The following is a 115,343-nucleotide window of genomic DNA, read 5'->3' as shown; positions in this document are numbered from 1 at the left end:
ACAACATCAACTCGAACTGGTGGGTGCACGAGCACGAGCCGGACACCACCATCGTCGAACCCTCCGGCGACGCCGCGGACAGCTACCACCGCTACCGCGACGACATCCGGATCGCCGCCGAGCTCGGCCTGAACTCGTACCGCTTCAGCATCGAGTGGGCGCGCATCGAGCCGGAGCGCGGGTTCGTCAGCCGCGCCGAGATCGACCACTACCGCCGCATGGTCGAGACGTGCCACGAGTTCGGCATCGAACCGATCGTCACGCTCATGCACTTCACGGTGCCGCGCTGGTTCGAGCGCGACGGCTTCTGGCGCGCCCCCGACGCCGCCGACCTGTTCGCCCGGTACACGGAAGCGGCGCTCCCCGTGGTGTCCGACGGCGTCCGGTACGTCTGCACGATCAACGAGCCGAACATCGCGGCGATGCTCGCCGGCGGCGAGGACGCGTCGAACCTCGTGGCCTACGGCCTGCCGAACCCGGACCTCGGCGTCGCCGACGCCCTGCTGGCCAGCCACAAGCGGTCGCGCGAGGTGCTGGGACAGGTGTCGGGCCTCCAGTCCGGGTGGACCATCGCCACCCAGGCCTTCAAGTCGAACGGCGAGCCCGGCGCCGACGCGATGCTCCGCGAGTACGGGTACCCGCGCGACGACTGGTACCTCGAGAACGCTGCCGGCGACGACTTCCTCGGCGTGCAGGCATACACCCGGACCTTCATCGGCGCTTCCGGTCCGTTGCCCGTGGCGGACGACGTCGAGACGACCCTGACCGGCTGGGAGTTCTACCCCGAGGCCTCGGCCGACGGGCTGCGCAGCGCGTGGGAGCTCTCCGGCGGCGTCCCGCTGATGATCACCGAGAACGGCATCGCCACCGCCGACGACACCCGTCGGCAGGCGTACACGCAGGGCGCCCTCGAGGGCATCCACCGCTGCATCGAGGACGGCATCGAGGTCCTCGGCTACCAGCACTGGTCGCTCCTCGACAACTACGAGTGGGCGTCCGGCTTCCGACCGACCTTCGGCCTGGTGTCGTGGGACCCGGAGACGTTCGAGCGCACACCGAAGGACTCGGCTCGCTGGTACGGGAAGGTCGCCCAGGCGAACGCGATCGAGACGGCGGAGTAGTCCGCCCGCTCGTTCAGCTGCCCGAGTAGTAGTGCGCCAACTGCTCCGCGACCGCACGGTCGCGGAGCAGTTCTGCGCGCGCGGTGGCGGTCGAGCCCTCGTCGTCTTCGGCGTTCACGTCGACGTCGAGTGCGAGCACCGACCGCACGGTGTCCAGGTCACCGGAGTCGACCGCGGCGATCAGCGGGGACGCGCCCCGTGAGCCGAGCGCCCTGGTGTCCGCACCCGCGGCGGCGAGCGAACGCACGATCGCGGCGTGGCCACCCCATGCGGCGCGGACGATCGGGGTGTTGCCGTCGCCGTCCCGGGCCTCCAGGTCGGCGCCCGCAGCCACGAGCACGTCGATCGCCCGACGTGCGTCGCGGTCGATCGCCAGCGTCAGCGGCGTCCGCCCCTCGGCGTCCGTGAGCTGCAGCGACGCCCCGCGGTGGAGGAGCTCCTCGAGCATCTCGGGCCGGTCGAACCACGCGGCGGCGTGCAGCGGGGCGAATCCCCAACGCGGGTCGACGTCGTCGACGTCGCTCGCGTCGTCGGCCAGGTGCAGCCCGCCCAGGTCGCCGTACGCGGCGGCACGCACCACCTCGGTGGCGTACTCGACCCAGCCATCGGGCACCGGGCCGTGCCACCCACGGGCCGGCCGAGCGTCGAGCTCCGTGTAGACGGACTCGGGGACGCTCCGGATCGCGACCCGGACACCGCGGAAGCGGATCGCCACCTCGCCGACGGGGGAGACGAGCAGGCGGAGCTCCCACTGGTCGAGCTCGTGCAGGTACTCCAACTCGCCGCGCACCACGTGGGCGTCGCCGGCGAGCAGCGCCGCGGGGTCGGTCCCCGGGGGATCGACGACCGCGTCACGAAGGCGGAGGGTGACCCTGGCGTGGTTCCAGCGGCGCCACAGGCCGTCCGGGGTGTCGAGCACCTCGTCGTTGCGGACGATGACCTCGGTGTGCACGACCACGGGGTCGGGGACGCCGTGGCCCGGCAGGTCGACGGTCGTCGCGGTGTCGTCGTCATCGTCGTCGTCCGGGTGCTCGAGGTCCGGGTGCTCGACGTCCCAGCGCGCGATGCGGGAGTCCGTCCACTTGACGGTGAGGAGCGCGGCGACGGCCGGGGGAGCGTCCTCGAGCACCCGGGCGACGTGTTCCCGCTGCCCGTCGAAGTCCTCGAGGGAGACGTAGCCCACTGACGGCCAGTTCACTCGACTCCATCGCACGGGTCGACACTAGTTCACGGCTGACCGGCTGCCGTGTCGAGCGCTCGCTGGCCGGAGGAACGTGAGCGCAACGCCCACTTCCGGAAGCGGTCCGCGGGCTGCTCCACCGCGATGCCGAACAGGGCACCGATCCCCACCGCGACCACGAGGATGCCGAGGCGACCGCTCACCCCGCCCAGGTACGGCGTCAGGATCGCCAGGACGACGAGGTGCCACAGGTACAGCGAGTACGAGGCGCGGGCCCCGTACCACGCGAGCGGACGGACGCTCAGGACGCGGGCGGGCAGGGTCTCGACCGTCCCGAGGCCGGCGATGAAGCACGCTGCAGCAGCCCCCGAGAGCGGCAGCGCACCGATGATGAGGAGCGGATCGGACTTCCATCCCGGGTGGAACGCCGCGGCGATGGCGAGCAGGGCGATGAGGCCACCCCACGTCGAGACCCGTGCTGCTCGACTGCTCCAGCGACCCGTGGCCCGCAGCCGGTCCAGCACCAGGGCTCCGAGACACCCCGAGGCGAGCGACGACATGCTGATCGGCGGGGAGTAGTAGACGGCCGCGGGGGCAGCATCGACGCCCGGGACGAAGAAGGGCGCGCACAGCGCCGGGCCCACGACGATGAAGAGCAGCAGCGCCACCACGAGGGCACGTCGCCCCCGACGCCAGCCGATGAGCACGGCGAACAGCACGGGCCACAGCACGTAGAACTGCTCCTCTGCGGACAGGCTCCACAGGGGATCGAGGACGCCCTGGCGGATGCCGAAGAACGCCCGCGCGATGTTGGTCGTCCACGTCAGGGCGAGTGTCGCGGCGACACCGAGGTCCTCGACGGATCGGTTGAACCCGCCGACGACCGGCCACAGCACGGACACCCCGATGACCAGCACGACCACCGGCGGTGCGATCCGCAGGAAGCGGTTCAGGACGAAGCGGGGGAGGCGGACCCTGCCGTGCTTGCGGACCTCGGCGAGGAGCAGGCTCGTGATGAGCGTTCCGGACATCGCGTAGAAGACCGGGAGCGCCACGACCGCACCGTGGATCCCCGGGGCTCCGAGGTGGTACGCCGTGATGAGCAACGCCAGGAACGCTCGCAGCCCGTCGAGGGCGGTGATGCGTTGGGTGAGTCTCGTCGCGTGAGCCGGGATGTCCATCGAAGCAGTCTCACCAGACGGACCGGCTCCCCACGAGTTATTCACATGTGAAATGTAAACTCCACACTGTCGACTCGACGAGACATTGATGTTAATATTTCACGCATGGATATCGTGTCGGACCGGCTGCGCGTGACCGTCGTCTCGCAGTACTACCCACCGGAGACGCACGGCGCACTGCCCGACTCCCTTGCACGGGAACTCGCTCGGCGGGGGCACGACGTCCGGGTCGTCACCAGCTTCCCCAACCACCCGTACGGCCGCGTGTTCCCCGGTTGGCGACAACGACTCCGACACCTCGAGCGCGACCGGGGGATCCCGATCCGCCGCGTCCCGATGGTGCCGGACCACTCGGGCCGGGCGCTCCGGCGGATCCTCGCGTACGTGAGCTTCGGTGTGTCGGTCCTCGCAGCCACCCGGTTCGTCCGGGGTTCCGACGTCGTCTACGTCTACTGTGCCCAACCCACGGCGGCCGTCGCCCCGATGCTCTGGCGTCGTCTGCTCGGCATCCCGTTCGTCCTGCACGTGCAGGACATCTGGCCCGAGTCCGTCACGGGTTCCGACATGCTCCCGTCGGGCGTCGTCACGAAGGCGGTCCGCGCGGTGCTCCTGCGGGCCCTGCGGGTCCTGCACGGCGCCGCAGCGGGTGTCGTCGCGATCTCGCCCGGCGCTGCGCAGCTGCTGATCGACCGTGGCGCCGACCCCGACCGCACGTCGGTCTGCCGCAACTGGGGTCGTCCCGACGCGGTCGCCGACCGTTCCGCGGTGACGCAGGCACCCGGCACCCACGTCGTCTACGCGGGGACCATCGGCCCCAACCAGGGCCTCGATGCCGTCGTCATCGCGGCAGCCCGGTGCGCAGACCTCCCCGACCTGTCCTTCACCTTCGTCGGCGACGGCATCGCCCTCGACGCCCTCCGTGCCCTCGCCGCCCGTGCGGGAGCGCACGACATCGTCTTCCGTCCTCCGGTCGCACCGGACGACATGGCCTCGGTGCACGCCAGCGCCGACTTCGAGATCGTCGCCCTGCGCGACGTCGCCATGTCCGCCGTCACCATCCCGTCGAAGCTGCAGGACGCCATGGCCCACGGTGTCCCGGTCATCGCCGCAGTGCCCGGTGACGCAGCCGACCTGGTCGCGTCCAGCGGTGCCGGGTTCGTCGTCACCCCCGAGGACGTCGACGAGCTCGAAGCCGCGTTCCGTGCGGCGCACGCGACCGACGCCGGCGAACGTGCGCGGCTCAGCAGCTGTGCGCGGACGACGGCTGAACGGACGATGCACGTCGACGCCGCCACAGACCACCTGGAACACGTCCTCCGAAAGGCAGCAGCATGACCACCCGAACCGTCCCCGATCAGATCGCCCGCCGTCCGTGGGACCCGTGGAAGCGCGGGTTCGACCTGGTCGCCGCTGTCCTGCTGCTCGTCGTGCTGTCGCCGCTGCTCCTGGTGGTCGCACTCCTCATCCGGCTCGACGACGGCGGTCCTGCGCTCTACCGGCAGACCCGGCCAGGGCGCTTCGGGCACGGCTTCGAGATCCTGAAGTTCCGCTCGATGCGCTCCGACGAGACCCTCGAGCGGATCGGCGCCGACGCCGACCACCAGCGCATCACGCCGCTCGGCAGGGTCCTCCGCGCGACGAGCATCGACGAACTCCCGAACCTCGTCAACGTGGTGCGGGGCGAGATGAGCATCGTCGGGCCCCGACCGCACCTGATGTCGTACCTGGAGCTCTACTCCGACCACCAGTCCCGGCGCCACGAGGTGCGACCCGGCATCACCGGCCTGGCGCAGGTCCGCGGCCGCAACGCCGTCGACTGGGCGACACGCCTCGACCACGACGTCGAGTACGTCGACCAGCGGTCGCTCGTCCTCGACCTCCGGATCCTCCTCGCGACCGTCGGCACGGTCCTCGGCCGTCGTGGCGTCTCCGCTCCCGGCCACGCCACCATGGCGCTCTTCGAGGGCAACCACGGGACCGCCTCGGTGCCGCTCGTGCAGGAACCCGTCGGAGCGCGCTGAACGGAGCACGCCCCTCCCCATGAACGAACCAGCCCGGTGCCGACACGGCACCGGGCTGGTTCGTTCTCCGCGCCGTTCGACGGCCGGACGTCAGGACCGCGACCGACGGACGAGGTCGAACACGTGGGGTGCGCCCGCCGCGGCCGCCCGCCAGGCGTCGTAGCCGTCGGCTGCCGCGGCCGACCGAGCTTCGAGATCCGCCTGGTCGCGGTCCGCCCACGTCCGGAACGCCTCGCCCCACCCGTCGTCGTCCACCACGCTCCCACCACCGGCTCGCACGCGATCGGTCCAGGGGGTCGTCGCCGGGAGCAGGACGGGCCGTGCGGCAGCGAGTGCCTCGGCGATCGTGTGTCCGAAGTTCTCGCCGGCGGTCGCGGTGGCCATGGCGTGCGCGTGGGTGAGCGCCTCCATCGCGGCTTCGTGCGACAGTGAGCCGCGGAACTCGACCGTCACGTCGTCGGGCAGGGCTGCGGCAGCCGCTCGGCACCGGCGCGCGTACGCCGCGTCGTCGTCGGGACCGACGACGACCAGCCGGACGGGACGACCGACGTCCGCCAGTGCCTCGATGAGCAGGTGTGTGCGCTTCTTGGGACTGATCCGACCCAGGGTGACGAGTTCGAGCCGCGAGGAGCGCGGCACGGGTGCTCGTTCGGCCCGTTCGGGCAGCGACGTCTCGTTCTCCCGGACCACCACGTCGGCGCCGTCTCCCACGACCGAGCGGATGTGTGCTGCCTCGAGCGCGGTCGAAGCGTGCCACACGACCCCCGAGAAGAGGCGCGTGGAGGCTGCGAGCGCCAGGAAGACCGCCTTCTTCGGGCGTTTCACCGCGAGCGCCCCGGCGTCGAACTCGCCACGGGGCGCGAGCAGCGTGCACGCGGGCCGCGCCAGGCCGAGCCGCCGGAGCACGAGGGGCAGCACGGCGAAGCGGGCGTCGAAGACGCTGTTGAGGTAGAGGACGTCAGGGGCCGGACGGCGGCAGATCGCCGACGCCAACCGCAGCAGGCCGGGCAGGCCGCGCGTGTCGACGTAGTGGACACGGCGGTCGCCGTCGCGGACCGGACCGACCGGTACGGCGAGACGCTCGTGGTGGCCCCGGTCGCGGTCGCGGGTGACGACCGTCACCGACACGTCCGCAGGCGCTGCGCGGGTCAGTGCGTCCAGGGTGCGGATCGGGCCGCCGCCGTCGACCGCGGGGGCGAAGTACGGTGCGAGGACGCGGACCGTGGTCACCGTGCGCCACCGCCCGCGACGGCTTCGAGCAGGGTGCGCCACTGGTGTTCGGCGACGGGCAGGGCGAAGCGCTCGAGGACGTGGCGCCGTGCGGCCTCACCGCGTTCGACCGCCAGCGGCACGTTCTGCACGCTGTCCGCGAGCGCAGCAGCCAGGTCGTCGACCAGGCCGGGGCCGAAGGGGATGACCTGTCCGGCCTCCGCAGGCACTGCGTACGAGGCTCCGCGGGTGGCAGTCGTCACGACGGGGAGCCCACTGGCCATCGCCTCGAGGAAGACCACGCCGAGCCCCTCCTCGCGGCTCGCCAGGGCGAACACCGACGTCGCGCGCAGCAGCTCGGCGAGCTCGGCGTCGGAGGGCGACGCGATCACCCGCACGTGCTCGTCGAGGTGCAGTTCGGTGATCAACGTGCGGTGTTCCGTCGGGAGGTCGTGTCGGCCCGCGAGGACGAGCGGGTTCTCGAGTCCGTGCCGCGTGCGGGCCAGGGCGTAGGCGCGGAGGAGCGTCGGCACGTCCTTGCGTGCGTCGTTGAGGCGGCTCACCATCGTGATCGGTCCGTCTGCGGCCCAGCGGCCGGCCGGGCGGAAGTGGCCCGTGTCGACCCCGGTCGGCAGCAGGTGCACCGGACGCGGAGTGAGTTCGCGGAGGCGTGCTGCCATCGTGTCGTTGAGCGTGACGACCGCGTCCGGCAACTGCAGGGCCGCCCGGTCGAGGCGCGCGGTCGACGTCGTGGCCCGGCGGAGCAGCAGCCCGCGGAGACCCCGGGCCTCGGCGAGCCGGCCGGCGCGCTCCTCTTCGACGAGGGTCGCGACCTTGAGCACCCAGGGGACGGTGACGTCCCGCATCGCGGCGCCGATGGCCGGCGTGCCCGCGACGACGACCGCCGCGTCGCACCCGTTCACCAGCTCGGACAGCGCACGCCGGGGGCGGTACCGGTTCGCCTCGAACTCGGGCATCGAGGTACCGACGTCCCAGACCTCGGGGTCGGAGCCGGGTCGGCGCTGCGCGACCGGACCACGCACGAGGCTGCCCGGGCGGAACACCGACCGGTGCTCGGCTGCTCGGTGGTACATGCGGGGCGCGACGATCCGGACGAGCCAGCGCTCGTCGGCCGGTACCTCCGGCCCGCTGACCGCGCCGACGACGAAGTCGGCGACGGCGGCCAGACCACCGCCGCGTGCCTCGGGGGTTCGGTACTCGGGGACGACGAGAGCGAGTGTGCGCATGGTGCGGGGTCCTTCAGTCGGAGGTCGGGAGCAGAACGGGGCGCGGCGCGAGTGTGGCGAGGCTGATCCACCAGATGACCGCGCTGCCGGCCGTGACCGCAGCGGCGGCGACGACGACGGCGCCGACACCCGACGGCGCGACGAGCAGGACGAGCGGGATCCGGACGAACGCGGTGGTGCACCGCAGGGCGAGGATCCTGCGACCGGCGCCGAGTGCACGGTGCGCGGACTCCGGCACCGCGGCCACGAGCTGCGCGAAGAGCTCGATCGCCGTCCAGACGAGGATCGGGGCGACGAGCGGCCACGTGGCGCCGAGCAGGGCGACACCGAGTCGTTCGGGGACCACGGCGAGCAGCACGAGGGCCGGTGCTGCGACGGCACAGAGCTTCGTCGTGTCGCCGAGCAACCCGCGGATGCCGCCGCCGCCGTCGAGGCGGCGGACCGCGTGGGGGATGAGGACCGCACGAGCCGCGGTCAGCCCCACGGTGACGGGGCCGGCGAGCGTGCCGGCACCGCGCAGCGCCGCCGCGACGGGGAGCCCGCCGATCACGGTGGCGATCCAGGTGACGACCTGGACGACACCACTGCCGATCATGGTGTCGCCCCCGAAGGCGAGACTCCGCGGGGTCGGGACCGGTGTGTCGTGCCACCGCGGCCGGAGCGTCGACTTCGTGACGGTCGAGACGGCGTACCCGAGCAGGGCGCCGGTGCCCGCCCAGACCGCGAACGCCGTCACGCTGTCCCACACCCCGAGCAGCGTCCCGCCGAACGCGATCGTCGTCGATCCCAGGCCGACGAGTTCCGCGACGACCGCGACGGAGGCGGTTCCCCGTGCCAGCAGGACCGCGCGAACGGTGTCGCGCACGGCCAGTCCGTGGATCGCGAGGGCACCGATGGCGAGGTACTCGGAGCGGAGCAGGATCGCAGCGATGCCGAGGAGCACCGCACCGCCGAGGCCGATCACCGACGCCCGCCCGGTCCGACGCAGGACGCCGGTGGCGCCCGAGGTCGCCGTCAGGGGATCTGCGACGGCGGACCGCGCGAGCGCCGTCACGAGCAGCACCGCTGCGACCGCGACGCCGTAGCGGCCCGTCTCGGCGACCGTCGAGGACCGCGCGACGGCGACGGCGACGAGCATGCCGGACGCACTCGAACAGCAGCTCACGATCAGTGCTGCCGACGCTCGAGCGCGGAACAGTCGGACCGGAGCGCGCTTCGCGGCCATCAGGCCGATCCCTGCGGCACCGGTCGTGGGGCATCCCGGAGCAGCTTCCCGACTCGCGCGGTGCGCGGTTCGCGGCTCGACCGGGCCCACAGGCGGAGGACGAGGAACACCGGGATCGCGGACACGGTCGTCTGCAGGAACATGATGAAGACGTCCGGCGGGGTGGCGACCCAGGACAACGGGCCGCCGATGATCAGCGTGAGGATGATCAACGCCGCGGGGCGTCGGGCGATGTCGTTCCACGGGCGGAGGCCGAGGATGACGACGGCGTGCACCGCGTAGATCAGGACGACGACGATCGTGCCCCAGAAGAACCACGACGTGGCCACCGACATGAAGGTCCACGAGGAGAACGATGCGCCGCCGAGGAACTCGTTGACGAGGTTGCCGGACGAGACGGCGGGACGGCCAGGGTCGAGGAAGCGGGGCACCAGTCCGTACCGGAGTGCGGAGAACAGGTCGGGTTGCCCCAGGTCGTGCCCGGGACCGTACTGCTCCGCCTTGACGATCTGCTCGTCGAACCGGAGCCGGTCCGTCGCCGACACGTCCTCGGCCACCGCGATGCCGTTCGCCTGGCGGAGCGTGTTGCGGATCTGGTAGACGGTCGGCCAGACGACCGCGACCGCGGCCACGCCACCGAGGATCCAACTCCGCGGGAGCAGTCGGGTCAGGAGGGCGACGGCGGCGAGCGTGACCAGGAACACCAGGGTCCGGGCGGTGATGTTCGTCACGTACGCGACGGCGGCCTGCGTCGCGACGAGCGCCACCAGCCACCGGACGAGGGTCCATCGGTCGATCCCGCCGAGGGCGTGTGCGGAGAAGAGCAGGGCCAGTGCGACCCACCCCCATGAGACGAACGGGCTCAGGAGTGTCAGGACACCGCTCGGGACGACTCCGGCCACCTGCGACGTCAGCGTGGTTCCGCCGAGGGTCACGAAGGCGAGGTTCGTGACGATCGAGACGACGGACACCGCACGCGCCACGACGCCTACACGGTCCCCGTGCCAGATCGAGGTCGTCGAGGTGGTGGCGGGCGCACCGGGAGCGCGCCGGCTTCGTCGCTCACTGAGGACGACGAGTGCGAACGAGAACTCGACCACGAAGGCGGCGCCGACCGCGAGCCCACCGGTGTAGATGATGAAGTCGGTCCCCGGGTTGTCGTTCCAGATCGCGAGCGGCAGGTACAGCAGGACGTACGGCGCCATGACCAGCGTCGTCGTCGGGAAGCGGCGGAACAGCCGGAGCGCCAGCGATGGCGGCTGCGCCGTCACGGCCGCCTCCGGATACCCAACGTCGCGTGGTGCGTGTGCGCCGTCCCCAGGATGAACGCGACCACACGCCGGGCCGTGTCGGTGATGGCGTAGTCCGCCGGGCCTCCCGTCCGGTCCGTCGTCTCGGCGACGCGCCGGGCGAAGGCGACCGCTTCGAGCACCGGCGCCGTCTGCACGCCGGCGGTGATCATCGAGCCGGCATCGAGGGCTTCGGGGCGCTCGATGCGGTCGCGCAGTGTGACCGCGGGGAAGCCGAGCATGACGGACTCCTCGCTGATCGTGCCCGAGTCGGAGAGGACGACGAACGCGGACCGCTGGAGTGCGTTGTAGTCGTGGAATCCGAAGGGCTCGTGGAACCGGAGGCGGGGCCACGCCGACTCGTCGAGCCCGTTCAGCGATCGACGCGTCCGTGGGTGGGTCGACACGAGCACGGGGAGGTCGTGGGCGTCGCCGACCGCCTGGACGGCGGTGAGCAGCGCCATCAGGCGGTCCGGCTCGTCGACGTTCTCTTCGCGGTGCGCGCTCACGAGCACGTAGCCGTCCGCGGCGAGACCGAGCCGGCTGAGGACGTCGCTCGCGATGATCGCATCGGCGTGTTCGCCGAGGACCTCGCGCAGCGGCGAGCCCGTGAGCAGGATCCGAGACGGGTGGATGCCCTCGGCGAGCAGGTTGCGGCGGGCGTGTTCCGTGTAGACGAGGTTGTAGTCGGCCAGGTGGTCGACCATCCGGCGGTTCGTCTCTTCCGGGATGTTCTCGTCGAACGACCGGTTGCCGGCCTCCATGTGGAACACCGGGATGCGCATCCGCTTCGCGATGAGGGCGGCGATGGCGCTGTTCGTGTCGCCGAGGACCAGGACGGCATCCGGGCGTTCGTCGCGGAGGACGCGCTCGACACGCATCAGGATGCCGCCGAGGACGGAGCCGAGCGACGACGTGTCGACGTCGAGGTGGTGGTCGGGGCGGCGGAGTCCGAGGTCCTCGAAGAAGACGTCGCTGAGCTGCCGGTCGTGGTTCTGCCCGGTGTGCACGAGGACGTGGTCACAGGTGGCGTCGAGCAGGTGGATGACGGAGGACAGACGGATGATCTCCGGCCTGGTCCCGACCACGGTCAGCACCTTGGTTCGGCGGGCGTCTGCTGCGGGGGCGTTCATGCGCGGTCCTGGTGGGTGTCGGGGGCGGTCGGGTCGAACAGGTCGTTGGTCCAGAAGGCGGTGACGAGCGGCTCGTCGCCGGTGTTGGTGATGGCGTGGCTCCAGAGCGTGGGCATGTCGATCGCGACCGGGTGGTCCCCGTCGACGTCGAAGTGCCGACGGTCGTCGGTGAGCACGCGCCTGACCGTGATCCGGGCACGGCCCGCGACGACGACGAAGCGCTCGACCTTCCGCCGGTGGAAGTGGTCCCCGCGCGTGACCCCTGGCTTGGTCGTCGAGATGCCGGTCTGGCCGGTCCCACCGTGGACCCGGACGAGTTCGGTGAACGCGCCGCGGTGGTCCTGCGCCGCGTGCAGCGGGTGGACCGGTCGGACGTCGAAGACGGCGGCTCGGTAGGTGTTGAACAGGTCGCGGTCGAACGGACTGCTGAGGTCGGGGACCTCTCCGAGGTCGTACACCGCGGCGAGTTCGTCCAGCCGGGCTGCGAGGGCCGGGATCGTCATGACCGTCCCGAGCTCGGCGAGCCGTGCGGGGGAGATCGTCCCGAGCAGGGCGTCCGCGACGTGCTGCGCGTGGACGAAGACGCGCTCGGCGTCGGAGTCGACGGGGATCGGCAGGCCACGCGCTCGCCGGTGGCAGAAGGTGGCAGTGACCGTGTTGTGGTCCGGGGCACCGTGTTCACCGAAGACGTTCTCGATCGGGAGGTCGAGGAACTCCGCCCCCCAGCGCTCGGCCGCGTCGGCGAGGACCGCGGAAGCGCCGGCCTTGCCGAGCCCGTAGGGCGTGTCGCGGAAGGCCTGTACGGATCCCGCGTGCACGACGCGCCTGGGTACGGCACCGGTGGCGTCGATCGCGTCGACGAAGCGTCGGGCGAGCGCGATGTTGCCTTCGTGCAGGTCCTCGGTCGTCCCCCGGGTGATCCCGGCGACGTGAACGGCCCGGTCGATGGAGTCGACCTCGCCGAGCTGCACGTCCGGCTGGCGGAGGTCGACGTCGTGCCAGGTCGCACCGGTGCTGTGGAGGACGGCGCGCAGGTGCCAGCCGACCAGCCCGGCGCGGCCGCTGATGACCTGGGTCACGCGGCGACCAGTCCGGTCCGACGACCGGCGCGCTCGAGCTCCGCGCGGAACTCGGGCAGGCTGAGCAGGAGCGCTTCGACCCCGGCGACGTCGAGCCGCTCGACGGTGTGCGAGTCGTAGGCGATCCGCTCGGTCTGCGCAGGGTCGCCCTCTTCCATGTACGCGGCGTAGTTGAGGTCGCGGACATCTGCCGGGATGCGGAAGTAGCCGCCCATGTCCTCGGCGCGGGACAGTTCTTCGCGGCTGGCGAGCGCCTCGGACAGCTTCTCGGCGTGCCGGGTCCCGATCACGCGGAACGGCTCCCCGCGGACGTCGAACAGGTTCGCGAGCGCACGGGCCAGGTCGCCGATCGTGCAGGACGCGGCCTTCTTCACGAAGAGGTCGCCCTGGTTGGCGTTGACGAACGCGTGCTCGACCAGGTCGACGGAGTCGTCGAGCGACATCATGAAGCGTGTCATCTCCGGGTTGGTGATCGTGAGCGGGATCCCCTTGCGGATCTGGTCGACGAACAGCGGGATCACGGAGCCTCGCGAGTACATGACGTTGCCGTAGCGCACGCAGGAGACGATCGTGCCCGCGTCCGGGTTGTTGAGTCCGTAGGACAGTGCGACCTTCTCCATGAGCGCCTTGCTGATGCCCATCGCGTTGACCGGGTAGACAGCCTTGTCGGTGCTGAGGCACACGACCGACTTGACCTCGGCGGCGACGGCCGCTGCCACGACGTTCTGGCTGCCGAGCACGTTCGTCCGGACCGCTTCGAGCGGGAAGAACTCGCAGGACGGCACCTGCTTCAGCGCCGCCGCGTGGAAGACGTGGTCGACGCCGCGCATGGCTCGACCGACGCTCTCCGGCTCGCGGACGTCGCCGAGGTAGAACCGGGCGCGTGCGTCGCCGATCTCGTGCCGCATCTGGTCCTGCTTCGCTTCGTCCCGGCTGAGGATGCGGACCTCGCCGACGCCGCGTGCCAGCAGGCGCTTGGTGACGGTCTTCCCGAAGGAGCCGGTCCCGCCGGTCACGAGGACGCGGGATCCGATGAGGGAGTCGGTGTGGGTCATGGTATGGGCCTGTTCCTCTGCTTGGTGCGGTGCGGTGCGGTGCGTTCGTCTGGGGTGCGTGCCTGTCTGGAGGCGCGGTGCGGGTCCGCCGTCAGCGTCCCGGTGGGCGGTGGGTCAGTCTGCTGCGCGCACGCCCCGTCCGATGCCCGGTCGCCCGGTCAGCTCGTCGGTCGTGTGCAGGTACTCGTAGCGGTCGCGGCGTCGGGGCGGTTTGACCATCGACACGGTGATGCCGATCGTGCGGGCGCCGACGCGGTCGAGGACCTCGAGCGCGTCGCGGAGGTCGTGCGTGTGGGACTTGCCGGCTGCCGTCACGAGCAGTGCGCCGGCCGTCGAACTCGCGAGGATCGCCGCGTCCGTCACCGGGAGCAGCGGCGGGGTGTCGAGGATGACGTAGTCGTTGCTGACGGACAGGATGCGGAGCACTTCCGCCATCGCCGGCGAGGCCAGCAGGTCGCCCGGGTTCGGCGGGGTCGGGCCCGCGGGCAGCACGGAACCGGTCGTCCCCCACTGCTGGAGGACGTCCTCGAGCTCGGCGCGTCCGGTCAGGACGTCGGTCAGGCCGGCGGCGTTCTCGAGGTCGAGGCGGCCTGCCACTGCCGGGCGTCGGAGGTCGCAGTCGACGACCGTGACGCGGGAACCGCCCTCGATCAGGGCCGCCGCCAGGTTGAGGGCCGTGGTGGTCTTGCCCTCGCTGGCGTTCGCCGACGTCACGACGAAGACCTGTTCGGCGCCCCGCTGTTCGACGAAGCGCATGTTGGTACGGAGGGACCGGAAGGCCTCGGCGAGGTGGCCGCGACGGTCACCCTGGATGTACACGGGGGTGTGCTGCACGGACTTGCTCTTCGGGACGACCCCGAGGATCGGGCGGTCGGTCACTGACTCGACCTCGGCGCGGCCGCGGATCCGGGTGTCGAGCAGGTCGCGGAGGACCGCCGCGAGGAGCCCGAGCGCGAGACCGCCGCCGAAGCCGAGCAGACCGCTCTTCGCGGGCTGCGGGGTGGCAGCGTCCTCCGGAGCAACGGCCGGCTGGACGGTGCGGACGGACACCGGGCTCACCGCGTCCGGCTTGCCGACTTCGAGGTCGTCGCTGACCAGTGTCGTGAAGCTCGTGCTGATGGCGTTGGCGATCGCTGCTGCACGCTCGGGGGACGTGTCGCGCACGGTGACGTTGAGCAGCACCGTGTCGTTCGGGGAGTCGGCTCGGACGTGTTCGGCGAGGTCGGCGGCGGAGGTCTTCAGGCCGAGGGACTCGATCGCCGGTTCGAGCACGCGGGGTGTCGTGACGATGTCGACGTAGGAGCGCACGCGCTGTTCGGCGGCGTTGCCGCCCTGCACCAGGTCGGTGGCGGAACCGTTCTCCGCCGCAGCGATCGTGATGTAGAGCTTCGCGGTGGCGTCGTAGGTCGGTGTCGCCAGGGCGAGCTGCGTGCAGGCTGCGGCGGTGCCGAGCGCGGTCCCCGCGAGCACGATCGGCCAGCGGCGGCGGAGCGAGTGCAGGAGGTCGGGGAGGTCCATTTCGTGTCCCTGTCTGTTCGGTATCTGAAGTCTATCACGTGATATGTAAACCCGGAATACCAAACGAAGGCCGCCCCGGAACGGGACGGCCTTCGGATGTGGAGATGGTGGGAAGTGGGTCAGTCGACGGTGTTGCCGGTGCCCTGGTCGTCGACCTCGGGCGCCTCGCCCTCGACGTGGACCTTGTTGTTGGTGCCGAGGAGCAGCAGGTTCTTCGTGGAGGAGACGGTGATGTCGTTGTTGCTCCCCTCGACGACGATCGACTCGGTGTCGCCGAGGGTGATCTCGCTGCCCGAACTGACGACGGACACCGCGTCACAGCCCTTCGGCAGCTCGTGCTGCCCGCCGTCGCCGCTGAGCACGGCCTGGTTGCCGTCGCACGCGTTGTCGTACGGGGCCGGCGTCTCGCGGTCCGGAGCGGCGACGGACTTGGTCGCGGTCGGTTCCGGCTTGTCGGACTTGTCGGGCGTGCTCGAGCAGCCGGTGAGCAGCGCCGCGCTGACGCCGACGGCGAGGACGACGGTGATGATGCGGGATCGCACGAGGTCTCCTTCTTGGGGAAGTCGGGAAGAGCAGGGGAGCGGTGGCGGCGAGCGTGATGCTCGCCGCCACCGTGCCGGAACGGCCGGCCGAGGTACCGGCTAGCTCGCCGGGGTGATGCGGTGCTCGATGCGGTCGACCTTGTCGCCGGCGTCGGTCTGGGTGAAGACGGCCGGGAACGCCTGGTTGCCCATGTTTCGCTTGATCTCCCAGTTGCCGACGGCGTTCGTCACCGTGGTGGTGGTGATGTCGGCGTAGCGGTCGTCACCGAACGGGTACATCGTCACGACGGTGCCCGGGGTCGCGGTGCCGGAGAAGGTGACCATGCCGGGCGTGAACGTGGGCTCGGTGGTCGCGAGGGTGAGGTCGGCGGGCGAGCCCACCCAGCCCGTGGCCGCGATGGTGATCTTCTCGATCTTGTTGACCTTGCCCTCGGCCTCGGGGTCCTGCTTGACCGCGAACTCGCGGTACACGGTGTTCCCAAGGCTCCGACGGATCTCCCACTTGCCGGTGGTCGTGTCGGCGCTGGTGGTGAGGTTGTACTGCGCGTACTGCGGTGCGAAGCCGAACGGGTTCAGCGTGACGGTCGCGCCGGGGGTCGCGATGCCGGTGAAGACCTGGTTGCCGGGGTTGAAGAAGTCGCCGGCCTTGAAGTTGGTGATCATCAGATCCCCCGGCTCGCCGATTTCCTTGAAGGGCTTGAGGTCGTAGTTCGTCAGCTGGTTCACGACGCCGCTCTGCGGGGTCTGCTTGAACGAGATCAGCGGGTACGGGGTGTCGGACAGGCCGCGGTTGATGCTCCACTCGCCGAACTGGTTCACCGTGGTGGTGACGTCGTACGCGGCGTACCGCGGGTCGAAGCCGAACGGGTTCAGCGTGACCGTGGTGCCAGCGGTGCCCTGACCGGTGAAGGCCTGCGTGCCGGGAACGAAGGTGCCACCGCGGACGTGCGAGACGACCGTCAGGTCTTCGACCTTGACCGGGGACTCCGCCCGCAGCGTGTCGGAGGTCTCGAGACCACCACGGGACGCGGCGGTCATCGTCAGGACGATGGGTCCGGAACCGACACCCTCGAGCTCACGGGTGAACGTGCCGTCAGCAGCGGTCACGGTGAACTCGTCCACCTGCTTGCCGCCGGTGGTGATCTTCACAGTCGCGCCCTGGGAGGACTTCCCCGAGACGGACAGCGTGCCGCCGGTGAACTGCACGTTGTCGGCGGTGGTGAACTCCGCAGCCTGACGGTAGTCCGCCTCGACGTTGACGTTCTGCACGTCGTCGCCGAGGGTCTGCTGCACGCGGATGGTGTGCGTGCCGGCACCGATCGGGTCGATCGTGGTCGACCACTCGCCGTTCTCGACGGTCGCCGTGCCGATCTTGGTGGACCCGTTGAACAGGTCGATCGTGGCACCCTCGGCACCCGTACCCGACACGGACGCCTTCTCGGTGACGTTGTCCGAGAACTCCACCACACCCGTCGGGGCTGCGACGTTCTCGCTGTCGGCGACGGTGGTGGTGGTCTTGCCCTGTGCCCGGAAGTCGCCCGTGCTGCTCGTGCCGCCGAAGTCGAACTCCATGGCGCTCGAGCCCTCGGGGGTCTCGTCACCGGCGGTGACGCCGACCATGAAGCGGTACTGCTGGTCGGCCGGACGCTCGCTGGCCCAGTCCGCGTCGAACGTCACGGTCGTGTTGTCGTTCGACAGGCGGCCTTCGGTGAGCGGGATCGACGTGGAGGCGTTCCAGGCGGTGTTGCCGACCCGGCGCCACGAGCCCTGGACCGTGTCCTGCTCGGAGAAGGTCGCCCCGTCGGGAGCGGTGAGCACGACCGTGCCCTTGGCGTCCGTGCGGGGTTCGCGGTTCTCGACGACGAACGGCACCTGGGTGCTCTCGCCGCGCTCGAGTTCGACCGGGCCCTGATCGACACCGACGAGCGTGCCGCCTTCGATGATCGTGATCGGGATCACCGTTTGGTCGACCTGTGCGTTGTTGAACCGCTGGGTCGCAGTGAGGGAGTTCGCTCCGACGGCGAGTCCCTCGACGGTCATCGACCAGGCGCCGCTTGAGCTGACGTTGGCGACCTTGCTGCCGATGGTCACCGTACCGTTCGGCGTTGCGGTACCCGAGATGATCGCGGTCTTCGCGATGTGGTTCACCTTCGTCACCTGTGCGGTCAGCGGGGAGGTGGCCTGCGCAGGGCGAGTGACCTGGACGGGGACGCCCGGCGAATTGATCGTGATGCCGCCCGAATGTCCCGGCGCGTTGGTCCAAACCTGGGAGTGGATGTAGACGGTCCGGGTCTCGCCTCGCGCCCAGCCGACGAAGTTGTAGCGTCCTTCCCCGGCGAACGGGGTGGCATTCGCGCCCGGCGACCGGGAAACGATGATGCCACAGCCGAGGTAATCACCGGTGCATCGCGGAGTGCCGTAGAAGTTGACGCCGTTGTCGTCCACATTTCGTGCGCCGTAGTACGTCGGATCCAATGGGGCGCCCTGCACGTTCACTCCGATGGGGCTCTTCGTCTGCTGAAGGGACGGTTCTGGATTCGATTCGGCGAAAGCCGCCGGGGCGAAGGAGAGGCTGGAAAGGATGGTGGTTGCGGCCAGTCCGGCCGCAGCCAAGGACTTGAGGGCAGTCGTTGCCCTCTTGTTGTGAGACATGTGCATCTTTCAGTACGGGCCGTGGAGCGCGGCCGTTGGGAGAGGGACCATGCCGAGGAAGCCGGCGCAGTATTCAAGTGCAAAATATCAGCTTCGGCCAGCGCCATTAGTCCTCATGGGCCGCTGAGAGTTGAGTGTGACCAGCGCAAGTTTCTGCTCCCAGAGTTGACGCGCCTCCCGTCAGGAGTAGAGTTGAGTCCATCGGACGCAAGTCCAACGACTTACCTCGAGCAAGAAGGAGCACCACACATGGGACGTGCAGTAGGCATCGACCTCGGAACCACCAACTCGGTCGTCAGCGTTCTCGAGGGTGGCGAGCCCACCGTCATCGCGAACGCCGAGGGTCTCCGCACCACGCCGTCGATCGTCGCCTTCACGAAGGACGGCGAGGTCCTGGTCGGCGAGACCGCCAAGCGTCAGGCCGTGACGAACGTCGACCGCACCATCGCGAGCGTCAAGCGTCACGTCGGCACCGACTGGACCGTCGAGATCGACGGCAAGAAGTACACGCCGCAGGAGATCTCGGCCCGTACCCTCGGCAAGCTCAAGCGCGACGCCGAGCAGTACCTCGGTGAAGACGTCACGGACGCGGTCATCACCGTGCCGGCGTACTTCAACGACGCCGAGCGCCAGGCCACGAAGGACGCCGGTGAGATCGCCGGCCTCAACGTCCTCCGCATCATCAACGAGCCGACCGCGGCTGCCCTGGCCTACGGCCTCGACAAGGGCAAGGAAGACGAGCTCATCCTGGTCTTCGACCTCGGTGGCGGCACGTTCGACGTCTCCCTGCTCGAGGTGGGCAAGGACGACGACTTCTCGACCATCCAGGTCCGCGCGACCTCCGGTGACAACCGCCTCGGTGGCGACGACTGGGACCAGCGCATCGTCGACTACCTCGTCAAGAAGTTCAAGGACGAGCACGGCGTCGACCTGTCCACGGACAAGATCGCCAAGCAGCGCCTGAAGGAAGCGGCTGAGCAGGCCAAGAAGGAACTGTCGTCGCAGATGTCGGCGAACATCCAGCTCCCGTACCTGACGCTCACGGCCGAGGGCCCGCTCAACCTCGACGAGACCATCTCGCGCGCACAGTTCGAGCAGATGACCTCCGACCTGCTCGACCGCACCAAGAAGCCGTTCAACGACGTCATCAAGGAAGCCGGTGTCTCGGTCAACGACATCGCGCACGTGGTGCTCGTCGGTGGCTCGACCCGCATGCCCGCCGTGGCCGAGGTCGTCAAGCAGCTCACCGGTGGCAAGTCCCCGAACCAGGGCGTGAACCCGGACGAGGTCGTCGCCGTCGGCGCCGCACTGCAGGCCGGCGTGCTGAAGGGCGAGCGCAAGGACGTCCTGCTCATCGACGTCACCCCGCTGTCGCTCGGCATCGAGACCAAGGGCGGCCTGATGACGAAGCTCATCGACCGCAACACCGCGATCCCGACCAAGCGGAGCGAGACCTTCACGACCGCTGACGACAACCAGCCGTCGGTCGCGATCCAGGTCTTCCAGGGCGAGCGTGAGTTCACCCGCGACAACAAGCCGCTCGGCACGTTCGAGCTCACCGGCATCGCGCCGGCTCCCCGTGGCGTCCCGCAGGTCGAGGTCACCTTCGACATCGACGCCAACGGCATCGTGCACGTGTCCGCCAAGGACAAGGGCACCGGCAAGGAGCAGTCGATGGTCATCTCCGGCGGCTCGTCGCTGCCGAAGGAGGACATCGAGCGCATGGTCCGCGAAGCCGAGGAGCACGCGGCCGAGGACAAGGCCCGTCGTGAGGCCAACGAGCGTCGCAACCAGGCCGAGCAGCTCGTCTACTCGATCGAGAAGCTCATCAAGGAGAACGACGACAAGCTCCCCGAGGACGTCAAGTCCGAGGTGCAGGCCGACGTCGACGCGCTCAAGTCCGCGCTCGCGGGTGAGGACGACGAGGCCGTGAAGACCGCCTTCGACAAGCTCAACGAGTCGCAGGGCAAGCTCGGTCAGGCGATCTACTCCCAGCAGGACGCAGCGGCCGGCGCAGCCGGTGGCGAGCAGCCCGCGGGCGAGCAGCCGGCGGACGACGAGGACATCGTCGACGCCGAGGTCGTGGACGACGAGGACGACAAGGACAAGAAGTAACGATGACGGATCCCAAGGACAACGTCCCCAACGAGGAAGAGCCCCAGGTCGAGGGCGACGCCACGAACGCGGCCGAGCCCGAGGACCTCATCGAGGCGGAGGGGCCCGACGTCGAAGTACCGACCGACGGCCCCGCCGCCGGCGGCCCGGCAGCGGACGCGGCGAACGACCTCTCCCCGGAGGACCAGGCCCTGCTCGACGACGCCGCTCGTGGCATCGCCGAGGACAACCTGTCCGCGGCGGACCGCGACCTCGTCGCCGAGATGCGCGCGGACATGCTCCGTGCGCAGGCCGAGCTGGTGAACTTCCGGAAGCGCGTCGAGCGTGACCGCGAAGCGAACCGCGAGGTCGCCATCGCCGAAGTGGTCCGGGCCCTGCTGCCGGCGCTCGACGACCTCACCCGGGCCGAGGCCCACGGTGACCTCGCCGAGGGCCCGATGCAGGTCATCGGTCAGAAGATCCGCGGGGGCTTCGAGAAGTTCAAGCTCGTGCAGATCGGCGAGAAGGGTGAAGCCTTCGACCCGAACATCCACGAGGCGATCGTCCAGCTCCCGACCCCGGGTGCCACCGGCCAGACCGTGGCGGACGTCGTCGAGCCGGGCTACAAGCTCGGTGAGCGCGTGCTCCGTGCGGCCAAGGTCGCGGTGGCGGTCCCGGCCTGAGCCGGAACGGAAGGTAGGTACCAGTGGCCAGTCAGGACTGGTTCGACAAGGACTTCTACAAGGTCCTCGGAGTGTCGAAGGACGCGTCGGAGGCCGAGCTGAAGAAGACCTACCGGAAGCTCGCCCGGCAGTTCCACCCGGACTCCAACCCGGGTGACGCCGCGGCGGAGAACCGCTTCAAGGAGATCAGCGAGGCCTACTCGGTGCTCTCCGACAAGGAGCAGCGCCAGGAGTACGACCAGGTCCGCGCCATGGGCTCCGGCGCCCGCTTCACGGCGGGCGGCGGAGGCCAGGGCGGTGGCTTCGAGGACGTCTTCGGCGGCATGTTCGGGCAGCAGGGTGCCGGCGGTGGCGGACAGCGTGTCCGCTTCGGCCAGGGAGGTCCGGGCGGTGCCAGCGGCTTCGAGGACATCCTCGGCGGGATGTTCGGCGGCGGTGGTGGCTTCGGCCAGACCTCCGGCGGCTACCGCGGCTTCGGTGGACCGACGAAGGGTCGCGACGTCACGGCGGCGACGACGCTCGACTTCACCACGGCGATCGCCGGCGACACCGTCAAGCTGTCGCAGGGCAACGGTCGCCCGGTGAACGTCCGCATCCCCGCGGGGGTCGCGGACGGCCAGAAGATCCGGCTCCGCGGCCGTGGCGAACCCTCGCCCGACGGCGGCGAGGCCGGTGACCTGGTGGTCGCCGTCACGGTCCGGAAGCACCCGGTCTTCGAGCGCGACGGACTCAACCTGCGCGTGGACGTCCCCGTGACGTTCCCGGAGGCGGCACTCGGCGCCACGATCCAGGTGCCGACACTCGGCGGCGAGCCCGTCAAGCTCAAGGTCGCTCCCGGCACGCCGTCGGGTCGCGTCCTGCGCGTCAAGGGGCGCGGTGTCGCGACGAAGAACGGCACGGGCGACCTGCTCGCGACCGTCCAGGTCGCGGTGCCGTCACACCTGTCGGACAAGCAGCGCGAGGCCGTCGAGGCGCTTGCGGAGGTCCTGCCCGACGAGAACCCGCGGGAGGACCTCCTCGCCAAGGCGCGTGACTAGCGTCACGCAACAACAGCAGTAGACCCAGCCTGGAGGAACGGCGCGGCTCCGTCAGGAAGCCGCACCGGGCCTCCAGGCTGGTTTTCACCACCACGCGAACGACGGAAGGAACACGCCATGACCGACATGGACGAGAACTCGCCCGTCTTCGCGATCGCGGTCGCCGCGGAGCTGTCCGACATGCACCCGCAGACGCTGCGGCAGTACGACCGGCTCGGCCTGGTCGTGCCCGGCCGCACCCGCGGCGGATCCCGCCGCTACTCGATGCGCGACATCGCGCAGCTGCGCGAGATCGCGCGCCTCGGCTCCGAGGGGGTGTCCCTGGAGGGGATCCGGCGGGTGCTCGAACTGGAGAACGAGAACAAGGACCTGCGTGATCGGGTGCGTGAGCTGGAGACCGCGTTGGCGGACCAGCTCATCAACCGGCCTGGTGCACGTGTGTTCGCGGCGACGACCACGGGAGCCGCGGTGTCGCTGCGGGCCGGTGCGCGACCGCAGCGGAACACCCAGATCGTGCTGTACCGCGGCCCGCGCTGACCGAACGCTCCGACAGACGAAGGACCCGGCTCTTCTCCAGAGCCGGGTCCTTCGTCGTTCAGTGGTGTGGTGTTCAGGTGGTGGGTTGCATGGTGTGGGTGATGCGCTTGATCTTGTTGGTGCCGTCTTGCTGGGTGATGACGACGGGGTAGGGCTGGTTGGCGAGTGCGCGGGTGATGGTCCAGGCGCCGGTGGTGGTGTTGGCGGTGGTGGTCAGTGCGTAGCTGGTGTAGCGCGGGTCGTCGCTGAAGGGGTAGAGGGTGATGAGGGTGCCGGGGGTGGCGGTGCCGGTGAAGGTCTGGGTGGTGCCGGGGGTGAAGGTCGTGCCGGGTGTGGTGAGGACGAGGTCTGCTCCGGTTTCGACGATCTGTTCGGGGTGGAGGGCGAAGTTGCGCAGTTCGTTGACGACGCCGTCGTGGGGGGTCTGCTTGAACGCGACGGCCGTGTAGGGCGTGTCGGCGAGGCCGCGTTCGATCTGCCACTTGCCGGTGGTGGTGTCGGCGGTGGTGGTGAGTTCGTAGTCGGCGTAGCGGTCGACGAATCCGAAGGGGTTCATGGTGATGGTGGCGCCGGGGGTGGCGGTGCCTTCGAAGACCTGGGGGCCGGGGGTGAACGTGCCGTCGGCGGTGTGGGAGGTGACGGTGAGGTCGGCGGGGGCTGGTGCGTCGGCGGTGAAGGCGATGTCGGGCATGACGGAGGTGCGGCCGTCGGTGGTGGTCTGGGTGAAGGTGACCTTGTAGCCGGTGGTGGCGGTGAGGTCGGCGTCGGCGTTCCAGGTGCCGGTGCCGGAGCGGGTGCTGGTGGCCTTGGTCTCGAAGAGTTCGTTGCCGTCCTGGTCGGTGGCGGTGATGGTCGCGCCGGCTTCGGCGGTGCCGGTGAACGCGCGGGTGCCGGGCTGGTAGGTGTTCTCTGTGGCGAGGTCTTCGACCTGCAGCAGGCGCGGCAGGTGCACCCGCTCGGAGACGGCGTCGAATCGCCGACCCTCCATGCTGAGGTTCACGATGTCGAGCTGCTTGTCGGTCTCAGCTGCGGGGATCGTGTAGCTCCATCCCTCCTGACGCTCGATTCCCCTGACCACGCGGTCACCGTCGAGGATCCAGACCCCGGCAGAGTCCTCTCGCTCGCCGATGACCTGAACACGGCCGTCGGGGTAGACCTTGACGTCACGGAGCGTGGGGGCGGCGATCGACGCGTCGGTGTCCACCTGCTCGAGGGGGGCCGCGGTGCGGAGGGACGGGGTGCCGTTGTCGGACAGGGCGACGACGTGGACGGTCGTCCCGAGGCGGTCCTGCGGGATGTTCGCGACGTAGCCGTTGGAGGTGAGCGCGGCGGTCACGATCTTCTCGCCGGCTTCGTCCTCGACGATGATCGAGTCCGTGGCGGCGTCGAACTGGCCGGACAGGACGAAGTCCCCGTCGAGACGACGCTCAGCGGTCTGGAGCGTGGGTGCGTCCGGGGCGTCGGCTTCGCCCGGGGTGAAGCGGATGTCGCGGAGTTCGTTGGTGCGGCCCTCGGGGGTCGTCTGGGTGAGCGTGATCTTGTGCTCGCGGTCGCTGAGTTCCGCGTCGGCGCTCCACGTGCCGGTGCCGGAACGGGTGGTGCTGACCTTGGTCGTGAACAGTTCGTCGCCGGACTCGCTGTCGGTCGCGACGACCGTGGCACCCGCGGTTGCGCTGCCCGCGAGCTGCGTCACGCCAGGATCGAAGTGGTTCTTCCGCTGGAGCCCATCGACGGTGATCCCGCGGGGCATCGGCATGCGGTCGCTGCGCGTCCGGGTGCCGTCCTCGGCGGTGTGGATGCGGACGATCTCGAGGTTCTGGTCCTTCAGGGCGTCCGGGACCGAGATGAAGAACGCAGCACCCCAGTTCGACCGGTCCACCACAGTATCGCCCAGCATGAGCCAGATGTCGTCGCCGTTGGAGTACCCGGCGAAGACCCGGGCGGCGTAGGGCATGCTCCAGTCCTGGAGCAACTCGATCTGGGTGAGGGATGCGTCGATCGGGATGTCCACGAACTCGGGGTACTCGTTGGTCGACGCGTCGCCTGCGGGCGCGCTGGCTGTCGGTGACGGGCTCGCGGATGCGGTCGCGGCGGTCGCGGTGACGGGCGTCAGCAGGCCGACGCCGAGGGATGCGGTGACGATGCCGCAGACGACTGCGGCGCTCCGGAACGGAGAGGGTGCCATGGAGGGCTCCTTTGATGGGGGATTCTGAGGATACTCATATGTCATATTTCCCGAGTGTGGACATCATGGGTGCGATGCCATGAAAGGGGCACGTCGACCGTCCGGGTACGCTGACGCGGTGCCAGACTTCGCCGACCTCTTCCGCCGCCGCGACGAATCCGCGCCGGACCTCATCGCGATCGACGGCACGGACCGGTTCCTCATCGACGAGGCACCGCACGTGCACGGGGACGCGCTCCGCCAGCCCGGTCAGGTCGCGGTCGTCGATGATCGCCTCGGGGTCCTGACGCTCGGACTCATCACGCAGTACGGCGCCTCGGACATCCGGGTCGTGCAGGACTCGCTCGTGGGGGAGCGCGCGCTCGAGGCCAACGCCGGCACGTTCGGGCTGCGCGGCTTCCACCACCCGGACTCGCTCGAGGACGCCTTCCGGAACGTCCGGCTCGTCGTGCTGCGGCTGTCGAAGTCCCACGACCGGCTCGACGAGATCGCCCGTGCGGTCGCGCGGTTCGCCGCTCCCGACGTCGTGCTGCTGTGCGGCGGCAACGTCAAGTACATGAACCTGTCGCAGAACGACGTCCTGCGCCGCTCGTTCGGCGAGGTCACGGCGTCGCGCGGGCGAGGGAAGTCGCGGCTGCTCATCGCACAGGACCCCCTGCGCGCGCAGGCGAACCGCGCGGCCGCGACCAATCCGTGGCCACGCTCGGTGCACGTCGACGACCTCGGCATGACGCTCGTCGCGCACGGTGGGGTGTTCGCGGGGACCTCGCTCGACCAGGGCACCCGGGTGTTGCTCGAGGCGATGGACGCTGCGGTGCCGACTGCCCGGACCGTCGTCGACCTCGGGTCCGGCAACGGCGTGATCGCAGCGGCGATCGCGCTGCGTCGGCCAAACGTCAAGGTCGTCGCGACCGACGTGTCGCGGATCGCCGTGGCATCGACGCGGGCGACGGCGGAGGCGAACAGTGTGGGCGACCGGGTGACGGCACTGCGCACCGACGCCGGCGACGAGCTCGATGCCGGGTCTGCCCAGCTGGTGCTGTGCAACCCGCCGTTCCACGCGGACACCACGGTGACCACCGACGCGGCCGAGGCGATGTTCCGGAACGCGGCCACGATCCTCCAGGCCGGCGGTGAACTGTGGTGCGTCTGGAACGGCCACCTGCGCTACCGGCCGGTGCTGGAGCGTCTGGTCGGGCCGACGCGGCAGGTCCTGCGGACCCCGAAGTTCACGGTCACGGCCTCGGTGGCGGCTCCGCGCTGATCCACCCCATACCGAACGTGGAATATCGTCCGGATAATACTTGTGTGCCACTCGGTGGCACGTGCACAGTCGTCTCCTGCTCCGTCAGAGAGGACTCCCATGCACACTCGTCCACCCCGTCCGCGAACGCCTCGCACGGCGTTGACCGTCGCGCTCGCGCCGATGGTCGCGCTCGGCGCACTCGTCGCCAGTGCGGGCATCGTCGGGTCTGCGCAACCCGCGCACGCCGTCGATCCGTTCCCCGTCCGTGACCCGTTCGTCGACCTGCCGGTCGGCACCTCGATGCCGCCGGGCTGGGCGCGCATCGCCTCGAACGACCAGCAGGCAGCGATCGTCGAGAACGGGTCGGCCGGCAAGTGGCTCCGGATGACCGACAACGTCAAGTACATGGCCTCGGCCGTGTACAACGAGGTGCCGTACGACTCCAGCCACGGACTGACCGTCGAGTTCGACCAGCGGATGTGGAGCCCGGAGGACACCGGCTACGCGGACGGGATCGGGTTCTTCCTGCAGGACGCGTCCGTGCCGCTCGACGCGATCGGACCGGTGGGTGGTGGCCTCGGGTACTTCGACGGCCGGTCGGCGTGCTCGGCCGGACTCGACGGCGGCGTCGTCGGTGTCGGGTTCGACCGGTTCGGCAACTTCGCGCTGCCGGAGTTCATCCAGAACGCCGTCACCGTCCGCGGCGCCGAGGCTGAGTGCTACCCCGTGCTCGCGACGACGGGCAACCGCGGCGACGGCTTCCTCGAGGACCGCGGCGTCGATGCCGAGGAGGCGACCTACCGGCACGTCAAGGTCGACGTCGTCCCCCGGGACGCGGGCGGGATCACGGCGATCGTCACGATGTCGGACCCCACACCGGTCGGCTCGGAGCCGGTGGAACTGCACCACCTGATCTCCACCGACCTGCCGGCGACGGCGCTGCCCGACCAGATGCGGTTCGGGTTCAGTGCGTCGACGGGCGGGCGTGCCGAGTTCCACGAGATCCGCAACGTCCGGGCCACGCAGCCGACGGACGTCGTGACCACGGCGTCGGTCGACACCGAGGGGCCGGTGACCGCCGGCGACGACGTGTCGTTCCGCGTCCGGTCGGTCAACGACGGCCCGGCCACGATCGGCGGGCCCGTGGACGCCGTGGCACGGACGACGGCGCTGACCGACGAGCTGCCGCTCGAGGACGTCACCTGGTCGTGCGAGGCCAGGGGCGGCGCGACGTGCGGTTCGGCGCAGGGCGAGCGCACCGTGGCGACCGACTGGACGGCGCCTCCCGGCGGGCAGATCGTGTTGTCGGCGCGGGGGACCGTGCCGGTGACGACGCGGACCGGGACTTACTCGACGCCTGCGGAGAGCGTCACCGACTTCACCGCCGGCCGCTTCGACGAGGGGCTGGCGGCCGTCGCGCGGGACGGCTCGGTGAGTGACGTCGACCTGACGAACAACACCGACACGATCGCGTTCGACGTGGTGCTGCCGGATGCCGTCGCCTCGGACGACACCGCGACCGGACAGCAGGGTGAACCCGTGGTCGTGGACGTCGTGGGGAACGACCCGCTCGACGGCAGTGGCGCGGACCTCGGGTCGCTCCGGCTCAGCGACGAGGGGCTCGAGGGCGCCGAGCTGTCCGACGACGGCAAGCAGCTGCGCGTGCCGGGTGAGGGCACCTACGACGTGGACGACGCCGGTCGCGTGACCTTCACGCCGGAGGACGGTTTCAGCGGGGTCGCGTCGCCGGTGCGGTACGAGATCACGTCGAACGCCGGTCAGGTCGCGTCCGCGACGATCCGGGTCGAGGTCGAACCCGGGGCGGAGCCGGAACCGACGCCGACGCCCACGCCCACGCCCACGCCGACTCCGTCGCCGGAGCCGACCGACCCGCCGGCACCGACGCCGTCCGACGGGCCCGGGACCACGCCGCCGGGTGCCGGGGGTGGACCCGGGGGCGGACCCGGAACCGGAGGCGAGCCGGGCACTGGCGACGGTGGTGTCGGCGACCACGGGAACGGGGCCGGCCGAGCAGACGCCGTGACGGAGGCGGCGTCCGCGACGGGGCCCTCGCGTCTGGCCTGGACCGGGTCGGACGGCGTCCTGGTCGCGAGCCTCATCGGCGTCGGACTGGCGGCGACCGGCGCGGTGCTGCTCGTCCTCCGTCGGCGTCGCCTCGCCGCGGACACCGACAGCTGACGATGGGCCAGGGCCGCACGGTGCACGGCGGACGACGACGTGTGCCGTGCGGCTCAGGACTCCGTGCCGGACAACCGCGCGACGACGTCGACGATGTGCGCGTCGTAGTGGACGTTGAGCGCGTGCGCCGCGTCTGCGGCTCGGTCCGGGTCACCGCGGTCGATGGCGTCCTCCAACTGGGTGAGGACGTCCTCGATGTCCCACCTGCGGAAGGGCGGCGCTTCGTCGAACACGAACGCGAGCCGGCTCAGGGCGAACCGCAGACTGCCGGCGAGCCAGGGGTTCGGCGTGTGGTCCGCGAGGAGCCGTGAGAGCTCCACCACCGACATCGTGTAGCCGTAGTCACGGATGCGGCCCTGGCGGCGGAGCCGATCGATCACCCCGTGCAGTTCGGCCCGCCCGGCGTCGTCCAGGGTCGGTACGGACCACCGGGCGCAGGCCTCGACGAGCGTGGACGCGAGCTGCAGCGAATCGGTCCAGTGCTGCAGGTCCGGCCGGGTGATGCGGATGTCCTCCGGGGCGTCCGGCCGCGTCTCGACGAGCCCGAGCAGCTCGAGTCGCCGGACCATCGGCACGAGCCGCCGGACCGACTGTCGGAGTCGCGCGGCGATCGCACTCGCGCGGTACGTCCGGTCGCGCTCGAGCGTCCCGTCCCGCACCATCGCGAGCAGGTCCCACCACAGGTCGTCCGGGGTCCAGACGGCCCAGCTCGGCGAGTCCGCCGGTGCGGAAGGCGCGGAAGGTGCGGTCGACGCGGACGCGGACGCGGACGATGCCGACGACCCGTCGTCGGATGCTCCGCCGAACGCGGCGACCGCAGCGTCGACGTGCTCGCCCCACAGCCGTGCGAGCACGTGCGCGGCACGCTCGGCTGACCGCACGCCCGGGTACCGCACCGCCTGCTCGGCAGCTGCCGCCCAGGTGTCGACCTCGGTGGACCGGAACGGGATCGTCGGCGTCACACCGAACCGGGCCCGCTCCACGGCTCGTGCAGCGAGTCGACCGAGGGACACGTTCGGGGTCCGGTCGATCCAGAAGGTGATCGACGCCCAGAACGCCTGGTCGAGGTCGGGGGTGCGCAGGTGCGCGGAACGACGGAGCGCCTCGGCGACACGACCCTGCTCGACGAGGTCCGCTGCCGTGAGCACGGGCACGGCAGAGCGCATGACCCCTTCCACCAGCCCGACGAGCAGCCAGCCGTTGTCCACCCAGGCGGCAGGTGACAACGACCGGAAACGGACGGCGGCATGGTCGTCGAGGACCGCGATCCCGACGTCGGACAGTCGCTCGAGCACCGCGTGGAGGACCACCGGGTCGAGGCCGAACCGCCCGGAGAGCGCCAGCTCGTCGTGGGTGACGTCCTGACCGAGGGAGCCGTCACGCACCGCACCGAGGACGTCACGGTACGCCTGGTCGAGCTGCGGCGTCCATCCGCCGTCGAACCGAGCCACCGCAGTCATGAACACCCCTTCCCTGCAGCGTAGCCGCCGACACGACGGAGCCGCCGACACGACGGAGCCGCCGACACGACGAAGCCGCCCGGGTCTCCCCGGGCGGCTCCGTCGTGCGTGCCGGACGATCAGGCCGGGACGTAGTCGAACGTGTCCGGGTCCGGACCCGTTCGGTGGCCCTTGTCGAGCGTCGTGATGTCCGTCATGTCCTCGTCGGAGAGCTCGAAGTCGAAGATCGCGAAGTTCTCCTCGACGCGGGCGCGCGTGACCGACTTCGGGAACACGATGTCGCCACGCTGGATGTGCCAGCGGAGGACGACCTGTGCCGGGCTCTTGCCCACGGCGCCGGCGATGCGGGTGATGGTCTCGTCGTCGAGCACGAGGCCCTGCGCGATCGGGGACCATGCCTCGGTCGCGATGCCGAGCTCGCTGTTGACGGCGCGGAGCTCGTCCTGGGCGAGGTACGGGTGCACCTCGATCTGGTTCACGGCCGGCGGGACGTCCGTCTCGGCACGCAGGCGGCGGAGGTGGTGCGCCTGGAAGTTGCTGACGCCGATCGAGCGGGAGGTGCCGGCGGCGTAGAGCTCCTCGAGGGCCTTCCACGTCGGGACGAAGTCCGAGACGGTGGGCAGCGGCCAGTGGATGAGGAACAGGTCGGTGTAGCCGCCGAGCAGGTCGGCCGACTTCTTGCCGTTCTCGGTAGCTGCCGAAGGGTCGTGGAAGCCGTTGTTGAGCTTCGAGGTGACGAAGATCTCCTCGCGCGGGATGCCGGACTCGGCGATCGCCTCACCGACCTCCTTCTCGTTGCCGTACATCTCGGCGGTGTCGATGTGGCGGTAGCCGACCTCGAGCGCCGTGAGCGTCGCTTCCTTGGTCGACGAGGGGTCGATCTGGAAGACGCCGAAGCCGAGCTGCGGGATGGTCTTGCCGTCGTTCAGGGTGATGTTCGGAACGGTCATGGTGCCATGCAACCAAACGACCCCCAGCAGCCATTCCGGCAACGCCCAGGATCAGCGACCCCGGGCGTGCCCCTCAGGACAGCGCGGCGGCGATGTACGCCTGCAGCGCCTGGCCGTAGGCGATCGCCGGGGTCTCCGACGCGAAGCTCCGGTCGGTGCCGCCGATCGTCGCCGTGACCGTGTACACGACCCGGCCGCTCACCGACACCCGTGTCAGCCCGATGAACGACGGCCCGAGCAGCTCGCGCAGCTGGTCCTCGCGCGGCAGCCAGAGGGACTCCGACGCGGTCACGGAGTCGAGCGCCCACTCGGTGGTCCCGTTGAAGCCGAGGATCGTGCCGGTGGGGGAGTCGTGTCGCTCGACGGTCATCTCGGAGACCGTGTAGACGTCCTCGTCCACCTCGGGCTTGTCGATGACGAACCGGTCGCCCGTCTCGGGGTGCCAGCGCAGGCCGGCGTCGCGGAGGGTCCTGGCGAGTGCAACGGTGATCACGTCCCCAGCCTGCACGGAGGACCCCGCCCTGTCACCACATAGGTTGCTGATGGCTTCCCGTACTAGCATCGCCGAGCACCCCACGCGCGAGCGCCACCCGATCGCGCGCGCGACGTGACGACGCCCGGACAACCGGTGCCGCGCCTCCAGGTCGACCGACCGGCCACGGGGCGGGCCACCGGCCGGCGTCCCGACCGAGGCGACGGACACCCCGTCCGCCGAAGAGAAGGACCCGCATGACCCTCGACCGCGAGGAACTCCGCGACGGCTGGACCGTGACGATGGCCGGAGGAACCGGTGCGCCGGACGGCGTCGCGGGCCGCACCATCCCGGCGACGGTGCCGGGCCAGGTGCACACCGACCTGGAACGGGAGGGCCTGCTGCCGGACCCGACCTTCGACCGGAACGAGCAGGCCGCCAAGTGGGTCGGCCGGGCCGACTGGTCCTACCGCACCTCGGTCGACGTCGACCCCCGCGGCCACGAACGCGTGGACCTCGTCTGCGACGGCCTGGACACCGTCTCCGAGCTCAGCCTGGACGGCGTCGTCGTGGGCACGACGCGGAACATGCACCGGCGCTACCGCTTCGACGCGCGCGTGCAGTCCGGGTCCGGGGCGACGACGAAGGACCTCGAGATCCTGTTCGAGTCGCCGTACCGCGAGGCCGGCCGGGTCGCCGCGAAGGCCGGCAGCATGCCGGGACCGTACGACGAGCCGTTCCCGTACATCCGCAAGACGGCCTCGAACTTCGGCTGGGACTGGGGCCTCACCGCCGTCACGAGCGGTCCTTGGCGACCGGTCGCGATCGAGCGGTGGTCCACCGCGCGGCTGCGCGAGGTCCGACCGCTCGTCGACGTCGAGGCCGGCGAAGGGGTGCTCGACGCACACATCACGGTCGAGCGCTCGGGCCTGAACGACCTGGACCAGGACGGCGAGGACGACGACCTGGTGCTCGTCGTGACCGTCAGCGGTCTCAAGGAGGACGGCACGCCCACGCGGCAGCGGTCGCGGGCGCAGCTGACGCCGAAGGACGACGAGACCGTCGTCACGGTGCGTGTGCCCGAGGCGCTGCGCTGGTGGCCCCGCGGCTACGGTGCGCAGGCGCAGTACGACGTGGTCGTGGAACTGCAGACGGTCGAGGGCGAGGTCCTGGACCGCGACACGTTCCGCACCGGCTTCCGGTCGACCCGGATCGACACGCAGGTCGACGACATGGGTCGGCCGTTCGGCATCCACGTCAACGGGACCCTGATCGACGTGCGTGGGGTGAACTGGATCCCGGACGACGTGATCGTCTCGCGCGTCGACCGCGCGCGCCTGCAGTCCCGTCTGACCGCGGCGGCGTCCCTCGGCACGAACCTCGTGCGCGTGTGGGGCGGCGGCGTGTACGAGTCGCGCGACTTCTACGAGGTCTGCGACGAACTCGGACTGCTCGTCTGGCAGGACTTCCCGTTCGCGTGCTCCGCCTACCCCGAGGTCGAGCCGATCCGCAGCGAGGTCATCGCCGAGGCGCGGGACAACGTCGCCCGGCTCGCGCGGCACCCCTCGCTGGTGCTGTGGAACGGCAACAACGAGAACATCTGGCTGCACGACGTGGACGGCTGGGCGGACTCCCTCGGCGACCGCGGCTGGGGCCTCGACTACTACCTCGACCTGCTGCCGACGATCGTCGACGCGGTCGACCCGTCGCGCTTCTACACGGTGGCGTCGCCGTGGTCGGGCTCCGAGTCGCTGCCCGCGAACGACGTCGACAACGAGACGCACCACTCGTGGGACGTCTGGAACCGCCTGCCCGACACCGCCTACCGCGGGTCGGTTCCCCGGTTCGTCTCCGAGTTCGGCTGGCAGGCGCCGCCCGCGTGGCGGACGCTGCGGGACGGTGTCGCGGACGAGGTGCTGCGCGTCGACGCACCCGGGATCGTGCACCACCAGAAAGCCGCGGACGGTATGGGCAAGCTGGCCCGCGGCCTCGAGCCGCGGTTCGGCACGGTCGACCCGGCCGCCTTCGACCGGTGGCACTACCTGACGCAGCTGCAGCAGGCGCGGGCCATCGCGACGGGCATCGAGCACTGGCGCACGCACTGGCCGCGGAACACCGGTGTGGTGATGTGGCAGCTCAACGACCTGTGGCCGGTGTCGTCGTGGTCGGCGATCGACTCGGCGGGGCGGCTGAAGCCGCTCGCGCACGAGCTACGCCGGCTGTACGACGACGTCCTGCTGACGATCCGCCCGGTGTCGCGGGTGGCGGTCGCGCCGTCCGCCGTGTCCGGACCGGCTGCGTCGCCGGCGTCGTCGCCCGCTTCTCCGGTCTCCGGGGCGGTCGCGCCCGCCTCGCCGGTCGCGTCCGGTGCGGAGCGGACGGGAGGCCCGGATCACCCGGGTGGGTCGATGGGCGTCAGCGAGACGGCTGATCCGGGCGACGCGGCGGACACCCTGTCCCTCGGCGTCTCGCCCGGCGCGTTCGGGTCCTCGCCCGTCGAGGTCGCCGTCCGGTCCACGCGGGGCGGCCACGACAGCGTGGTCCGGGTGCGACGGGTCACCACCGCCGGCACGATCCTGGCCGAGGTGTCACTCCCCGTCCGCCTGTCGTCCGCCGGGGTCGCCGTCGTCGCCCTGCCCGAGTCGGTGGGCGTGGTCGACGACCCCGCGAACGAGCTCATCGTGGCGGACATGGACTGGCGCCGAGCGGTCTGGACGCCCGGTCCCGACGTCGACGTGCGGTGGGAGCCGGCGCGGTACCGCACTGCGTTCACGCCCGTCGACGGCGGGCTCGACCTGACCGTCGAGGCCGAGTCGCTCGTGCGGGACCTGCTCGTCCAGCCGGACCGGGTGCGCGCCACCGGAGCGGTCGACGGCGGGTTCATGACCCTGCTGCCCGGGGAGCGGGTGACCTTCCGGATCACCGGTGTGACGGAGGCCGACATCCCGGCGCTCCGTGCGGAACCCGTCCTGTGGAGCCTCGACCGGGTACTCGCGTCCCACTGACGGCGATCCGCTGCGCACCGGCGGTCCGCTTCCCTGTGCGAACGGTGTCCGTTCCGGTGCCCGGCCTGGGCATCAGGGAGCGGGGGAGTTACGATGGGGAGCACACGGACTTCCGCCGCGTGGGTCGAAGAAGACCTCCGGACGGCGACCAGTTCCAGATCAAGGAGTCATGATGCTCGGAAACCTCGGCGGCGTACACCTGCTGATCATCCTCGGGATCGTCATCCTGCTGTTCGGCGCGACGAAGCTCCCGGCGCTCGCCAAGGGCCTCGGGCAGTCGATCAACATCTTCAAGAAGGAGATGACCGACGACGAGAAGAAGGCGCAGGCGGGCGACACCACGGTGCAGAACACCGCGGCGACGAGCACCACCGTGCCGACCGCTCCCGCCGAGCCCGCTGCCGGTCCGGTCCTGAACCCCGGCCCGAGCGCGCAGCCGAACACCGACTCCCGGCGCTGACGCCCCGGCGTCCACGACGCCCGAAGCTCAGGACACCCAGCCCCGTCCTGTCGGCAGCCCCCGCGACCACTCCGGTCGCGGGGGCTTCGTCGTGCACGGAACTCGTCGTCGACGGGTGGTCCTGACGGGGACTGCCCGGCCCGCGTCGGCGGGAGCAGGATGAGCACATGACCACTGCCGCACCTCGCGCGACCGCGCCGCTCCGGGACGACCGGCGCACCGTGCTGGTGGTGGCGATCCTGTCGTCGTTCGTCGTCGGGTTGGACTCCAGCGTGGTGAACGTGGCGCTCCCCGCGATCCGGCAGGAGCTCGGCGGCGGGCTCGTCGTGCAGCAGTGGACGGTCGACGCGTACCTGGTGACGCTCGGTTCGCTCATCCTCGTCGCCGGGTCGTTGTCGGACGTGTTCGGCCGGGTCCGGATCATCACGTGGGGGCTCATCGTGTTCGGGATCGCCTCGGTCGCGTGCGCCATCGCCCCGACGGGGGAGTTCCTGATCGTCTCGCGGGCGGTCCAGGGCGTCGGCGGAGCCCTGGTGACCCCGAGTGCGCTCGCGCTCATCGTGGCGGCGTTCCGCGGGGCCGCGCAGTCGAAGGCGATCGGCACGTGGACCGCGTGGTCGAGCGCCGCGACGATCCTCGGGCCCGTGGTGGGCGGTCTGGTGGTCGACAGCATCGGCTGGCGGTGGATCTTCGTGCTCACCGCCGTCCCGATCGCGGTGACGATCCCGCTCGTGTTGCGGATCACCGGTGACGTGCACCCTGCGGTCCGACCGCGCATCGACGTGGTGGGCGCCGTGCTCGCGGTCGTCGGGGTCGGTGGCGCGGTGCTCGGGCTCATCGAGCAGGAGCGGCTCGGGTGGGGCGCGCCCGTCGTGGTCACGGCGCTGGTGCTCGGTGCCCTGGCGCTCGGGGCCTTCGTACCGTGGGAACTCCACGTGACCCGGACGACCGGTTCGCCGCTGGTGCCGCTCGCGCTGTTCCGTGCCCGCAACTTCGCGGTGGGCAACCTCGCCACCCTGTCGATCTACGGCGCCCTGAGCATGGTCTTCTTCGTGGTCACGCTGTTCCTGCAGGAGGTCTGGGGGTTCCCGGCCTGGCTCGCCGGCCTGGCGACGCTGCCGCCGACGGTGGTCCTGCTGCTGGTGTCCTCGGCGGTGGGCGGGCTGGCGGGGCGGTTCGGGCCGCGCTGGTTCATGGCCGCGGGGCCGGCGGTGGCCGCGGTCGGTGCGCTCCTGATGCTGCTGGTCGGTGCACGGCCGGACGGCTACTGGGTCGCCGTGTTCCCCGGGCTCGTGCTCATCGGCTTCGGGATCGCGCTCATGGTGACACCGCTGACCAGTGCCGTGCTCGGGTCGGTGCCGCAGTCCGAGGCCGGCGTCGGGTCGGCCGTGAACAACGCGATCGCGCGGATCGCCGGCCTGGTGATGGTGGCGCTCGCCGGTGTGGTGCTCGGCGGGGAGATGAGCGTCGCCGGCCTGCACCGGGCGGTCGTCGTGATGGCGGTGCTGCTCATCGCCGGCGCGGTCGTCAGCGCCGTCGGGATCCGGAATGTCCCCGCGCCGGCGTAAGTTGAGCGGAGTAGACTCAAGTACAACACCACCGCAACGAAAGGACGGAACGCATGGCGAACCTCCAGGGTGCTCCTGACTCGCAAGAGCGACAGAAGACCGCCCTCGAGCAGTACGGCGTCGACCTGACGGCGATCGCTCGCAGCGGCAAGCTCGACCCGGTGATCGGACGCGACTCCGAGATCCGACGCGTCAGCCAGGTGCTCACCCGCCGCACCAAGAACAACCCCGTGCTCATCGGCGAGCCCGGCGTCGGCAAGACCGCCGTCGTCGAGGGGCTCGCCCAGCGCATCGTCGCCGGCGACGTCGCCGACTCGCTCAAGGACAAGCGGCTCGTCTCGCTCGACATCTCCTCGCTCATCGCCGGCGCGAAGTACCGCGGCGAGTTCGAGGAGCGCCTCAAGGCCGTGCTCAAGGAGATCAACGACTCCGACGGCCAGGTCATCACGTTCATCGATGAGCTGCACACGCTGATGGGGGCCGGTGGCGGCGAGGGGTCCGTCGCGGCCTCGAACATGCTCAAGCCGATGCTCGCGCGCGGCGAGCTGCGGCTCATCGGGGCGACGACGCTCGACGAGTACCGCGAGTACATCGAGAAGGACGCCGCCCTCGAGCGCCGCTTCCAGCAGGTCTACGTCGGCGAGCCCAGTGTCGAGGACGCCGTGGCGATCCTCCGCGGCCTCAAGGAGCGCTACGAGGCGCACCACAAGGTCACGATCAACGACTCCGCGCTCGTCGCCGCGGCCAGCCTGTCGAACCGGTACATCTCCGGCCGGCAGCTGCCCGACAAGGCGATCGACCTGATCGACGAAGCCGCCAGTCGGCTCCGCATGGAGATCGACTCCAGCCCGGTCGAGATCGACGAGCTGAAGCGGAACGTCGACCGGCTGCGCGTCGAGGAGTTCGCGCTCAAGCAGGAGAAGGACGACGCCTCGAAGGCGCGGCTCGAGACCCTGCGGAACGAACTGCACACGCGCGAGGAACGACTGGGTGAGCTCGAGCAGCGCTGGCAGGCCGAGCGTGCCAGCCTGAACCGGATCGGCGAGCTGAAGCAGCAGCTCGACGACCTCAACATGCGCAGCCAGCGTGCCCAGCGCGAAGCCGACTACGCAACGGTGTCGCGCCTGGAGTACGCCGAGAAGCCCCGGATCGAAGCGGAGCTCGCCGCCGCCGAGCAGGCCGAGTCCGCCGACCGCATGGTGAACGACAGCGTCACCGACGAGGACATCGCCGCCGTGATCGCCCAGTGGACGGGCATCCCGCTCGGCCGGCTGCTGCAGGGCGAGACGGAGAAGCTCCTGCACCTGGAGAACGAGCTCGGCCGCCGGATCATCGGGCAGCGCACCGCCGTGAACACCGTGTCCGAAGCCGTCCGCCGCACCCGCGCCGGCATCTCCGACCCGGACCGTCCGACCGGATCGTTCCTGTTCCTCGGGCCGACCGGCGTCGGCAAGACCGAGCTGGCGAAGGCGCTCGCGGAGTTCCTGTTCGACGACGAGAAGGCCCTCGTCCGCATCGACATGAGCGAGTACGGCGAGAAGCACTCGGTCTCGCGGCTCATCGGTGCCCCGCCCGGGTACGTCGGCTACGAGTCCGGCGGCCAACTCACCGAGGCCGTCCGGCGTCGCCCGTACTCGGTGATCCTGCTCGACGAGATCGAGAAGGCCCACCCCGAGGTCTTCGACGTGCTGCTCCAGGTGCTCGACGACGGTCGGCTCACCGACGGGCAGGGGCGCACGGTCGACTTCCGGAACACGATCCTCGTGCTCACGTCGAACCTCGGCTCGCAGTTCATGACCGACCTGACGCTCACGGACGACCAGCGCGAAGCGGCCGTGCGCGAGCTCGTGCAGCAGGCGTTCCGGCCGGAGTTCATCAACCGCCTCGACGACATCGTGGTGTTCCAGGCCCTGACGGCCGACGACCTCGGCCAGATCGTGTCGCTCTACGTCGATCGGCTCGCCCGCCGGCTGACCGATCGCCGGCTCGAGCTGGCGGTCACACCGGAGGCGCGCGGGTGGCTGGCGGAGCGCGGGTACGACCCGCTCTACGGCGCCAGGCCGCTCCGTCGCCTCATGCAGCGGCAGATCGACGACAAGCTGGCACGGGCGATCCTGTCCGGTGACGTCCGCGACGGCGACACCGTGCGGGTGGACGTCGCCGCGGACGGCGACGGCCTGACCGTCGAGCCCTTCGAACTGGCGGAGATCGTCGAGGAGTAGGCCACAAAGACCGACGGGAGGCCCGGTACCGGTTCCTGGGACCGGTGGCGGGCCTCCCGTAATAGCGTCCAGGGCATGCCTGAGATCAGCGCGTTCCGTCGCCTCACCGACACCGTCGAGCACGCGAGCGTGCTCGACAAGGCCGTCGACGTCGACCGAGCGGTGGTGAACGCGCTCGCGAAGCCGAAGGCGCTGCGGCAACTGCTGCACGGGGTGCCGTTCGGCCATCCGCTGCACCCGCTCATGGTGCAGGTGCCGCTCGGGGCGTGGATCTCCGCCGCGGTGCTCGACGTGTTCGGCGGGAAGGGCAACGCGAAGGCCGCCAAGACGCTGGTCGGCGTGGGACTCGTGTCCTCCGGCAGCGCGAGCGTCGCCGGCTACGTCGACTGGTCCGAGCTGGACCGCGAACAGCTGCGCACCGGGTGGGTGCACCAGGCCGTGAACTGGGTCGGCATCTCGCTGTACGGCCTGTCGTGGTGGCAGCGGAAGCACGGCAACCACGGCGCCGGCAAGCTCCTCGGCTTCGCGGCGCTCACGGTCGTCGGGGTCGGTGGGTACCTCGGCGGGCACCTGGCCTACCGGCAGCGCGCCGGTGTGAGCGACCACGGCGAGGTACCGTTCGACGCCTGATCCTCCCAGCCGATCCATGGGTACATCACGTGCAATATACGGATGCGCGTACTCGTGGTGGACGATGAAACGACCCTCGCCGACCTGATCGCCACGGGGCTCGCACGCCAGGACATGGCCGTCGACGTCGTGTACCGCGGTGACGACGCCGACGAACTGCTGTCCGTCAACGACTACGACGTCGTCGTGCTGGACCGTGACGTCCCCGGGCTCCACGGCGACGAGGTCGCCCGGAGGCTCGCGGCCCGCGGCAGCCTCACCCGGATCCTGATGCTCACCGCGGCGACCGCCCTCGCCGACCGCGTGCACGGACTCGAGCTCGGCGCCGACGACTACCTGGCGAAGCCGTTCGAGTACCCGGAGCTCGTCGCCCGCGTCCGCGCACTCGGCCGGCGGAGCGTCGCCCCGGTCGCGCCCGTCCTCGAACGCGCCGGACTCGTCGTCGACACGAACCGACGGATGGCGACACGCGGCGGCCGACCGCTCGACCTGACGTCGAAGGAGCTCGGCGTCCTCGAGGAACTCCTGCGCGCCGACGGCCGCATCGTCTCGACCGAGGAACTGCTCGAGAAGGTCTGGGACATGAACATCGACCCGTTCACCTCGGCCGTCCGGGTGACGATGTCGAAGCTCCGCAAGAAGCTCGGCGACCCGGACCCGATCCGGACGGTGCCCGGACGGGGCTACTCCCTGTGAGGCGGGTCCGGCGGACCTGGAGCATCCGTGCCCGCACCGCGGTGACGTTCGCGCTCGCAGCGATGGCGCTCGCAACCGGTGTCGTCGTGTTCTCGAACGTGATGTCCCTCGCCGGGGTCGGCGCCGGACTCGACACCACGTCGGCGCGGACCGCCAGGTCCGTGCAGGGGTTCGCGACCGCATCGCCGGCACCGCTGGAGCCGGGCGGCACCGGTGGGCGCGATCCGTCGGCGGTCACGGTGATCCAGCTCGTCGCCGTGCAGCAGTGGCAGTGGTCCGCCGTCGGCATCGCGGGTGCGGGGGTCCTGGCCGGAGGTGTCGGGTGGCTGGTCAGTCAGTGGATGCTCCGCCCGATCGACCGGATCACCGCGACGGCGAACCGGATCACGGCGTCGAACCTGCACGAGCGGATCGGACTCGGCGGCCCGGACGACGAGCTGCGGCGCCTGTCCCGCACCGTCGACGGCCTGCTCGACCGGCTCGAGACGGCGTTCGAGAGTCAACGCCGGTTCGTGGCGCAGGCGTCGCACGAACTCCGGACGCCGCTCGCCGTCCAACGGGCCGCGGTGCAGATCGGACTGCACGACGACGCCGACCGCGACGACGTGCGCGCCACCCGCGAGCAGCTCCTCGAGCAGAACCGCCGGACGGAGCACCTGGTCGAGTCCCTGCTCGTGCTCGCCGAGGCCGATCGCGGACTGGCGGGCACGACCAGCGCCGTCCGTCTCGACGAGGTGACCGACGAGGTCGTCGCAGGAGCGGCCCCGGACGCGACCGACGCCGGGGTGACCCTGACCCACGAGCGCCGCACCGGGCCTCCCGGCCTGGTCGTCGTCGGTGAGCCGACGCTGCTCCGCCAGCTGCTCGTGAACCTGGTCGGCAACGCCGTCGAGTACAACGAACCCGGTGGGTTCGTCCGCGTGACGACCACGAGCGACGGGTTCGTCGTCGAGAACTCCGGGCCGCCGGTGCCCCAGGACGAGGCCCTGCGCCTGGTGGAGCCGTTCCGCCGCTGCCCGTCGAGCCCGTCCGCCGGCCGGCACAGCGGCCTGGGACTGTCGATCGTCGCCTCGATCGTGCAGGCGCACGGCTGGCGGATGACGATCGATGCGCGCCCGACCGGCGGTCTCGCCGTGCGCGTCGACGTTTCGTCGGTGTAACCCGGCGGGTACGCGGCGCGAAACAGCCGATCGGGTGTGCTGGGACCATGAACGCAACGACCACGACCACCACCCGTCGGACCCGCTCCCTGTTCGCCGCCGCCGCGGCCCTGGTGCTGCTGCCGGGTCTGCTCGCCTCGTGCTCGGCGGCCGCTCCGGACTCCGGGTCCACGAAGTCCTCCGGGACCGCGGCGAAGGGCGCGACGCTCGCCGAGTGCATGCGCGGCAAGGGCTACGACATGCCGGACCCGTCCTCCGGGGGGACGACGCTCCAGCTGAGCGCACCCGACGGCGTCGACGAGGACCAGTACCAGGCCGACCTGCAGTCCTGCCTCGGCGACTCCGCCGCAGCCGGCGACGCCCAGATGGCCAAGCCGATGCCGGGTTCGGCGGACCGGCAGCGGAAGGCCGCCGAGTGCATCCGCGATCGCGGCTTCGAGGACTACCCCGACGACGAGGAAGCGAAGGCGGGCTACCAGCCCGACGACCAGGCCGCGTTCGACGAGGTGGCTCGCGCCTGCTCCGACGAGGCCTTCGCCGGGCTCGGCGGGGACGACGCCGAGGTCGGCGACGGAGCCACGTCGTGAGGCGACCGATCGGACGCCGCACGACGATCACGGCGGTGTGCCTCGCGGCCGGTCTCGCCGTCGGGACCGGCACCTGGGCCGTCCTGGGGCTGCAGGCCGAGGAGCCGGCCGCCGCGTCGGCCAGCGAGCAGCCGGACCGCGCCACGGCGATCGTGACGAAGGGGGACCTGACCGACTCGAAGGTGTTCGCCGGAACGCTGGGCTACGGGTCCGCGACCGGTGTGCCGGCGGCCGCGGGCGGCACCATCACCTGGCTGCCGGAGCCGGGCGACGTCGTCCACCGCGACGAGTACCTGTACGCCGTCGACGAGCGCGGCGTGCGCTCGATGTACGGCACGGTGCCGCTGTGGCGCGACCTGTCGCGGGGGCGCACGGGCACCGACGTGCGGCAGCTCAACGAGAACCTGGCCGCGCTCGGGTACGACGTGTCGGTCGACGACGTCTTCGGCCCGCGGACCGAGCGCGCGGTGCGGCAGTGGCAGCAGGACCGAGGGCACCGCGTGACCGGGGTGCTGACGGCGGACGACATCGCGTTCGTGGACGGGGCGGTGCGCGTCGCGTCGGTGGACGGCGAGCTCGGACAGCCCACCGGAGCCGAAGCGGGCGGAGCCGGGGACGGCGGGGTCGGAGCCGCTGGCGACGTCCTGCAGGTCACGAGCACCGAGCGCGTCGTCACGGCGACGGTCTCGCAGCGCGATGCCGAACGGCTGGCCGTCGGCACGGAGGTGGGCGTCCGGATCAACGGCGCCGGCGACCCGCTGCGTGGCGAGGTCGCGGACGTGCAGCCGAGCACGAGCGAGGACGGCGGCAACAAGGTCGACGTCTCCGTGTCGTTCGACCCGGGCGACCGGAAGCTGCCCGCCGCCGCCTCCGCACAGGTGGACGCGAAGGGCACCACCGAGCGGGGTGTCCTGTCCGTGCCGGTCGCGGCGCTCGCCGCGGGCTCGGGCGGGGAGTACGCCGTCGACGTGGTGCGTCGCGACGGGACGACGAAGCGGGTGGCGGTCGTGCCGGGGTTCACGGCGGACGGTCGCGTGGCCGTCACTGGCGACGTCGCGGAGGGGGACCGCGTGGTGGTGCCCGGATGAGCGCCGCAGCCACCGGGGCGGCCGCCGCGGTCCTGTCGCTCCGCGACGTGGTGAAGACCTACGGTGACGTCGGCGCGCTCCGCGGCGTCTCGCTCGAGGTCGCCGCGGGGGAGCTCGTCGCCGTCGTCGGCCCGTCGGGATCGGGCAAGTCGACGATGCTGAACATCGTCGGGACGCTCGACCGGCCGACCTCGGGCACCGTGACGATCGCCGGCAACGACGTCGCCTCGATGTCCGACGACGCGCTCTCGCGACTCCGTGCCGACCACATCGGCTTCGTGTTCCAGCACTTCCACCTGCAGGCCGGAGCGACGGCCGCCGAGAACGTCGCCGACGGCGTGCTCTACGCCGGCGTCCCCCGGCGGGAGCGCCACCGGCGGGCCGTCGAGGCGCTCGGACGCGTCGGCCTCGGGCACCGCGTCGACCACCGGCCGCACGAGCTGTCCGGTGGCGAGAAGCAGCGCGTCGCGATCGCGCGGGCGATCGTCGGCGAACCGACGATCCTGTTGGCGGACGAGCCGACCGGCGCGCTCGACACGGCGTCGGGCGCGGCGATCCTGACGGTGCTGCGGGAGCTGAACGCAGCCGGGACGACGATCCTCGTCATCACGCACGACCTCGAGCTCGCCGCGTCGCTGCCCCGGCGGATCCGGATGCGCGACGGCCTGGTCTCGCACGACGACCGGGCGGGCACGCGATGAGCGCCCGCGGAACCGTCGGCCCCGCGGACCTGCTCCGGCTCGGCGTGTTCGGCCTGCGCACCCGGCCGGGTCGCGTGGTCCTGTCCGCCCTCGGGATCGCCATCGGCATCGCGGCGATGATCGCGGTCGTCGGGATCTCGTCGTCGAGCAAGGCGATGGTCGACCGGGTGCTCGACGCGCTCGGCACGAACGTCCTCACGGCAACGCCGGCGCAGGGCTTCGGTGAGCAGCAGCCGCTGCCGCCCACGGCACTCGACTCGGTGCTGCGCCAGGACGACGTGGAGTCCGCGGCCGCCGTCGGTTCGGTACCGGCCACCGGCGTCTACCGGAACGCCCTGATCCCCGCTCCGCAGACGAAGGGCATCGGGGTGCTCGCGGCGTGGGGCGACGTGCCGGGGGTCCTCGGCGCGGAGCTCGCGTCGGGCCGCTGGATCGACGACGGTCCGGGTGCTCCGCCGCAGGTGGTGCTCGGGGCCGACGCCGCCGCCGCGCTCGGCATCGACACGGTGCGCGCCGACACGCGTGTCTGGACGGGCGGGCAGTGGGTGCAGGTCGTGGGCATCCTGCAGCCCGTCCAGCTCGCGGAGGACCTCGACAACCAGGTGTTCGTCCCGCGGTCCCTCGCGGCGCAGCTCGGGTTCGACGGAGCGCCGACCGCGGTGTACACGCGGGTCGACCCGGCGCGGGTCGAGCAGGCTCGCGACGTCCTCGCCGGTGCGGTCCGCCCCGGAGCGCCGCAGGACGTCGGCGTGACCCGGCCGTCCGACGCGCTCGCCGCGAAGAACGCCACCGACGACTCGTTCACCGGGTTGCTCGTCGGCATCGGCGGTGTGGCCCTGCTCGTCGGCGGCATCGGCGTCGCGAACACGATGGTGATCACGGTGCTGGAACGTCGTGCCGAGGTGGGCGTGCGTCGTGCTCTCGGTGCACGACGGCGGAACATCCGTGACCAGTTCCTGGTCGAGTCGCTGCTGCTGTCGTTCCTGGGCGGCGTCGCCGGTGTGGTGATCGGCGTCGGGGTCACGGTCGCCTTCGCCGTGGGGCAGGGGTGGCCGGTGGCGATCCCGCTCTGGGCCGTCGGTGGCGGGCTCGGCGCGACGGTCGTGATCGGTGGGGTGTCCGGGTTGTACCCGGCGGCGCGCGCAGCGCGCATCCCACCGACGTCCGCCCTGGCGGCCGTCTGACGGGCGTGGTGGTGATCCGGGAGGCCCGGCGCCGGTCTGCGAGACCGGCACCGGGCCTCCCGGTCGTCCGGTCCACCCCGTCGACGCGCGACGCAGATGATGGCTGGTCATGACCAGTCGTGTCAAGCGTTGGCGACGATCTGTTCGCCATCCGTGATCCCCCGGAAACACGCGGATCGAACCTTCCCACAGGGACCGATCCAACGGTTGACAAGGGCTCCCGGAAGGTCTTCTATTGCGAATACGCAACGTCCTTTCATAAAGGTCGGACCAAGGGAGTCAACGTGACACGCACGCGTTTCGCCGCACTCGGTGCGCTCGGCCTGGCGGCCGCGCTCGCCCTCACCGGGTGCTCCGCCGGAAGCAACGGAGCTTCCGACGGTGGCACGAAGTCCATCGGCACACCCGATGGCAAGGGCAAGACCATCACCGTCTGGATGATGAACGGCGACCTCAGCGACAAGGTCCTCGACGCCGCCCAGGAGCAGTTCACGAAGGACACCGGGGCGAAGGTGAAGATCCAGACCCAGCAGTGGGACGGGATCACCACGAAGCTCACCACGGCACTCGCCCAGGACGACGCCCCGGACGTCGTCGACCTCGGCAACACGCAGGTGCCGGTCTACGCGGCGGCCGGTGGTCTCATGGACCTCACGCCGTACCGCGACGAACTCAAGGACGGCCAGACCTGGCTGACCGGGCTCGAGGGGCCGGCCACCGTCGACGACAAGCTCTACGGCGCACCGCTCTTCGCGGGCAACCGGGCCGTCGTCTACAACAAGAAGGTCTGGAAGGACGCCGGCGTCACCGACGTGCCGACCACCTACGAGGAGCTCACCGCCGACCTGGACAAGGTCAAGGCGGCCAACACGGCGAGCGACTTCTCCGCCTTCTACATGCCCGGCCAGTACTGGTACGGCGGGCTGCAGTGGGTCTGGGACGCCGGCGGCGAGATCGCCTCCGACGAGGACGGCAAGTGGACCGGGACGCTCGACTCCGACGACGCCGTGAAGGGCCTGACGGCGTGGAAGACGTTCCAGAACGACTACTCCGCGAAGTCGACGCAGGACATCAACACCGACAAGCCCTCGCAGAGCGACGTCTTCGCGCAGGGCAACACCTCCGCGTTCCTCGGCTCGGCGTGGGAGATCGGCTCGATCACCACCGCGAAGCCCGCGCTCGCCGACCAGATCGGCACGTTCCCGATGCCGTCGCAGACGGCCGGCAAGACGCAGCCGGTGTTCCTCGGCGGGTCCGACCTCGGCATCCCGGCGAAGGCCGCGAACCAGGACCTCGCGCTGTACTACCTGAAGATCCTGACCTCGAAGGAGTTCCAGCAGGACCAGGTGTTCGGCGTCGACGGCTGGGAGCCGAACTCGACCGAGCTGCTCGACGCGGTGGCCGACGACGTCGACACCCTGCACAAGCCGTACTTCGCGGCAGCCGGCACGAGCCGTCCGACCCCGGCGACGCCGGGCTGGGCGACCATCGAGGGTGACGCGTCGTTCCAGTCGATGTTCGCGGACATCGCCACCGGGCGGAAGTCGCCGGAGCAGGCCGCCGAGGGCTTCTCGAAGCACCTCACGACCGCGCTGAACGCGCAGCCGTAGTCGATGACCTCCACTGCAGAGCAGGCGACCGGTTCGGAGCAGTCCGAGCCGGTCGCCGGCGGCGGGGGGATCGGGGGCGTCGGCGGTACTGGGTCGGGGCGGCCGGTTCGTCCCGGCCGCGGGGCGCGTCGTCGGTCGGCGGTGGCGTCGCGGGCACCGCTCGTCCTGCTCGCCCCAGCGGCGATCCTGCTGCTCGCGCTCGTCGTCTACCCGCTCGTCCGACTCGTCGTCATCTCGTTCCAGGACTACGGGCTCCGGGCGATCTTCACCGGGGAGGCCGGGTTCGCCGGCGTCTCGAACTACACGAACGTCCTGACCGACGCGTCGTTCTGGCCGGTCATCCTGCGCACCGTCCTGGTCACCGGGGCGATGGTGCTCGGCACGATCGTCATCGGGATGGGCGTCGCACAACTGCTCACCCGGCTCGGCGTCGCGATGCGCACCGTCGTCAGCGTCGTGCTCGTGCTGGCCTGGGCGATGCCGAACGTGGCGTCGAGCCTGGTCTGGCAGTGGCTCTTCCAGCCGTTCTACGGCGTGCTCAACTGGCTCATCACGCAGCTGCGGGTGTTCGGCGACCACACGCAGGACAACTGGGCGTCGCACCCCGGGCAGGCGTACACGATCGTGCTCACGCTCGTGATCTGGCAGGCCGTGCCGTTCGTCGCCCTGACGCTGTACGCCGCGCAGTCGCAGATCGCGCCGGAGTACTACGAGGCCGGAGCGCTCGACGGCGCCTCGACGTGGACGATGTACCGCGCGATCACGCTGCCGGCACTCGCGCCGACCCTGCTGCTCGTGTCGATCCTGTCGGTGATCTGGGACTTCAACGTCTTCAACCAGATCTGGTTGCTCACCCGGGGCGGCCCGGAAGAGGCCACCCTGACGCTCGGCATCTGGACGTTCGTGAAGTCGTTCGTCTCCAACGCCTACGGCCAGGGTGCCGCGATCGCCGTCATCTCGACCGTGATCCTCGGCGCGCTCACCAGCTACTACATCCGCCGGCTCGTCCGCAGCGGGGAGGAGGACCTGTGACCGTCTCGAACGCAGCACCCGGCGCGGGTGTCGCGCCCGCTGCCGCGCCCGCGCCCGGTTCCGCGCCCGCACCCGTGCGGGCACGGAAGCGGAAGCGGCGCGTGGTCGCCAACACCATCGCGGTCGTGTTCTGCCTGGTGTGGGTGTTCCCGATCTACTGGATGGTGAACACCGCCTTCAAGCCGGCGGACGAGGTCACCACCATGACCCCGATCTGGGCGCCGCTGCACCCGACGCTCGACAACTTCACCCGGGCGCTCACACAAGAGGGCTTCCTGGTCTACCTGCGGAACTCGACCATCGTGGTGGTGGCCGCCGTCCTGCTGTCGATCGTGGTCGGGTTCCTGGCCTCGGCGGCGCTGTCGCGGTTCCGGTTCCGCGGGCGACGGGCGATCCTGGTCGGCATCCTGTTCGTGCAGATGATCCCGTCGGGCGCCCTGCTCATCCCGTTGTTCCTGTCGTTCCAGACGCTCGGGCTGCTCAACAGCTACGTGGGGCTGATCCTGGCGTACGTCGCGAGCGTGCTGCCGTTCTCGATCTGGGTGATGCGCGGGTTCTTCGTGGCCGTACCCGTCGAGATCGAAGAGGCCGCGAAGGTCGACGGCGCCGGCACCTTCCGGATCCTGTGGAGCGTGCTGTTCCCGCTCGTGATGCCCGGGGTCATCGCGACGAGCGTGTTCGCGTTCATCGCCGCGTGGAACGACTACCTGATCGCGTACGTGATGCTCAAGGACCAGGGGATGTACACGCTGCCCGTGTGGCTGGCCGGGTTCTCGACGAACAAGGGCACGGACTTCGGCGGGCTGATGGCGGCGAGCGTCCTGTTCTCGATCCCCGTGGTCGTCTTCTTCCTGATCGTCCAGCGTCGACTCGTCAGCGGCATGACCGCGGGGGCCGTGAAGGGCTGACCGTCGAACCTGAACGCCCCGTCGTGCACGAGCACGGCGGGGCGTTCGTGCGTGTGCCGCCCGCCGAGGTTCCACGACATGCCGCGTGCGTGACGCCGAGGTTCCACGGACGGGCTGTGGGCGGCGCGAGATGCCGAGATTTCGGAACCTCGGGGGAGGGGAGCGCCGGGCGGGGCGAGCGGGGTGGTTGTGTTTGTGTGGGTTTGTGGCTTATGGTTCCTGAAACCCACGGGAACGAAGGAGTTCGGGCATGTACGCAACCGAGCGGCACGACGCGATCGCAGCAGCGCTGCAGGACGCCGGCCGGGTCTCCGTCGCCGACCTGGCCGAGCACTTCGACGTCACCACCGAGACCGTCCGCCGCGACCTCGACGCCCTCGAGTCCGCCGGGGTCCTGCGCCGCGTGCACGGGGGAGCGGTGCCGATCGGTCGCTCGAGCGTCGTCGAACTCTCCGTCGCCGAGCGCGAGGGCCAGCACGGCTCCGCGAAGTCCGAGATCGCCCGCGCTGCGATGCGCCTGGTGCCGGCGACCTTCACGGGCTCGATCGCGATCGACGCCGGCACCACGTGCGCCGCCGTCGCCGCCGAACTCGCACGGTGGGAACCCGCCACCGTCGGCGCGACCCTCACGGTCATCACGAACTCCGTTCCGATCGCCGCGACCCTCCAGCACAGCGAGCACGTCGAGCTGCACCTGCTCGGCGGCCGGGTGCGCGGGGTCACCAGTGCCGCGGTCGGCACCGCCACCGTCGAGCAGATCGGCGCCCTGCGACCGGACATCGCCTTCGTCGGCACGAACGGTCTGTCCGCCGGGTTCGGGCTGAGCACGCCGGACGAGTACGAAGCCGCGGTCAAGGGCGCGTACGTCCTCGCGGCCCGCCGTGCCGTCGTGCTCGCCGACGCCGCGAAGCACGGGGTCGAGGCCCTCATGCGCTTCGCCCGGCTCGACGAGATCGACACGCTCGTCACCGACCAGGCGCCGCCGGCCGACCTCGCCGGTGCCCTGACCGACGCCGACGTCGAGGTGGTCGTCGCATGAACCGCCGCATCGTCACGGTCACCCCGAACCCGAGCCTCGACCGCACCATCGAGCTCTCCGGCGAACTGCAGCGCGGCGCCGTCCAACGCGCCACCCGCTCCACCGCGGAGCCCGGCGGCAAGGGCGTCAACGTGTCCCGGGTGGTCGTCGCGAGCGGCGGGGACACGATCGCCGTCCTGCCCGGCGACGACCTCGACCCGGTGCTGCTCGGCCTGGCCACCCGGGGCATCCCGACCGCCGCACTGCCGATCGGCGCGCCGCTCCGCTCGAACGTCACCGTGACCGAGCCGACCGGCACCACCACGAAGCTCAACGAGCCCGGTCCCTCGCTCGCCGGGCGCCTGGACGACCTCGCGGCCCTGGTCGCCGACACCGCAGCAGCGACCGTCACCGGCCCCACCGCCCGCTGGGTGGTCTTCGCCGGATCGCTCCCGCCAGGGCTCCCCGACGACGCGCTCGCCGTGCTCGTCCGTGCCGTCCGTGCGCGCCACGGTGACGACGTCCGGATCGCGGTCGACTCGTCCGGCGTCCCGTTCACCGCCCTACTGCAGTCCGGCGAGCGGATCGACCTGGTCAAGCCGAACGCCGAGGAGCTCGCCGAGGTCGTCGGTGGCGACCCGGACACCTACGAGCAGGACCTCGAGGCCGCCGTGGCCGCCGCGCAGCGCCTGCGTGACCGGAACGTCGACACCGTCCTGCTCACCCTCGGCAGCGCCGGCGCCGTCCTGGTCTCCGGCGAGGGGGCCTTCGCCGCCGCCGCGCCGCGGATCGTCGCCCGCTCCACGGTCGGCGCGGGGGACTCCTCGCTCGCCGGCTACCTGCTCGCCGAGGTGGCCGGCGCGTCACCCGAGCAGCGCCTCGCCCAGGCCGTCGCGACCGGAGCCGCCGCCGCAGCCCTGCCCGGCAGCGACGTGCCCGCCCTCGACCACACCGACCCGACGGCGATCTCGGTCCGGGTGCTCACGACGCACCCGGCACCCGAGCCCGCCTGACGCCCAGCCCGAACACCCCGCAGCCAGACCCCCCCCACTCCCCGAACACCCGCACGACCCGCGCGACCAGCGCCATTGCGAAGGAGCAAGCACATGTCCGCAGACTCGAGTCCGCGCCTCATCAGCGCCCAGCTCGTCGGCCTCGACGAGGACCTCGGTGCCACCTCGGCCGACGTCATCCGCGTCCTCGCCGACCGCGTCGCCGCGACCGGCCGTGCCGCCGACGGCGCTGTCCTGGCCGAGGACGCCATCAAGCGCGAGGCCAGCGTCGGCACCGGCGTGCCCGGTGGCATCGCGATCCCGCACGCCCGCTCGGCGTCGGTGTCCGAACCGACCCTGGCGTTCTCGCGTCTCGCCCGGAAGGTGTCGTTCGGCGCCCCCGACGGCGACGCCGACATCGTGTTCATGATCGCCGTGCCCGAAGGTGCCGACAAGGACCACCTGACGGTCCTGTCGACCCTGGCCCGTGCGCTCATCCGCGACGACTTCACCGCCGCCCTGCGCGCCGCAGCCACCCCGGACGAGATCGTCCAGCTCGTCGACCGCGAGGTGAGCGGCGAGGTGTCGGAAGCCGGCGTCGGGAAGGCGAGCAGTGCCTCCAGTCCGGCTCCCGCACCCGAGGCGGGCCGCAAGGTCTTCGTCGGCGTCACCGCGTGCCCGACCGGCATCGCGCACACCTACATGGCGGCCGACGCCCTCGTCGCCGCGGCGCAGCGCGCCGGCGCCGAGATGCACGTCGAGACCCAGGGCTCCTCCCAGGTCGAGCCCCTCGACCCCGCCCTGATCGCCCGCGCCGACGCCGTCGTGTTCGCGGTCGACGTGGACGTCCGCGACCGCGGTCGCTTCGCCGGCAAGCCGCTCGTCTCCGGCCCCGTCAAGCGCGGCGTCGACGAGCCCGACAAGATGATCGCCGAGGCCATCCGCGCCTCGGACGACCCGAACGCCGCACGCGTGCAGGGCGGAGCGACCGCCGAGGGCGAGTCCACCGCCAAGAACGAGCACTTCGGGCAGGCGCTCAAGCGCTGGCTGCTCACCGGCGTCAGCTACATGATCCCGTTCGTCGCGGGCGGCGGGCTGCTCATCGCGCTCGGCTTCCTGCTCGCCGGGTACGGCATCGCGCTGGACCACGGGGACGACGGCGTGAACAACGCCGTCTGGACGCTGCAGCACTCGACGCTGCTCGACCTCCCGTCGGGTGGCCTCCGGTACTACCTCGGTGCCGCCGCGTTCCAGATCGGCTCCGTGTCGCTCGGGTTCCTGGTCGCAGCACTCGCCGGGTACATCGCCTACGCCATGGCCGACCGGCCCGGCATCGCGCCCGGCTTCGTCGCCGGTTCCATCGCCGTCTTCATGAACGCCGGGTTCCTCGGTGGTCTGATCGGTGGCCTCATCGCCGGCGCCGCCGCGTACTGGATCGGGCGCATCCCGACCTGGCGCTGGCTGCGTGGCCTGATGCCCGTCGTGATCATCCCGCTCTTCGCCTCGATCATCGCCTCCGGCCTCATGCTGCTCGTGCTCGGCGGCCCGATCGCCTGGCTGATGACGCAGCTGACCGAGTTCCTCAACTCGCTGTCCGGCGCCTCGGCGATCCTGCTCGGCATCATCCTCGGCCTGATGATGGCCTTCGACCTCGGTGGCCCGGTCAACAAGGTCGCCTACGCGTTCGCCGTCGCCGGGCTCGGTGCCGGGACCGCCACCAACGTCGTGCCGTTCGAGATCATGGCCGCCGTGATGGCCGCCGGCATGGTGCCGCCGCTCGCCCTGGCACTCGCCTCGACCGTCCTCTACCGTCGCGGGTTCACGAAGCCCGAGCGTGAGAACGGCAAGGCCGCCTGGCTGCTCGGAGCGTCCTTCATCTCCGAGGGCGCGATCCCGTTCGCTGCCGCCGACCCGCTGCGCGTCATCCCGGCGTCGATGGTCGGGGCCGCTGTCACGGGTGCGATCTCGATGGCGGCCGGTGTGACCTCGCGGGCGCCGCACGGCGGGATCTTCGTGTTCTTCGCCATCGGGGACGTCGCGATGTTCATCGTCGCGATCCTGGCCGGCACGATCGTGTCCGCGCTGGTCCTGGTCGGGCTGAAGAAGTTCGTGCGCCGGGCCCCGGCGGCGGACGCCGCCGTGTCCGAGACGGCCGACGACCGCGTGGCCGTCGCCGTGTAGTCGACGTCACCACCTGTCGGACGGGAGGCCCGGTGCCAGCTGGCACCGGGCCTCCCGTCCGTCACGCGGTCGCGCCCACCCCGTGAGGTTCCGAGATCTCGGAACCTCACGGGCCTACGCGGGCCTCCGTGGAACCTCGACGGAAGTGAGCGGCGAGTCGTGGAACCTCGACGCGAGCGCCCGCCCGCCCGGGGCGCTCCCTACTCCGCGATGTTGGCGGTGATCGCGTCGATGTAGGCGGCGCGGTCCTCGCGCGAGTGGGGCCGACCGGGGACCCCGGGCCGCTGCTCCCACGGGAAGGGCCCCGCCTCGTGCCGGTACTCGATGCCCATCGCCTCGAGCCGCGCGGTGTGCTCCGCCAGCCGCCCGCGGAACTCGGCGACGTCGCGCGGACCGGTGACGTCCGCCGACCAGAGGGCCTCGGCCAGTGCCGCGACCCGTGGGAACAGCTGGTAGTCGAGCTTCCGGGCGGTGTCGACGTGCTCCGTCCACATGTTGCCCTGGCCGCCGATGACGTGCGCCCGCTCGGACTCGGTCAGGCCGGACGGCACCGGGTCGAAGGCGAACACGTCGTCGACCGTCAGCACGATCGACACCGGGATCGGCTCGGTCGCCAGGTCGCTCTGCCGGTAGTCGAGGTAGGCCTGGTCGTCCGGCGAGGAGATGACGTCGTGCCCGCGCTTCGCCGCCGTCCGCGCACCGGTCAGACCCCGCCAGGACACGATCGTCGCCGACGGGTCGAGCGTGCCGCCCTCGAGGATCTCGTCCCAGCCGAACGCCCGCCGCCCGTGCGAGGCGACGTGCGCCGCGAGCTGCCCGATGATCCACGCCTGCAGCTGCTCCTCGTCCTCGAGGCCGAGCGAACGCATGCGCTCCTGGGTGCGGGGGTCCTCGACCCACTGCACCTTCGGGCACTCGTCACCGCCGATGCCGATGTAGCGCGAGGGGAAGAGCGCGATGACCTCGTCGAGGACGTCCTTGAAGAAGTCGACGGTGCTGTCGTCCGCGTTCAGGACGTCGTCGGCGATGCCCCACTCGGTCCAGACCTCGACCGGTGTCTCGGGGTGCACGCCGAGCGACGGGTACGCGGCCAGCGCGGCGCGGACGTGACCGGGCGTCTCGATCTCGGGGACGACGGTGACGAACCGGTCCGCCGCGTACGCGACGATCTCGCGGATGTCGTCCTGCGTGTAGTACCCACCGTGCGGCCGGCCGTCGAACCCTGCCGGGTGCAGAACGCCGTCGGCGTCGGGGACGTGCGCGCCGACCTGCGACTCGCGCCGCCACGACCCGACCTCGGTCAGTCGCGGGTACTTGCGGATCTCGATGCGCCAGCCCTGGTCCTCCGTCAGGTGGAAGTGCAGGCGGTTGATCCGGTGCGCCGCGAGCTGGTCGACGACTCGCATGACCTCGTGCTTGGTGCGGAAGTGCCGGGCGACGTCGAGCATGACGCCGCGCCAGGCGAAGGCGGGCGCGTCCTCGACGACGGTGGCGGGGAGCGACCACGGCCCGGTGCCGACGCGGCCGCTGCGGTAGACGTCGGCTGGCAGCAGCTGGAGGAGTGCCTGGACGCCGTAGAAGACGCCGGCGGCCGAGCCACCGACGACGTCGACACCGTCGGTGGTGACGGTCAGGCGGAAGGACTCGGCGCGTTCGCCCTCGGGTGACGGTGGGCCGACGGGCAGCGAGGGGTCGTCCGAGACGCGCAGCGAGATGGCGCCGACGTGGACGGTCGCGCCGTCGACCGCGTCACGGACCGGCTGGCCGGTCGACGCCCGCAGTGTCTGCTGCAGGTACAGTCGGACCGATTCGCTCGCTGCGTCCGCTGCGATGCGGGTCGACGGGGTGATCTCGAAGGCGCCGGTGCCGGGCACGGCGCGGCGCGGTCGTGGGATGAGCATGTCGGAGTCCACCATTCCTCAATGATCTTTCGTAATGTGGAGGCTATGGCCGTGGACGAGACCGTGTCAACGATCCCGAGTGTCGTGGGGACGACGCCGGGGGTGCTCCGACTCATGAACTCCCGCGCCATCCTCGACGAGCTCCTGCGCGACGACGCGTCGCGGACCGTGACCGAGCTGAGACGCACCGTTGGGCTCTCCCGTCCCACGGTCGAGGCGGCGCTGGCGGACCTGGTCGACGAGGGCTGGGTGACCGAGGCCGAGGCGATCGCCACTCCGAACAAGGCCGGTCGTCGGGCCAAGCGCTTCGCAGCGGACGCCACCGCCGGTTCCGTGCTCGGCGTCGACCTCGGGCTGCACGGCATCGTGGGCATCCGCGCCGACCTGCGCGGCGTCACCCTCACCCGGGTCGAGGAGCGCTACGCCGACCTCGCCGACGCAGAGCAGGCGTGGACGAGCGTGCAGGACGTGGTCCGCCGCCTGACGGCCGACTCGGATGCGTCGCCCGTCCTCGCCGCCACGTTCGGCGTCCCCGCCGTGGTCGACCGCGCCGGAGAGATCGACTACACGGTCGCCGTGCCGGAGTGGGTCGAGCGCCGCGTGCCCGGCCGGATCCAGGACCTCTTCCCCGGGGTCGCGACCTTCTTCGACAACGACGCCAAGCTCGCCGCCACCGCCGAGGCGATGTGGGGCCGGTTCCGCGGCGTCCAGGACGGCCTCTACCTGGTGATGGGTCGCCAGATCGGTGCGGCCTACGTCATCGACGGGGCGTTGGCGCGCGGAGCGCGCGGGGCGGCCGGCGAGATGGGCGGCCTGGCCTCGACCGGATGGCCCGGTGCGCCGGCCCGCCTGGAGGCCCGGATCACGTCCGACACGGACCTCGAGTCCGTCTTCGCCGCGGCCGGGCGCGGGGGCGCTGCGCCGGGCCGCGGCGGTGCGGACGGTCCCGACCCGGCGGCGGTCGAGGTCGTCCGCGCCTTCGCGGACGACGTGGCGCCGGGCGTCGTGCAGCTCGTCACGACGATCGACCCCGAGGTCGTGGTCGTCGGGGGCGAGGTCCTGCCGGCGGCGCCGGTGTTCGCCGAGGCGCTCGCCGCGGTGGTCATGCCGCAGCTCCGACACCCCGTCGAGATCGTGCCCTCGACGGTCGGGCGGGACGCCGTGGCCCGGGGCGCCCTCGCGCGGTCCCTGACCCACGTCCGGACCTCGCACATGGGACTCGGCTGACGTTCAGGTTCCGTGCCGGGTCCTGACAGGGCGCTCAGGGATGCTGGGGGCATGACGACTGCCGTGACCGCCCGTGCCATGACCGTCGCCAGCGGCGACTCCACCGCGCCCTCGGACCTGGGCGGGCTGTCCGGCCTCGTGCTCCAGGTCATCGACGCCCTGGGGGAGTGGGGCGTCGCGCTCATGCTCTTCGTCGAGACGGTGTTCCCGCCGATCCCGTCCGAGGTCATCCTGCCGCTGGCCGGGTTCCTCGGCGGCGCCGGCCAGATGAACCTCGTGCTGGTCCTCGTGCTGGCGACGCTCGGTTCCTACCTCGGCGCACTGGTGCTCTACTGGCTCGGCGCGAAGATCGGGTTCGAGCGCACCACGCGGTGGTTCGGCAAACTCCCCCTGGTCGACGAGGACGACTTCCGCAAGGCCGCCGGGTGGTTCCACCGGCACGGCAAGAGCGCGGTGTTCTTCGGCCGCTTCGTCCCCATCGTGCGCAGCCTCATCTCGCTGCCAGCGGGTGCGGACCGCATGCACCTCGGCACGTTCTCGGTGTTCACGATCATCGCGAGCGGCATCTGGAACAGCGCACTCGTCCTGCTCGGTGCCGCGTTCGGCTCGCAGTACGACCGCGTCGAGCAGTACACGGAGTGGATCGACCGGGTGCTCTACGTCGCGATCGCGATCGTCGTGGTGACCTTCGTGGTCCGCCGGCTCCGACGGTGGCGGGCGAACCGCCGCGCGGACGGCGACGGCGACGGTGCCGCGAGCGGGGGCGCACGAGGTCGTCGTCGCGCCGAGCCCGCCCGCGACTGAGCCGCTCCGCCGTCAGGCCTTGGCCAACGCCGACTCCTTGTGCGCGGCCTGCTTGCCGCTCTTCTCAGACTCGACGATCCAGTACGGATCGTCGTCGGTCGGCTTGAACGTCTGACCGTCGAACTCGAAGTCGCTGGTGCGCTTCCGCACCAGTCTTCCGGTCGTCTTTCCCTGCGAGGTGTTCCAGTGCACCTCGTCACCCTTCGTCAGTGCCATCGCTGTCCTCCTTGCGTGATCGCTCACCCTGGTCGGAGGTCGAACGGTACCCTGATGCATCCGCATGAACACAGGGAAGTACGCCGATCACGATGTCATAACACCCGCACAAAAGCGGGGTCGGACGCGTACCGTTTCTCGTGAGCCAACACGCCGGCAGCTGCCGCGGAACCTGCGGCTCCCGACGGAACGACGGACACCATGACCCTGCTCGACGGCTTGCGGACGGAGACGGTCCTGTCGGGCCGGTACCGCCTGGTGAAGCTCATCGGCACGGGTGGCATGGGGACCGTCTACGAAGCCCGCGACGAGCACACCTACCGCGCGGTCGCCGTGAAGCTCTTCGCGACGCCGGACAAGATGACGACGGCCGACCGTGTCCGCCAGGAGCGCGAGATCCGGCTGCTCAGCATGCTGTCGCACCCCGGGCTCATCCCGCTCTACGACGCCGGCACGCACGACTTCCCGGACGGCCCGCACCGGTTCATCGTGATGGAGCTCATCGCCGACACGACGCTGCTGCGCCGACTGTCCGAGGGCGCCCTGCACAACTACGAGGTGGCCGACCTCGGCGCCCAGCTGGCCGACGCCCTGGCCTACGTGCACTCGCGTGGCATCGTGCACCGCGACGTCAAGCCCGCCAACATCCTGATCAGCGACGAGGGGTCGTCCGGGTTCGCCCGGACCGTGAAGCTCACCGACTTCGGTGTCGCGCACTTCGTCGACGGTTCACGTCTGACGAACGACGGCACGGTCATCGGCACGGCGGCGTACCTCAGCCCCGAGCAGGTGGCCGGTGAGCCGATCAGCTTCGCCACCGACGTCTACTCCCTCGGGCTGGTGCTGCTCGAGTCCCTCACCGGCAAGCAGGAGTACTCCGGCACCCTGATCGAGGCGGCACTCGCCCGTCTGCGGCACGACCCCGAGATCCCCGACGAGATCGCCTCGGAGTGGCGCGACCTGCTCAGCCGGATGACCGCCCGTGACCCGGAGCGCCGTCCGACCGCGGTCGCCATCGCGAGCGCCCTGCGGGGGGGCTCCACCCAGATCACCGGCCCGGTGCCCCTCGGACCGGAGCGGGTCAAGCACCAACGCGACCACCGCATGCACCGTGCGGCCCACCGGCACGCGAAGCGCGGCACCTTCTCGGCCGTCCGTCGCTGGCGCCGGCGGAACGTCCTCGTCGGCACGTTCGCGGCGTTCGGCGTACTGGTCGCGTGCGGTTCCGCCTACGTCGCGGGCATGCTGCACTGAGGTCGCCCGCGCGTCCCGTTCGTCCGAGGTCGCCTGCGCGTCCCGTTCGTCCGAGGTCCCTGGCAGGATGGACAGCATGACCGACCAGCGCTGGATCAAGATCTGCGGCCTGTCGACGCCCGACACCGTGGACGCCGCCGTCGACTCGGGCGCCGACGCGGTCGGGTTCGTCTTCGCCGCGAACAGCCCCCGCACCGTGACGGCCGACCTGGCGAAGGAACTCGTCGAGCGGCTGCCGGACGGCATCGACGCCGTCGGGGTGTTCCGCGACCAGAAGATCGACGAGGTCGTCGGCATCGCGTCCGAGGTCGGGCTCACCACGCTGCAGCTGCACGGTGGCGAGGCTGCGAGCGACTTCGCCCGTGCCCGCGACGCCGGCTTCTTCACCATCCGGGCCATCGCGGCCGAGGACTACCTGCGCGAGACCCCGGAGCAGCGCGCCGCCTACGACCACGACCTGCTGCTGCTCGACGCCACCGTTCCGGGGAGCGGTCGGCTGATCGACCCCGCGTCGATCGAGGGTGCGATCGACGAAGCCTGGATCCTGGCGGGCGGCCTGACCCCCGCCAACGTCGTCGCTGCGGTCGAAGCGCTCGACCCCGACGGCGTCGACGTGTCGAGCGGCGTCGAGTCCGAGCGCGGCGTGAAGGACCCGGCGAAGATCCGTGCGTTCATCGAGGCCGTCCGCAGCCTCGGCTGACGCGCCGCAGGATCAGCGCAGGGTCGGGATGAGCTCGGTCAGGAACGCGTCGGTGTCCTCCCAGCCCTCGACCGCGTGGCACGGCACACCGAGGGCCTTCACCGGGTAGTCGTTGCCCTCGGGGTCGAGCCGGTCGCCGACGAAGAGCATGTCGTCGAGCGCGACGCCAGTGATCTCGGCGAGACGCTGCATGCCGTACGCCTTGTCGATGCCCTTGCGGGTGATGTCGACGCTGGTCGACCCGCCGGACCGGACCTCGAGGTCAGGGAGCTCCGCCTGCACCCGACGACGCAGGTCGTCCTTCTTCGCGCCGGTCGGGTCCCACTGCTTCTTGACGTCCACCGGCGCGGCCTGGCCGAGCGCGGAGAACGTGATCTGCGACCCGCGGTCCTCGAGGATGTCGCCCCAGGTCTCGGACTCCCAGTAGCCGGCGTCCTTCGCCACGGACTCGACGGCGGCCAGGGCAAGTGCCTTCTGCTCGTCGGTGAGGTCCTCGGCGTACTGCAGGGCCCAGTCGTCGTCGGACCAGCGGTAGTACCGCGTGCCGCACGTCGGCAGCAGGTGCAGGTCGTCGAGGGTCAGGCCGTCCCGGTGGCGCAGCGGGGTGACGAGCTGCTGCTCGAACTGCGTGAAGTTGCCGCCGGAGATGACCGCGACCGGAACGACCTCGAGCAGGGACGCGAAGGTCTCGAGCATGCGGGGGTCGAGGGCGGACTTCGACGGGGCGAGGGTGTCGTCCAGGTCGAAGGCGACGAGGCGGGGCGTGGTCATGCCCCGATCCTGCCAGAGGCCACCGATCACATGCCGCATGCTGGGCCCACCCCACGCGAGGGCTGCGTGATGTCTGCGGGGTCGCGCGCGGTCAGGCCCGGTGCGTCGCGGGGACCCGGTCGCGGTCGTAGGTGATGTCGGTGTAGCCGTGCGGCGCCGGGTTGCCGTCGTCGTCGAGGTTCACGAACACGACCTCGTCGATGGTCAGGATGCTGCGGTGCGTGAAGAGGTTGCGCGCCTCGGCCCGCATCGTGAGCGAGCTGCGGCCGAACCGGGTGGCGACGAGGCCGATCTCGACGATGTCGCCCTCCTTCGCCGAGGACACGAACTCGATCTCCGACATGTACTTCGTGACGACCTTGCCGTTGCCGAGCTGGATGATCGCGTAGACCGCGGCCTCTTCGTCGATCCAGCGGAGCAGGCTGCCGCCGAACAGGGTGCCGTTGGCGTTGAGGTCCTCGGGGCGGACCCACTTGCGGGTGTAGAAGTTCATCTCGGGCTGCATGTCACGACATTCTACGCAGCGGCGGCGGTAGCGGCCGCGGCAGCAGCGGGTACGGCAGCGGCCGCGCCCCGGCAGGGACGCGGCCGCGTGTCGGTACCGAGGGCTACTCCTTGACGAGGACGACCTCGTCGAGCGGCAGGCGGGTGCGCGGGGCGACCTCGCGCTCGGCCGCCTTCTCGTCGAGCTGCGACGGGTGTGCGACGGTGCCGATGGCCGTCACGGTGAAGGGCAGGAAGCGCTCCGGCAGGTCGAAGGCGGCGCGGAGCCCGGCGGCGTCGATGCCCGCCATCTGGTGCACGTGCAGGCCCTCGGCGTGCGCCTGGACGGTGAGCGCGGCGAGCGACTGGCCGAGGTCGTACTGCGCGAAGGGACGCTCGTCGCCGTCCTCGGTCACGGTCTCGAGCACGCCGACGACCAGGGCGCTGGCACGGAAGGCCCACGCGGCGTTGAAGCCGAGCAGGTTCTCGTTGATCTTGCGGAACGTCTCGGTGCCACGACGACCGGCGATGAACCGGCGCGGCTGGAAGTTCATGGCGGACGCGGCCCAGCGGGCGGCCTCGAGGACGGCGTCGAACTGCTCGTCCGAGATCGTCGCGGTCTCGTCGTAGGAACGGGGGCTCCAACGCTCTTCCAGCAGGGGCACGAGGGGCTGGCTGGAGTCGGTGGACCGGGTGAGGGTGTCGGCGTTCGTCGAGGTCATGGTGCCTGCAACGGTATTCGATGCGAACGCATTTCCGACCTGAGCGACGTCACATGGTGCAAGGATGGACGCGATGGGTGGCGTGTTGACCGGCTTCGCGATCATCGGTGCGATCATCGCCGGTGGGTACGTCGTCGGGCGCATCGGACTGCTCGGCCCGCACGCGCAGTTCGTGATGAGCCGCCTCGCGTTCTTCGTGCTCATGCCCTGCCTGCTGTTCCACACGATCGCAGCCGCCGACATCGAGTCACTGCTGTCGCCGATGCTCTGGGTCTCGCTGTTGAGCGCCGTCGTCGTCGCACTCGGCGCAGCGGCCGTCTTCCGCTTCGTGCTGCGGCGTCCGGTCACCACCACGACGGTCGGTGCGCTGGCCGCGAGCTACGTGAACGCGAACAACATCGGCCTGCCGGTCGCCGTCTACGTGCTCGGGCAGGCGACGGCGGTGGTGCCGGTGATCCTGTTGCAACTCATCGTCATCGCGCCGGTCGCGCTGACGATCCTCGACGCCGCGACCTCGGGTGCGGGTGGCTGGGGACGCCGGATCTCCGGGCCGTTCCGGAACCCGATCATCATCGCTTCGCTGGTCGGCGTGGTGTTCTCGGCGACCGGCATCACGCTGCCCGATCCGGTGCTCGAACCGTTCTCGCTGGTGGGGGCCGCCGCCGTGCCCGTCGTGCTGCTGTCGTTCGGGATGAGCCTGCACGGTGCTGCGCCGTTGCGGGACCCCGCGATCCGCACCGATGTCATCGTGGCGTCGTCGATCAAGCTCGTGGTGATGCCGGCGGTCGCGTACGTGTTCGCGCGGTTCGTGTTCGGGCTCGGCGACCAGGACGTCTTCGTGCTCACGACCCTGGCGGCGTTGCCGGCGGCGCAGAACGTGTTCAACTACGCGCAGCGCTACGGTGCGGCGGTCCCCGTGGCCCGCGACGTGGTGCTCATCTCGACGATCGGCTCGGTTCCCGTCCTGGTGGCGATCGCCGCGCTGCTGCACCCGTAGCGCGCCCTGGGCGCACCGCGGGGCGGACGGGAGGCGCGTGGCGGGCCCGCCACGGGCCTCCCGTCCGAGCGGGGCGCGCGTACCCTGGCCGACACGGGGCGGACCCGCCTCGGGACCACGACGGACGGAGACCTCCGATGGACACGATGGCGATGATGAAGAACATGTCGATGACGGACATGCCCATGGAGATGGACACGGACCTGATGCAGGACACGATGATGGCGATGAACGCCGCGTCGATGGCCGCGACGATGTGCTCCGCGAGCGACATGCGCATGGGCGGCGAGATGGCGACCTGCGCCGCGATGTGCTCCAACACGGCGATGATGGCCGACACCGGCATGCGGGTGATGATGCGTCCGGCGGGCATGGACCTGCCGAGCATGCAGTCGATGCTCATGACCGTGATGACGATGGGCACGATGTGCGCCGCCGAGTGCCGGAAGCACATGGACATGGCCGAGTCGTGCCGCTACTGCGCCATGGCCTGCGACGAGATGGTCGCCAAGTGCGAGGCGATGCTCGCCTCGATGTCGGCCTGAACCGACGGGCTACGCGCTGCGTGCCGTGGTCTGACGACCGCCGGCACTGAGGATCTCCGCCACCGGGTGGTGGGCGACCGGATCGCCGACCGACAAGAAGCCGTCGGCGCTCGCCACCCGGAGCTGGGTCACGCCGCCGTCCAGGAACGCCACGACGGCGTCGGCAGTGCGGGTCTCGACGACGATGCCGTCGCGCCATGCGCCGGGCGCCGCGTTCGCCATGACGCGCTGGATGGGAAGGATCGTCGTGCGGGACATGGCTTCACCTGCTCTCGAAGGGGTTCGGTGCAGGAAACCTACGTCGGCGCCGTCACGTGCTCAACGGCGACGGACTCCGGGCGTAACAGAACGCGTCACGAGCGCGTGACCGCTCAGAAGATCATCGGACGGTCGTCGTCGAGCGACGTGTCCAGGTCGAGGTCGACCACCACGGGGACGTGGTCGCTCGGGGCGTCGCCCTTGCGTTCGTTGCGGTGGATCGAGGCATCGGTGACGACATCGGCGAACGCCTGCGAGCCCATCACGAAGTCGATGCGCATGCCCTCGTTGCGCGGGAAGCGCAGCTGCTTGTAGTCCCAGTACGTGTAGCCGTCGGGGACGATCGGGCGGACGACGTCCTGCAGCCCCGCCGTCTCGAACGCCCGGAAGGCGGCGCGCTCCGGCTCGCTGACGTGGGTGTGCCCCTCGAAGACGCGGACGTCCCACACGTCGGTGTCGAGCGGCGCGACGTTCCAGTCGCCCATCAGCGCCAGCGGGGTCTCCGGCGACGCCGCGATCCACTCGGCGGTGCGGTCGGCCAGCTGCGCGAGCCAGTCGAGCTTGTACGTGTAGTGCGGGTCGCCGACCTCGCGTCCGTTCGGCACGTAGAGGCTCCACAGCCGCACGCCGTCGACGGTGACGCCGATGGCCCGGGCCTCGACCGGCAGGTCCGGACCCTCGTGTCCCTTGAGGAACCCGGGCTGGCCGGGGAAGTCGCGTGTGACGTCCTCCATCGGCAGCCGGCTGGCGAACGCGACACCGTTCCACTGGTTCAGGCCGTGCGCCTCGACGTGGTAGCCGGCGTCCTCGAACGCCTGCACCGGGAACTGCTCCGGCTTGCACTTGATCTCCTGCATGCCGAGGACGTCGACGTCCTCGCGCACCAGCCAGTCGACGATCCGCCCCACTCGGGTGCGGACGGAGTTCACGTTCCAGGTCGCCACGCGCATGGGATCGAACCTACCGGCACGCCCATCCTCGGCCGGGGTACGGCACGATGGTGTTCGCTGGAGCACCAGGAATCGATCGCATCGGAGGCAGCAATGGCATCGACGACGAACCGCGTCGACGGGACCGTGACGACCGGCACCACGACCGGGACCACCACCACCCAGGTCACGGCCAAGGGCAAGACGATCATCGACGACACCGTCGTCGCCAAGGTCGCGGGCATCGCCGCACGTGACGTCCCCGGCGTCTTCGCCCTCGGCGGCAACGCTGCCAGGGCCTTCGGCGCCATCCGCGACGCCATCGGCTCGAGCGCGCTCGGCCAGGGGGTCCGCGTCGAGGTCGGCGAGACCCAGGTCGCCGTCGACCTGACGATCGTCGTGGACTACCCGACGCCGATGATGGACGTCGCCACCGCGGTGCGCGCCGCCGTCACGAACGCCGTCACCGAGCTCGTCGGGCTCGAGGTCACCGAGGTGAACATCGCGATCAACGACGTGAACATCCCTGCGCTGAACGGCCCGGTCGACGACCTGGACGGTCGCGACGTCCGCGAGGGCCGGGTCCGGTGAACGCCACCGTCGTCGGGATGGGCGTCGGCGCCCTCCTCGCGATCGTCGCGGTGACCCTCGGGTTCTGGGCGTTCGTCGTCGTCGCCGTCTGCATGGCGGTCGGCAGCCTCGTCGCCCGCATCGTCGCCGGTGACGTCGACGTGCGTCGTCTCGTCGACGTGCTGCGCGGACGCCGGAGCTCGTCGTGACCGGCGCCGCCGTCGCCACGGTCGGCGACAGCGGCGCGCGACTCCCCGGCTCCGACCGCATCGGCACGTCGGCCCTGGTCCACACCGCGCAGGCGGTCGCCTCCGAAGCGCTGCGCGTGGCCTTCCGGGAGGTCCGTGCCCGGGTCGCCGACGACGGTCGCGGCGCGCTGGCGGTCGAGATCACCGCCCCGCTCGCCCTGCCCGTGCTGGGGAGCCACGCGGTCCCCGACGAACCCGTCGTCACGAGCGCGCACCGGGCCCGCGGCACGATCGCCGAACGGCTCCGGACCATCACCGGCCGACAGGTGTCCCGGGTGACCGTGACGTTCGCGTCGTCGGTCGTCGACGTCCCGCGGAGGGTCCGGTGACCGCCGTGGACGGCCGGACCGCTTCGGTTCCCGAGGCCGGTCCTGCACCGTCCACCGGTCACGCCGCCACGTACCGCCGCCTGCTCCGCCGGGAGACCCACGTGTCCCGGTCCGGTGCCGTCGTGATCGCGATGCTCGTCACCCTCGTGCTCGCCGCCGCTGCCGTCTTCGCCGGTGCCCTCGTGCTGCTCGACCAGAACGTCCTCGGCATCGACCCGCGCGCCGTCGTGGACGCCGCCCTCGCCGCGCCCGACGGCCTCGACACCACGCTCGTCGTCGGGATCGCCGCGATCGTCGCGCTCCTCGGCCTGGTGCTCCTGCTGCAGGGGGTCCTGCCGCAGCGGCGCCCGCGCCACGCGATGTCCTCCGACCGGCTCGCCGTCGTGGTCGACGACGAGGTGCTCGCCTCGGCCGCTGCGCGTGCTGCCCGTTCCGCCACGCGGCTCGGGCAGGACGCCGCCGTCGGCACCGTGGGCCGCCGGACCGTCGAGGTCGTGCTGCGTCCGGCTGCCGGTGTCGACGTGCCCGCCGTGGCCGCGACCGAGGCCGTCGAGCGCGAGTTCGCTGCGATCGACGCGCTCCCCGCCCTCGCCGCGCGGGTCCGCGTCCAGCCGACCGGACGGGTGGACGGATGAACGCGACCAACCGTGGCCTCGGCCGGACGGCACTCGTCGTCGTCGGGCTCGTCCTGTTCGTCGCCGGGGTCGGTGCGATCCTGGTGCAGACCGCCCAGGGCCTGCCGCTCGTGGCGTCCTGGTGGCGCACGGCCGGCGAGGCGCTCGCGGGCCTCGGCACGGACACGTCGCGCGATGACTCCCTGCTGTCGTGGACGTGGGTGCTCGGCGGCGGGGTCGTCGTCGGCATCCTGGCGATCGTGGTGCTGACGACGCTCGGCGGTGGGCGCGAGGGCACCGTCGTCGAGAGCGACGGATCGGCCGACGGCGTCGCCGGTTCGGTACGGGTGGAGTCCACGGCCGTGCAGCACGCGCTGTCGTCGGCGATCGGGGGCCTGCCGCAGGTGGCCTCGCTCGCGGTCGACGTGTACCGCGTCCGCGGTGGCCGGGCGATCCGGGTGCGGGTGCGTCCGCGCCGAGGTGCATCGCCGCGCGAGGTCACCGAACGGGTGGAAGCCGTCGTGGCGGACTTGGACGCCCTGCTCGGCGAACGTCTGCCGGTCCTGCTCGAGATCGCGCGCGGTGGGGCCGGGGCCTCCCGCCCGGACCGCGTGCACTAGGACCGTCGTGGTGCGGTCGATCGGCGGGCTGCCGGGGCCGGACGCCGTCGTCCCCGTCCCACGCGTGGTCGCCGAGGCCGCCCGGGGCCGCGAGGTCGCCCTGGTCTGGCACAACGAGATCGGTGGCACGACCTTCCGGATCGGCCCCGACGAGCACGCCGACGAGTTCGTGAAGGTCCTGCCGAACGCCTACGGTCGGTGGATCGGCAACGAGGCCGCGCGACTCGAGTGGGCGGCGCGGTACGTGCGGGTGCCCGAGGTGCTCGACCACGGTGCGGACGACGACGGCGTCTGGCTGCACACCCGTGCCGTCCCCGGGTGGAGTGCCGTCGACCCGCGGTGGCACGACGAACCCCGGACCGCGGTGATCGCGGTGGGCGAGGGCCTCCGCGCGTTCCACGACGCCCTGCCGGTCGACGACTGCCCCTTCGCGTGGTCGACGGCGGCGCGGCTCGACTGTGCTCGTGCGGCGGGTGCCGACACGGAGCGCCTGGGCCCTGAGCCGCCGAGCGACCGCGTCGTGGTGTGCCACGGAGACCCGTGCACGCCCAACACGCTCATCGGCGCCGACGGCCGGTGGAGCGGGCACGTCGACCTGGACGCCACGGGTGTCGCGGACCGCTGGGCCGACCTGGCGGTGGCGACGATGGCGCTGGGGTGGAACTACGGGCCCGGGTGGGAGCCGCTGTTCCACGAGGCGTACGGGGTGCCCGAGGATCCGGAGCGGACGGCGTGGTACCGGGCGTTGTGGAACGTCGATGTCGATGACGTCTGAGTGACCCGGGGGCGTGCTGTGTCGGCGTGGTCAGATCTTGGGCTTGTTGACGATGGGGTCGTCCCACTCCGGGAAATCTGGGTACACACCCGGGCGGGACCGGTCGGGAAACGTGACGGTCGAGCGTCCGTAGATGGCATCCGAAAGCGCATTGCCGTCGTTGGTCCAGAACAGTTCGCTGTAGACCTCGAGGGTGTAGCGGCCGTTCTCTTGAGCGGTGTAGATGAGTTGCCAGCCATCGCCGGTGTACCCCCGGAGCTCGTGGTCGCCGGTGATGTCGCGTTGCTCGATGGTCCACCCCTGATCGGTGAAGTAGTCGAGCATCGGTTGCAGGTCGCGCTGCTCGCCTGCGGCGACGGGGGGTGACCAGAGTCGTCCGCTGCGCATGTAGTAGCTGTTCTTCGTGTCCGCGCCCGGCAGCGGGGCGACGCCGTCCCCTCCGATCAGCGGCAGGTCGTCGCCGCCGCCCCACTCCCACTCGCCGTCGTGGACCTGGAGCTGGGCATCCTTGAGGAGCCGTTGCATGTGTTCGTAGTGGTCCCCGAAGGCGTCGAACTCTTGGTGGAGCGACATCTCCGCGACGTCGTCCTGTGTCAGGCCGGCTGCGTCGGTGGGCATCTGGTCTCCTCCTGCTGCGCACCCTGACAACAGCCCGAGGGTCAGGGCTGCCGTCGCGATGGTGCGGAGCATCGATTGCATGGTGTTCATCATGGCTTCCCGGTGGCGATGATCTTCGCGATCGACCGCTGTGAAGTCGCATCGGGGGACAAGTAGCCGACACCGCCGGCTTCCGGGTACATCTCGTGGCCGGTGACGGCCTTGGTGCCCCGGGCGGCTTCCGCGCTGAACGTGTCGACGTCGGGTAGATCGCGGGGATCGGTGCGCCCGATCCGGCCGAGGATCGCGGTGTGGTCGTTGGCGCCTTCGGTGGCGTAGACCCGATCGACGTTGAGGTGCTCCGGTCTCGTGGTGTCGGTGAACCCGACCGAGCCGTAGGTGATGAACGAGTCGACTCGGTGCCGGGTCTGCGCGAGTGCCTCGGCCGCGGTGGTGGAGCCGTACGAGTGCCCGAGGACCGTGACGGACCGCGGTGCTGTGCCGCGGCTGTCGTGGATGCCGTCGAGGAAGGATGCGAGGTTCGCCCCGCCCGCGTGCGCGCGGTCCTGCCGCGGAACCTCGATGACACCCGGGGCGCGGTACCCGAGCCAGGACACGACCGCGAAGGAGTCTTCCGCGGATCCTCTCTGCCCAGCCGCGAAGAGGAGCTCGTTGGCGGCGCGGACCTTCTCACCCATGCTGTTGAGCGTGGTCATCGCACCCGGCACGTTGACGGTCACGTTCGACGCGGTGTCCAGATCGCCGAGGACGACTGCGGCGACGAGCGCTCCATTCGAGACGCCGAACCCGACCAGCTGTGCGACCGCTGCCGAGGGCGCCTTCAGGCGACCCGCGAGCTGATCAGCGCGGTTGAGCCCGTCCCGGAGCGCGATCACCTGTTCCGTGAACTCCTCGAGGCTGACCGCCCCGTACGTGTACGCCAACCCCATCAGCCGGTACAGCCGCTCCGGATCCCGCACGGCCGCGGAGAGGACCGCACGGGACGCGATGTCGCGCTGCGCGGCGGGAACCCCGTCGAGCCCCGCGAACTGCAGCTGCGTGGTGAGCGGCAGCGCGCGGACGTCGGCGTCGGTGAAGCCGAGCGCTGCCCAGATCGCTGCGACCTCGGCCGGGGTCAGGGACGGGTCGAGCAGCCGCTGCAGTCCGTGTGGGAGCGTCGAGGCAGCGGCAGCGTCGAGCGCGGTGTCCGCCAGGGAACCCCCACCGGCGGCACGGAAGGCGTCCGCGATCCGCTCGATCCACGAGGCGTCCTCGGCGTTCTCGGCGAGGTAGTCGCCGAACCCGCCCGGCAGCGTCGCGCCGTCGACCGGGACCCAGCTGCACCGGCTCGTGAACGCGGTCCAGGCGTTGCGCACCCGGACCATGTCCTGTTCCGTCGAGGCGTCCTGTGCGCGGGCGGTCGCGCTGAACTGCCGCAGCCTGGTCGGGTCGGCACTGCTGCGTCCGCCGGAGCGACCACTGCCGGTGCGCTGGCGTGTCCGGGCGCTGAAGGTCGCGGAGACCGGTGACGGGCGCTTCGGTGTGCTGGACGGCTTCGGGTCGAAGACCGCGCTGCTCCAGTCGAGCACGGGTTGCATCGGCACGCCACCGGCGATGCGCACGAGTTCACGGTCGGCTTCGCGTCGCTGCCACGCGGCCAGGTCCGCCGATCGCTGCCGTTCCTCGTCCGCCTGCCGTTGCACGATGCGGAGCTGATCGGCCAAGCGCTCGAGCTCCTTCGCCAGCCGGACGCGGTCGGCGGACTCCGTCACGCGAGCCGTCTCGAACAGTCGCGCGTACGCACCGTCGAAGTCGAGCAGTGCGGCCTCGGCGGTGCTCCGACGCGGTCCGGCGCTGGCCCGCAGCGTCAGGGCCACCTCGACCGCGCAGCCGACCAACCGCGACGCCGCTGCGTCGTCGAACTCGATCCCCATCGTTCCCCACCATCCAACTGGCCGTTGTGGGAAACGTAGCATTTCAGCGGTGCAGTGTGAAATTGTCCGGAGTGCGCTATGGAGAAACAGCGGACCGCCGCCCGCGGGGAGCGGACGGCGGTCGGTGTGCGATCGGGCAGGCTAGAAGGCGACGCCCCGCGCGGACATGAACGGCACTGGGTCGGTCGTGGCACCGTTGATGTGCACCTCGATGTGGCTGTGGCACCCGGTGGACTGGCCGGTCGAGCCGACGAGCGCGATGAGCTGCCCCGCGGAGACCTGCTGTCCGGTGCTGACCCGGAACCCGCCGTTGACGATGTGACCGTAGGCCGTCTGCACGCCGTTGCCGTGGTTGATGCGCACGTAGTTGCCGTACCCGCCGTACCAGCCGACGTAGTCGACGGTGCCGGCCGACGCGGCGACGATCGGCGTCGAGCAACCGCTGGCCAGGTCGGTGCCGTCGTGCTTGATGACGGTGCCGTAGATCGGGTGCACGCGGTAGCCGTACGGACTGATGACGTAGCCGCTGGCCGGGCGGACCCAGCCCTGACCGCCGCCCGAGCCGGCGGAGCCGCCGCTGCCCGAGCCGCTGCTGCCGGAGCCGCCACCGCCGCCGGACGATCCGCCACCGGCGTTCGCCGCCGCTGCCGCTGCGGCCGCCAGCTCCCGGGCGGCACGCGCCTCGGCCTCGCGCGCAGCCTTCGCCTCGGCCGCCTTGCGGACCCGCTCACCCTTGGCGAACTCGGCTTCGGTCCGGACGCGGCCGGTGGTCAGGGTGGCCAGCTGCGCGTCGAGCCGGGCCTTGTTCGACTGCTGTTCGTCGTAGGCGGTCTGCACGGCGTCGGAGGCGGCCTGCGCTTCCTGCATGCGGGCCTCGGCCTTCGCGGCGAGCCGCTCGAGCTCCGCTGCGGCGCGGTCGGCCTGGGCCTCGAGCGAACGGGTGACGCCGGCGTCGACGGCTGCGGCGGCCTGGACACGCTCGGCCTGTTCCGACAGCTTGCTCAGTGCACCGAGGTCGTAGAGCAGGTCGCGCGCATCGTCGCCCTTGGTCAGCACCGAGGTCGTGACGTCGGCGCCGCCGGAGCGGGCCATCTGCGCGGCGAACTGGCCGGCCTGCGCGGCGCTCTGCTCGGCGACCTTCGCGTGCTCGTCGGCCTTCGCGCGGAGCTTCTGCTCTTCTTCGGCAGCGTCCTGCGCATCGGACTGGGCGTCGAAGAACACCTGCCCGAGCTCCTTCGCCTTCGCCTGGGCGGCCTCGACCTTGGCGTCGAGCTCGCTGATGATGCCCTTGATCTCGGTGATCTGCCCCTGCTTCGCGGATTCCTTGCCGCGGGCGTTCTTGACCTCGTCCCACGTGGGGTAGGTGACCGCCTGGGCAGTGGGTGCATCGACGACGACCGTGCCGACGAGGCCCGCGAGTGCCAGTCCGGTGACGGCGAGGCGGAGGCGCACGGAGGCACGAGGGGTGCGGTGGCTGGTGGGGCGAGACATCGAGCACGAGCCTATACATCCGTACAGAGAAGATCTGACGGCGACGCGCCGCTGTGGACAACTCCTAGAACCCGCGTTCCTGCCGGATCTCGTCGGCGCTGCCGACCACGTCGCGTCGGAGCACCTCGGCGCCGGCGGTCCCCGCGTAGTCGTAGACGTCGAACCCCGTGCAGTGCGTGATCGTCGCGGGGGCACCGAGCGAGTCCTCGACCGCGGTGGTCCACAGGTCGTGCGACCCGACCACCACGAACGTCGGGTCGGCATCGCGGTACGCGCCGAGGTCGACCAGCCACGGGTACGTGTCGAAGGTGTCGCGGACCTGCAGCAGCTGCACGTTCCGGGCGGAGTACGTCGCGAGGGGCCGCACGGTCCAGAACTGGCCGACCCCGGTGACCGCCCGTCCGTCCGCCCAGCGGTCGAGGCAGGACGACGGCGTGTACCGGGCGGTGGCGACGCCGTGCGCGGTGCTCGGTGCGGTGGCGACGCCGGCGGCGAGGACGGCGACGGCGGCGATCGCGACGGTGGCCCGGACGCCGCGGAACGGCCGGTGCACGCGGGTCCGGCGGACCGCGGTGCGGGTGAGCTCGGCCACCGCGACGAGGGCCAGCAGCGGTGCGGTGACGACGGGCTCGAGGTACCGCGGGGTCTCCGACCCGACGACGACGACGCCGATCGACGCCGCGACGACGGTCACGAGGGGCAGGGCGGTGGCGACGAGCACGGTGCGCGCGGTCCGGACCCGCCAGGCCCAGACCGTGCCGCCGACGGTGACGAGCACCCCGACGAACATCAGGAGCAGTCCGGCGTCGCCCGCGGCCGTGCCGGCGCGCTCGTCGGTCAGGGCCGCGAAGAACTGCAGGGTGTCCACCGCGCGTGACGGCCGCACGTACGTGGACGGGTCGAGCGACACGAAGGGCTGCAGGGGGATCCGCACCAGGTACCCGACCACCGCCCCGACCGTCACGGTGCCGGACAGCAGCAGGGCGGGGCGCCACGGCACCCGGCGCACCGCCGCCAGCAGCACGAGCGTGACGACCACGGGCGCGGCGGACCACGGCACGTACAGCGGGTTCGACGCGGTCGTGCACACCGCGACCAGGCCGAGCACCACGAGCACGACGACCGATGCCCGCCCGACTCGGACGGCACGGAGCACGAGCACCGCGGTGCCGAGCATCGCCAGCACGACGCCGTAGTAGTAGGTCGTGGTCAGCAGCAGGGACGCCAGCTCGAGCGACGTCGCGGTGGCCGACGACTCCGTCAGCACGAGCAGGGTCACGAACGCCACAGCGGCCGCCGACACCGTGATGCGGGCCGCTCGCCCGGCCGACGGCATGAGTTCGTTCGCGGCCGCCCGCACCAGCGCGTACACGGCCAGCAGGACGAGCACCCCGTTCAGCGCCAGCGCCTGCTGCGGGGTACCCGTGACGAGGGCGCAGAGCAGGTAGACGGGCAGCTCGGGGAAGAAGAACAGCGCCGGGGACATCGCCCACTCGAACGGCTGCCCGAGCTGCATCGACCGGTGCACCAGGGGCAGCAGCACCGAGTCGCCGTCGTACCAGAGCAAGGCGACCCGCTCCGTCGCGACGACGTGGCGGAGGGCCACGACGGACAGGGCCAGCGCGACCAGCGCGCCCAGGGCCTCCCGTCCGATCGCCCCGGCCACGCCGCCGGACCGACGGCCGCCGGATGGAGCCGGCGCCACGGCGGCGCGACGCGGGGCTCGGGGCATGACCCGGAGCGTACCGAGGGCTGCTCGGGACGACCCCACAGACCGGGGGAGCGCGCTGCGAGCCCGACCGGCTACCCTTGTGCGCTGTGACCGACGCGCGCGAACAGTTGATCCAGTACATCTCCTCCGAAGCGGTGTTCCACGGCGACTTCACCCTGACCAGCGGGAAGAAGGCGACGTACTACATCGACCTGCGGAAGGTCAGCCTGGACCACCGGGTCGCGCCGCTGATCGGACAGGTCATGACCGAGCTCGTGCAGCAGGTGCCCGACGTCTCGGCCGTCGGCGGCCTCACCATGGGCGCCGACCCCATCGCCAGCGCCGTGCTGCACCAGGCTGCCGCACAGGGCCTCACCTACGACGCCTTCGTCGTCCGCAAGGAGCCGAAGGACCACGGCCGCGGCAAGCAGGTCGAAGGGCCTGACCTCAAGGGCAAGCGCGTCGTCGTGCTCGAGGACACCTCCACGACGGGCGGATCGCCGCTCAAGGCAGCCGAGGCGCTCGAGCGCGAAGGTGCGATCATCGCCGCCGTCGCGGTCGTCGTCGACCGCGACACCGGCGCCAAGGAGACCATCGAGGCAGCCGGGTACCCCTACTTCGCGGCCATCGGGTTGGCTGATCTGGGGCTGACCGCGTGAGCGGGGAGCGTCCGGACGACGCGCGCGACCCCGAGGACACGGCCGGCCCCGCAGCAGCGGCTGACGGTGCCGACGGGGTCGACGGCCAGGAGGCCCGGCGCGCGTCCGACCCGGACGCTCCGTTCCACGGTCTCCGCAGTGCCGCGGACATCTTCGGCGCCCCGCGGGGCGAGGAGGACTGGCCCTCGCGCCGGGAACGCCGCGAGGCCGAGCGGACCGCACGGGAGACCGGCGCACCGTTGCCCGAGCCGTTCGAGGCGGCGGCCCCGGAGTCCGAGGCGCCTGAGCTGGTCGAACCGCCCGCACCTGCAGCTCCTGCAGCTCCCGCAGCTCCGGCCGCTCCGGTGCTGGACGACGGCGCGACACAGGCCATCTCGATGCCCGAGCAGCTGTCGGCGCCGTCCGAGAGCCCCGACGCCGCCGCCGAGCACGAGCGCTCCACCCTGCACGACCGCATCCCGCCGGCCGCCGTCGTGCCGCCGAACCCGACCGCACCGCACCCCTCGTCGATCGTGCTGCCCACCGCGCAGACCCACCGTGACGAGCGCGCTGCGGCGTCGAAGGCCATCGAGGACGAGCGTCGCCGCGTCGACCCGTTCGGCGAGGGCCGTGCCGACGTCGACTGGCTCGGCCGTGCGACCGGCTCCGGCGCACCCGTCCCGCCCACCGGGCCCGTCGCGCACCAGCCGCTCGGCGTCGAGAACGTGCTGCCCCCGACCGAGGAGCCGCCGAGCTTCACCGACCTGCTGCGGCTCTCGGGCGACGGCCCCACCCCAGCGCAGGGCGCCGGGCCGGACCGACCGTTCGACTGGGCCATCCGCGACGACGAGACCGGCGAGGTCCCGACGACCCTGACCGGCGACTCGTTCGACACGACGGCACTCGGCGGCGGCGGCTCGTGGTCGCTGGCGGACGAGACCGACGCCGAGGACGAGGTCGTCTCCGGCGAGGTCGACACCCCGGCCGACGGCGTCCCCCGGGCGCCGCGGACGTTCCCGGTGCCGCCGGCCGTCCCGACAGCTGCTGCGGTGCCGCCGGCTGCTGCCGTGCCGGCTCCCGCTGTGCCGACCGCGGATGGCGCTGCCGGGCGGCCGGCGACTCCCGCGGAGCCGACCGAGGCCCTGGACACGACCCGCTCGGCCGCCGAGGGTGACGGGGCGGACGCTGCCACGGGCCTCCCGGACGCCGCGACCACCGCGCTGCCGGTCGCCGGCACGCCCTGGTGGTCCGAACCGGACGCGACCGTGCCGCCGACCGCTGCGCCGCCCCTGGTCGAGCCCGCTGCGTCGCCCGCGTACCCGGCACACCTGCCACCGGCCGTCGGGCAGGACCTGGACGCCGTGCTCGGTCTGCGCCGGGACGACACCGGTGCGCAGTCCGCGGCGTTGCCGGCCGCTGCGCCGGACGACCTGGACCAGTCCGAGTGGGACGGCCGCGAGACCAGCGACACGAGTGCGATCAAGGACCTGTTCGGCACCGAGGCCGTCGGGCAGCTCGGTGGCACGGGCTACGACCCGGAGGACACCGGGACGCGCATGATGCCGGCGGCCGCGGTGCCGTCAGCTGCTGTTCCGTCTTCCACGACCGCCGCCGCGCCGACCGGGGAACGCGACAACTTCATCAACCAGGGTGCGGCGCGCCTCCGGAGCGAGGGCAAGCGCGGCAAGCAGCTGCTCGTCTACGGCTCGATCGCCCTCATCGTCGTGCTCATCGTCCTGGTGTTCCTGCTGTCGAAGTGGATCCTCGGCAACAACATCTCCGACCAGGAGATCGCGCCGACGAAGTCCCCGGCGGCAGCGTCGTCGGCTCCGGCGACTCCTTCGGCTGCGGCGTCCGCCGCCCCCTCGGACGAGGCCGCTGCTCCGGCTGCCACGCTCCAATTCGCCACCACGCCCGCACTGCCGGGTGAACACGCCTGGACCGACCTGGCCGGCGGGGAGTGCCTGTCGCCGTTCACGAACGCCTGGGCGCAGACCTTCACGGTCGTCGACTGCACGACGCCGCACATCGGACAGCTCACCGCTCGGCTGACGGTGGACGGGGACGCGTACCCGGGGGCCGAGGCCCTCGCGACGCAGGCCGCCGACCGGTGCCAGTCGGACGCGGCGCTGAACGCCTCGGCGGCTGCGGCCGTCGGGGACGTGCAGGTGCAGGGGTCCTACGCGCCGGACCAGGCGACGTGGGACCAGGGCGACCGGTTCATCTCGTGCTTCGTGACGCGGTCGTCGGGGCAGGAGCTCACGGCGTCGTTGGCGCCGGGGGCGTAGGCGGCGGAGGGGCTGCTGCGGGTATCGACGTGGAATGACACCGTCGACGTCGTACGACATCGATCTCGTCGCTGGTTGCGCGCCGGTGATGCCCGCGTGTGCAACGAACGACATCCCCGACGTCGTGCGACGTCGAGGATGTCGTTCGGGGTCGGGCGGTCGACGGGTCAGGCGGTCGCGGGGACCTTCGCCGACACGTCGGACAGGGTCTGCAGCTCGTCGGCGCTGAGCTCGAGCTCGGCCGAGGCCAGCAGTGCCGGCAGCTGCTCGGTGTTCCGGGCGCTGGCGATCGGCGCGACGACGTCCGGCTGTGCCTGCAGCCACGCCAGGGCGACGGTCGCGAGCTCGGTGTCGCGGGCCTCGGCGATGGTGGACAGGGCGTCGACCACGGCGAGTCCCTCGTCGTTGAAGTAGCCCGACACCTGGCCCTCACGGTCCTTGCCGGCGAAGTCCTCCTTCGAGCGGTACTTGCCGGTCAGGAACCCGGCGGCGAGTGCGAAGTACGGCACGACGCCGAGGCGGTGCGCGTGGGCGAGCGGCGCGATCTCGGACTCGTAGGGCTCGCGGGTGACCAGGTTGTAGTGCGGCTGGATCGCCACCGGCTGCGCGAGGCCGTTCTCAGTCGCGATGCGGATCCACTCCTCGGCGCGGTCCTTCGAGTAGTTCGAGATCGCCGTGTAGCGGACGATGCCGTCCTTGACGAGCTGGTCGAAGGCGCGGACGGTCTCCTCGAGCGGGGTCGACTGGTCGTCGAAGTGCGCGTAGTACAGGTCGATGCGGTCGGTACCCAGGCGCTGCAGGCTGGCACGGGCGGCAGCGGCGACGTTGGCCGCGCCGAGGCCCTGGAACTGCGGGTGCTGCGAGCCCTTCGTGGCGATGACGACGTCGTCCCGCTTGCCCGAGGCCGCGAGCCACGAACCGATGACCCGCTCGGACTCGCCGCCCTCGTTGCCGGGAGCCCACGCGGAGTACACGTCAGCGGTGTCGATGAAGTCGCCGCCCGCCGCGGTGTAGGCGTCGAGGACCTGGTGGGAGGTCGACTCGTCCGCCGTCCACCCGAAGACGTTGCCGCCGAGGGCGAGGGGGAACACGTGGAGGTCACTGGTACCGATGCGGGGCATACGGGGTCCTTTCGTGGTCGGGCGAGCGGTCCTCCGTGTGAACCGCTCCGCTGCCGACGCTATGCCCCGACGCTTGACACGGCCCCGGTGGCTGCGGGTTGCATGGAGCCATGACCGTGCTCACCGATGCCCTCGCCGACCCCCGATCCTCGGTCCGCCTGCAGGCCGTGATGGCCGCCGGGACGACCCCGGACGCGGGCGACCTCGACGTGCTCGTCGACCAGTGCGCCGTCGAACCGGACTTCTTCGTCCGCGACATGCTCACGTGGGCGCTCACCCGACACCCGTCCGACGACGTCGTTGCGCGCGTGCTCCCCGAGCTCGCCCGTCCCGAAGCGCAGGCCCGCAGCCAGGCGCTGCACACGCTGTCGAAGGTCGGCGACCCAGCGGCATGGCCGTCGGTGCGCCCGTTGCTCGCGGACCACGACGACGAGGTGCTCCGGGCCGCCTGGCGGACCGCCGTCGCACTCGTGCCCGACGACGAGCGGGCCGAGCTCGCCCGGACGCTCGCGGTGCAGCTCGGGGTCGGTCCACGAGAACGACGGCTCAGCCTGTCGCGGGCACTGGTCGGGCTGGGTGAGGAGACGGTGGCGCCGGTGCTCGCGGCGGCTGCGGACCGCGGCTCCGGTGCCGTGCGGGACCACGTCGCCGACACCGAGCGGCTGTTGCACGACCCGGACGCTGCGTCAGCGCTCGCCCTCGAGCGGGCTCGGCGCGAGGTGGCGCTCGGCCGCACCCGATCCGCCAAGGGGTGAGAGCGGCCGTGGACGTCCCCGGCTGACGGACGGGAGGCCCGTGGCGGACACGGCCACGGGCCTCCCGGTCGTCACGGGGCGGGCCGGTCGCTGCGGGGCGGGCCGGTCTCGGCCACGGGGCTCGCTCGAGGTTCCACAACACGCCGCGTGCGCGACGCCGAGGTTCCACGGACGGCCCCTGGGCGCGTCGAGGTTCCGAGATTTCGGAACCTCACCGGACGGGGGGCGGCAGGCGGGCGGGCACGCCAGGCGAACGGGCGGGCACGCCCGCGTCCGTCAGTCGGCGTCGGGGGCCAGCCAGATCGCGGTCGCGGCGGCGGCCGGCAGGTCGACGAGCGCCTCGGCACCGTCCGCCCCGCGCCGCGACACTGCGATGACCCCGGCGTAGTCCCGCACCCGCTCGACCCGCAGGTGGGTGCCGAGGCCGACCCCGAGCTCGTCGAAGTACCGCAGCAACGAGGGGTCGTCGTCCGACACCCGGTCGACGGTCCCGCACGCACCGGGCTCGATCGCACCGAGCAGTGTGCCGAGCGTGGCGGGCACGGTGCCGTCCGCTGCGGGGATCGGGTCGCCGTGCGGGTCGTGCGTCGGGTGCCCCAGGTCGGCGTCGACCCGGTCGAGGAACCGCTCCGACACCGCGTGCTCGAGCGCCTCGGCCTCGGTGTGGACCTCGTCCCACGTGTAGCCGAGACGTGACACCAGGAACGACTCGATCAGCCGGTGCCGCCGGACCATCGCCACCGCGACCTGCTGCCCGAGCGGGGTGAGCACGACGCCGTAGTACGGGGTGTGCTCGATGAGGCCGTCGCGGTCGAGCTTCTTCAGGTTGCCGGACACCGTCGAGGCCGAGACCTTCAGCGTCGCCGCGATGTCCCGCGTGGCCAGTCCGGCGCCGCCACGCTCCCCGGCCTTCCAGATGAGCTTGACGTAGTCCTCGGCCATGGTCGACAACGAGGGCAGGCGCATACCGCCAATCGTACGGCTGCACTGGTACAACCGGGACGTGCACCAACCCCGACGTCGCCGCTGGCCGGTCCCGCCCTCGCTGCTCATCGGCCTCGCGCCGCTCGTGGTCTTCGCGGCGATCAGCGCGTGGCGGTCGCGGCCGAGCGACGACTACCCGTCCCTCGGCCAGACGGTCGACAGCGTCGTCCGTGCGCTGGTGATCCCCGAGGGCATCGCCGCCGTCGCGCTCGCCGTGGTCGTCACCGGCCTCGGCTGGTGGCGGATCGCGACCGTCGACCGCACCCGGACGCCACTGCGGTGGTCCGCGCTGGCCCCGGCCCTGGTGCTCGTGGTGTGCCTGGTGCGGCTGCCCCTGATCGACTGGACGGCGCTGCCGGCGCACTACTTCCTGCTGCTCACCGTCGGGGTGCTGTTCGTCGGGGTGTTCGAGGAGCTGATGGCCCGGGGCATGCTCCTGGTCGGGCTGCGTCGCCGGGTGCCCGAGTTCGGGGTCTGGGCGCTGTCGTGCGTGCTGTTCGGGCTGCTGCACCTGCTCAACGCGCTCGCCGGAGCCGGGATCGGGCCGACACTGATCCAGGTCGTGTTCGCGGCGTCGTTCGGCTCCACGCTGTACGTCGCCCGACGGGTCACCGGTTCGTTGCTCGTCCCGGTGCTGCTGCACGCGTTCTGGGACTTCGGGTCGATCGGGTACTCCGCGACCGCCGATCCGTCGGACACCGGTCGCGTGGTCGTGCTCGGTCTGATCGGACTGTTCTCGTTCGCCGTGTTGGGCTTCGGGATCGTCGCGGGCGGCATGGTCGCGTGGCGCGACGACCGTCCGCGTCGCCTGGCGAAGCGGTGGCGTTCCGTCCCGCCGATGGCGGCCTTCGCCCTGGAGGCCCGTGGCGACCTGGCAGCGCCGGCCGCGGCCCGGTAGTCGCCCGGCTCCAGGGCCCGGCGCGCTTCCGTGCCCGGCGGGAGCCGTCCGTCAGGGCTTGCGGCCGACGGCGAAGACCCGGCGGAACGGGTACACGGTGCCGTGGGCGCTCGCCGGGTACGCCTCGCGCAGCGCCGCCCGGTAGCGGTCGACGTACTCCGCCGTCAACGCACCGGAGGGGTCGGCGGCGTCGAGGGCAGCCAGAGCCGGTCGCAACCCGGTGCCGCGCACCCAGTCGAGCACGGGGTCCTCGCCCGGCAGCAGCTGCGCGTAGGTGGTCTCCCAGGCGCGGGCGACGAACCCGGCGTCGAGCATGATGCCGAGGTAGCCGGCGGGATCGAGCACCGGGTCTGACCGCAGCACACCGTCGAGCGCCGGGGCCCACGGCCCGGAGGCCCCGATCGACCGCATCAGCGCGTGCGACGGGGACCCGAAGTTGCCCGGGACCTGCATCGCGAACCACGACCCGGACGGCATCGCGTCGAGCCACCGCGGCAGCAGCGCCACGTGCGACGGGACCCACTGCAGCGCCGCGTTCGTCACGACGACGTCGTCGGTCGGCCCGGGCGTCCAGTCCTCGATCGCCCCGAGCTCGAACGACAGGTTCGGCAGGTCCGCCAGGGCGGGGTCGGTCCCAGCCGACGCGAGCATCTCCGCCGAGCTGTCGATCCCGACCACCCGCGACGAACGCCACCGCGCTGCCAACGTGGCGGTGAGGGCCCCGGGACCGCAGCCCAGGTCGACGACGCGACGCGGGGCCTCCCGAGTGTCCGCCGACCACGCGACCTGCGCGACCAGGTCGTGGAAGGGGCGTCCGCGGTCGTCTGCGAACGCGGCGTACCGCGACGGGTCCCAGCGCACCGCTACAGCTCGACCTCGAACGGGGCGGTACGGACGAGTTCGTGCACGCCGGAGATGACCTCGCTCGGACGGAACGGGTAGCGGTCGATCTCGGCCTGGTCGCTGATGCCCGTCATCACGAGGACGGTGTGCAGCCCGGCCTCGATGCCGGCCTGCACGTCGGTGTCCATCCGGTCGCCGATCATGCCGGTGTTCTCGGAGTGCGCGCCGATGCGGTTCATCGCCGAGCGGAACATCATCGGGTTCGGCTTCCCGACCACGTACGGCTGCTTGCCGGTGGCCTTCTCGATCATCGCGGCGATCGCACCCGTCGCGGGCAGGACGCCCTCGGCGCTCGGGCCGGTGGCGTCGGGGTTGGTGACGATGAAGCGGGCGCCGTCGCGGATCAGGCGGACGGCCTTGGTGATCGCCTCGAACGAGTAGTTGCGCGTCTCGCCGACGACGACGTAGTCGGGGGCGGTCTCGGTCATGATGAACCCGGCCTCGTGCAGGGCGGTGGTCATGCCGGCCTCGCCGATGACGAACGCCGAGCCACCCGGCATCTGCGACTTGCAGAAGTCGGCCGTGGCGAGGGCGCTCGTCCAGATGCGCTCCTCGGGGACGTGGATGCCGGACCAGCGGAGCCGCGCGCTGAGGTCGCGCGGCGTGAAGATCGAGTTGTTGGTCAGGACGAGGAACTCGGTGCCCTCGTCGAGCCACTGCTGGATGAGCTCGGGGGCACCGGGGAGCGCCTGGTTCTCGTGGACGAGCACGCCGTCCATGTCGGTCAGCCAGCACTCGACGTCGTCGCGGGTCGCCATGGCCTCACCCTACTGCGCACCCGTGACGGCCCGGCTCGGTGTCGGCTCGGAGAAGGCCGGGAGGCACGGATCGGCTCTTGCGCGTCGGCTCCGGACCCGAGAAGGTCGAGTCACCGAATGCCACTCGGCTTTGCCCTAGGCTTTTCGGGACACGTACCGAATCAAGGAGAACCCGCCGTGCTCGTCGAACCCGGATCCCCGACCGCCACGCCCCGCCCCACCGCGGTGCCGGACCTGGTCGAGGAGGCGCCGCGACGACGCCGGGGCCGGCCCAACGTCCTGAGCCGCGAGCAGGTGATCGACGCCGCGACGGCGATCGCGAACGAGGACGGTCTGGACCGGTTGTCCTTCCGGGCGCTCGGGGTGCGGCTCGGCGTCGCGCCGATGACCGTGCACCGGACCATCGGCGGCCTCGACGACCTGCACGCCGAACTCGTGCGCCGCACGGTCGACGAGTTCACCGCCACCTTCGTCTGGCCCGACGAGTGGCACGCGGTCGTCCGGGTGTTCGCCAGGACCTTCCGCGACCTGATGCGCACCCACCCCCTGGTGCTCGAGTCGCACAGTCGGCGCGGAGCCCTGGTGTCCACCGAGTCCGACGCCGTCGTGGCGAAGGTCGTCGGGGCGCTGTGCGACGCCGGGCTGCCCGAGGTCGAGGCGATGTACACGTTCTTCGTCGTGTACGACTTCGTGGTCGGGCACACCTCGGTGCAGATCGGGCGCGGCGACGACGACACCGGGCGGCCGGAGCGGCACACGCTCGTCGGGCAGATCCTGGGGGAGCACTCGTACGACGCACGCTTCGACCTGGGGCTCGACGTGCTCATCGCGGGCATCGAGTCCCGCGTCGCCCGGACCGCCTGATCCGTGGCTCCGGAACCAGGTTCCGGACATGGAACCGCGCAGATCCGCGGTGCTGTGTCCGGAACCTGGTTCCCCGCGCCCGGCCGTACGCTGGTGCGGTGACCACTGCGCCCGAACCGTCGCACGAACTGACGACGAACGGCGTCGGCCCGCACCCGGAACCCTGGCCGGACGATCCGCGCCTCGACCCGGAGCTGCTGGCGGCGGGGGACTCCCGCAACGTGCTCGACCACTTCCGGTACTGGTCGATGGACGCCATCGTCGCCGAGCTCGACACCCGCCGGCACGCCTTCGACGTCGCGATCGAGAACTGGCAGCACGACCTGAACATCGGGTCGATCGTGCGGAGCGCCAACGCCTTCCTGGCCGGCACGGTCCACATCATCGGGCGGCGGCGCTGGAACAAGCGTGGGGCGATGGTGACCGACCGGTACCAGCACGTCCGCTACCACCCGGACGTCGAGGCGTTCCTCGCCGCGATGGCCGACGAGCAACGCCCGGTGATCGCGATCGACAACACCCCCGGTGCCGAGCGCATCGAGACCGCGGCGATCCCGGAGCGGTGCGTGTTCCTGTTCGGTCAGGAGGGCCCGGGGCTCACCGACGAAGCGGTGGCCGGTGCCGCCGGACACCTGGAGATCACGCAGTTCGGGTCGACGCGGAGCATCAACGCCTCGGCGGCGGCCGCGATCGTCATGCACTCGTGGATCGTGCAGCACGCCGCGTTGCCGGACGCTTCCTGAGCAGGAATGGTCGGGTACGGGCCCTGGACCCGACCATTCCTGCTCACGACGCGGGCGTGGCGGGCGTGGGGCGGGCCTCCCGGTCGGGGTGTCGGCGGGATCCGGAGCGTCAGCGCGGGGCGGTCGTGCGGCGCGCGACGAGGCGGGGTTCGACGAGCGACTCGGTGGCCGCGAGGCCCGGGTCCGCGATGCGCGCGAGCAGGCGTTCGCCGGCGCCGCGGCCGATCTCGACGCTGCGGTCGTCGATGCTCGTCAGGCCGACGTAGCGCGTCGCGGCGACGGGAGTGTCGTCGTAGCCGATGACGGAGACGTCCTCGGGCACGCGGAGTCCGCGCTCGGCGAGTTCGGACAGCGCTCCGAGGGCCATCACGTCGTTGGCGGCGAACACCGCGGTGACGTCCGGGTGCTCGTCGAGCAGTGCGCCGAGGGCGCGGGACCCGGCCTCTTCCGTGGGCTCGCCGGGCAGGACCGCGACGGCGACGGTCACCGGTCCGGCTGCTGCGCGCGTTGCGGCTGCCGCGCCCTCGAAGCCCGCGCGGCGCTCCTGCGACGCCGCCGAACCCGCACCGAGGAACCCGAGCCGCGTGTGCCCCAGGTCGAGCAGGTGGGCGGCAGCCATCCCGCCACCGGCACGGTCGTCGTTCGCGACGGTGTCCGCGCGGGGGATCGACACGCGCCCGCCCGCGATCACGACCGGCATCGACGCGGGGATCGCGAGGTCGGTGGTCGGCTCGCCGGCGATGACGATGCCCTCGACGCGCATGGACAGGAAGCCCTCGACCGGCGAGGCGTCGAGCCCCGTGTTCAGGAACCGGTCCGCGACGACGAGACGGTGGCCCTGGTCCTGCAGCGCCTCGCGCAGGCCCGTGAGCAGGTCGACGAACCACTGGTTCCGGAAGTCGTCGAGGACCACGCCGATGGTGCGGCTGCGGGTGCCGGCGAGCGACACCGCCGCGGTGGAAGGACGGTAGTCGAGCTCCTGGATGGCCGTCAGCACAGCGGCCCGGCGCTGGTCGCTCACCCGAGGGGAACGCTGCAGGACCAAGGAGACGAGGGACTTGGAGACCCCGGCGCGTGCGGCGACGTCGTAGATGGTCGCGGGCTTGCCGTCTCCCATGATGCGCTTCGACCTCCGTTGGCTCGTGCGTCGATCGTAGCGGGCGGCGTGGGGCGGGTGCGGTGGGTGCGGTGGGTGCGGTGCGCTGCGGTGCGGTGGGTGGCCGTTTCGCTTCGTGAGCAGAAATGGTCGGGTCCGTGGTGCGGACTCGACCGTTTCTGCTCACGATGTGCGTCTGGTCACTCCTCCACACGGGAGGCCCGGGGTGCGTTGTGCACGGAAGGTGCGTTCGCGCGTGTGGACCTTGCGCGGGGGCGCGAGCGTGGACGGCATGCGAGCACGCCCACTTCCACCCCGCCTCCGGTACCGGTCGTTCGACGTCAGGGCCGCCGACCGTGCGGGTGTCAGCCGGCAACGACTCCGACGGCGAGACCTGGTCCGGCCGACCCGATCGATCCGCTGGGCGCGGGGACACCCACCCGACGGCGTCGAACGGATCCGGGCGTTCCGGCCGATCCTGCTGCCCGGACAGTTCGTCAGCCACCTCTCGGCAGCCGTGCTGTGGGAGCTGCCGGTACCCGTCGGTAGCGCATGGCCGGTGCACATCACGAGTCTGATCCCCGCCGCCCAACCGCGTCGGACCGGAGTCGTCGGACACCGCATCACCGCCGACCGGGCTGCCGTCGCCGAGCGCTGGGGGATGCCCGTGAGCACTCCGGCGGGGATGTGGGTCGACTGCGGTGCGCTCCTGAGCGTCGACCAGCTCGTCGCACTGGGCGACGCGGTCGTCACGACCCGGCGGTGCGCCACGACGATCGACGACCTGCGCGGAGCGCTCGACCGGGCCGGGGCGCGCGCAGGCGTCCGGAAGCTGCGGGCGGCACTCGAGCTCGTGCGGGTCGGCGCGGGGTCGCCGCAGGAGACCCGGGCGCGACTGACGATCGTGCGTGCCGGATTGCCCGAGCCGGAGCTGCAGGTCGACGTCCTCGACGGGGCCGGGCGGTTCGTGGGGCGCGTCGACATGGCGTACCCAGAGCAGCGCATCGTGATCGAGTACGAGGGGGACCAGCACCGGACCGACGCCGAGCAGTGGGGTCGTGATCTGCGGCGCTACCGTGATCTCGATCGGCTCGACTGGGCGGTCGTGCGGTGGACGAAGTCGGACCTGGGCGTGCACGTGTCCGGCGCCGTCGACCACCTGAGGGAACTGCTCGTGCGCCGCGGGTAGCGTCCGCGGCATGGCGACGCTGCTCATCACCGGGGCCGCAGGACGCATCGGGGCGGCTCTCCGGCCCAGGCTCCTGGCGGCCGGACACGACCTCGTCCTGCTCGACGAACGGACGCCCGACGACCCGGTGTCCGCCGGGGAGCGGTTCGTCTCCGGCTCGGTGAACGACCCCGCTGCGTTGGACGACGCGCTCGCCGGGGTCGACACCGTGGTGCACCTGGCAGGTATCCCGACCGAGGCCGCGTGGGACGACCTGCTCGCGGCGAACCTGACCGGCACGAAGAACGTGCTCGAGCGGGCGGCGGCAGCCGGGGTGCTCCGGGTGGTGCAGGCGAGCTCGATCCACGCGGTCGGCCGGGTCCCCGAGCCGCTCGACGAGCCGGGCAGCGTGCCCGGCGATCGACTGCCGCGGCCGGACACCTACTACGGCGTGACGAAGGCCGGGATGGAACTGCTCGGCAGCCTGTTCGCCGACCGGCACGACATGTCGATCGTCTCGGCGCGCATCGGGGCCTTCGGGGAGCAGCCGTCGTCGTCGCGAGCGCTCCTGATGTGGAGCTCGCCCGACGACCTGGCGCGCCTGGTGCTCGCGACCGTCGACCTTCGCGAACCGGGGCACCACGTCGTGTGGGCGCTGTCGCGGAACACCGGCTCGCCCGCCGACCTGACCGCCGGGGAGCGCATCGGCTTCGTCCCACGCGACGACGCGTCCCACGCGCTCGACCCCGACGCTCGGGCGGACCTGCCGCCGGAGGACCTTCGCTTCCTCGGCGGCGAGATGGTGTCGTTGCCCCTCGGGCGCAGCACATCGTGAGCAGGAATGGTCGGGTGGCCTGACGCCACCCGACCATTTCTGCTCACCATGCGAACGCCCGGCGCCCCCGGCCCCGGCGCCCGCCCGCGCTACCCGATCAGGCTCGGACGCAGGTCGCGCAGCGTGCGGGAGCGGGTCTGCCGCGCCGTGACCACGAAGGACACCAGGAGCGCCCCGAGCAGCCAGCAGAGCAGCACGCCCGCGTCGGACCACGCGGCGCTGAGGTCCCCGCCGTACATCGTCTGCCGGATCGCGTCGACCGAGTACGTCATCGGCAGCGCGAAGTGCAGCGCCGCCAACGGCCCGGGCAGCGTCTGCCAGGGGAACGTGCCGCCGGCGGTGACGAGCTGGACGAGCATGAGCACCAGTCCGAGGAACTGCCCGACCGACCCGAGCAGCACGTTGAGCGCCATGATGATCGCCGCGAAGGTCGCCGACGCCAGCACCATGATGCCGATCGTGCCGCCGACGTGCACCACGTTCAGGTCGAGGGCGAACCGCACGATGAAGAACAGCGCCACCATCTGCACCAGGCCGAGCAGGGCCGGGGTCAGCCAGCCGCCGAACACCACGGCCAGGGGCTTCCGCACCGCGGTGATCGCCCGCTTCGAGATCGGCTTGAGGATGAGGAACAGCGCGTACATGCCGATCCAGGCCGCGAGCGAGATGAAGAACGGCGCGAGGCCGGCGCCGTAGTTCGACGCCGCGGCGACGTTGTCGTCGCCGACCTTGACCGGGTCGGAGATCACCGAGGCCTGCGACTCACGCTCGGAGGCGTTCGACGCCGGGATCTTCGTGCGGCCCTCGTCGAGCGACGACGCGAGCTTCGACGAGCCGGTCTTGAGCTCGTCCAGGCCCGATGCGAGCGACGAAGCACCCTTGTCGGCGGACGCTGCGCCCGTGGCGAGCGACGATGCGCCCGACGACAGGGTCGGAGCGGCCGAAGCCAGCGTCGACGTGCCGTCTGCGACCTTCGCAGCACCCGCGGAGAGCGTGGACGCGCCGGTCGCCGCCGACGCGATGCCCGAGGTCAACGTCGGTGCCGCGGCAGCCAGCTTCGACGTCCCGGCGGCGAGCGTGTCGGAGCCGTCCGAGAGCTGCTGGATGCCACTCGTCAGCGCCGGAGCCCGCTCGGCGAGCTGCGATGCGCCCGCGGACACCTGGGCGCTGCCCGTCTTGAGCTTCTGCAGGTTGCCGGACAGGTCGCCGGCACCGGCACCGAGCTTGGTGCTGCCGGCCTGCAGGTCGTCGAGCCCGGCGAGCAGCTGGGTCTTCTGTTCCGCGGTGAGCACCGTGGAAGCTTGGACGACGGGCTTCAGCGACGCGACGAGTTCCGGCGACTGCGCAGAGAGCTGCTGGACGCCCGCGATGAACGGTGCGGCCTCGTCGGCCAGCGTGGCGTTCCCGGTGGCGACCTGCGACGCACCACTGGACAGGCGCGCAGAGTCGGAGGGAAGCGAAGCCGTCTGGTCACGGAGCTGGTGCAGCCCGGTCTGCAGCTGCTGCGCCCCACTGTTCAACTGCTGCGTCTGCGACGGCAGCGCCGCCGTCTGCTGCTGCGCGCTGGCCAGCCCGGACGCCAGGGTCGACGCCCCCGACGCCACCTGCTGCGCTCCGCTGTCCAGCTGCTTCGTCTGCGACGGCAGGTCCGCCGTGCCGGACGCGAGCTCCGCCGCACCGGACGACAGCTTGCCGGTGCCGTCGGCGAGGGTGTGGGCGCCCGTGTCCGCCTTCGCGGTGCCGGACGCCAGCTGGTCGGCCCCGTCGACGGCGTCGCCGAGGCTGTCACGGACGTCGGCGAGCCCGACGAGCAGGGTCTTCGCCGCCTGCTTGCCGACGCGTTCGGCGACGGCCGTGCGCATGGTCTTGCCTGCTTGCTCCGCGATGGTCGACGCCAGGTACGAGTTCGTGTCGGCCGTGGTCATGACGAGCTTCGCCTGCGTCGGGTCGTCGGACTGCGCGGACACCAGGTGCTCGGAGAAGTCGTGCGGGATGGTCACGACGAAGTCGTACGTGCCGTTCCGCACGCCGGAGCGCGCGTCCGCAGCCCCGGTCTTCGTCCACTTGAAGTCGGCGCCGTCGATCGCTTCCTTCGTGACGTCGGTGCCGTAGTCGACGTGCTCGCCGTCGAGGGTTGCGCCGGCGTCGAGGTTCACGATCGCCGCGGGGATCTGGTCGAGCTTGGCGTACGGGTCGCGGTTCGCCCACAGGTAGGCGCCGCCGTAGAGCAGCGGCACGATCATCAGGGCGATGAACGCCAGTCGCGCGAGCGGGGTCGCGGTGAGGCGCGCCAGTTCGGCGCGGACGAGCGAGGTGGTGGTCATGGGGTTGCCTCCGTCGGGACGGTTGCGGATTCTGCGGTGACGGACGGGTCGGACGGGAGGCCCGGCTCGGTTCCGTCGGACAGGGCCGCGTCGTCGGGACCCTCGGGCTGGGACGCGTCGGTCGCGTCGATCGTGTCGAGCAGCGTCTCGACGGTCGTGGCTGCGGCCTTCGAGGTGACGAGCACGACGGTCGTACCGCGTCGTGCGACGTCGCGGAGGACCGCGAACCACTCCTCGACGGCACCGCCGTGCCGCTCGGGCGAGGTGACGACAACGCCGGTCACCCCGTCGCGGAGCAGGGCGAGCTCGACGAGCAGTCGGACGCGCACGGCCGTCGGCACCCGCTGGACCGGGGTGTCGGCGTAGTGCCGCAGGTCGAGCTCCTCGAGCACGGTGTCGACGTGGCCGCGCGAGGGACGCTGGGCGGCGAACGCCAGTTCCTCGCGCACGATCTGCTGCACGGTCATGACGGGGAAGGGCTCGGCGACGCCCGGGGTGTCGACGAGGGCGAAGGCGCGGCGCACGGCAGCGGCGTCCTCGTGCCCGTCGAGCAGGAGCCGCCCGGTGTCGGGCTGCATCCGGCCGCCGGCGACGAGCGAGGCGAGCACGGGGGCCTGCTCCGTCTCGACGGCGACGACCCCGGGGCGTCCGGGGGCGGCGACGGCGGAGACGACGGGCAGTGCCGCGCCGGGCTCCTCGCCGATGCCGACGTGGGCGAGTTCGAGCGTCATGCGGGGTCCTTCACAGCGGGAGCAGCGGGAGCAGCGGGTTCGGAGAGCAGTGCGGTGCGCCAGTCGATGCCGGCCATGCCGAGGGCCGACACCACCACCATGCGCCGTCCGGCCTCGTCCGGGGTGCCGGACCGGGTCGCCTCGTCGAGGACGGCGATGCACGCCCCTTCGACCAGGCGCCCCAGGGTGGCGGGGTCGACGTCGTCGCGCATGGTGCCCTCGGCGATCCCGAGCGCACACGCCTGGCGGACCTGGGCACGGAGCGGAGCGAACACCTCGGCGACGGGTTCGGCGAACGGGCTGCGCACGGCGACCCGGGCCATCGAGCGGACGTGCGAGACCTCGGTCCAGAGCGTGACCGCGATCGCGGCGAGCCGAGCGGCCGGCGGCAGCTCCTGCAGGTCCGAGGTGGTCGGCATGGACGCGGCGATCCGAGCCGCACCGGAGGTCACGACCTCGCGCACGAGGTCGTCGCGCGACGGGAAGTGTCCGTACACCGCACGGCGCGAGAGGCCGGCGGCCGCGGCGATCGTCTCGATGGAGGCGTCCGGATCGCGCTGCAGGCAGGTCCGTGCCGCGTCGAGGAGGGCTGCCCGGTTCTCGGTCGCGTCGCGGCGGGGTGCGCGTGCGGGATGGGGAGCAGTGGTCACGAACCCCATCGTAATAACGTGCACACGGGTGTGCAACTTAACAGGAACACCGGCCCTCGAACAGGGGTGTCCCCCAAAGAGCGGACTGCCCTTTCTGAATGTAAGCGCATAACTTCACAGCAATCTCATGCGAACCACGGACTGAGCCTGGAGTGCCCTCTTTGAACCGTGCAACACCGAACCACGACCCGAACCCGAACTCCCATCGCATCGCACGCGTCCTGACCGCCGGCATCGCCGCCGTGGCCCTGACGTGCGGCGGCCTCGCAGTCGGGGGCGCGGCCTCCGCAGCTCCGACCGGGGTGTCGGTGGCCGACCTGAAGCTCTCCGCACCACTGCGTGACGCCAAGGCCACCAAGACCGTCGCCGCGTTCGTGCGCACGACCGGTCAGGGTGCCCTCGAGGTGGACGCCGACGCGAAGGGCGGTGACCTGACCAAGTCGAAGACGCCGTCCTCGGCGGCGAAGAGCCGCGTCAAGGCGATCGAGTCGACCACCGCAGCCGTCAGCGCCGCCGTCCAGCGCGCCGACGCCGACGCCACCGAGCTCTACTCGACCGAGTACACCGTCCCCGGTGTCGCGGTCGTCGCCGACGTCTCCGCGCTGCAGGACATCGCGAAGCGCTCCGACGTCGAGAGCATCATCCCGCTCACGCCGAAGAAGATCGTCCAGCCGACGGTCCTGCCGGACGCGAGCGTCGCCCCCTCCGGCGTGGACCCGAGCCTCGTGCGTCCCGGCGCCGACGGGGTCGCCCCGAAGAACGCCGCGAGCGACGTTTACACGCGCTCGCTCAACGCCTGGCAGCAGACCGGGCACACCGGCAAGGGCGTCAACGTCGCCGTCCTCGACACCGGCCTGGACTACACGCAGGCGGACTTCGGCGGACCCGGCACCACCGCGGCCTACCAGCAGGCCCTGGCGAACGCGAGCTCCGGTGCTCCGGACCCCAGCCTGTACGACGCGTCGAAGTTCCTCGGCGGGTACGACTTCGCGGGTGCGACCTACAACGCCGACCCGACCGACCCGGCCTACGACCCGGTGCCGGCTCCGGACGACAACCCGATCGACGGCAAGGGCGGCGACCACGGCACGCACGTGTCCGGCTCGATCGCGGGCTACGGCCTGACCGCCGACAAGCAGCAGTTCGACGGCGACTACACCAAGCTCACCACGCAGCAGGTGCAGGACATGTGGATCGGACCGGGCACCGCGCCCGAGGCCGGCCTCTACGCCCTCAAGGTGTTCGGTGACGGCGGCGGTTCGACGGACGTCACGGGTGCCGCGCTCGACTGGGTGGGCCAGGCGCTCACCGAGGGCAAGGACATCAACGTCCTGAACCTGTCGCTCGGCTCCGACTACGGCGCACCGGACGACCCCGACAACGCCAAGATCGACGCACTGACCGCACGCGGGGTCCTGCCCGTGATCGCCTCGGGCAACGCCGACGACTTCACCGACATCGGTGGATCGCCGGGCAACGCCGAGGGTGCGCTCACCGTCGCCGCGAGCGCCACCGGCCAGTCGCTGTACGACGGCGTGCAGGCCACCGCCCCCGCGAACGTCGCGAAGACCTACCGGTCGCAGTACTCGTCCAACTTCACGGGCACGCTGCCCGTCGAGGGTGACGTCGTCGTCCCGACCAGCAACATCGACGGCTGCGCCGCGTTCAGCGCCGCCGACGCCGCGAAGATCGCGGGCAAGGTCGTCTGGCTGAAGTGGACGGACGGCGCGCTCGAGTGCGGCTCCGGCGTGCGCTTCAACAACGTGCAGGCCGCCGGCGGCATCGGCGTCCTGCTCGCGGGCACGATCAACACCTTCGACTCGGGCATCGCGGGCAACGCGACCATCCCGGGTGCCGAGCTGACGCTGGACGCCGCCACGAGCCTCCAGGCCGCTGCCAAGGCGGGGACCCTGCACGTGCGCTTCGCGGACGAGCTCAAGGGCTTCGAACTCGCCACCGACCCGGAGGCCGTGAACACGCTCGCCGCGTTCACCAGCCGGGGCGTGCACGGGTCGTTCAACGACATCGTCAAGCCGGACATCGCCGGCCCCGGGGTCAACGTGATCTCGGCGGCCAACGGCACCGGCGACGGCCGCATGTCGATGAGCGGGACCTCGATGGCCACACCGGACGTCGCGGGCATCGCGGCGCTGACCTTCCAGTCGCACCCGGAGTGGAGCGCACCGCAGGTCAAGGCGGCGCTCATGAACACGGCGACGCACGACGTCAAGGACGGCTCCCGCTCGGCGACCCTGCTCCGGCAGGGCACCGGCCGCGTCGACGCCCTGCAGGCCGTGACCGCCGGCACCACCGTGCGGAGCGTCGAGAACGACCTGCTCGTCACCGCCTCGTTCGGTGTCGTCGAGGTCTCGAGCGCGACGAGCGAGAGCCGCACCCTGCAGATCGCGAACACCGACGGCGTCGCGCACACCTACGACGTGGCCTACCAGCCGCAGGTGTCGCAGCCCGGTGTGACGTTCGCGCTCGACACGAAGCGGGTCACCGTCCCGGCGAACCGCACCGCGACGGTGAAGCTCACGTTCACCATCGCCGACCCGACGAAGCTCCGCCGCGTCATCGACCCCACCCAGGAGTCGGTGCAGCAGGGCTACCAGCGCGAGTTCGTCACCGCCGCCTCGGGCATCGTGGCGTTCACGCCGACCGACACGACCGCGGTGCCGTTGCGCGTCGGTGCGTACCTCGCGCCGAAGCCCGTCAGCTCCGTGCAGGGTCGCTCCACCGTCGCCTTCACCGGCCCGGGCAAGTCGGCCGACCTGACACTCAAGGGCCGCACCGTCGACCAGGGCGGGCTGACGACCGGCTACCACGCCGCCGTCGCTCCGTTCGTGCTCGGCGGGACCGACCCGGTCGAGGCGTTCCCCGACGGTTCGGCGAAGCGCTCGCTGCAGGCGGCGGACATCCGCTCCTACGGCGCCAGCTACGACAAGGCGTCGGACACGATCGCGTTCGGCATCCAGACGGCCGGTCCCGACGCCAACCCCGGCGCCGTGACCAACGTCGAGGTGCTCATCGACACGAACCGTGACGGCGAGCCCGACTACCTGGTCTACAACGCGAAGTCCGCCGCGGTGGACGCGACGTTCGCGACGACGATCGACCTGGCCAAGGCCGCGTCGGACGACCCGGACGTCGACCCGGTCGTCGACGTCCAGCCGCTCAACGGCGGGGCACCCGGCCAGGACGTGAACACCTTCGACAGCTCGGTGAAGGTGCTCACGACCACGGGTGCGCTGATCGGTGCGAAGGGCAAGTTCACCTACTCGGTGCTCACCGAGTCGGCCTACGCCCCCGGTGCCGCGACCACCGGTTCGTCCGTGGTGGACGAGACGAAGAACGCGTCGTTCGACCCGTCGAAGCCGGCACTGTCCTTCGCGCAGGGCCGCAGCACCGGCGTCCTGTTCGCCGACTCCGGCGTCCTCCGGGTCACCCGTGCCTCGGGCGTCACGAAGGCCACCGTGCTGCTCCTGCACCTCGGCAACGCGTCGGGCAAGCAGGCCGGCACGTCGACGATCTCGGTGGTCCCGCCGAAGCTCGCGCTCGCCGCGGGCAGCAAGGTGACGATCAGCGGGACGGCGAAGGTCGGCTCGAAGCTGTCGGCGAACCACGGCAAGTGGAGCACGACGAAGGCGACGTACAAGTACCAGTGGCTCCGCGACGGCAAGGTCGTGAAGAAGGCCACCGGTGCGACGTACAAGCTCGGCACCTCCGACGCGGGGCACAAGTTCTCCGTGAAGGTCACCGCGCACGCCTCGGGCTACAAGGACGGCACCGCGACGTCCAAGTCGACCGCGAAGGTCTCGCGCAAGTAGTGCGGCGTCCGCGCCGCTGAACGAACAGGAGACGCCGGGTCCGCAGTGCGGATCCGGCGTCTCCTGTGTTCCCGGCGGTCGGGGGAACGCGGATTCAGGACAGGTAGTTAGACAAACTAGTTACACAGTGCCAGGGTTGCAGCATGCAGAACACGCTGAGCCAGCTCCGGGCCAACCCGACCGAGTGGCGCCGCCGGGGGCTCACCCCGCCCGACGTCGTCCAGGCGATGATCGAGCAGCGTCTCGCCGAGCCCGGCTACTCGCAGCCCGTCGGTGACCCGTCGTACCAGGACTTCTTCCGCGCCTGATCGCGGAACGCACGGACACGAAGGACGGGAGGCCCGGTGCCAGCTGGCACCGGGCCTCCCGTCCGTCCGTCGTCACCATCTCGGGCACGCGCCAGGTGGCGCGCAGGTGGCCGTCCGATAGACTCGGGTGGACCACCGGCCCGCCTGGTCGCGTGAGGTCCTCCGCCAACGTGAGGAGAACCAGATGCCCGCAGCAGTCATCATCGGAGCCCAGTGGGGCGACGAGGGCAAGGGGAAGGCCACCGACCTCCTCGGCTCCCGCATCGACTACGTCGTGAAGTTCAACGGCGGCAACAACGCCGGCCACACGGTCGTCGTCGGCGGCGAGAAGTACGCCCTGCACCTGCTGCCCTCCGGCATCCTCACGCCCGGCGTCACGCCGATCATCGGCAACGGCGTCGTCGTCGACCTCGAGGTCCTGTTCCAGGAACTCGACGCGCTGAAGGCCCGCGGCGTCGACACCTCGAAGCTGCTCGTGTCGGCGAACGCCCACGTCATCACGCACTACCACCGCACCATCGACAAGGTGACCGAGCGGTTCCTCGGCAAGCGCCAGATCGGCACCACCGGTCGCGGCATCGGCCCGACCTACGCCGACAAGATCAACCGCGTCGGCATCCGCATCCAGGACATCTTCGACGAGAACATCCTGCGCCAGAAGGTCGAAGCGGCCCTCGACCAGAAGAACCACCTGCTGGTCAAGGTCTTCAACCGTCGCGCGATCGACGCCGAAGAAGTGGTCGAGTCGCTGCTGTCCTTCGCCGAGCGCCTGCGCCCGATGGTCGCCGACACGGCCCTCGAGATCCACCGGGCACTCGAGCGCGGCGACACTGTCCTGTTCGAGGCCGGTCAGGCGACCATGCTCGACGTCGACCACGGCACCTACCCGTTCGTCACGTCGTCCTCGGCGACCGCCGGTGGCGCCGCGACCGGTTCCGGCATCGGCCCGGGCAAGCTCGAGCGCATCATCGGCATCGTCAAGGCGTACACGACGCGCGTCGGCGCCGGTCCGTTCCCGACCGAACTGTTCGACGAGTCCGGCGAGTTCCTGCGCGCCAACGGCTTCGAGTTCGGCACCACCACGGGCCGCCCGCGTCGCTGCGGCTGGTACGACGCCCCGATCGCCCGCTACACCGCGCGCATCAACGGCGTGACCGACTTCGTGCTGACCAAGCTCGACGTGCTGACCGGGCTCGAGACGATCCCGGTGTGCGTCGCGTACGAGGTCGACGGCGTGCGCGTGGACGAGGTCCCCGTGAACCAGTCGGACTTCCACCACGCGAAGCCCGTGTACGAAGAGTTCCCCGGCTGGACCGAGGACATCACCGGCGCCCGCTCGTTCGAGGACCTGCCGAAGAACGCGCAGGACTACGTGCTCGCGGTCGAGGCGATGTCGGGTGCGCGGATCTCCGCGATCGGTGTCGGTCCGGGGCGCGACGCCATCGTCGTCCGGCACGACCTGCTCGGCGCCGGCGCAGCCTGACGATGCGGATCCTGTTCGTCTGCAGTGGCAACATCTGCCGGTCGCCGCTCGGCGCGCAGGTCCTGACGGCGCGACTCGGCCCGGACGCTGCGGCGTTCGTGGTCGAGTCCGCTGGCACCATCGCCGACGACGGTGCCGCGATGGACGGTGCCGCCGCGGCGCAGTCGGTCCGGCTCGGCGGTGACCCGTCGCGGCACGGCTCGCGGTACCTGACGTCGGCGATCGTCGAGGACGCCGACCTGGTGCTGACGGCCGAACGGTCGCACCGTGCGGCCGTGGTGTCGCTCGCGCCCCGGGCCACCAAGCGGGCGTTCACGATCAAGCAGTTCGCGCGGGTGCTCGACGGACTCGAGCCCGGTGACCTGCAGGACGTGCACGCGCCCGAGGCCCTGGTCGAGCGGGTCGCACGCCTGCGCGGCACCGTCCCGCCGCCGGCCGACCCCGCCGACGACGACGTCGACGACCCGTACCGCCGGTCCGAGGCGACCCACGCGCGGGTCGCCGACGAGATCGACGCCGCGCTCGCGCCCATCGCCGACGCGCTCCGGGCCGCGCTGCGCTGACTCGCCGCGCTGACAGAGCTCGCACCGTGCGAGCTCTGTCGTCCGGTGCGAGGTTGGCGGCCTGGTGCGGGGTTGTAGCGGCGCACGGAGCGTGCAACCTCGCACGGGGCGGCGGGCGCTGCACGGTGCGCGGCCTGTGAACGTCGCACGGGCCGGCGAGCACCGCACCGTGCGCGTGCGAGGATGACTCATGCCCGTCGTCGAGTCCCGCTGCATCGTGCCGGTCGAGCCGCAGGTGGCGTTCGCCGTCTCGCAGACGCAGGGGGCGATCCGGAAGCGCTGGGACCCCTTCATCCGACGCCAGCACCTGGTCGGTGGTGCCACCGTTCCCGGCAAGGGCGTCCGGACCTACACGGTGCAGCGGTTCGGCTTCGCGATGGAGAGCGAGTACGTCTCGTACCATCCGCCGTCGAACGTCGGGATGAAGATGACGAAGGGGTCGTGGTTCTTCGAGCGCATGGGCGGGGGCTGGCGCTTCACCGCGGCGGAGGGGCAGCCCGGGCACACCCTGGCCGTCTGGCGCTACAACTTCACCTGCCGGCCGAAGTGGTTGGCGCCGCTCGCCGAACGGATCGGCGTGCTCGTGCTGCAGCGGGACATCGACCGGCGCATCCGCGGCTTCGCCCGGGGTTGCGAGGACCCGGTCGTCCTGGCCCACGTGGCCGCCCAGCGCACCGCCTGAACGCCCCGGGAGCACTTGCATCCTTCGATGGAACTCCCGCAGGTGCGTCCCGAAGCCGGTCGTCCCCGAGCGCGCTGGTTCCTAGCGTCGTGTGCATGACGAACACCACCGACGTCCGGCCCGTCGCCGGCACATCCCCGCAGGACCGTGGGGGTGTCCGCGGCCTCATCGCCCGGCACCCGCTCGTGTCCTTCTTCACCCTGGCACTCGGCCTGAGCTGGCTCGCGTGGGTGCCCTACATCCTGTCCCCGCACGGCATGGGCGTGTGGGACATCCACTTCCCCGAGGTCCTGGGCAGCGGACAGTTCACGGGTGTGCTGCCCGGTGCGCTCCTCGGCCCGTTGGGCGGTGCGTTCATCGTCACCGCGGTCGCCGACGGTCGTCCGGGCCTGCGCCGCTGGGTCGGGCGCCTGTTCCGCTGGCGGGTCGCCTGGTACTGGTACGCCCTGGCGCTCGTCGTCGTTCCGGCCATGATCGTCGCGTCCGCGCTGCCCTTCGCCGGCGGTGACGTCCGTGCCCCCTCGGCCCTGGCCGTCGCCATGCTCGTGCCCGGCCTGGTCATCCAGCTGTTCTCCACCGGTCTGAGCGAGGAGCCCGGCTGGCGCGACTTCGCCCTGCCCCGCCTGCAGCACCGCTTCGGTGGGCTCGGTGCGGCTGCGATCCTCGGCCCGATCTGGGCGCTCTGGCACATGCCGCTCTACCTGAGCGACTGGGGCGGCTGGCCGAACGCGCACTGGAGCGAGCCCGTCGTGTTCGCCCTGTTCACGATCACGTTCAACGTCGTGATGATCCAGGTGTTCAACAAGACCGGCGAGAGCCTGCCCCTGGCCCTGCTGCTGCACGTCGGCGTGAACAACACGATCTCGACACTGTTCCCGGAGATGTACCCGAGCATGACCGCCGGCACGCTGATGATCGGCCTGACCATCACCTCGACCGTCGCCGCCGCCGTGCTGCTCGTCGTGACCCGTGGCCGCCTGGGCTACGACCCGGCGCGCCGTGCGCTGCCGATCGACGCCCCGGTCCCCGCTCGCACCCGCCTCGTAGGATCCAACGATGGCCTCCGCTGACCCGCGCACCCGTGACCGCCGCGTCGACGTGTTCGTCGCGCTCGGCACGGCCGTCGTGGCCATCGGCCTGCTGCTCGGCCTGCCGCCGCTCGACGGCCTCGAGCCGGACGGCGCCGCCCTGGCCATGCGGGTCCCGGCACCGTTCACCGCTGCGTGGACCGTCCTGGCGCTCGGCCTGCTGGCCCAGTCCGCCGCCTTGCTCGCCGCCCGTCGGGCACCACGCACCGTGCTCGTCGCGGTGTCGGTGCTGCCGGTGCTCGTCGCCGCGCTCGCCCCGCAGTCGCTCGACCTGTTCGGCCTCACCGCGCTGCCGGTGGTCGTCGCCGTCGTCCTCGCCGCACTCCGGGTCCCGCTCGCACGCCTGTGGCCGACGCTCCTGGTCGCCGGCGCGCTCGTGGCAGCCGGCAGCGCGGTCCTGTCCGGCGCACTCGGCCAGGGGGTGCTGCAGGCGGTCGGTGCCGTCGGGCTCCCGCTCCTGGTCACCCTGCTGGTGCGGTCCCGCCGCGAGGTGCGCGCCGCCCGCACCGCCGAGGCGAGCGCGGTCTTCCGTGAGCAGGACGCCCTGGTCGACGCCGCGGTCTCCCGCGAACGCGCCGCCATGGCCCGCGAGCTCCACGACATCGCAGCGCACCACCTGTCCGGCATCGCGCTGATGGCCGCCGTGATCGACCGGCAGATCGACAGCGACCCGGAGCGCGCACACGAGGGCGCGCGCCAGGTGCGGGAGCAGAGCACCGCCGTCCTCGACGACCTGCGCCGCCTGGTCGGGCTCCTGCGCGAGGACGTCCCCGCCGAACGCGCGGTCGAGACGGTCGCCGGCATCGTCGACCTGGTCGAACGCGCCCGGTTCCGCAGCGACGTGCGCCTCGACGTGCTGCCCGGCGACCGTCCGACCGACGACCGCCCCGTGGCCGACGGCGTCGGCCCGCTCGCACAGCTCGCCGCGTACCGCACCGTCCAGGAGGCGCTGGCCAACGCCGCCCTGCACGCTCCGTCCGCCCCGTGCACCGTCACCATCGACGACCGCGACCCGACCCGGGTGGTGATCCGGGTGGAGAACGCACCAGCCGCCGCTCCGGCAGCGCCGACCTCACCGTCGGGCGGCAACGGCCTGCGGGGGATGCGCGAGCGGGCGGACCTGGTCGGGGCGCGCCTCCAGACCGGCCCCACCGCGACCGGCGGATGGCTGGTGGAGCTGGCGCTCGGCCGGGAGGCACCTCCCGCACCCGCGCAGGCCACCGACGGCGGCGAGGTGGTCGCGTGATCCGCGTGCTCGTGGCGGACGACCAGCCGCTGGTCCGTGCCGGGGTGTCCGCGCTCCTCGGCGCGGAGGCCGACATCGAGGTGGTCGGCGTGGCCGCCGACGGCGGCGAGGCGCTCGCGCTGGCGCGCTCGTTGCGGCCCGACGTCGCCTGCCTGGACATCCGGATGCCGGTGATGAACGGCATCGAGCTCGCCCGGCTGTTCTGCGCACCCGACGCCGACCCGGCCATCCCGGTGCTGATGCTGACGACGTTCGACCTGGACGACTACGTGTTCGGGGCCCTCGAGGCCGGTGCCTCCGGATTCCTGCTGAAGGACGCCGAGCCGGACACCATCGTCGACGCCGTGCGCCAGGTCGCCGCGGGGAACGGGACGCTCGACCAGGCGCTGACCCGGCGGGTGCTGCGCGAGTTCGTGTCGCGACGGAGCCTGCAGCCGGTGTCGGGGGACCGGGCCGACGGGGTGCTCACCGCCCGCGAACGCGAGGTCCTGCTCCTGCTCGCGCAGGGGATGTCGAACGAGGAGATCGCGGTCGCGCTCGTGCTCGAGGTCTCGACCGTGAAGTCGCACCTGGCGCGGATGCTGCCGAAGCTCGGGGTCCGGTCACGGCTGCAGGCCGTGGTGTGGGCGTACCAGAACCGGATCGTGGCGGTCCCCGAGCCGTAGGGCGCGCGTGGTGCGTGCCGGCCGTCAGCCGGTGGTGAGCGGCTCGGCGGCGCCGGGGACGACGAGGCGCCAGACGCTGTCGTCGTCCTCGGGGTCAGCCTTCGTCAGGTAGAGGCGGAACGTTCCCCCTGGTTCGAGCACGTCGCCGTCGAGGTACTCGACGGGTTCGCCGCTCGTCGTGCACTGGTCCGACGTGCTGACGACCTCGATGGTGGCGCCGGGGGCATCCCCCTTCGAGGTCGTCGTGACCTCGGCGTCGTAGACGTCGTAGACGCCGCCGATCTCGACGGTGCGATCGGTCTTGGTGACCTGGCCGTCGACCACGAGATCGGCGGATTCGCGGCGCTCGGCCGCGGTCATGGGCACGTGGTCGATGCAGGAGCTGACCGAGGTGCCAGTGTCGATGGACTGGACCGTCCCGTCGGCGCCGCACCCCGCGAGCGCTCCGCTCGCCATCAGGGCCACCGCCGCCACCGGTACGATCCGTCCCCACTGCATGGGATGAGTATCGCTCGCAGGTCGATCGGTGGGAAGTGTCGTGGCCGGATCGTGCTGGTCCGTTTTGCGCGCGATCCCCGTTCGGGGGCTTTGGTGGGACCGGTGTGCCTGGTGGGGTGTATGCATGCACATCGAATCATCGCGCCGGACCTCGGACGATGCCGCCCTCCGATCGGCCGTCGTCGACGGGATGATCACGGCACTGCGGACGCGTCCGCTCCACGAGGTGACCCCGGCCGTCGTCGCGGACCACGCCGGTCAGGACGTCGACGTGGTCGGCCGGACCTTCCCCAGCTGGGACGGTCTGCTCCTGGCCACCATCGACCACTGGAACGAGCAGCGCACCGCACCGCTCATGCCACTCGCCGAACGGTTCGGGACGGTGCCGTTCCTGCGTGCGATCGTGACCGCGAACATCGCCGACCCGTCCCTGATGCGCTTCCTCACCGCCACCCTGAACATCGCGGCGTCACCGGAGCACCCGCTCGCGCCGATGCTGCACGCGCGGTGGCGCCGGTTCCACGCCTTCGTGCAGGACTCCCTGCAGCGCGACAGCCTGCTCGGTCGTGAACCGAGCACCATGGAGCCGTCGCGCGGCGCCGAGCAGCTGCTCGCGACCTACGAGGGACTGCAGCTGCAGTCCATGGTGCGCCCCGAGATGGACCTGCTCGAAGCGTTCGACCGGGCCGTCACCCGGTTGCGCGAGGGATGGTCCCGCGAGTACGTCGCCCCCGTGTGGGACCTCGACCTGGTGAGCTGACCCGGACCCACCACAGACCGCGGACGCTAGGGCGTCCGAGGGCAGACGCCAGCCGTCTGCACGCGCCACCGCTCGATTCGGGTTCGAGCGGAAGCGCGCACACCGTGCCGCCGCTCGATTCGGGTTCGAGCGGCGGCACGCACACTGAACACCCACGGGGTACCCGCGACGACGCGGCGCCGGGCGAGGAACACACCACGATGCAGCACCTGACGTTCTCGGTCGCGGCCGAGCCCTTCGACCACGAGGACGCCGTCCGGCTGCGCGCCGCGGCCCGGATCGAGGTCGACCGGATCTACGGTCGCCCGGCCGACCGTGGCCGTCCGCTGACCGAGGCGACCGCTGCCGTGCACGTCATCGCCCGAGACCGCTCGGGCCTGGCGCTCGGTACCGCGTCGCTGAGTGCGGCCGGCGACGGCGTGTTCGAGGTCCGGCGGCTGTTCGTCCGACCGGACTCCCGCGGGCAGGGCGTCGGCGACCTGCTGGTGCTCGAACTGCTCGCGCAGGCCGAAGAGCTGCAGGCACCGGCGGTCGTCGCCGAGTTCGGCGTGCTGCAGCCGCACGCCGCCGCGCTGTTCGCCCGGAACGGGTTCGTGCGGATCCAGCCGTTCGGACCCTACCGCGACGACCCCGAGTCGGTCTGCTTCTCGCGGGCGTTGTGATCGCCCGTGCCCTCGACCGGGATCTCGAAGAGGTCCGTGTGCCGGTAGTCCTCGGCCCACCCCCGCCGCAGCCGTGACACGGCGCGGTCGAAGGAGGCGATGATGTCGAACCCCTCGATGAGGAGCGACTGGATCCGCAGACCGTCGTAGAGCGCGAGGAGCTGCTCGGTGGCACGCGCGGGATCCATGGTGGCCGGCTCGCGACCGGTCCGGATGTCCCGCTCGAGTGCTTCCCGGACGGTCCGACGGAACCGGAGGTACAGGGTGCGGTAGTACTCCGCGCCCTCGTGTCCGGGGTCGGTGCTCGAGGCGAGCGTCGAGGCGAGCAGCCGCATCAACGCCGGTTCCTCCGAGTACGCCACGACCAGCGCGTGCAGGTAGGCGACCGCGCCGTGCGTGTCGGCGATCGGCCGCAGGGGTCGTGACACCGAGCTCGACCACCGGTCGACCGTGGCGGTCAACAGGCTCTCGCGGGAGGGGAAGTGGGTGCGCAGCTCGTCGACGGTCATCTCGGCCCGGGCGGCGACGGTGTCGACGTCGACCTGCTCGACTCCGGTCTCGTGCAGCACCGTGATCGTCGCGTTGACGATCCGGGTGCGCAGCTCGATGCCGTCGTCGCCGTGCTGGTTCGTCAGCGGCGCCAGGGGGTGCTTCCGGAACCACTCCAGCAGGGCCGTCGCGCGGGACGTACCGGTGGCGGGGTCGGGCGCGTGCCCGTCGGCGAAGAGGTCGAGGAACCCCGGGATATCCTTGATCAACGGGTCCGCCGGTTGGAACGCCATCGACCACTCCGGGAAGGACCGGGTCGCGACGGTGTCCGCGGCGACCTGGCGAACGTTGGTGTGGCGGGGGTCCTGACGGATGCCCTCGAACCGTTCCCGCACGACCTCGTCGTCGCCCTCGATGATGCCGATGCAGTTGCTCCCCTGGTGGGCGAGGATCCCCGTGATGCCGAGCTGCAGGTTCTTCTCGCGACCGATCACCAGGATCTCGGCGAGTTCCTCGTCCGTGACCGGTCGGCTCATCGTGCTCACGTACACCAACGACAGCATGTGGTCCCTGTTCCTCCGAGCGAGCGTGTACTCCACACAGTGGTGCACCCCTGCCGCCAGGGCAAGCCTCGGTTCCCCGCTGAATGGGGGTGCCGCCGTGTCGAACCCGAATCGACACGCCGGCACCCACCGCGACCGCCCCACCCGAGGGGGTCACCTTCGCTTGGTGCCGAAGCTCCGCGCGGATCTCGTCCGCAACGGAGTTGCTGACTCGACGACCCAACCAGGCCGCGCCCCTCGTCGGTATCCCCCGAACGGGGAACGCACGTTCTCCGGATGACGGCAGGGTGCTCCCGGTCGATTTCCGCGTACCTGTGCACCCGGAGAGCGGCACATCCGTACCGTCTCGTGAGCTACCCCGCGGCGCCCAGCTGCGGGGGCCCGATCCCTGTTCCGGGCTGGCATCGTCGCGGCCCGCCGCGCCGAACCCGACGTCGTCGTAGCGCGAGGGCGCCTGCTCCCCGACCCGAACGAGGAGCAGACGCCCTCGGTCACCGTTCGGTGTCGGCCCACGTGGTCGCAGCTGTCCGGTCTGCGCATCCATGCCTGCCGGGGTACGTGCGCGAGCCGGGACCACAGCGGCCGCCCGGTACAACGACACCATGACCACTTCTGCCCGCACCCCGCTCGGCGTCACGCTCGTCGACGGCGGCGCCAACGTCGCTCTCTTCTCCAGCACCGCGGAGCGCGTCGAGTTCTGCACGTTCGACGACGACGGCACGGAACACCGCACCGAGCTGCAGCACCGCACCGGCTACACCTTCCACGACATCGTCCCCGGCGTCGCCGTCGGCACCCGCTACGGCTTCCGCGTGCACGGCGCGTGGGACCCGGCCAAGGGCCTCCGCCACAACGGCTCCAAGCTCCTGCTCGACCCGTACGCCACGGCGGTCGACGGCTCGTACGAGTGGGGCCAGGCCCTGTTCGGGCACGACATGGACGACCCGGAGACCCGCGACGACACCGACTCGGCCGCCGCCATGCCGAAGTCGGTCGTCGCCGACCGCTCGTTCGACTGGGGCGACGACGTCCGTCCCGCGACCCCGCTCGGCGACACCGTCTTCTACGAGGTCCACGTGAAGGGCTTCACGAAGCAGCACCCCGACGTTCCCGAGGCGATCCGCGGCACCTACGCCGGCATGGCGCACCCGGCCGCGATCCAGCACCTCGTCGACCTCGGCGTCACGGCCGTCGAGCTGCTGCCCACGCACCAGTTCGTCCAGGACTCCACACTCGCCGACAAGGGGCTGCGCAACTACTGGGGCTACAACTCCATCGGGTTCTTCGCGCCGCACGACGAGTACTCGTCCAGCGGCACGGCCGGCCAGCAGGTCGCCGAGTTCAAGGAGATGGTCAAGGCCCTGCACGCAGCCGGGCTCGAGGTCATCATGGACGTCGTCTACAACCACACCGCCGAGGGCAACCACATGGGCCCGACGCTGTCCTTCAAGGGCATCGACAACGAGTCGTACTACCGGCTCGTCGAGGGCGACGAAGCGAACTACTTCGACACGACCGGTACCGGCAACAGCCTCAACGTCTCGCACCCGGCCGCACTCGGTCTGATCATGGACTCGCTGCGCTACTGGGTCGAGGAGATGCACGTCGACGGTTTCCGCTTCGACCTGGCGACCACGCTGACCCGTCAGGGCGGCGAAGCCGAGAAGCACTCCGCGTTCCTCGACATCATCCACCAGGACCCGGTGCTCCGTGAGGTCAAGATGATCGCCGAGCCGTGGGACACCGCGGGGTACCAGGTCGGCGGGTTCCCGGCCGACTGGTCCGAGTGGAACGGCAAGTACCGCGACGACCTCCGTGCCTTCTGGCGCGGCGACGAGGGGGCGCTCGGTGACGCCGTGCAGCGTGTCCTCGGCAGCCCGGACGTCTACGAGGGGTCACGGCGCTCGCCGCTGTGCTCGGTCGACTTCGTCACGGCCCACGACGGCTTCACCCTGGCGGACCTGACCTCGTACGCCGAGAAGCACAACGAGGCGAACGGCGAGGACAACAACGACGGCGAGAGCGACAACGCCTCGTTCAACGGCGGGGTGGAGGGCCCGACGGACGACGCCGGGGTCAACGAGTACCGCGATCGGCAGCGCCGGAACTTCCTCGGCACCCTGCTGCTGTCGGCCGGTGTGCCGATGATCCTCGGCGGCGACGAGATCGCCCGCTCGCAGGGCGGCAACAACAACGCCTACTGCCAGGACGACGAGATCTCCTGGTTCGACTGGGACGCCGCCGACCAGGACCTGCTCGCCTTCACGACCTCGGCGATCGCGTTCCGGGCGCAGCACCGGTCCCTGCGTCCGGAGTGGTACCGCACGGCACCCGGTGACTCCGACTCGACCGTCTCGGTGCTCCGCGCCGACAACGCCGGCTTCGAGGACGGGGACTGGGCAGACGGCGGCAACCGGGCGGTGATGCTCGTCCTCGAACAGGGCGACGACACGGTCGCCGTCCTGCTCAACGCCTCGGACACCACCGTCGAGTTCACGCTGCCCGAGAAGCCGGGTGGCGGCACGTGGCAGCTCGGGCTGTCCAGTGACCCGGAGCAGCAGGTCGCGGGTGACGCGGCGACCGTGCTCGTGCGCGACGCGTCCTTCTCCGCGCTGTACTGACCCCGCTCCGGCCGCCGGTGATCGCCTGTCCGGGCCGGTCACCGGCGGCCGCGCCGGGACTACGGTCGACCCATGGTGCGTGACGACGAGCTCAGCCGGCAGCGGCGCGACCAGAAGCGGTGGATGCTGTGGTGTGCCGGCGGTCTGGTTGCGCACGTGGTGACGCTGTTCGTGCTCCGCCTGTGGTTCCCGGTCAGCACCGGTGTGGTGGGTCTCTGGGTGGTCCTGGCGGTCTCACCCTGGTTCCTGCCCTTCGACGCACCCCGCGCGGGCAACCGACCCGCGATGGTCGGCGCCGTCGTCGTGACGGCTGCCGGCGTGAGCTTGCTGCTCGGCGCGGCCCCGCCGAACACAGAGCGTGTCGATGCGGCCGCCGTCGGAGCGATCCTAGGGGTCCTGCTCGCCGTGATCGGAGGGGCGTGGGTCGGGTTCATCGCGACGCGGTTCTCACGGCGGCAGGTCGATGCGGAGATCGAGCGGTTCCGGCGCGAGCAGGAGGCAGCGGTCGAGGACTGACCTCGTCAGGCTCGGTCTCGGCGCACCGGACGGACCGGCACCACGGAGGTGTCAGCCGGGACCGGTGAACGTTGGATCGCGATCACCGTCACGTCGTCGTCGTGCGCGACCTCGTCCGCCCGCGCGGACAGCGCCGCCACGAGTGCAGTGGGCTCGGACCCGCAGGCCCGCGCGAGGTCGGCCACCGCGTCGACGGTGTCCTCGCGGCCTCCGAACAGGTCGAGCACGCCGTCACTGAACGAGATGAGGAGGTCGCCGGCGTCGAGGAACCCCTCGGTCGTCGCCCACTCGTCGCGGAGTCCCATCCCGAGCGGGAGGTCGCTCGACCGGAGCCGGTCCACGGTGCCGTCCGACCGGAGCACCAGGCTCAGCCCGTGCCCCGCGTCCGCCCACCGGAAGGTGCCGTCGGTCGAGATGCGCGCGTGGAACAGCGTGGTGAACGTCACGTCGGTCACGCTGGCCTCTGCGGCGAGCCCGTCGGCTGCGCGGAGGAGGGCCTCGGACGGGTCGTCGACGGTGCGGGCACTCCGTACCGTGGCGCGCACGGCCGCCGCGATGAGCCCGGCCCCGACACCCTTGCCCATCACGTCCCCGAGGGTGACGGCGATCCCGGTGTTCGTCTCGTACCAGTCGAAGAAGTCACCACCGACCGACTTCGCCGGCAGACAGGCGCCCGCCACCGCGACGTCGGCGCCCAGGTGGCCGGTCGACGTCGGGAGCAGGGACCGCTGCACGGCGGCAGCCCGCTCGATCTCCGCGCGGACGCGCTCCTCACCCAGCCGGGCAGCGCGGACGTTGCGCCGCGCTCGCCGCGAGAGCTCCTGCACGACCGCCGCGACCGTTCCGAACACGATGACGGTCACGCCGAGGCGGACGAGCTCGCTCGCACCGGGGACGTTCGTCGGCGTCAGGAAGTAGGGCGCCATGATCACGAGCGTCACTCCCAGCGCCGCGTACACGACGGTCAGGCGACCACGGAGGGACCCGCACCAGACGACCGGCAGCACGGCGAGCGACGTGAAGACCGAGGCACCTGCGCCCGTGCTCGTCCGGAAGAGCGCGATCGCCACGAAGTCGAGCACCAGCAACGCCGGCACGAGCCCGACGGCGTGGGGGAGCGCCAACGCCAGTGCAGCCACGACCGTCGCGACTCCGGTGACCGCCAGGCTCCCGACGAACAGGCCGCCGTCCGTCACCTCGAGCGACGGTACCGTGATCGAGAGGACCGCGCTGAGCGCCAGCAGCCCGCTGAGCGGAGCCTGCCGCGCGAGGGGGCTCTCGAAGACGCTGGTTGTGCGAGACATTCGAGGAGGACGTTACCGGTCGATGCGTCCGCTGGTGCGATCGATGTCAGCGCGGCCAGGTGAGCACGACGGCCACGGTGTTGAACAGGACGTGTGCCAGGACCGCCCCGCCGATGCGTCCGGTCATCGCGACGAGCGTCCCCGTCAGCAGGCCGAGCACGAACGTCGTCACGAAGACCTCGAAGCCCGCGACCGACGACGCGGGCGTGCTGATCGCCAGGTGCATCAGCGCGAACGCGAACGCCGTCACCAGCACCGCCAGGAACCGCGTGCGCGGCGTCAGCTCGGCCGACAATCGGCGCTGCATGACACCACGGAACATGATCTCCTCGAGCACCGGACTGACCAGGCACACCCCGATCGCGGAGACCACGAGCAGCAGCACGTCCGGCGTGCCGATGGTCGGCTGCGGCGTCAGCCCGGTCGCACCGAAGAACGCGACGGACAGCACGGCATCGAGCCCGCGGCACACGATGACGATGCCGATGGCCGCGACGGCATCGGCCCACCCGATCCCGAGCCGGCGGACGAGCACCGCCGGAGAGGACCTCCGCAGCACCCACCCGACACCGAGCACGAGCGGCACCCACACGGCCAGGTCGGCGACCAGCACCTGCGTGATCGGGGAGGGCAGACCCCCAGTCCGGGCGACGCCACCGACGATCCGGGACAGCAGCACGGCGACCAGGAGCGCGATCACGATGACCTGCAGGTCCCGCACCGCCGAGGAAGGGCGGGCGGCGGTCGGCGCGTCCGGTTCGGGCTGCATGTCGCCACCGTACGGGACGCAGAACGAGACTCGACGTCGCGCGACCCCGAGCGCGTCTCATCGGTGTGGCAGTATTTCCCTGCCGAACGCTGGGACGATCCCGGTCGACCTGCGACAGGGACTCTGCAGGGCGCGGCGACTTCCGGGGAAGGGTGCCGCGTGGAGCTACGCGACTACATAGCGGTCTTGCGCAAGGGATGGGTCTTCATCCTGGTGCTGGCACTGGTCGGAGTCGCGGCCGCTGCGGGCTTCTCGCTGCTGAAGCAGCCGGTCTACTCGGCATCGGCGCAGGTCTTCGTGTCGACGCAGACCAGTGGCAGCGCGAGTGACCTGGCGCAGGGAAACACCTTCACGCAGCAGCGTGTGCTGACGTACTCGAACCTCGTCGAGACGCCGATCGTGCTGCTCCCCGTGATCTCGAGCCTGAAGCTGGACATGACGTCCGACCAGCTCGCCGAGCTCGTCACCTCGGACGCGCCGCTCAACACGACGCTCATCTCGATCACCGTGAACGACACGAGCGCCAAGCAGGCCGCCGACATCGCGAACGCGACCTCCGAGAGCCTGACGAACGTCGTGCAGAACATCGAGGCCACCGACGCCGACGGCACGAGCACGGTCAAGCTCACCCGCGTCAAGGAAGCCCAGGTGCCGAACGCGCCGGTCAGCCCGAACGTGCCGGTGAACGTCGTGCTCGGCCTGCTCGTCGGCCTCGCGCTGGGCGTAGGGGTCGCCGTCCTCCGCGAGACCCTCGACAACCGCGTCCGCACCGAGTCCGACGTCGAGAAGATCAGCGAGAAGCCGGTCGTCGGTGGGATCGCGTTCGACAGCAAGGCCTCGGAGCGCCCGCTCATCGTGCAGGTCGACCCCCGTAGCCCGCGGGCCGAGTCATTCCGCACGCTCCGCACCAACCTGCAGTTCCTCGACATTGGCACCGGTTCCCGCACCTTCGTGATGACGTCGTCGGTCGAGTCCGAGGGCAAGAGCACCACCGTTGCGAACCTCGCCATCGCGCTCGACAGCGCCGGCTTCCGCGTGATCCTGATCGACGCCGACCTGCGCCGCCCGAAGATCGCCACGTACATGGACCTCGAGGGCGGCGCCGGCCTGACCGATGTGCTCATCGGACGCGCCACGATCGAGGACGTCGCCGTGCCTTGGGGCCGCGGCAACCTCATCGTGCTCCCCGCTGGGCCGATCCCGCCGAACCCTTCGGAGTTGCTTGGTTCTCGCGCGATGCAGGACCTGATCGCCGGGCTGGAGCAGCAGTTCGACTACGTGCTGTTCGATGCTCCGCCGCTGCTGCCCGTCACCGACGCCGCCATCCTGTCGAAGAAGGCCTCCGGCGCGATCGTCGCCGTCGCCTCCGGCCGCACCCACAAGGGCCAGCTCGCCGGCGCGGTCAGTGCACTCGAGAACGTCGGTGCCCCGATCGCGGGCTTCGTCATGACGATGATGCCGACCAAGGGACCCGGCGCCTACGGCTACGGCCGCTACGGCTACGCGTACGGCTACGGGCTGCAGGACGAGGAAACCCCCATGCCGAAGGCCCCGAAACGCGGTCGCGTCGCGGCAACGCGCGGAGCCGAACGATGACGGCGGTCCGCACGTGAGTCCGCGCCGAGGGTCCCGCACCCTCGGCAGCGTCTTCTCGCGCCGCACGCTCGTCTGGGTCGCCGTCATCGTCGTCGTCCTGGTGGTCGTCGACGTGCTGCTCGTCGCACTCGCGCTGGCACGTACGGCGCCTTCGTCGAACGGGACTCCCGGTCCGGTGCCGACCTTCTCGAGCTCGCCCCGGTCGCCGGGCTCATCGACGGCCAAGCCGTCGGCGACCGCCAGGGCGGAGCCCGCAGGGATGGTCGCTCCCGGCCGCCGCCTGCTGTCCGCAGTCGACGGACGGGAGGCATGGCGCGCCTCCAGCGGGGTGTGTGACGGAACCGACGGGGTTGTGGAACACACCGTGGACGGCGGAACGACGTGGACTCCGGTCAGTCTCGGGGCCGGATCGGGCGCCGTGCTGGCGCTTCGCGCCGGCACGGACAGCGTCTCGGTCGTCATCGGCACGGGCGACGACTGCGAACCGACGGTCCGGACATCCGTCGACGACGGGCGGTCGTGGAAGGACGGAGCCGCCGGCGCAGCCGGGGCCGGTGTCGGACCCGACGGGCTGATCCTGTCGACCGGAACCGTCGACTCCCCTTGCGCCGACCCCATCGAGGCGTTCGAGGGTGAGTTCACGACCGCGGTCGTCTGCGCCGACGAGGTGCAGTGGCGCTCGGGCGACGGCGACTGGGTCGGCGTGCCGCTCGTCGGTGTTCGGTCCCTGGCGGACGACGGTGACTCGTACCTCGTCGCACGCGTGGGCGCTGCCGCGTGCGACGGCGCGGAGATCCGGTCGCTGCCCGCGGTCGGTGTGACGCCGGCGACGAAGTCCACCGTCGTCGGGTGCGCAGCGGACGCGGACCCGGACGGGGCGCTCGCCGTCGCGCGAGCCGGTGATGCCGTGTGGCTCTGGTCAGGCGGAGCGGTACTCACCTCTGGCGACGGTGGCGCCTCATGGTGACGCTCACCAGTCGACAGACCACCGCCGCCGTGCCCTGGGCGAAGAACTACGCGCGTCGGCTCGTGATCACCGACATCCTCGTGCTCATCTGGGTCGTCTTCGGCGTGCAGATCGCCTGGTTCGGTTTCGACAGCGCGGCGCTCAGCGGCAGCGTCGCCGACCTGGCCATCGGGTACACGGCAGTCTCGCTCGCGATCATCGTCGCCTGGCTCGTCGTCCTCGCGATCTACGACACTCGTGACCACCGGTACGTGGGGACCGGATCAGCGGAGTACCGGCGAATCGTCGACGCCTCTATCCGTCTCTTCGCATTCGTCGCGATCGTCGCGTACGTGTTCAAGATCGACCTCGCTCGCGGTTACATCTTCATCGCTTTCCCCCTCGGGATCCTCGTCCTGATGTTGAGCCGGTGGATCTGGCGGCAATGGCTCAATGCTCAGCGGCAGGGCGGGCGATTCTCCGCCCAGGTGCTCCTGGTCGGTTCTCGACCGAGCGTCGAACACCTCGCGGGGGAACTCGCGCGACATCCGGAGGAGGGGTACCGGGTGGTCGCGGCATGTGTTCCTGACGGAATCATCGGGGACACACTCGCAGGCATGAACGTCCCGATCGTGGGCCGCATCCCTGACGCACTGAAAGCGCTCAATTCGAGCGGCGCCGACACCGTCGCCGTTACGAGTTCCGAGGAACTCGGAGCCCAAGCCGTCCGGGAACTCAGCTGGGGTCTGGACGGCAGCCGACAGCACCTGATCGTGGCACCGAGCTTGACGCAGATCAACGGACCTCGTATCCACACGCGTCCTGTCGCCGGCTTGCCTCTGATCCACGTCGAGATGCCTCGCTACGAAGGATCGACGCATCTGTTGAAGCGCACCTTCGACGTCGTTGGTTCGGCGCTGCTCATCACGCTGTTGTCGCCGGTGTTGCTCGTGCTCGCTCTCCTCGTCAAACTGACGAGTGCGGGGCCGGTCTTCTACCGGCAAGAGCGCATCGGTCAGAACGGTGAGCCATTCCGCATGCTCAAGTTCCGCTCGATGCGCGTCAACGCCGACGATGAGCTCCAGGCATTGCTCGCGCGGCAGGGGACGTCGGGCCAGCCTCTGTTCAAGGTCGAGAACGATCCGCGCGTGACATCGATCGGGCATTTCTTGCGCAAGCACTCGCTGGACGAGTTCCCGCAGCTGTTCAACGTCCTGAAGGGATCGATGAGCCTCGTCGGGCCCCGCCCTCAGCGCGAAGGTGAAGTCGCGATGTACGACGATGCCGCCCGACGGCGACTGCTGTTGAAACCCGGCATGAGTGGGCTCTGGCAGGTCGGAGGCCGGTCCTCACTCGGATGGGAAGATGCCATCCGACTCGACCTGTACTACGTCGAGAACTGGTCCATGACCGGCGATCTCGTCATCCTGTGGCGAACGGTGAAAGCAGTCCTCCAGCCGGGCGGCGACGCCCACTAGTACGTGCGCTCACGCGCTCGTTGCCGGTGCGAAATCCGCGACGGTCGTGACAGGACGGCCTTCAGCGAGCGCCTCGAGAGCGGCGATCGTGCGTTCGGTCGCGCGGCCGTCGCCGTAGGGGTTCACCGCCTGTGACATCTCCGCGTACGAGTCGTCTGACCGCAGCAGTTCGTCCACCGATCGGACGATCACCGACGGGTCGGTCCCGACGAGCTTGACGACGCCGAAGTCGACTGCTTCCGGTCGCTCAGTGGAGTCGCGCATCACCAGCACCGGCTTTCCCAGTGCGGGCGCCTCTTCCTGGATGCCACCGGAATCGGTGAGCACGATGGAGCAGGCATCGAGCAGGTAGACGAACTCGCCGTACCCGACCGGCTCGGTGATCAGGACGTTCGGCAACGACTGCAGTGCCGGCAGCAGGGCTTCACGGACAGCAGGGTTCTTGTGGACCGGAAGGATGATGAGGAGATCCGGGTGCGAGATCGCCAAGGTTCTGAGTGCCGAGGCGATCTGCTCCATTCCTCCGCCGAGGTTCTCCCGCCGATGCGACGTGACCAGGAGGATCCTCCGGTCGGTCTTGATCGCGTCCTCCAACGCAGGGTCGGAGAACGAGACGTGGTCGCGAGAACGCGCTTCGAGGAGAGCATCGATGACGCTGTTCCCCGTGACGACGACTGCGTCGGCGGCCACGCCTTCGTCCAGCAGGTTCCGGCGGCTGTGTGGTGTCGGAGCGAGGTGGAGCGAGGTGATCTGGGTCAGGAGCTTCCGGTTGCCCTCCTCGGGGAACGGGAGGCGCAGGTCGTGGCTGCGGAGGCCGGCCTCGAGGTGCACGACGGGGATCTGGTGGTAGAACGCTGTCAGCCCCGCTGCGAAGGCGGTGGACGTGTCTCCCTGCACCATCACCGCGTCCGGCTTCTCAGCGGTGAACAGGACGTCGAGCCCACGCATCGTGGCCGTTGCGATGTCGACCAACGTCTGACGCGGCTTCAAGATCGCCAGATCGGTGTCCGGGACGATCCCGAAGACCTCGTTCACCTGATCGAGCATCTCCCGGTGCTGACCGGTCACCGTGACGTGCGAGACCAAGGTCGGGTGCGACTGCAGTGCCTTGACGATCGGGGCGAACTTGATGGCTTCCGGGCGGGTGCCGTAGATCGGCATGATGTTCAAGTGGGTCTCCGAGCGACGTGGGGAGCTTAAGTGCCCCCAAGCGAGATTCTAAAGGCCGAAAGACCCTCGTCCGGATGGATCTTCATGGCAGAATGACCGAGCGCGGGACTGGCCAGGTCTGCCGCGGAAGGGGACCTGTTGCCACGTCAGACGGTTGCGGATCGTTCCGTGGCGGGTCCGCAACGGCCCCCGGCCCCAGTGACTCGTGCAGCCACCTTCGGGGTGACCGCGATCATGCTGGCGCAGTGGATCCTGCCGACCGTCGGTTTCGCACTGCTCGTGCAGGACCGAGGTCAGGTGCGCGGAACGGCTGTCGTGCTGCTCGCGCCGCTCATCTTCGCTGCTGGTGTGTTCCTCGCCAGTCGCGTCGGTTCTCGAGGTCTCGTTGCGGAGTCGGACGAGCCTGCGTGGCTTCCCTCGTTCCTCCGCGGTTGCGTCTTGGTCCTGGGCGTGCTTGCGGTGTTGCACTTCTCCGCCGTCGGCATCCCGCTGCTGAGCAGCAGCGTCGAGACGAGCCGGTTCGACATCGGCTCGAGTGGGCTCGGCGGTTTCCCGAGTCGCGCGGTCCTCTACGCTCTGCCGATCGCGGCATTGATCGGCCTGGCGACAATCCGGGATGCTTCGAAACGCTCCGCGGTGACCCTCTGGGTCCTGTTCGCCGTGACCCAGGTGTTCCTCGGGTTCAAGGGCGGCCTCATCGAGGTGCTGATCATCACCGCGCTCGGCCTGGCGATCCGGTACGGACGCCTCGGGTTCAAGCAGCTTGCTGGCTTCGCCGTCGGCGCAGTGGTGGCCATCGGGTACGTCACGTACGTCGGCTCGAAGTACCAGACGCTCGCCGGTTCTGACGCTGGCATCGCCTACGTGATCCGGCGATCGACGAGCGATGCGATCATCGCCGGGTACACCGCGCTGACCGCTCGCCCGGTGGGCATCTCAGACCACACCTCAGTGCTGTTGCGTGACCTCGGCGTGCTCTTCGGCCGCTACCTCGGGACTGCCCCGGAGGGATACTCCTTCGACGAGCTGGTCTCGTCGGTCGTGACAGGGACGCCGATCCAGCGAGGGGCGTTCCTCGTGCCGGTGACGGTGGGCGGCCCCGTGTACCTGCTCTACAGCATGCCGGTGCTCGCCTGCGTTCTCGTCCTGCTTGCGCTCGGGATCGTCTGGCGGTCGGCCGTCGTCCGGCTGCGACAGGCCAGTGGACCGTTGCTCACCGTCAGTGCCGGCGTGTTGGTGTACGGGATCCGACTGTTCCTGATGAACGGAAACGGCGCCTACCTCCTGATCAACTTGACGTTCACGTTGGGATTGTTGGTGATCTGCGCATGCATCGGTCACGTGTTCCTCGGACGGCGTCGGACACCGGGTGTCATCGTTGTGGGGAGACCGCTTCATTAGCGCGCAACGAGTTCGCTTCGCCCTCTTCCAGGCAGGGCCGATCGCCGTCGTCGGGACCACGCTCCTCGTGTGGCCGTTCCTCGGCCGCCTCCTGCCACCGGCTCCCGTCGGCCAGCTCTCAGGGGTCCTAGCAGTCAGCAGCATCCTGGCGCCCGTCGTGACACTCGGTACGCATCTGCACGTCGCGAACCGTTTGGCAAGGGACCCCAGGAGGGCAGGAGGAGCGGACGGCCGCCTCGTTCGGTTCCTGCTCGTGGTCCTGGTCGCGGTAGCGGTCGCCAGCGTCATCGGCTTGGCTGTGGCACACGAGAGTTCGGTCCTCAGGGTGTCGGCAGTTGTCGCGGCGACCGGTTGCTCGATCCTCGGTCTCGGGGTCATCCGCGGACTGAACCGAGCCGGTCTGTACGCCGCGGTGACGATCTGGTCACAGTTCCTGTCACTGCTCCTGCTCTCGGTGGTCGCCGGGATCAGCGGATCTCTCGACGCCGGTCTCAGCGTCTACGTTGTCGCCCTGGTCCTGGGCACGGTCGTGGTCGTACCGCTCGTGAACCGACGGTCTGACGTGGACGCGCAGGGGCGTCCCTTGCGCATCGGCCTGCAGGCGCTCGGTCTCGTGCCGCACCTCGTGCTTGCGGTCGCCACTCTCCTCCTCGCACGGATCATCGTCGGGCTGGTCTCCGGTCCCATCGGACTCGCCGGATTCCAGTACGCCTCGCTGCTCATCGGTGGAGTGACCACGATCGGGGCATCCCTCGACGCGCATTGGTCCGTTCGGGCCCAAGCCGCGACGAGCGAGACAGAGCTGCGGAGCCTGCTCAACCGGAACCTCGTTCGCATCCAAGCGGTACTCGTGGCCGTCGCAGCCGGAGTCGTGTTCTTCGTCTTCGCGCTCCTGCCTTTTTGGCTTCCTCCCACGTACGACGCGGATGCGGTGCGGGGTGCCGTCCTCGTCTCGCTCAGCGCAGGTTCGTTCCAAGCGCTCGCCGACAACAGAGCAGCAGCATTGATGTGGCTCGGGCGCTCAGGGGCGGTTTCGGCCGGGACGAGCGTCGGCGTGATCGTCGCATCCGGGAGTTGCCTCCTGCTGGTCACTGCTTTCGGATGGGAGTCGGCGGGCGCAGCGATCGCGCTCGGGACTGCATCACGGGCGCTGATCACGTCCTTGCTGCTCCGACGCGCCGAGCCGGCTCTCGGCCTCGACCGCCCAGCCATGGTGGCCTCGACTGCCGCTGTCGGCCTCGTCCTCATGGCCGTTCTCCTCACGCAGATCTGAAGAAGGCGCAATGCGAATCCTGATGCTGACGAACAGCTACGTCGACCGGACCCGGGGCGGTGTCGAGCTGCACGTCTTCAACCTGGCCAAGGAGCTCGAGGCGGCCGGTCACGCGGTCACGGTGGGGCGAACCAGCCCGGGAGAGAGCCAACTCCCGGTCGATGGACCCGCGCTGTGGGTCATCGACCCGCACACGGCTGGGACAGAGGGGCGCGCACGGACTCGGCGAAGCACCGGCGGCGCGCGGTTCCTCTCGAACTTCCTCGCGCGCGTCCAGATCGGTCGGAGGATTGGTCGGACGTTGCGGAAGGCGGGGCTGGAGGACCGCTTCGACGTCATCCACCACCACGACTTCGTGACGAGCGCCGTCATCGCGCGACGTCTCCGTCGCTCCGGTGTGCGCCAGGTCTGGACGAACCACCTCGGCGAGTTCCTCATCCTGCGACGGATTCCCGTGGTCGGACGGTGGGTCACGAGATGGCTCACGACTCCGTTCCAGGCAGCGACGGGACCGTCGCCGGAACTCGCAGACCAAGCGGCAGTGCGGTGTCCGATCCGTTACGTTCCCAACGGCGTCGACGTAGAGACCTTCCGGCCAGCAGGAGACGTCGAGCGACAGGATG

The 115,343-nt window shown here is 71.0% G+C and carries 104 protein-coding genes (2 of these 104 cut by a window edge); 64 read left to right on the top strand and 40 right to left on the bottom strand.

The features are described from left to right. Positions 1–1,121: the 3' portion of a family 1 glycosylhydrolase gene (locus EDF63_RS01320; RefSeq protein WP_123310525.1), read on the top strand. 70 nt of this gene lie to the left of the window's left edge; the window shows 1,121 of its 1,191 coding nt (coding positions 71–1,191); its start codon lies off the left edge, out of view; it ends in the stop codon at positions 1,119–1,121. Between the two features lie 13 nt (positions 1,122–1,134). Here EDF63_RS01320 and EDF63_RS01315 read toward each other — a convergent pair whose 3' ends face one another. Then, positions 1,135–2,334 carry an ankyrin repeat domain-containing protein gene (locus EDF63_RS01315; protein ID WP_185021235.1) on the bottom strand — a complete coding sequence of 400 codons (1,200 nt, stop codon included), beginning with the start codon at positions 2,332–2,334 and terminating at the stop codon, positions 1,135–1,137. A 14-nt stretch (positions 2,335–2,348) separates the two neighbouring features. Beyond that, positions 2,349–3,482: an acyltransferase gene (locus EDF63_RS01310; protein WP_123310521.1), complete on the bottom strand. Its 1,134-nt coding sequence runs from the start codon at positions 3,480–3,482 to the stop codon at positions 2,349–2,351. Between the two features lie 105 nt (positions 3,483–3,587). Between EDF63_RS01310 and EDF63_RS01305 the strand changes: the two genes are divergently transcribed. Further along, on the top strand, positions 3,588–4,817 hold the full coding sequence (locus EDF63_RS01305) for a glycosyltransferase family 4 protein (protein ID WP_123310519.1): 1,230 nt from the start codon (positions 3,588–3,590) through the stop codon (positions 4,815–4,817). Then, positions 4,814–5,503 carry a sugar transferase gene (locus EDF63_RS01300; RefSeq protein ID WP_123310516.1) on the top strand — a complete coding sequence of 230 codons (690 nt, stop codon included), beginning with the start codon at positions 4,814–4,816 and terminating at the stop codon, positions 5,501–5,503. The genes EDF63_RS01305 and EDF63_RS01300 overlap by 4 nt, the downstream gene beginning before the upstream one ends. Before the next feature lie 90 nt (positions 5,504–5,593). On the opposite strand, the gene EDF63_RS01295 is transcribed toward EDF63_RS01300, so the two are convergent. The 10 genes from EDF63_RS01295 to EDF63_RS01250 form a co-directional block, all read right to left on the bottom strand. Further along, positions 5,594–6,733, bottom strand: a complete 1,140-nt coding sequence (locus tag EDF63_RS01295; RefSeq protein ID WP_123310514.1) for a glycosyltransferase — start codon at positions 6,731–6,733, stop codon at positions 5,594–5,596. Continuing rightward, positions 6,730–7,959: a glycosyltransferase family 4 protein gene (locus EDF63_RS01290; protein WP_123310512.1), complete on the bottom strand. Its 1,230-nt coding sequence runs from the start codon at positions 7,957–7,959 to the stop codon at positions 6,730–6,732. The genes EDF63_RS01295 and EDF63_RS01290 overlap by 4 nt, the downstream gene beginning before the upstream one ends. A 13-nt stretch (positions 7,960–7,972) precedes the next feature. Further along, the gene (locus tag EDF63_RS01285) at positions 7,973–9,184 is read right to left on the bottom strand and encodes a hypothetical protein (RefSeq protein WP_123310510.1); all 1,212 of its coding nucleotides are present in this window, start codon (positions 9,182–9,184) and stop codon (positions 7,973–7,975) included. After that, positions 9,184–10,455, bottom strand: coding sequence for a hypothetical protein (locus EDF63_RS01280; RefSeq protein WP_123310508.1), 1,272 nt, complete (start codon positions 10,453–10,455; stop codon positions 9,184–9,186). The genes EDF63_RS01285 and EDF63_RS01280 overlap by 1 nt, the downstream gene beginning before the upstream one ends. Beyond that, positions 10,452–11,606 (bottom strand): non-hydrolyzing UDP-N-acetylglucosamine 2-epimerase, encoded by a 1,155-nt coding sequence (gene wecB, locus EDF63_RS01275; protein WP_123310506.1) that lies wholly within the window; start codon positions 11,604–11,606, stop codon positions 10,452–10,454. The genes EDF63_RS01280 and wecB (EDF63_RS01275) overlap by 4 nt, the downstream gene beginning before the upstream one ends. Continuing rightward, positions 11,603–12,685 (bottom strand): NAD-dependent epimerase/dehydratase family protein, encoded by a 1,083-nt coding sequence (locus tag EDF63_RS01270; RefSeq protein WP_123310504.1) that lies wholly within the window; start codon positions 12,683–12,685, stop codon positions 11,603–11,605. The genes wecB (EDF63_RS01275) and EDF63_RS01270 overlap by 4 nt, the downstream gene beginning before the upstream one ends. Continuing rightward, a complete protein-coding gene (locus EDF63_RS01265; RefSeq protein WP_123310502.1) occupies positions 12,682–13,740 on the bottom strand; it encodes an SDR family NAD(P)-dependent oxidoreductase in 1,059 nt (352 codons plus the stop codon). The genes EDF63_RS01270 and EDF63_RS01265 overlap by 4 nt, the downstream gene beginning before the upstream one ends. Before the next feature lie 114 nt (positions 13,741–13,854). Continuing rightward, positions 13,855–15,258, bottom strand: a complete 1,404-nt coding sequence (locus EDF63_RS01260) for a polysaccharide biosynthesis tyrosine autokinase (protein ID WP_123310500.1) — start codon at positions 15,256–15,258, stop codon at positions 13,855–13,857. Positions 15,259–15,377: 119 nt separating this feature from the next. Continuing rightward, complete coding sequence (locus EDF63_RS01255) at positions 15,378–15,800, bottom strand: DUF3060 domain-containing protein (RefSeq protein WP_123310498.1); 423 nt, start codon at positions 15,798–15,800, stop codon at positions 15,378–15,380. A gap of 99 nt (positions 15,801–15,899) precedes the next feature. Continuing rightward, positions 15,900–17,948: a hypothetical protein gene (locus EDF63_RS01250; RefSeq protein WP_148061690.1), complete on the bottom strand. Its 2,049-nt coding sequence runs from the start codon at positions 17,946–17,948 to the stop codon at positions 15,900–15,902. Positions 17,949–18,701: 753 nt separating this feature from the next. Here EDF63_RS01250 and dnaK point away from each other — a divergent pair. The 4 genes from dnaK to EDF63_RS01230 all read left to right on the top strand — a co-directional run bounded on the left by dnaK (position 18,702) and on the right by EDF63_RS01230 (position 22,803). Then, positions 18,702–20,567, top strand: coding sequence for a molecular chaperone DnaK (gene dnaK / locus EDF63_RS01245; protein WP_123310494.1), 1,866 nt, complete (start codon positions 18,702–18,704; stop codon positions 20,565–20,567). A gap of 2 nt (positions 20,568–20,569) precedes the next feature. After that, a complete protein-coding gene (locus tag EDF63_RS01240) occupies positions 20,570–21,229 on the top strand; it encodes a nucleotide exchange factor GrpE (protein WP_123310492.1) in 660 nt (219 codons plus the stop codon). 23 nt (positions 21,230–21,252) lie between these two features. Then, positions 21,253–22,266, top strand: coding sequence for a DnaJ C-terminal domain-containing protein (locus tag EDF63_RS01235; protein ID WP_123310490.1), 1,014 nt, complete (start codon positions 21,253–21,255; stop codon positions 22,264–22,266). A 126-nt stretch (positions 22,267–22,392) separates the two neighbouring features. Then, on the top strand, positions 22,393–22,803 hold the full coding sequence (locus tag EDF63_RS01230; protein WP_123312152.1) for a heat shock protein transcriptional repressor HspR: 411 nt from the start codon (positions 22,393–22,395) through the stop codon (positions 22,801–22,803). A gap of 73 nt (positions 22,804–22,876) precedes the next feature. Here EDF63_RS01230 and EDF63_RS18530 read toward each other — a convergent pair whose 3' ends face one another. Further along, positions 22,877–24,988: a hypothetical protein gene (locus tag EDF63_RS18530; protein ID WP_185021234.1), complete on the bottom strand. Its 2,112-nt coding sequence runs from the start codon at positions 24,986–24,988 to the stop codon at positions 22,877–22,879. A gap of 118 nt (positions 24,989–25,106) precedes the next feature. On the opposite strand from EDF63_RS18530, the gene EDF63_RS01220 reads away from it, so the two are divergent. Both EDF63_RS01220 and EDF63_RS01215 read left to right on the top strand, forming a co-directional pair. Next, complete coding sequence (locus tag EDF63_RS01220; protein ID WP_260232919.1) at positions 25,107–26,252, top strand: class I SAM-dependent methyltransferase; 1,146 nt, start codon at positions 25,107–25,109, stop codon at positions 26,250–26,252. A gap of 99 nt (positions 26,253–26,351) precedes the next feature. Next, positions 26,352–28,433, top strand: coding sequence for a lectin-like domain-containing protein (locus tag EDF63_RS01215; RefSeq protein ID WP_148061689.1), 2,082 nt, complete (start codon positions 26,352–26,354; stop codon positions 28,431–28,433). Positions 28,434–28,486: 53 nt separating this feature from the next. On the opposite strand, the gene EDF63_RS01210 is transcribed toward EDF63_RS01215, so the two are convergent. The 3 genes from EDF63_RS01210 to EDF63_RS01200 all read right to left on the bottom strand — a co-directional run bounded on the left by EDF63_RS01210 (position 28,487) and on the right by EDF63_RS01200 (position 31,336). Continuing rightward, the gene (locus tag EDF63_RS01210) at positions 28,487–29,893 is read right to left on the bottom strand and encodes an FCD domain-containing protein (RefSeq protein ID WP_148061688.1); all 1,407 of its coding nucleotides are present in this window, start codon (positions 29,891–29,893) and stop codon (positions 28,487–28,489) included. A 119-nt stretch (positions 29,894–30,012) separates the two neighbouring features. Then, positions 30,013–30,843, bottom strand: a complete 831-nt coding sequence (locus tag EDF63_RS01205; RefSeq protein WP_123310483.1) for an aldo/keto reductase — start codon at positions 30,841–30,843, stop codon at positions 30,013–30,015. A 73-nt stretch (positions 30,844–30,916) separates the two neighbouring features. Continuing rightward, positions 30,917–31,336 (bottom strand): pilus assembly protein CpaE, encoded by a 420-nt coding sequence (locus EDF63_RS01200; RefSeq protein WP_123310481.1) that lies wholly within the window; start codon positions 31,334–31,336, stop codon positions 30,917–30,919. A gap of 236 nt (positions 31,337–31,572) precedes the next feature. Between EDF63_RS01200 and EDF63_RS01195 the strand changes: the two genes are divergently transcribed. The 17 genes from EDF63_RS01195 (at position 31,573) to EDF63_RS01115 (ending at position 52,357) form a co-directional block, all read left to right on the top strand. After that, the gene (locus EDF63_RS01195) at positions 31,573–34,320 is read left to right on the top strand and encodes a glycoside hydrolase family 2 protein (protein ID WP_123310479.1); all 2,748 of its coding nucleotides are present in this window, start codon (positions 31,573–31,575) and stop codon (positions 34,318–34,320) included. 169 nt (positions 34,321–34,489) lie between these two features. Beyond that, the gene (tatA, locus tag EDF63_RS01190) at positions 34,490–34,780 is read left to right on the top strand and encodes a twin-arginine translocase TatA/TatE family subunit (protein WP_395871152.1); all 291 of its coding nucleotides are present in this window, start codon (positions 34,490–34,492) and stop codon (positions 34,778–34,780) included. Between the two features lie 167 nt (positions 34,781–34,947). Beyond that, positions 34,948–36,348, top strand: a complete 1,401-nt coding sequence (locus EDF63_RS01185; protein WP_123310477.1) for an MFS transporter — start codon at positions 34,948–34,950, stop codon at positions 36,346–36,348. Between the two features lie 53 nt (positions 36,349–36,401). Further along, entirely contained in the window at positions 36,402–38,570 is a 2,169-nt protein-coding gene (locus EDF63_RS01180) for an ATP-dependent Clp protease ATP-binding subunit (protein WP_123310475.1), read from the top strand. 75 nt (positions 38,571–38,645) lie between these two features. Further along, positions 38,646–39,200 (top strand): DUF2231 domain-containing protein, encoded by a 555-nt coding sequence (locus EDF63_RS01175; protein ID WP_123310473.1) that lies wholly within the window; start codon positions 38,646–38,648, stop codon positions 39,198–39,200. Between the two features lie 42 nt (positions 39,201–39,242). Beyond that, on the top strand, positions 39,243–39,896 hold the full coding sequence (locus EDF63_RS01170) for a response regulator transcription factor (RefSeq protein WP_123310471.1): 654 nt from the start codon (positions 39,243–39,245) through the stop codon (positions 39,894–39,896). After that, complete coding sequence (locus EDF63_RS01165; protein ID WP_123310469.1) at positions 39,893–41,056, top strand: HAMP domain-containing sensor histidine kinase; 1,164 nt, start codon at positions 39,893–39,895, stop codon at positions 41,054–41,056. The genes EDF63_RS01170 and EDF63_RS01165 overlap by 4 nt, the downstream gene beginning before the upstream one ends. 47 nt (positions 41,057–41,103) lie before the next feature. Next, complete coding sequence (locus tag EDF63_RS01160) at positions 41,104–41,643, top strand: hypothetical protein (protein ID WP_123310467.1); 540 nt, start codon at positions 41,104–41,106, stop codon at positions 41,641–41,643. Further along, the gene (locus EDF63_RS01155) at positions 41,640–42,731 is read left to right on the top strand and encodes a peptidoglycan-binding protein (protein WP_123310465.1); all 1,092 of its coding nucleotides are present in this window, start codon (positions 41,640–41,642) and stop codon (positions 42,729–42,731) included. The genes EDF63_RS01160 and EDF63_RS01155 overlap by 4 nt, the downstream gene beginning before the upstream one ends. Continuing rightward, positions 42,728–43,432 (top strand): ABC transporter ATP-binding protein, encoded by a 705-nt coding sequence (locus EDF63_RS01150; protein WP_123310463.1) that lies wholly within the window; start codon positions 42,728–42,730, stop codon positions 43,430–43,432. Before EDF63_RS01155 ends, EDF63_RS01150 begins: the two co-directional genes overlap by 4 nt. Then, positions 43,429–44,616 (top strand): ABC transporter permease, encoded by a 1,188-nt coding sequence (locus tag EDF63_RS01145; RefSeq protein WP_123310461.1) that lies wholly within the window; start codon positions 43,429–43,431, stop codon positions 44,614–44,616. Before EDF63_RS01150 ends, EDF63_RS01145 begins: the two co-directional genes overlap by 4 nt. A 284-nt stretch (positions 44,617–44,900) precedes the next feature. Then, positions 44,901–46,226 carry a sugar ABC transporter substrate-binding protein gene (locus EDF63_RS01140; protein WP_123310459.1) on the top strand — a complete coding sequence of 442 codons (1,326 nt, stop codon included), beginning with the start codon at positions 44,901–44,903 and terminating at the stop codon, positions 46,224–46,226. A 3-nt stretch (positions 46,227–46,229) separates the two neighbouring features. Continuing rightward, positions 46,230–47,258: a carbohydrate ABC transporter permease gene (locus tag EDF63_RS01135; RefSeq protein WP_123310457.1), complete on the top strand. Its 1,029-nt coding sequence runs from the start codon at positions 46,230–46,232 to the stop codon at positions 47,256–47,258. Beyond that, entirely contained in the window at positions 47,255–48,166 is a 912-nt protein-coding gene (locus EDF63_RS01130; protein WP_260232916.1) for a carbohydrate ABC transporter permease, read from the top strand. The genes EDF63_RS01135 and EDF63_RS01130 overlap by 4 nt, the downstream gene beginning before the upstream one ends. Positions 48,167–48,416: 250 nt before the next feature. Next, positions 48,417–49,205 carry a DeoR/GlpR family DNA-binding transcription regulator gene (locus tag EDF63_RS01125; protein WP_123310455.1) on the top strand — a complete coding sequence of 263 codons (789 nt, stop codon included), beginning with the start codon at positions 48,417–48,419 and terminating at the stop codon, positions 49,203–49,205. Then, positions 49,202–50,197: a 1-phosphofructokinase family hexose kinase gene (locus tag EDF63_RS01120; RefSeq protein ID WP_123310453.1), complete on the top strand. Its 996-nt coding sequence runs from the start codon at positions 49,202–49,204 to the stop codon at positions 50,195–50,197. Before EDF63_RS01125 ends, EDF63_RS01120 begins: the two co-directional genes overlap by 4 nt. Positions 50,198–50,290: 93 nt before the next feature. Next, complete coding sequence (locus EDF63_RS01115) at positions 50,291–52,357, top strand: fructose-specific PTS transporter subunit EIIC (protein WP_123310451.1); 2,067 nt, start codon at positions 50,291–50,293, stop codon at positions 52,355–52,357. A 200-nt stretch (positions 52,358–52,557) separates the two neighbouring features. On the opposite strand, the gene EDF63_RS01110 is transcribed toward EDF63_RS01115, so the two are convergent. Further along, positions 52,558–54,273: a beta-N-acetylhexosaminidase gene (locus EDF63_RS01110; protein ID WP_123310449.1), complete on the bottom strand. Its 1,716-nt coding sequence runs from the start codon at positions 54,271–54,273 to the stop codon at positions 52,558–52,560. A gap of 36 nt (positions 54,274–54,309) precedes the next feature. Between EDF63_RS01110 and EDF63_RS01105 the strand changes: the two genes are divergently transcribed. Together EDF63_RS01105 and EDF63_RS01100 are read left to right on the top strand one after the other, a co-directional pair. Continuing rightward, the gene (locus tag EDF63_RS01105) at positions 54,310–55,485 is read left to right on the top strand and encodes an ROK family transcriptional regulator (RefSeq protein ID WP_185021233.1); all 1,176 of its coding nucleotides are present in this window, start codon (positions 54,310–54,312) and stop codon (positions 55,483–55,485) included. A gap of 51 nt (positions 55,486–55,536) precedes the next feature. Further along, complete coding sequence (locus EDF63_RS01100) at positions 55,537–56,289, top strand: DedA family protein (RefSeq protein ID WP_260232915.1); 753 nt, start codon at positions 55,537–55,539, stop codon at positions 56,287–56,289. Between the two features lie 12 nt (positions 56,290–56,301). Here EDF63_RS01100 and EDF63_RS01095 read toward each other — a convergent pair whose 3' ends face one another. Then, positions 56,302–56,505, bottom strand: coding sequence for a DUF2945 domain-containing protein (locus EDF63_RS01095; RefSeq protein ID WP_123310445.1), 204 nt, complete (start codon positions 56,503–56,505; stop codon positions 56,302–56,304). 201 nt (positions 56,506–56,706) lie between these two features. On the opposite strand from EDF63_RS01095, the gene EDF63_RS01090 reads away from it, so the two are divergent. Together EDF63_RS01090 and EDF63_RS01085 are read left to right on the top strand one after the other, a co-directional pair. Beyond that, entirely contained in the window at positions 56,707–57,759 is a 1,053-nt protein-coding gene (locus tag EDF63_RS01090) for a serine/threonine-protein kinase (RefSeq protein ID WP_123310443.1), read from the top strand. A 76-nt stretch (positions 57,760–57,835) separates the two neighbouring features. After that, a complete protein-coding gene (locus EDF63_RS01085) occupies positions 57,836–58,459 on the top strand; it encodes a phosphoribosylanthranilate isomerase (RefSeq protein WP_123312149.1) in 624 nt (207 codons plus the stop codon). 12 nt (positions 58,460–58,471) lie between these two features. Here EDF63_RS01085 and EDF63_RS01080 read toward each other — a convergent pair whose 3' ends face one another. The 3 genes from EDF63_RS01080 to EDF63_RS01070 all read right to left on the bottom strand — a co-directional run bounded on the left by EDF63_RS01080 (position 58,472) and on the right by EDF63_RS01070 (position 60,435). Further along, positions 58,472–59,230, bottom strand: coding sequence for an HAD-IIB family hydrolase (locus tag EDF63_RS01080; RefSeq protein ID WP_123310441.1), 759 nt, complete (start codon positions 59,228–59,230; stop codon positions 58,472–58,474). Positions 59,231–59,321: 91 nt separating this feature from the next. Continuing rightward, positions 59,322–59,735, bottom strand: a complete 414-nt coding sequence (locus EDF63_RS01075; protein WP_111086180.1) for an acyl-CoA thioesterase — start codon at positions 59,733–59,735, stop codon at positions 59,322–59,324. A 103-nt stretch (positions 59,736–59,838) separates the two neighbouring features. Then, positions 59,839–60,435, bottom strand: coding sequence for a nitroreductase family protein (locus tag EDF63_RS01070; protein ID WP_111086179.1), 597 nt, complete (start codon positions 60,433–60,435; stop codon positions 59,839–59,841). A gap of 73 nt (positions 60,436–60,508) precedes the next feature. On the opposite strand from EDF63_RS01070, the gene EDF63_RS01065 reads away from it, so the two are divergent. Both EDF63_RS01065 and EDF63_RS01060 read left to right on the top strand, forming a co-directional pair. Then, a complete protein-coding gene (locus tag EDF63_RS01065) occupies positions 60,509–61,432 on the top strand; it encodes an AEC family transporter (protein WP_123312148.1) in 924 nt (307 codons plus the stop codon). Positions 61,433–61,569: 137 nt separating this feature from the next. Then, complete coding sequence (locus EDF63_RS01060; protein ID WP_123310439.1) at positions 61,570–61,977, top strand: aldehyde dehydrogenase; 408 nt, start codon at positions 61,570–61,572, stop codon at positions 61,975–61,977. A 9-nt stretch (positions 61,978–61,986) separates the two neighbouring features. On the opposite strand, the gene EDF63_RS01055 is transcribed toward EDF63_RS01060, so the two are convergent. Both EDF63_RS01055 and EDF63_RS01050 read right to left on the bottom strand, forming a co-directional pair. Further along, on the bottom strand, positions 61,987–62,235 hold the full coding sequence (locus tag EDF63_RS01055; protein WP_123310437.1) for a nuclease: 249 nt from the start codon (positions 62,233–62,235) through the stop codon (positions 61,987–61,989). Between the two features lie 113 nt (positions 62,236–62,348). Further along, positions 62,349–63,185 (bottom strand): exodeoxyribonuclease III, encoded by an 837-nt coding sequence (locus tag EDF63_RS01050; RefSeq protein ID WP_123310434.1) that lies wholly within the window; start codon positions 63,183–63,185, stop codon positions 62,349–62,351. A 93-nt stretch (positions 63,186–63,278) separates the two neighbouring features. Here EDF63_RS01050 and EDF63_RS01045 point away from each other — a divergent pair, with 93 nt between their 5' ends. The 6 genes from EDF63_RS01045 to EDF63_RS01020 are packed head-to-tail and all read left to right on the top strand — an operon-like array spanning position 63,279 to position 66,320. Beyond that, on the top strand, positions 63,279–63,755 hold the full coding sequence (locus EDF63_RS01045) for an Asp23/Gls24 family envelope stress response protein (RefSeq protein WP_123310432.1): 477 nt from the start codon (positions 63,279–63,281) through the stop codon (positions 63,753–63,755). Beyond that, complete coding sequence (locus EDF63_RS01040; protein ID WP_123310424.1) at positions 63,752–63,943, top strand: DUF2273 domain-containing protein; 192 nt, start codon at positions 63,752–63,754, stop codon at positions 63,941–63,943. The genes EDF63_RS01045 and EDF63_RS01040 overlap by 4 nt, the downstream gene beginning before the upstream one ends. Beyond that, positions 63,940–64,311, top strand: coding sequence for a hypothetical protein (locus EDF63_RS01035; protein ID WP_123310422.1), 372 nt, complete (start codon positions 63,940–63,942; stop codon positions 64,309–64,311). The genes EDF63_RS01040 and EDF63_RS01035 overlap by 4 nt, the downstream gene beginning before the upstream one ends. Next, a complete protein-coding gene (locus tag EDF63_RS01030) occupies positions 64,308–64,946 on the top strand; it encodes a hypothetical protein (RefSeq protein WP_123310420.1) in 639 nt (212 codons plus the stop codon). The genes EDF63_RS01035 and EDF63_RS01030 overlap by 4 nt, the downstream gene beginning before the upstream one ends. Then, positions 64,943–65,545 carry a hypothetical protein gene (locus EDF63_RS01025; RefSeq protein WP_123310418.1) on the top strand — a complete coding sequence of 201 codons (603 nt, stop codon included), beginning with the start codon at positions 64,943–64,945 and terminating at the stop codon, positions 65,543–65,545. The genes EDF63_RS01030 and EDF63_RS01025 overlap by 4 nt, the downstream gene beginning before the upstream one ends. Positions 65,546–65,552: 7 nt before the next feature. Then, positions 65,553–66,320 (top strand): aminoglycoside 3'-phosphotransferase, encoded by a 768-nt coding sequence (locus EDF63_RS01020; RefSeq protein WP_123310417.1) that lies wholly within the window; start codon positions 65,553–65,555, stop codon positions 66,318–66,320. A gap of 30 nt (positions 66,321–66,350) precedes the next feature. Here the strand turns inward: EDF63_RS01020 and EDF63_RS01015 are convergent, their stop codons facing one another. From EDF63_RS01015 to EDF63_RS01000, 4 genes are all read right to left on the bottom strand, one after another. After that, positions 66,351–67,010: a hypothetical protein gene (locus tag EDF63_RS01015; protein ID WP_148061686.1), complete on the bottom strand. Its 660-nt coding sequence runs from the start codon at positions 67,008–67,010 to the stop codon at positions 66,351–66,353. 17 nt (positions 67,011–67,027) lie between these two features. Next, positions 67,028–68,851, bottom strand: coding sequence for an alpha/beta hydrolase (locus tag EDF63_RS01010; RefSeq protein ID WP_123310413.1), 1,824 nt, complete (start codon positions 68,849–68,851; stop codon positions 67,028–67,030). 141 nt (positions 68,852–68,992) lie between these two features. Continuing rightward, on the bottom strand, positions 68,993–70,342 hold the full coding sequence (locus tag EDF63_RS01005) for a M23 family metallopeptidase (RefSeq protein WP_148061685.1): 1,350 nt from the start codon (positions 70,340–70,342) through the stop codon (positions 68,993–68,995). Between the two features lie 64 nt (positions 70,343–70,406). Continuing rightward, positions 70,407–72,074, bottom strand: a complete 1,668-nt coding sequence (locus tag EDF63_RS01000) for a hypothetical protein (protein WP_148061684.1) — start codon at positions 72,072–72,074, stop codon at positions 70,407–70,409. Between the two features lie 86 nt (positions 72,075–72,160). On the opposite strand from EDF63_RS01000, the gene pyrE reads away from it, so the two are divergent. Continuing rightward, entirely contained in the window at positions 72,161–72,712 is a 552-nt protein-coding gene (gene pyrE / locus EDF63_RS00995; protein ID WP_071404348.1) for an orotate phosphoribosyltransferase, read from the top strand. Continuing rightward, the gene (locus tag EDF63_RS00990; protein ID WP_123310407.1) at positions 72,709–74,979 is read left to right on the top strand and encodes a septum formation family protein; all 2,271 of its coding nucleotides are present in this window, start codon (positions 72,709–72,711) and stop codon (positions 74,977–74,979) included. The genes pyrE and EDF63_RS00990 overlap by 4 nt, the downstream gene beginning before the upstream one ends. Before the next feature lie 167 nt (positions 74,980–75,146). Here the strand turns inward: EDF63_RS00990 and EDF63_RS00985 are convergent, their stop codons facing one another. After that, positions 75,147–76,100 (bottom strand): aldo/keto reductase, encoded by a 954-nt coding sequence (locus EDF63_RS00985; RefSeq protein WP_123310406.1) that lies wholly within the window; start codon positions 76,098–76,100, stop codon positions 75,147–75,149. Positions 76,101–76,210: 110 nt separating this feature from the next. On the opposite strand from EDF63_RS00985, the gene EDF63_RS00980 reads away from it, so the two are divergent. Then, positions 76,211–76,855, top strand: a complete 645-nt coding sequence (locus tag EDF63_RS00980; protein WP_123310404.1) for a HEAT repeat domain-containing protein — start codon at positions 76,211–76,213, stop codon at positions 76,853–76,855. 276 nt (positions 76,856–77,131) lie between these two features. Here EDF63_RS00980 and EDF63_RS00975 read toward each other — a convergent pair whose 3' ends face one another. After that, positions 77,132–77,821 (bottom strand): metal-dependent transcriptional regulator, encoded by a 690-nt coding sequence (locus tag EDF63_RS00975; RefSeq protein WP_123293578.1) that lies wholly within the window; start codon positions 77,819–77,821, stop codon positions 77,132–77,134. Between the two features lie 37 nt (positions 77,822–77,858). Here EDF63_RS00975 and EDF63_RS00970 point away from each other — a divergent pair, with 37 nt between their 5' ends. Then, entirely contained in the window at positions 77,859–78,737 is an 879-nt protein-coding gene (locus EDF63_RS00970) for a CPBP family intramembrane glutamic endopeptidase (RefSeq protein WP_185021232.1), read from the top strand. Positions 78,738–78,788: 51 nt separating this feature from the next. Here the strand turns inward: EDF63_RS00970 and EDF63_RS00965 are convergent, their stop codons facing one another. Together EDF63_RS00965 and EDF63_RS00960 are read right to left on the bottom strand one after the other, a co-directional pair. Further along, a complete protein-coding gene (locus EDF63_RS00965; RefSeq protein WP_123310399.1) occupies positions 78,789–79,598 on the bottom strand; it encodes a methyltransferase domain-containing protein in 810 nt (269 codons plus the stop codon). A 2-nt stretch (positions 79,599–79,600) separates the two neighbouring features. After that, complete coding sequence (locus EDF63_RS00960) at positions 79,601–80,398, bottom strand: HAD-IIA family hydrolase (protein WP_123310397.1); 798 nt, start codon at positions 80,396–80,398, stop codon at positions 79,601–79,603. A gap of 177 nt (positions 80,399–80,575) precedes the next feature. Here EDF63_RS00960 and EDF63_RS00955 point away from each other — a divergent pair, with 177 nt between their 5' ends. Next, the gene (locus EDF63_RS00955; RefSeq protein ID WP_185021231.1) at positions 80,576–81,262 is read left to right on the top strand and encodes a TetR/AcrR family transcriptional regulator; all 687 of its coding nucleotides are present in this window, start codon (positions 80,576–80,578) and stop codon (positions 81,260–81,262) included. Positions 81,263–81,360: 98 nt separating this feature from the next. After that, the gene (locus EDF63_RS00950; protein ID WP_123310393.1) at positions 81,361–82,005 is read left to right on the top strand and encodes a TrmH family RNA methyltransferase; all 645 of its coding nucleotides are present in this window, start codon (positions 81,361–81,363) and stop codon (positions 82,003–82,005) included. A 109-nt stretch (positions 82,006–82,114) separates the two neighbouring features. Here the strand turns inward: EDF63_RS00950 and EDF63_RS00945 are convergent, their stop codons facing one another. Next, positions 82,115–83,122, bottom strand: a complete 1,008-nt coding sequence (locus EDF63_RS00945; RefSeq protein WP_123310391.1) for a LacI family DNA-binding transcriptional regulator — start codon at positions 83,120–83,122, stop codon at positions 82,115–82,117. Between the two features lie 271 nt (positions 83,123–83,393). On the opposite strand from EDF63_RS00945, the gene EDF63_RS00940 reads away from it, so the two are divergent. Continuing rightward, a complete protein-coding gene (locus EDF63_RS00940; RefSeq protein WP_148061683.1) occupies positions 83,394–84,290 on the top strand; it encodes a hypothetical protein in 897 nt (298 codons plus the stop codon). Between the two features lie 10 nt (positions 84,291–84,300). Next, a complete protein-coding gene (locus EDF63_RS00935) occupies positions 84,301–85,104 on the top strand; it encodes an NAD(P)-dependent oxidoreductase (RefSeq protein ID WP_123310387.1) in 804 nt (267 codons plus the stop codon). A gap of 89 nt (positions 85,105–85,193) precedes the next feature. On the opposite strand, the gene EDF63_RS00930 is transcribed toward EDF63_RS00935, so the two are convergent. The 3 genes from EDF63_RS00930 to EDF63_RS00920 are packed head-to-tail and all read right to left on the bottom strand — an operon-like array spanning position 85,194 to position 88,809. Further along, positions 85,194–87,428: a YhgE/Pip domain-containing protein gene (locus tag EDF63_RS00930; RefSeq protein WP_123310385.1), complete on the bottom strand. Its 2,235-nt coding sequence runs from the start codon at positions 87,426–87,428 to the stop codon at positions 85,194–85,196. Beyond that, positions 87,425–88,159, bottom strand: a complete 735-nt coding sequence (locus tag EDF63_RS00925; RefSeq protein WP_123310383.1) for a hypothetical protein — start codon at positions 88,157–88,159, stop codon at positions 87,425–87,427. The genes EDF63_RS00930 and EDF63_RS00925 overlap by 4 nt, the downstream gene beginning before the upstream one ends. Then, a complete protein-coding gene (locus EDF63_RS00920) occupies positions 88,156–88,809 on the bottom strand; it encodes a TetR/AcrR family transcriptional regulator (protein WP_123312147.1) in 654 nt (217 codons plus the stop codon). Before EDF63_RS00920 ends, EDF63_RS00925 begins: the two co-directional genes overlap by 4 nt. Before the next feature lie 161 nt (positions 88,810–88,970). Between EDF63_RS00920 and EDF63_RS00915 the strand changes: the two genes are divergently transcribed. The 8 genes from EDF63_RS00915 to EDF63_RS00885 all read left to right on the top strand — a co-directional run bounded on the left by EDF63_RS00915 (position 88,971) and on the right by EDF63_RS00885 (position 98,674). Further along, positions 88,971–92,639: a S8 family serine peptidase gene (locus EDF63_RS00915; RefSeq protein ID WP_185021230.1), complete on the top strand. Its 3,669-nt coding sequence runs from the start codon at positions 88,971–88,973 to the stop codon at positions 92,637–92,639. 143 nt (positions 92,640–92,782) lie between these two features. Then, positions 92,783–92,947, top strand: a complete 165-nt coding sequence (locus EDF63_RS18525) for a hypothetical protein (RefSeq protein ID WP_159573348.1) — start codon at positions 92,783–92,785, stop codon at positions 92,945–92,947. 184 nt (positions 92,948–93,131) lie between these two features. Then, a complete protein-coding gene (locus tag EDF63_RS00910) occupies positions 93,132–94,430 on the top strand; it encodes an adenylosuccinate synthase (RefSeq protein WP_123312146.1) in 1,299 nt (432 codons plus the stop codon). A gap of 2 nt (positions 94,431–94,432) precedes the next feature. Then, positions 94,433–94,993: a low molecular weight phosphatase family protein gene (locus EDF63_RS00905; protein WP_123310379.1), complete on the top strand. Its 561-nt coding sequence runs from the start codon at positions 94,433–94,435 to the stop codon at positions 94,991–94,993. A 190-nt stretch (positions 94,994–95,183) separates the two neighbouring features. Then, on the top strand, positions 95,184–95,675 hold the full coding sequence (locus EDF63_RS00900; RefSeq protein ID WP_123310377.1) for an SRPBCC family protein: 492 nt from the start codon (positions 95,184–95,186) through the stop codon (positions 95,673–95,675). A 95-nt stretch (positions 95,676–95,770) separates the two neighbouring features. After that, positions 95,771–96,745: a CPBP family intramembrane glutamic endopeptidase gene (locus EDF63_RS00895; RefSeq protein WP_123310376.1), complete on the top strand. Its 975-nt coding sequence runs from the start codon at positions 95,771–95,773 to the stop codon at positions 96,743–96,745. Beyond that, the gene (locus tag EDF63_RS00890; protein ID WP_123310373.1) at positions 96,732–98,009 is read left to right on the top strand and encodes a sensor histidine kinase; all 1,278 of its coding nucleotides are present in this window, start codon (positions 96,732–96,734) and stop codon (positions 98,007–98,009) included. Before EDF63_RS00895 ends, EDF63_RS00890 begins: the two co-directional genes overlap by 14 nt. Then, the gene (locus EDF63_RS00885; RefSeq protein ID WP_123293595.1) at positions 98,006–98,674 is read left to right on the top strand and encodes a response regulator transcription factor; all 669 of its coding nucleotides are present in this window, start codon (positions 98,006–98,008) and stop codon (positions 98,672–98,674) included. The genes EDF63_RS00890 and EDF63_RS00885 overlap by 4 nt, the downstream gene beginning before the upstream one ends. Before the next feature lie 24 nt (positions 98,675–98,698). Here EDF63_RS00885 and EDF63_RS00880 read toward each other — a convergent pair whose 3' ends face one another. Beyond that, the gene (locus EDF63_RS00880; RefSeq protein ID WP_123310371.1) at positions 98,699–99,172 is read right to left on the bottom strand and encodes a hypothetical protein; all 474 of its coding nucleotides are present in this window, start codon (positions 99,170–99,172) and stop codon (positions 98,699–98,701) included. Between the two features lie 124 nt (positions 99,173–99,296). Between EDF63_RS00880 and EDF63_RS00875 the strand changes: the two genes are divergently transcribed. Together EDF63_RS00875 and EDF63_RS00870 are read left to right on the top strand one after the other, a co-directional pair. Beyond that, a complete protein-coding gene (locus EDF63_RS00875) occupies positions 99,297–99,932 on the top strand; it encodes a TetR/AcrR family transcriptional regulator (RefSeq protein ID WP_123310369.1) in 636 nt (211 codons plus the stop codon). 200 nt (positions 99,933–100,132) lie between these two features. Next, positions 100,133–100,594 carry a GNAT family N-acetyltransferase gene (locus EDF63_RS00870; protein WP_131921307.1) on the top strand — a complete coding sequence of 154 codons (462 nt, stop codon included), beginning with the start codon at positions 100,133–100,135 and terminating at the stop codon, positions 100,592–100,594. Here the strand turns inward: EDF63_RS00870 and EDF63_RS00865 are convergent. Next, positions 100,549–101,646: a BLUF domain-containing protein gene (locus EDF63_RS00865; protein ID WP_123310365.1), complete on the bottom strand. Its 1,098-nt coding sequence runs from the start codon at positions 101,644–101,646 to the stop codon at positions 100,549–100,551. The genes EDF63_RS00870 and EDF63_RS00865 overlap by 46 nt on opposite strands. Positions 101,647–102,248: 602 nt before the next feature. Here EDF63_RS00865 and glgX point away from each other — a divergent pair. Both glgX and EDF63_RS00855 read left to right on the top strand, forming a co-directional pair. Then, entirely contained in the window at positions 102,249–104,267 is a 2,019-nt protein-coding gene (glgX, locus tag EDF63_RS00860) for a glycogen debranching protein GlgX (RefSeq protein ID WP_123310363.1), read from the top strand. A gap of 72 nt (positions 104,268–104,339) precedes the next feature. After that, entirely contained in the window at positions 104,340–104,783 is a 444-nt protein-coding gene (locus EDF63_RS00855) for a hypothetical protein (protein ID WP_123310361.1), read from the top strand. 5 nt (positions 104,784–104,788) lie between these two features. Here EDF63_RS00855 and EDF63_RS00850 read toward each other — a convergent pair whose 3' ends face one another. Further along, positions 104,789–106,087 carry a PP2C family protein-serine/threonine phosphatase gene (locus EDF63_RS00850; protein ID WP_123310359.1) on the bottom strand — a complete coding sequence of 433 codons (1,299 nt, stop codon included), beginning with the start codon at positions 106,085–106,087 and terminating at the stop codon, positions 104,789–104,791. 46 nt (positions 106,088–106,133) lie between these two features. Further along, positions 106,134–106,856: a CPBP family intramembrane glutamic endopeptidase gene (locus EDF63_RS00845; protein ID WP_123310357.1), complete on the bottom strand. Its 723-nt coding sequence runs from the start codon at positions 106,854–106,856 to the stop codon at positions 106,134–106,136. 186 nt (positions 106,857–107,042) lie between these two features. On the opposite strand from EDF63_RS00845, the gene EDF63_RS00840 reads away from it, so the two are divergent. The 3 genes from EDF63_RS00840 to EDF63_RS00830 are packed head-to-tail and all read left to right on the top strand — an operon-like array spanning position 107,043 to position 110,876. After that, positions 107,043–108,452 (top strand): polysaccharide biosynthesis tyrosine autokinase, encoded by a 1,410-nt coding sequence (locus EDF63_RS00840; RefSeq protein WP_395871129.1) that lies wholly within the window; start codon positions 107,043–107,045, stop codon positions 108,450–108,452. 13 nt (positions 108,453–108,465) lie between these two features. Beyond that, the gene (locus tag EDF63_RS00835) at positions 108,466–109,419 is read left to right on the top strand and encodes a hypothetical protein (protein ID WP_123310353.1); all 954 of its coding nucleotides are present in this window, start codon (positions 108,466–108,468) and stop codon (positions 109,417–109,419) included. Beyond that, positions 109,413–110,876: a sugar transferase gene (locus EDF63_RS00830; RefSeq protein WP_123310351.1), complete on the top strand. Its 1,464-nt coding sequence runs from the start codon at positions 109,413–109,415 to the stop codon at positions 110,874–110,876. The genes EDF63_RS00835 and EDF63_RS00830 overlap by 7 nt, the downstream gene beginning before the upstream one ends. 9 nt (positions 110,877–110,885) lie before the next feature. Here EDF63_RS00830 and wecB (EDF63_RS00825) read toward each other — a convergent pair whose 3' ends face one another. After that, positions 110,886–112,037 (bottom strand): non-hydrolyzing UDP-N-acetylglucosamine 2-epimerase, encoded by a 1,152-nt coding sequence (gene wecB, locus EDF63_RS00825; RefSeq protein WP_123312145.1) that lies wholly within the window; start codon positions 112,035–112,037, stop codon positions 110,886–110,888. A 231-nt stretch (positions 112,038–112,268) separates the two neighbouring features. Between wecB (EDF63_RS00825) and EDF63_RS00820 the strand changes: the two genes are divergently transcribed. The 3 genes from EDF63_RS00820 to EDF63_RS00810 all read left to right on the top strand — a co-directional run. Beyond that, positions 112,269–113,447: a hypothetical protein gene (locus tag EDF63_RS00820; protein ID WP_148061682.1), complete on the top strand. Its 1,179-nt coding sequence runs from the start codon at positions 112,269–112,271 to the stop codon at positions 113,445–113,447. Between the two features lie 562 nt (positions 113,448–114,009). After that, positions 114,010–114,720 carry a hypothetical protein gene (locus EDF63_RS18520; protein ID WP_185021228.1) on the top strand — a complete coding sequence of 237 codons (711 nt, stop codon included), beginning with the start codon at positions 114,010–114,012 and terminating at the stop codon, positions 114,718–114,720. 10 nt (positions 114,721–114,730) lie between these two features. Beyond that, positions 114,731–115,343: the 5' portion of a glycosyltransferase family 4 protein gene (locus EDF63_RS00810; RefSeq protein WP_123310344.1), read on the top strand. The gene runs 578 nt beyond the window's last position; the window shows 613 of its 1,191 coding nt (coding positions 1–613); its start codon is at positions 114,731–114,733; its stop codon lies off the right edge, out of view.

This window comes from Curtobacterium sp. JUb34 (assembly GCF_003755065.1).
In the GTDB taxonomy this organism is placed as follows: Bacteria; Actinomycetota; Actinomycetes; order Actinomycetales; family Microbacteriaceae; genus Curtobacterium.
Note: the sequence above shows the minus strand (reverse complement) of the source record. Positions and strands in the feature narration are given on the sequence as shown.

Coding starts and splice junctions, on each gene's coding strand:
- EDF63_RS01310 (WP_123310521.1), bottom strand. CDS start 3,482: ATGGACATCCCGGCTCACGCGACGAGACTCACCCAACGCATCACCGCC.
- EDF63_RS01305 (WP_123310519.1), top strand. CDS start 3,588: ATGGATATCGTGTCGGACCGGCTGCGCGTGACCGTCGTCTCGCAGTAC.
- EDF63_RS01300 (WP_123310516.1), top strand. CDS start 4,814: ATGACCACCCGAACCGTCCCCGATCAGATCGCCCGCCGTCCGTGGGAC.
- EDF63_RS01290 (WP_123310512.1), bottom strand. CDS start 7,959: ATGCGCACACTCGCTCTCGTCGTCCCCGAGTACCGAACCCCCGAGGCA.
- EDF63_RS01285 (WP_123310510.1), bottom strand. CDS start 9,184: ATGGCCGCGAAGCGCGCTCCGGTCCGACTGTTCCGCGCTCGAGCGTCG.
- wecB (WP_123310506.1), bottom strand. CDS start 11,606: ATGAACGCCCCCGCAGCAGACGCCCGCCGAACCAAGGTGCTGACCGTG.
- EDF63_RS01265 (WP_123310502.1), bottom strand. CDS start 13,740: ATGACCCACACCGACTCCCTCATCGGATCCCGCGTCCTCGTGACCGGC.
- EDF63_RS01260 (WP_123310500.1), bottom strand. CDS start 15,258: ATGGACCTCCCCGACCTCCTGCACTCGCTCCGCCGCCGCTGGCCGATC.
- dnaK (WP_123310494.1), top strand. CDS start 18,702: ATGGGACGTGCAGTAGGCATCGACCTCGGAACCACCAACTCGGTCGTC.
- EDF63_RS01240 (WP_123310492.1), top strand. CDS start 20,570: ATGACGGATCCCAAGGACAACGTCCCCAACGAGGAAGAGCCCCAGGTC.
- EDF63_RS01230 (WP_123312152.1), top strand. CDS start 22,393: ATGGACGAGAACTCGCCCGTCTTCGCGATCGCGGTCGCCGCGGAGCTG.
- EDF63_RS18530 (WP_185021234.1), bottom strand. CDS start 24,988: ATGGCACCCTCTCCGTTCCGGAGCGCCGCAGTCGTCTGCGGCATCGTC.
- EDF63_RS01215 (WP_148061689.1), top strand. CDS start 26,352: ATGCACACTCGTCCACCCCGTCCGCGAACGCCTCGCACGGCGTTGACC.
- EDF63_RS01210 (WP_148061688.1), bottom strand. CDS start 29,893: ATGACTGCGGTGGCTCGGTTCGACGGCGGATGGACGCCGCAGCTCGAC.
- EDF63_RS01205 (WP_123310483.1), bottom strand. CDS start 30,843: ATGACCGTTCCGAACATCACCCTGAACGACGGCAAGACCATCCCGCAG.
- EDF63_RS01195 (WP_123310479.1), top strand. CDS start 31,573: ATGACCCTCGACCGCGAGGAACTCCGCGACGGCTGGACCGTGACGATG.
- tatA (WP_395871152.1), top strand. CDS start 34,490: ATGATGCTCGGAAACCTCGGCGGCGTACACCTGCTGATCATCCTCGGG.
- EDF63_RS01185 (WP_123310477.1), top strand. CDS start 34,948: ATGACCACTGCCGCACCTCGCGCGACCGCGCCGCTCCGGGACGACCGG.
- EDF63_RS01180 (WP_123310475.1), top strand. CDS start 36,402: ATGGCGAACCTCCAGGGTGCTCCTGACTCGCAAGAGCGACAGAAGACC.
- EDF63_RS01175 (WP_123310473.1), top strand. CDS start 38,646: ATGCCTGAGATCAGCGCGTTCCGTCGCCTCACCGACACCGTCGAGCAC.
- EDF63_RS01170 (WP_123310471.1), top strand. CDS start 39,243: ATGCGCGTACTCGTGGTGGACGATGAAACGACCCTCGCCGACCTGATC.
- EDF63_RS01160 (WP_123310467.1), top strand. CDS start 41,104: ATGAACGCAACGACCACGACCACCACCCGTCGGACCCGCTCCCTGTTC.
- EDF63_RS01150 (WP_123310463.1), top strand. CDS start 42,728: ATGAGCGCCGCAGCCACCGGGGCGGCCGCCGCGGTCCTGTCGCTCCGC.
- EDF63_RS01145 (WP_123310461.1), top strand. CDS start 43,429: ATGAGCGCCCGCGGAACCGTCGGCCCCGCGGACCTGCTCCGGCTCGGC.
- EDF63_RS01135 (WP_123310457.1), top strand. CDS start 46,230: ATGACCTCCACTGCAGAGCAGGCGACCGGTTCGGAGCAGTCCGAGCCG.
- EDF63_RS01125 (WP_123310455.1), top strand. CDS start 48,417: ATGTACGCAACCGAGCGGCACGACGCGATCGCAGCAGCGCTGCAGGAC.
- EDF63_RS01120 (WP_123310453.1), top strand. CDS start 49,202: ATGAACCGCCGCATCGTCACGGTCACCCCGAACCCGAGCCTCGACCGC.
- EDF63_RS01115 (WP_123310451.1), top strand. CDS start 50,291: ATGTCCGCAGACTCGAGTCCGCGCCTCATCAGCGCCCAGCTCGTCGGC.
- EDF63_RS01110 (WP_123310449.1), bottom strand. CDS start 54,273: ATGGTGGACTCCGACATGCTCATCCCACGACCGCGCCGCGCCGTGCCC.
- EDF63_RS01100 (WP_260232915.1), top strand. CDS start 55,537: ATGACGACTGCCGTGACCGCCCGTGCCATGACCGTCGCCAGCGGCGAC.
- EDF63_RS01095 (WP_123310445.1), bottom strand. CDS start 56,505: ATGGCACTGACGAAGGGTGACGAGGTGCACTGGAACACCTCGCAGGGA.
- EDF63_RS01090 (WP_123310443.1), top strand. CDS start 56,707: ATGACCCTGCTCGACGGCTTGCGGACGGAGACGGTCCTGTCGGGCCGG.
- EDF63_RS01085 (WP_123312149.1), top strand. CDS start 57,836: ATGACCGACCAGCGCTGGATCAAGATCTGCGGCCTGTCGACGCCCGAC.
- EDF63_RS01080 (WP_123310441.1), bottom strand. CDS start 59,230: ATGACCACGCCCCGCCTCGTCGCCTTCGACCTGGACGACACCCTCGCC.
- EDF63_RS01075 (WP_111086180.1), bottom strand. CDS start 59,735: ATGCAGCCCGAGATGAACTTCTACACCCGCAAGTGGGTCCGCCCCGAG.
- EDF63_RS01070 (WP_111086179.1), bottom strand. CDS start 60,435: ATGACCTCGACGAACGCCGACACCCTCACCCGGTCCACCGACTCCAGC.
- EDF63_RS01065 (WP_123312148.1), top strand. CDS start 60,509: ATGGGTGGCGTGTTGACCGGCTTCGCGATCATCGGTGCGATCATCGCC.
- EDF63_RS01060 (WP_123310439.1), top strand. CDS start 61,570: ATGGACACGATGGCGATGATGAAGAACATGTCGATGACGGACATGCCC.
- EDF63_RS01055 (WP_123310437.1), bottom strand. CDS start 62,235: ATGTCCCGCACGACGATCCTTCCCATCCAGCGCGTCATGGCGAACGCG.
- EDF63_RS01050 (WP_123310434.1), bottom strand. CDS start 63,185: ATGCGCGTGGCGACCTGGAACGTGAACTCCGTCCGCACCCGAGTGGGG.
- EDF63_RS01045 (WP_123310432.1), top strand. CDS start 63,279: ATGGCATCGACGACGAACCGCGTCGACGGGACCGTGACGACCGGCACC.
- EDF63_RS01025 (WP_123310418.1), top strand. CDS start 64,943: ATGAACGCGACCAACCGTGGCCTCGGCCGGACGGCACTCGTCGTCGTC.
- EDF63_RS01015 (WP_148061686.1), bottom strand. CDS start 67,010: ATGCTCCGCACCATCGCGACGGCAGCCCTGACCCTCGGGCTGTTGTCA.
- EDF63_RS01010 (WP_123310413.1), bottom strand. CDS start 68,851: ATGGGGATCGAGTTCGACGACGCAGCGGCGTCGCGGTTGGTCGGCTGC.
- EDF63_RS01005 (WP_148061685.1), bottom strand. CDS start 70,342: ATGTCTCGCCCCACCAGCCACCGCACCCCTCGTGCCTCCGTGCGCCTC.
- EDF63_RS01000 (WP_148061684.1), bottom strand. CDS start 72,074: ATGCCCCGAGCCCCGCGTCGCGCCGCCGTGGCGCCGGCTCCATCCGGC.
- EDF63_RS00985 (WP_123310406.1), bottom strand. CDS start 76,100: ATGCCCCGCATCGGTACCAGTGACCTCCACGTGTTCCCCCTCGCCCTC.
- EDF63_RS00980 (WP_123310404.1), top strand. CDS start 76,211: ATGACCGTGCTCACCGATGCCCTCGCCGACCCCCGATCCTCGGTCCGC.
- EDF63_RS00975 (WP_123293578.1), bottom strand. CDS start 77,821: ATGCGCCTGCCCTCGTTGTCGACCATGGCCGAGGACTACGTCAAGCTC.
- EDF63_RS00960 (WP_123310397.1), bottom strand. CDS start 80,398: ATGGCGACCCGCGACGACGTCGAGTGCTGGCTGACCGACATGGACGGC.
- EDF63_RS00945 (WP_123310391.1), bottom strand. CDS start 83,122: ATGGGAGACGGCAAGCCCGCGACCATCTACGACGTCGCCGCACGCGCC.
- EDF63_RS00940 (WP_148061683.1), top strand. CDS start 83,394: ATGCGAGCACGCCCACTTCCACCCCGCCTCCGGTACCGGTCGTTCGAC.
- EDF63_RS00935 (WP_123310387.1), top strand. CDS start 84,301: ATGGCGACGCTGCTCATCACCGGGGCCGCAGGACGCATCGGGGCGGCT.
- EDF63_RS00930 (WP_123310385.1), bottom strand. CDS start 87,428: ATGACCACCACCTCGCTCGTCCGCGCCGAACTGGCGCGCCTCACCGCG.
- EDF63_RS00925 (WP_123310383.1), bottom strand. CDS start 88,159: ATGACGCTCGAACTCGCCCACGTCGGCATCGGCGAGGAGCCCGGCGCG.
- EDF63_RS18525 (WP_159573348.1), top strand. CDS start 92,783: ATGCAGAACACGCTGAGCCAGCTCCGGGCCAACCCGACCGAGTGGCGC.
- EDF63_RS00910 (WP_123312146.1), top strand. CDS start 93,132: ATGCCCGCAGCAGTCATCATCGGAGCCCAGTGGGGCGACGAGGGCAAG.
- EDF63_RS00905 (WP_123310379.1), top strand. CDS start 94,433: ATGCGGATCCTGTTCGTCTGCAGTGGCAACATCTGCCGGTCGCCGCTC.
- EDF63_RS00900 (WP_123310377.1), top strand. CDS start 95,184: ATGCCCGTCGTCGAGTCCCGCTGCATCGTGCCGGTCGAGCCGCAGGTG.
- EDF63_RS00895 (WP_123310376.1), top strand. CDS start 95,771: ATGACGAACACCACCGACGTCCGGCCCGTCGCCGGCACATCCCCGCAG.
- EDF63_RS00890 (WP_123310373.1), top strand. CDS start 96,732: ATGGCCTCCGCTGACCCGCGCACCCGTGACCGCCGCGTCGACGTGTTC.
- EDF63_RS00880 (WP_123310371.1), bottom strand. CDS start 99,172: ATGCAGTGGGGACGGATCGTACCGGTGGCGGCGGTGGCCCTGATGGCG.
- EDF63_RS00875 (WP_123310369.1), top strand. CDS start 99,297: ATGCACATCGAATCATCGCGCCGGACCTCGGACGATGCCGCCCTCCGA.
- EDF63_RS00870 (WP_131921307.1), top strand. CDS start 100,133: ATGCAGCACCTGACGTTCTCGGTCGCGGCCGAGCCCTTCGACCACGAG.
- EDF63_RS00865 (WP_123310365.1), bottom strand. CDS start 101,646: ATGCTGTCGTTGGTGTACGTGAGCACGATGAGCCGACCGGTCACGGAC.
- glgX (WP_123310363.1), top strand. CDS start 102,249: ATGACCACTTCTGCCCGCACCCCGCTCGGCGTCACGCTCGTCGACGGC.
- EDF63_RS00855 (WP_123310361.1), top strand. CDS start 104,340: ATGGTGCGTGACGACGAGCTCAGCCGGCAGCGGCGCGACCAGAAGCGG.
- EDF63_RS00850 (WP_123310359.1), bottom strand. CDS start 106,087: ATGTCTCGCACAACCAGCGTCTTCGAGAGCCCCCTCGCGCGGCAGGCT.
- EDF63_RS00845 (WP_123310357.1), bottom strand. CDS start 106,856: ATGCAGCCCGAACCGGACGCGCCGACCGCCGCCCGCCCTTCCTCGGCG.
- EDF63_RS00830 (WP_123310351.1), top strand. CDS start 109,413: ATGGTGACGCTCACCAGTCGACAGACCACCGCCGCCGTGCCCTGGGCG.
- wecB (WP_123312145.1), bottom strand. CDS start 112,037: ATGCCGATCTACGGCACCCGCCCGGAAGCCATCAAGTTCGCCCCGATC.